We start from the raw sequence: 113,340 nt of genomic DNA, 5'->3' as shown, positions 1-113,340 counted from the left end.
CGATGTGCAGCAGCACCACCTGCGGCTGGGCCGCGGCGAGCCAGTCGTCCACGCCCGCGCTGATGTCGTCGATGAAGTAGCCGCTGTGGCCCTCGTTCTCCGGGTTCGGCATGTCCCCGTCGCGCTGCGAGCCCACGAAGGTGACGGTGTAGCGCTTCTGCCCCGCCATCAGCTCACGTAGCGGCTCGCGGTACCCGTTCCCGGTCGAGCTGCCGTCCCCGGCGGTGATCGAGTCACCCAGCGGCATGACGCGCAGTACCGGCGGCGGCGCCGCGGCGTCCGCGACCACCGAGGCGGCCGCCCGGCCGGGAGGCGGGCTGAGGGTGGCAAGCAGCAGGACCGTACCGACCAGCAGGAACCGTTTCATCACGGCCAGAACTCCCGTCATCCGGTGGGAATGACGATGACTACCCACCGATGGCCGAACATGTGTCGGTTTACCGCACTATCAACCGATCGGCTCCGAGATTGACCAACGATCGGTTATACGTATAACTTCAGGGTATCCACTTTGCTCACCCCTGCTGCCCGGGAGACCCCCGTGGGCTACCTCGCCCTGCTCCGCGCCCCGAACGTCACCCGGCTGCTCTTCGGCACCCTGCTCGGCCGCCTGCCGGCCGGGATGACCGCGCTGGTCATCGCGCTGGCCCTGCGCGCGGCCGGCGCGCCGTACAGCAGGATCGGCCTGGCCACCGCCGCCTACGCGATCGCCGCCGCGATCGGCGGCCCGGTGCTCGGCCGGATCGTCGACCGCACCGGCCAGCCCAAGGTGCTGCTCTGCTCCGCCGTGGTGGCCGGCCTCGGCTACGCGCTGCTCGCGCTGTCCCCCGGCAGCGCGCTCGGCGCCCCGCTCGGCGCCGCGATCGCCGGGCTCGCGATGCCCCCGCTCGAACCCTGCCTGCGCGCGCTGTGGCCGGTCGTCGTCGAGGAGGAGCAGCTCGACACCGCCTATGCCTTCGACTCGGCCTCCCAGCAGATCCTCTACGTCGCCGGACCGCTCGCGGTGGCCGGCATCGCCGCCTGGCTCAGCCCGGTCGCCGCGCTCTGGACGGCCGCCGGACTCGGCCTGCTGGGCGCCCTGGTGGTGGCCACCGCCGCACCGGCCCGCGCCTGGCAGGCGCCGCCGCGCGAGCACGGCGCCGGCCTGCTCGGGCCGCTGCGCTCCCCCGGACTGGTGCTGCTGCTGGTCGGCCTGGCCGGCGCGGGCTGGACGGTCGGCGCGCAGAACGTCCTCTTCATCGCCTACGCCGAGCGCCACCATGGCCAACTCCCCGGCGGCGCGGGCCTGCTGCTCGCCCTGGCGGCGCTCGGCGGGCTGCTCGGCGCGCTCGGCTACGGCGCCGTCCAGTGGCGCAGCAGCACGGCCACCCGCACCTGGGTGATCGCGCTGGCGATGGCCGCCAGCTACCTGCCGCTGCTGCTGCTCCCCTCCGCCGGGCCGATGGCCGCGCTGGCGCTGCTCTCCGGGATCGGTCTCGCACCGCTGCTGGCGGCCGCGTTCGTGCTGGTCGGCGAGCTGGCGCCGACCGGGACGGTCACCGAGGCGTTCGCCTGGCTGGTCACCCTCTTCGCCACCGGCAACGCGCTGGGCTACGCCGTCTCCGGCTCGCTGGTGGCCGACTCGCTGACGGCGGTGGCCTGGTGCGCGGTCGGCGGGATCTCGCTGGGCGGCCTGCTGCTGTTCGGCGCCCGGCGCTGGTTCGGGCACGCCCCGGCCGGCGCCGAGGCCGAGGCCGCCCCGCTGGTCGCCGCCGGCTGACTCTGACTGCCGAACAGGCAGATCAGGCCGACGTGGTGGAGTTCCTGACCACCAGTGAGGTGGCCAGCGGCTGCACCGGCAGCACCGGCTCCCCGTGCAGCAGCGCCGCCAGCGCCGCGATCCCGGCCTGGCCCAGCCGCTCGCCCGGCAGGTCGACCGTGGTCAGCGGCGGGGTGAGCAGCTCGGCCACCGCGACGTTGTCGATGCCGACCACCGAGACGTCCGCCGGGATCCGCAGCCCGAGCTCGGCCGCCGCCTGGTAGAGGCCCGAGGCCACCACGTCGTCGTCGCAGACCACCGCCCGCGGCCGGTCCGGACGGTCGAGCAGCTCGCGCCCGGCGACCCGGGCGGCGGCCTCGCCGCGGTTCAGGCTGACCCCGAGCTCCAGCACCTCCAGGCCCCGCGCGGCCTCCTCGAAGGCGGCCTGGCGGACCCGGAAGGTGTAGGCGCTGTGGGTCGAGCGCAGCCGGCCGATCCGCCGGTGGCCGAGGCCGACCAGGTGGGCCATCACCGCCCGCATGCCGCCCGCGAGGTCCAGCTCGATGGTGGGGGCGCCGCCGGCCACCGCCGGGTCGGCGTCCAGGAAGACGGCGGGGGTGCCGGGCGGCAGCTCACCGAGCTGGGCGTCGTCCGGGGAGCAGATCAGCAGGCCGTCGAAGCGGCTGGTGGTGGCGGCCTCGGCCAGCGTGGCGGCGCTCCAGCCGGAGCTCACCACCACGGCCAGGTCGTGCCGCGCGGCCTCCTCGTGCACGCCCGCCAGCACCCGGCCGAAGAAGGGGCCCTGCAGGTTCGGCACCGCCAGCAGCGCCATGCCGCTGCGGCCCAGCCGCAGTTGCCGGCCGGCCGCCTGCGGGCGGTAGCCCAGGCCCCGCGCGGCGTCCAGCACCCGCTGGCGGGTCGCCTCGGACACCCGGTGGCCGGCCACCGCGGTGGAGAAGACCAGCGAGACGGTGGCCTGCGAGACGCCGGCCAGCTGCGCCACGTCGCGCCCGGTCGGGCGGCGCGGCTTGACGGCGGGGTCCTGCGGGGTGGGGGGCTGGTTCGCCACAGCCGGGGGGACCGTCGCGCCTACTGGGCCCGCGCGGCGTCGTCGGCCGCGTCCTCCTCGGCGTTCTGCGCCGCGATCCGCTGGCCGGTGCGGGTGCGCAGCCCGGCGACCTTGCCGACGATCTGCTCGGACATCTCGTCGCGCTGCTTGCTCAGCACCACGTAGCTGATCGGGGCCGAGACCAGGCCCGCCAGCAGCACCAGGAAGACGGCCCCGGCCGGACCCGCCACCGGGATGATGCCGAAGTGCCCCAGCAGCGTGGCGAGCAGCAGGCAGGCGAGGAAGATGCTGGCCCGCAGGGAGGTGTAACGGAGCGTGGCGTGGGACTTCGTGCTCACGGAAGGCTTCCTTCTTCACGGGTACGGCGGTAGGGCGGGCGGCGCGGGCGCACGCGCCGGTCTCCCAGTGAAGCATGCCCCGCCTGGCGCCCGAAGCCCCGGGCCGTCAGCGCCGCAGGTCCAGCCAGAAGGTGATGTCGTCGCGCTCGTCCCCGTCCGCCACCCGGATCGCCCCGGGCACCCGGCCCACCTCCTGGTAGCCGCAACGCTGGTAGAACCGCTCCAGGCCCATCCCCCCGCGCGCCGTCAGCCGCAGCCCGGCCAGCCCCCAGTCGAGCGCCACCTGCCGGGCCTGCGCCATCAGCTGGACCCCGTAGCCGTGCCCCTGGAAGTCGGGGTGCACCATGACCCGCTTCAGCAACCGCCAGTGGTCCATCAGCGGGAAGCGCATCGACTCGAAGAAGAGCACTCCGGCCAGCCGTCCGCCTGCCGCCTCCCGGGCGATCAGCAGCCGGTCGGCGTCCGGATCAGCGTCCGGATCTGCACCCGGATCGCCGGCCGGGCCGAGCCCCGCGAACTGCTTCTCGGCGGTGGGCCGGACGTCGTCCTCGGTCACCGGCGGGACGAACCCGACGGAGCCGCCGGCGTTGCTGGCGTCCGTCCACAGCGTGAGGATCTCCGCGCGCAGCTCGGGAGTCGGTTCGGGGTCCAGCACGAAGTGAAGAGTCATCCGGCCATTGTCGATCACGCCGCCGCGGCCACCGCAGACACACCGCCCGGGCGCCCGGGGCGCAGGGCGAGGCAGAGCAGCACCGCGACCACGCAGAGCCCGCCGGCCGAGTACCAGGCGAGGTCGTAGTCGCCGAACTTGTCGCGGGCCAGGCCGGCCAGCGTGGCCACCAGTGCGGCACCGATCTGGTGGAAGGCCAGCACCCAGCCGAAGACGATCGGCGCGTCCTCGCCGAAGTGCCGGCGGCAGAGGGCGACCGTGGGTGGGACAGTGGCGACCCAGTCCAGGCCGTAGAAGATCACAAAGGCCAGGATCGGCGGCTTCAGGGTGCCGGAGAACAGCTGCGGCAGGAAGACCAGCGAGATCCCGCGCAGCGCGTAGTAGACGACCAGCAGTCGGCGCGAGTCGAAGCGGTCGGTGAACCAACCGCTGGCCACCGTGCCGATCACGTCGAAGAACCCGATCAGCGCGAGCAGGCTCGCCGCCGTGGTCTCCGGCAGGCCGTGGTCGTGCGCGGCGGGGATGAAGTGCGTGCCGACCAGCCCGGCGGTGGTCGCCCCGCAGATCGCGAACGAGCCGGCCAGCAGCCAGAACGCGCGGTGCCGGGCGGCCGATCGCAGCACCCGCACGGTGCGGGCCAGCGCGCTGCCGGGCGGACGCACCGGCAGCTCGTCGCCCGCGCGGGCGCCGTACGGCAGCAGCCCGAGGTCGGCCGGCCGCTCGCGCATCAGCAGCAGCACCGGGACGGCGACCACGGTCGCCGAGAGCGAGACCACCACCACCGCGACCTGCCAGCCCTGCGACTGCACCAGCCAGGCCAGCACCGGCATGAAGACCAGGTTCCCCGCCGCGCCGGCCGCCGTCAGCACCCCGGTCACCAGTCCCTGCCGGGCCTGGAACCAGCGCCCGCTGATGGTGCTGGCGAACGCCCCGGCCATGGACCCGCTGCCCAGGCCCACCAGCACGCCCCAGCAGAGGATCAGCTGCCAGCTCTGGGTCATCAGCACGGTCAGACCGGAGCCGATCGAGATGGTCAGCAGCGCGCAGACCGTCACCAGCCGGACGCCGAAACGGTCCATCAGCGCGGCGGCGAACGGCGCGGTCAGCCCGTACAGCACCAGGTTGACCGAGACGGCGCTGCTGATGGTGGCGCGCGACCAGCCGAACTGGCTGTTCCAGGCGTCCATCATCAGGCTGGGCGCGGACCGGAACCCGGCCGAGCCGACCAGCACGACCAGCGCGACGCCGGCCACCACCCAGGCGTAGTGCAGGCGTGGCGGGGGGCGGTCGGGGAGCTGGTCCTGCGCGGCGGGAGCGGTACTCAGTTCGGTCACCCGAACGAGTCTTCCGGCCCGCCGCGCGGCGGACGAGTGGCCTGACTGCCAGCTTCCGCAAGGATCAGGCCAGCAGCGGGTACAGAATGTGGGCATGACGGCACTTCATCGCGTCGCGGTCCTCGCCCTGGACCGGGTGATCGCGTTCGAACTGGGCATCCCCTCAAGGATCTTCGAGACGGCGGTCGGCCCGGACGGCGAGCCGCTCTACCGGGTCGACACCTGCACGGCGGACGGCGGCCCGGTGGCCACCAGCAGCGACTTCCGGATCGCCGTCGAGCACGGCCCCGAACTCCTGGAGCAGGCCGACACGGTGGTGATCCCCGCCGCCCGGGACCTCGGACCGCCCTACCTGGACGGCCGGTTGACGCCCGAGCTGGCCGCGGTGCTGGCCCGGATCCGGCCCGGCGCCCGGGTGGTGTCGATCTGCACCGGCGCCTTCGTGCTGGCCGCGGCCGGCCTGCTGGACGGCCGTCCGGCCACCACCCACTGGCGCTACACCGACCGCTTCGCCCAGCTGTTCCCCCAGGTCCGGCTGGCCCCTGACGTCCTCTACACGGACGACGGGGACGTGCTCACCTCCGGCGGGGTGGCCGCCGGGGTGGACCTCTGCCTGCACCTGGTGCGCCGAGACCACGGCGGCGCGGTGGCCAACCAGGTGGCCAGGGCCTGCATCGTGCCGCCCTGGCGCGAGGGCGGGCAGCGGCAGTACGTGGATCTGCACGTCCCCACGCCGGGCGCGTCGACCGGCAGCACGGCGCCCGCGCGGTCCTGGGCGCTCGACCACCTCGCCGAGCCGCTGGCGCTGCGCGAACTGGCGGAGCGGGCGGGGATGAGCGTGCGGACGTTCACCCGGCGCTTTCGCGAGGAGACCGGCAGCAGCCCGGGCCAGTGGCTGACGGTGCAACGCACGGCGCGGGCCCGGGAGCTGCTGGAGCTGACCGATCTGAGCATCGACCAGGTGGCCCGGCAGTCCGGCTTCGGCACGGCGGCCTCGCTGCGGCTCCAGCTGCGCGGTCGCCTGGACCTCGCGCCGAGCGCCTACCGGCGCACCTTCCGCACCGTCGCGGGCTGAGTCGGTCGGTCTGAGCAGCGGCCACGCCGGAGAAGGACCGGCGTGGCCGCCAGGTACGGGCCCCGACCCGCCCTACGGCACTCCGCACTCGCCAAGGACCCGGCAGCCGACCGGAAGCGACTCCGATCCCCCAGGCCAACCGGTCCCTTGGCGTCCCCTCGCGTCGGAGAACTGCACCCAAGGGTGATCAGCTGCCTACGACACGTCAATGCTTTGTCCGAAATTCGGAATGGTTGCACTCGATTTCGGCCGGACAACGGCTCGGACCGGCCATCGGTGCCGGTGGTTCAGACCGCCAGGGCCGCCCGCTCGCATGCCGCCAGGGCCGCCGGCTCGCCCCGGCCCGACTCGCCGCGGTCCAGCTCGCACCAGACCCGCTTGCCCGAGCCGTCCGGACACCAGCCCCAGCGCTCGCAGAGCAGCTCGACCAGCTCCAGCCCGCGGCCGTTGGTTGCCTCGCCGCCCGCGCACCGCGGCGCCGGCGCGGCGCAGCTGGCGTCCGCGACCTCCACCCGCAGCGGTCCGGGACCGTCCGGCCAGACCAGCCGCAGCACGGCCGGACACCCGGTGTGCACCACGGCGTTGGTCACCAGCTCGGAGACCACCAGCACCAGCGTCTCGGCGAACGCGGCATCCGGATCGATGCCGTGCGCGAGCATCCGGGTCCTGACCCATCGACGGGCGCGGCCGACCTCTGCGGGATCGGCTGTCACCGCCAGCTGTACCTGAAGCACCTGCACCGCTCCACCACCCGCGAGACGATCTACCGGTAGGACTGTCCATGACGTCGGCACGAATACGGCCCAGGATGATCCCCGTGGACCAGCGCAGCAAGTGCTTCGGGCATATTCCAGCGATCGGGGGACAAGCCGGTGCATACTGTCCCGCTCGCCTTGACGAGCTTCGCACGGGCGTCACGAAAGTACCGCTCGGAGCCTGCCGCGCGGCGGCGGCCACGCGACGAACCACCCGTACGACATATGTCCACTGCGCTCGAACAGCCCTCTGTCGTTCTTCGTACGAATCCCCTCCGGTCGCTCGCGCGTCGCTATACCGTGGAGCCATGACCGCCCCCGACTGGGACCAGCAGATGCGCTCCCGGCTGGCCCGAGGTGAGGAGTCCGCCCTCGGTGAGCTGTACGACCAGCTCTCGCCGCTGGTGCACGGCCTGGCCGGCCGGATCCTGGCGGACGAGAGCGCGGCCGCCCAGCTCACCCGCGAGGTTTTCGGCCATCTCTGGGCGCATCCGGAGGAGTTCGACCCGGCCGAGCGCTCGCTGCGCTCCTGGATCGGTGAACTCACCCACCAGCGTGCCGTGCAGCGGCTGCGCAAGTGCTCCCTGGAGCCGGCCGAGATCAGCGACCGGGTGGCCGCCGCCCAGGTGCAGTACGTGGTCGCCGCCCTGCCGCCCACACTGCGGCAGACCATAGAAACCGCCTGGTCGGACGGCCGGACGTATCAGGAGACGGCCCGCCGGCTGGGCATCACCGAGCAGGCCGCCAAGCAGCGGATCCGGCTCGGGTTGCAACTGCTGGCTTCGGAACTGGAGTTCGGGTCGTGATGACGGAGCTGGAGCACGAGGCGCTGCGCGGCCTGCTCGGGGCCTGGGCGCTGCGGGCCTGCCTCGCCGAGGAGTCCAGCGAGCTGGAACGGCACTTCGACGGGTGCCCGGACTGCGCGGAGGAAGGCGCCAGGCTGCGGCACGCCGCCGGTCTGCTCTGCGCCGACGACCCGTTGGACCAGCCGGACGGGCTGCGCCAGCAGGTGCTGGACTTCTGCCTGGCCCAGCGCGCGCCGGAGCTGCCGCTGGCGCCGTGGGTGGGCCCGTACGCGGCCGAGACCGCCAAGCTGGACGCGCTGCTGCGCGACCTGGGCCGCGACGAGTGGCAGGAGGAGGTCGAACTCCCGTGGCACGGCGGGGTGCTGCGGCGCAGTCCAGCCGGGGTGCTGTGCCATCTGGCGGCGGTGGACGGCCTGCTGGCCGTCGCGCTCGACCTGCCCGACCCGGTGGAGCCGCTCGCCCGGGTGCCCGCGCAGAGCCGCGCCGATGCCCGGCCCTGGCAGCACCTGGTCGAGCGCAGCGATCAACTCAGCCGCGACCTGGCCGACTTGGCGCCGGAAGCGATCCGCACCCGGTGGCGCCAGCAGAGCCTGACGATGGTCCGTACCGTGCGGCCCGACACCGAGGCGCTGGTGCGCTACGGCCCGGGCGCCGAACTGCCGGTCCGGGACGCCTTCGTGGACCGGGCCTTCGAGTGCTGGATCCACGGCGAGGACGTCGCCAAGGCGGTCGACTACCCGTACGCGGTGCCGGCGCCGCAGCACCTGCGGCTGATGGTGGATCTGGCCGCCCGGATGCTGCCCACCGTGCTGCTCGGGCTGCGGCCGGCCGCGTACGCCGGCGCGCGGGCCGGGGCAGGGGCAGGGCCGCAGTCGGCGGACCGCCCCGGCCGGCTGCTGCGGCTGGTGATCGAGGGCCCGGCGTCCGGCGAGTGGCTGATCCCGCTGGACGCCGAGCAGCCGCAGGAGCGCGCCCCGGCCGCCGAACCGGTGGCCGAACTGGTGATGGACGGCGTCGAGTTCTGCCAGCTGGCCGCCGCCCACCGCGATCCGGACCGGCTCCCGGTCGGCGAGTACGGCGACCGGGCGGCCATCCGGGAGCTGCTCACGGCGGTGCCGCTGCTCTCCCGCCCTTAGCGAAGCCTGCCCGGACAGGCCCTAGTTGAAGACGACCGTGCGGGTGCCGTTCAGCAGCACCCGGTGCTCGCTGTGCCACTTGACGGCGCGGGCCAGCGCCTGGCACTCCACGTCCCGGCCGAGCGCCACCAGCTGGTTCGGTGTCACGTCGTGGGTCACCCGGGCGACCTCCTGCTCGATGATCGGCCCCTCGTCCAGCGCCGCCGTCACATAGTGCGCGGTGGCACCGATCAGTTTCACGCCCCGGGCGTGCGCCTGGTGGTACGGCCTGGCGCCCTTGAAGCTCGGCAGGAAGGAGTGGTGGATGTTGATCACCCGGCCGGAGAGCGCCTTGCACAGGTCGTCCGAGAGCACCTGCATGTAGCGGGCCAGCACCACCAGTTCCACCCGCTCCGCCTCGACCAGGTCGAGCAGCTGCTTCTCGGCCTGCTCCTTGTTCTCCCGGGTCACCGGCAGGTGCACGAACGGCACCCCGTACGACTCGGTGAGCTCGGCGAAGTCGTCGTGGTTGGAGACCACCGCGGCGATCTCCACCGGCAGCGCCCCGATCCGGGTGCGGAACAGCAGGTCGTTCAGGCAGTGCCCGAACTTGCTGACCATCAGCACCACGCGCATCTTCTCCGCGCTCGGGTGGATCGCCCAGTCCATCCGGAACGAGGCGCCGACGGCCGCGAAGCTGGCCCGCAGCTTGTCGACGCTCACCGGCTGCTCGGCCGAGAAGTGCACCCGCATGAAGAACAGGCCGCTGTCGCTGTCCCGGTCGCCGAACTGCTGGCTGTCGATGATGTTGCAGCCGGTCATGAAGAGGTAGCTGGAGACCGCGTGCACGATCCCCTGCTTGTCCGGGCAGGAGAGGGTCAGCACGTACTGGGTGGGTTCCGCTGCTGCGGTCTGCTGCTCCACGGTTCGGTCCGTTCTCGTTGCGCCGACGACAGGGTGCCCGCAAGCCTTTCACAGGCCGCGCGGGCGTGAGGCCACCTTCAGAGCCTGTCTAGGTGACCTGGGTCAGGATCCGCAGGACCTCGAGGGAGCGCGGCTGGGCGTTCGGGTCGTCGCCGTCGTTGCCGGCGAGCAGGCGGTGCGCCTCGCCGGCCGCGCGGACGGCGTCCGGCCAGTCCGGGTGCGCCAGGTAGGTGGCGGCCGGCGCGTCCGCCCCGACCTCGTGCAGGACGCGCAGCACCCGCAGCACCGCCGCGTCCACCGCGGCGGCCTCGGCCTCGTCGCGGACGACGGTGCCGATGTACTTCTCGGCCGACCAGCGGTCGAGCCAGCTGTCCTCGACCAGTCGGTACACGGCATCGGTCACGTCACCGTAGCCATCCCGGCCGGCCACCCAGTAGTCCTGCTGGAAGACCGGGTCGGCGAGCATGTGCAGGGCGGAGCGCAACCGGGCGCGCCAGCGCCACCAGGGCAGATCGTTGAGCGGCATGCCGCCCATCGTGCTGGAGCGGCGCCCCCTGCGAGAAGGGTTTCCAGCAGACCTGTCCGAGTTTTCTGTGCTGACCGACATGGGAAGCGATCGTACGTTCTCCCGGATCACAGGCTCTACACGCGTCCACACTTCGAGTTCCCGACTGGTTTGCCAACCGTTCTCCTGACCGCCCTCTGGGCTTGCCTCACCCGGTCGAGGCTGAGGCCACCACTGGCCCGCCACAGGGGCCCAGCCCGGCAGGAAAGGCCGAGATGTCGTTCGTTCCGCGCCACCGCCCCCGCCGCCACCGCGGCCGCCTGGCCGCCGCGCTCGGCGGCGCCGCCGTCGCGTTACCGGCGCTGCTGGCCGCCTCCGGCTGCGGCGGCCCGGCCGACGCCGCCGGGCAGGCCGACCTCACGGTGATGACCTGGTCGCCCTCCGCCACCGGCTCGTTCGACCGCCCGGGGATGACCGAGCTGGCCGGTGCGATCGGCCGCGGGATCAACGACCAGGGCGGTCTGGACGGCCACAAGGTCAGGGTGCTGACCTGCAACGAGCACAACACCGCGGACGGCGCGGCCGCCTGCGCGAAGCAGGCCGTGGACGCCGGCGCGGTCGCGGTGGTCGGCTCCTACAGCCAGTTCGGCGAGAACTTCATGCCCGCGCTGGAGAGCGCCGGCATCCCCTACCTCGGCGGCTACGGCCTCTCCGCCCCCGAGTTCACCAGCCCGGTCTCCTACCCGGTGGCCGGCGGCATGCCCGCGCTGATCGCGGGCAGCGGCCGCCAGCTGGCCGCGGCGGGCTGCCGCACCGTCTCGCTGATCCGCCCCGACACCCCGGCCGGCGACAGCCTGGTGGGCGAGCTCGCCAGCGCGCTGAACCCCGCGGGCATCAAGCTGCTGGACGTCCCGGCGCAGGAGAAGTCGACGGACTACACCGCGACCGCGCGCACCGCGATCGGCGGCGACCAGCCGAACAACTGCGTCACCGCCGCGCTGAGCCCGGTGCCGACCCAGAACCTGCTGGACTCCTTCCGCCGGATGCCGCACACCAACACCCGGCTCGCCTCGGTGATCGGCAGCTTCCAGCAGTCGGTGGTGGACTCCACCGGCGGCGACAGCGGCCCGCTGGGCGGCGCGTACGCGACCGGCTGGTACCCGCCGGAGACGTCCAAGACCTGGGACCCGCTGCGCGCCACCGTGCTGAAGTACGCCGCCGGGCAGGCCGAGATCGACGTCTCGGACCCGGGCGTGCAGACCACCTGGGTCGCCTACCAGGTGTTCCAGCAGGCGATCGACAAGCTCCCGGCCGGGCGGCCGATCACGGCCAAGGCGCTGCGCGACGTGCTGGACAGCGGCGAGCAGTTCACCACCGGCGGGGCCACCCCGCCGCTGGCCTGGGGACTCACCAACATGCTGGCGAGCGCGGACTCGCCGCGACTGGTGAACACCTCGGTCACCTTCCAGCTGGTGCAGGGCGGGCGGCTGGTGGAGCAGCAGCCGGGCTTCGTGGACGTCCGCTGGGTGCTGACCGGCGGCACGCCCCCGGCCGGCGCCTAGCACCCCACGCGGAAGGGGCGCGCCGCGGAGGTTCCCGCGCCGCGCCCCTTAGACCGACCGTTCAGAGCTGGGTGTCGCCGAACGACTGCAGGCCGCCCTGGGTCGCTATCGCGTTCCAGATCTGCGACGCCTGCTTCTTCGCGGTGCTCGCCGTGCCGCTGGCCTGGTCGCCCGCGTTCTTGTGCGCGTTGTCCTGCGGCTTGGTCGGGTCGCAGGAGGCCACCAGGTCGCCGGCCCAGGCGGCGTACGCGTCATCGGCGCTCGCCGAGGCCTGCCAGGCCTGGTTCAGCTGGTCCACCAGCGACTGGCCGGTCGCCAGCTTGTCCACCTTGAGGGTGGCCAGACTGGTCAGCAACTGCCTGCGCTGCGCGGCCGCCTGAGTGAGCGCCGTCTGATCGTCCGGCAGCTTGTCGCACTTCTGGATCGAGGCGACCGCACCGATCACCGCCTGGCGGCTGGCGTTCGCCGTGCCGAGCAGCTTGGAGAGCGCCGCGGCCTGGCTCTGCGCGTCGGGGCTCAGCGCGCCGGAGCCGGTGGAGTTGGTCGACGGGCTGGAGGCCTTCGGGGAGCTGCTGGCGGCGGTCTTCTGGGTGTTCGGGGCGGGGCTGGAGCCGCTGAGCACGCCGACCAGGATGCCGCCGACCGCGCAGGCCGCCACCACTCCGCCGATGATCATCTTGCGCGAGGGGCGCCCCTGGGCGGGGGCCCCGCCGGAGATCCGGCCGAGCCGGGTGGTCTGGTCGACGGGGGGCTGCTGGCCGCCGAAGGACTGCTGACCGCCGTAGGAGGGCTGCGCGGGCGGCTGGGGCTGGCCGTAGGGGGGCTGCTGGCCGTAGGACTGCTGGCCACCGAAGGACTGCTGCCCCCCGAAAGACTGGCCGCCGAAGCTCTGCTGGCCCCCGTAGGACGGCTGCGGCGGCTCGCCATACGGCTGCTCACCGTACGCCTGCTGCTGCTCGCCGTACGGCGCCGCCGGCCCGCCCGTACCGGGGTCGCTGGTCGGGTAGGGCGGCAGGAACTGGGTCTCCGGCGCGGGGGCAGCGGCGGCACCGGCCGGCGGCTCCCCCCACGGCGCGCCCGGCGCGGGCTGCGCAGGCTGCCCCCCAGGACCGCCCTGCGGGCCCGGCGCACCGCCGTAGTACTCCGGACCGCCCGAGGGCGGCGGAGTGCCGTACGGCTGCGCGGGCGGGGTCGGCAGGACCGGCCCCGTCTGCACCTGGTGCTCCCCGGCGGTCGGTTCCGGGCGGAACAGATCGTCCAGGTTGAAGTCACCGGAGTTGGGATACGAGCGGCGCTGGCTCAACGCGATTCCTCACCTGTGCACGGCCGCGAGCACACCTGGACAGCCAGGGACCACCGGGCGGCCTTACGCCGCCTGCCCTGTCTCTCCGGTATCCGCACCCGGGCCTTCCTCGGTTCTTCCGCGCGCTCGCTGTAACGGCGGACCACTGCTGCTGGTTTCTTCGGAACGTCCCGCCCACGCTACCGGTTCACCGCTACGGGTGACTACGCGGGCGGGTGATCCCCTTTTGTCGGACCCTGTCGACAACCAGTCAGCGGCGCACCCGTTACGCCGCCTCCGCGTCCGCCCGCTGCTGGAACTCGCGGACCACCCGGTGGTCCCGGTAGGGCTCAAGACGGCGCCGGAACTCGTCCAGGTACTCCACGCCCCGGTTGGAGCGCAGCCCGTTCAGCAGCCGGACCGCCTGCGCGCCGGTCTCGCAGGCCCGCTCGACCTCGCGCTGCTGCAACTGCGCGGTGGCCAGCAGCACCAGGTCCACCGCCCGCCGGCGGACCCGGCTCGCCGGGTGCAGGTCGAGCGCGATCCGGGCCTGCCGCTCCGCCTGCCGGCCCTGTTCGAGGTCCCGGTAGCAGTGCGCCAACTCGTCGGCCAGATAGGCCTCGTCGAAGTGCACGATCCAGTCCGGGTCGTCCTCGGGCTTGCGCCGCTCCATCGCCTCCACGGCCCGCGCCGCGACCAGCTCGCAGGAGCGCGCGTCGCCGAGCAGCGCGTGGCCGCGCGCCTCGGCGGCGTAGAACATCGCCATCGCCGTCGGGGTGGCCACCGAGCGGGCGCCCTCCTGTGCGGCGCGGGCGAGTTGGGCGATCTCGCGCGGGTTGCCCAGGGTGGCCGCCAGGTGGCTCATCGAGGCCGCCAGCACGTATCCGCCGTAGCCGCGGTCGTCGGCGGCCTGGGCGAGGCGCAGCGCCTGGATGTAGTAGCGCTGGGCGAGGCCGGGCTGCCCGGTGTCCACCGCCATGTAGCCGGCCAGCTCGGTCAACCTGGCAACCGCCCCGAACAGTTGACGCCCGGTCTCCTCCCGGTAGCCGCCGCTGAGCAGCCCGGAGACCACGCTGTTCAGGTAGTGCACCACCACCGGCCGGACATGCCCGCTGCCGAACCGGTGGTCCAGGTCGACCAGCATCTCGGTGGTCGCGCGGATCGCCTCGACGTCCGACAGGCCCACCCGCGGGCCGCCGCTGCGGGCCACCACCGGGTCGGGCGGGGTGATCAGCCAGTCCCGGCTGGGTTCGACCAGCGCGGAGGCCGCCACCGTGGCGCCGTTCAGGAAGTCGCGCCGGCTGACGTCGCTGCGCCACAGCTCGCAGACCTGTTCGAGCGCGCCGCTCAGGGTGGCGGCGAACTGGAGGCCGACCCCCGAGGTGAGGTTCTTGCCGTCGGCCATGCCGATCTCGTCGACGGTGACCCCCCGGCCGAGTTTGCGGCCGAGCGCCTCGGCGATCACCGACGGCGCCTGGCCGCGCGGTTGCTGGCCGCGCAGCCAGCGCGCGACCGAGGTCTTGTCATAGCGCAGGTCGAGCCCGTGCTCGGCACCGCAGAGGTTGACCCGGCGGGCGAGTCCCGCATTGGAGCAGCTCGCCTCCTGGATCAGCGACTGCAGACGCTCGTTGGGCTGTCGTGCGACGAGTGGTCTCGCGGCCATGGGCTTCGCCTCCCCAGCGCCCGCCGGCTCCGGCCGCCGGGCGTCGATTCTGCTGCTCTGATGCGACCGCCTGTCGTCCGAAGTCCGATGTCCGGCAGACTCGCGGCGCGCCGACTACCCGGCCAGTGCAGGAACTTGAGGCCAGGTTAGCGATCAACAACACCATCGGGATACCCATGCGGATGACCTGTTCCCCATGCGCGCCCTCAACAATGCCTCGATGCGCCCCTACTGCGCCTACCCGTCCGGCACCGGGCGCACGCCACCCGAACGCCACCAGAACGCAATCCCAACGCCTGGCGCACGCCAGGAAATCCGCCGCCTCCCCGCCACCACACGCCACGGTGGCGCGCCATTGCCCCCCGCGGAGGCCCGGCCCGGCAGCCCCCTCACCGGTTCGGGTGACATTCCGCGCTCCCGGCAGGCCACCCGCCGCCCGCCCGTAACCCGCCCCACGGCCGGTAGTTGAGCAGCACGTGGAAGACACCCCCGGAGCCCCGGCGCAGGACAGTGACGGCAACCCGATCCCCCACCTGCCGACCGAGGCCGTCAGATACGCGGAGGAGCGGCACTGGGAGGTCGTGCCCGGCAGCTGGCTGATCGACGACGACGGCCCGGTGCGCTGCTCGTGCGGCACCCCGCACTGCCCCATGCCCGGCGCGCACCCCACCACCGAGGACTGGCGGCGGCGGGCCAGCGCGGGCCCCGGCGTGGTCCGGCGCTGGTGGACGGAGAACCCCAAGGCGTCGATCCTGCTGCCCACCGGGCGCTCGTTCGACGTGCTGGACGTTCCCGAGGTGGCCGGCTGCCTGGCGCTGGCCCGGATGGAGCGGATGGGCCTGCAGCTGGGCCCGGTTGTCGCCGTGCCGCCGTCCCCCGGCGTGCCCGGGCAGCCCGGCATGTACGGCCCGGCCGGTCGGCGGCTGCTCTTCCTGGTGCTGCCCGGGGTGCTGGCCAAGCTGCCGGACATGCTCCGCAAGCTGGGCTGGGGTCCGGACCGGCTCGACCTGGTGGCCCGCGGCGAGGGCGACTGGATCGTCGCGCCGCCGTCCCGGCTGGGGCCGTTCGGCTTCGCGCAGTGGGCCCGGCCGCCGTCCGAGCTCAACCGCTGGCTGCCGGACACCGCCGAGCTGATCAACCCGCTGGCCTACGCCTGCGGCCGCGACGCCCGCGTCCACCCGGCCGCCCGGCCCGCCCAACCGGCGGCAGCCCGCTGACGCACCGTCATTTGCGCTGAAGGCGGACCTGGCCTCCAGGTCCGCCTTCGGCACACCCGGACGCGGGACTTCCGGTTCGGCCCAACTCACGGATCTACCCGGCGATCAGCCCCGAAAGCCCCTCGTACGAGTGACAGCGCTCAAGGATTGCCATGATCGGCCGAGGGGATTAATTCCTCCGAGAGGGGCTGACGCAAAACCAGACGAAAGGGGCAGCCGGGAGGAGCGGGGGGCAGGGACCGGGGGGGAGCCGGAGGGGACGCCAGGTCGGGGAAGCCGGGCGGGGCACGGAGGGGAGTGGGGGGAAGCGGGGGGAACGGGGGGACGGGGTGGGAACAGCGGGGCCCGGCACGCGGGGACGTGCCGGGCCCCGCTGCCATGCCCTCGGTTCACCTGCTCAGCACTGCGCGACGAACACATGCACCGCGATCTCCTTGCCCAGCTCCGCCGCGCTCTCGCCGCTGCCCACCAGCACACCGCCGACGGCCGCGGAGACCCGGACCGTCGCCCCGGGGCGGATCCCGGCCCGACGCAGCCTGCGCATCAGCGCCTCGTCCGTCTGGATCGGCTCGCCGATCCGGCGCACCACCACATCGGAACCCTCGCCGGCGGGCCGCAGCGCGTCCAGCGTGACCAGCGCGGAGTCAAAGCCCTCGCCCTCGGCCTTGGTGTCGCCGAGCTCGTCGAGACCGGGGATCGGGTTGCCGTACGGCGACTGAGTGGGGTGCCCCAGCATGGCCAGCACCTTGCGCTCCACCGTCTCGCTCATCACGTGCTCCCAGCGGCAGGCCTCCTCGTGCACCTGCTCCCACTCGAGCCCGATCACGTCGACGAGCAGGCACTCGGCGATGCGGTGCTTGCGCATCACCCGCACCGCCAGTCGCCGGCCCTCGTCGGTGAGCTCCAGGTGTCGGTCCCCCGCGACCTGGAGCAGGCCGTCACGCTCCATCCGGCCGACGGTCTGGCTGACCGTGGGGCCGCTCTGCTCCAGGCGCTCGGCGATCCGGGCGCGCATCGGATTGATGCCCTCTTCCTCCAGCTCCAGAATGGTGCGAAGGTACATCTCGGTCGTATCGATCAGCCCAGACATCGCCGCTGGCTCCGTTCCTCGGTGTTCCTCACCGCAATTCTGACCTACCGCACTGACAACCGACGCCGCGCGGGCTTGTTCCCGGGCCGTTTTGTCCCTGTTGACAGCACGGTGGTCCAGGCCTCACGGTGCTCGCCGTAGCTTTCTCCACTGGCGGTAGGGAAATTCTTCATGAGCGACCTCGTCGGGCAGTACTTCGACGCCGCGGTGGCCCACCTTCAGCGCGTTCGCGCCGAGGAGGCCGGGAACATCGAGCGGGCCGCGCTGCTGCTGGCCGACGCGATCGCCGACGAGCGGCGGGTGTTCGCGTTCGGCGCCGGGCACTCCTCGCTGGCCGCCCAGGACGTGGTGTACCGGGCCGGCGGACTGGTCCCGTTCAACCTGCTGAACGTCCCCGGGATGACCGGCGTCAATGTGATGCCCGCTCCGCTCGGCAGCGCCCTGGAGCGGGTGTCGGGCCTGGCCACCGCGACCCTGGACCTCACCCCGGCCCGCGCCGGCGACCTGCTCTTCCTGATCTCGCTCTCCGGGCGCCAGACCATGCCGGTCGAGCTCGCCGCGCACGCCCGGGCCCGCGGCCTGCGGGTGGTCGGCGTCACCTCGCTCGCCTACCCCGGCCAGGTCACCTCCCAGCACGCGTCCGGGACCTTCCTCAAGGACCACTGCGACGTGGTCCTCGACAGCAAGATCGCGGTCGGCGACGGCGAGCTGACCCACCCGGGGGCCGAGACCACCTTCGGGTCGGTCTCCACCATCGTGACCAGCGCGTTGATGCAGGCCGTGGTCGCCTCGGCGGTCGGCCGGCTCGCCGAGCGGGGCATCACCCCGCCGCTCTTCCGGTCCGGGAACGTCGACGGCGGCACCGACTGGAACGCCAAGCTGATGGCCGAGAACGCCGACCGGATCTTCTACACCTTCTGAACGGAAGGGTTCTGACGCCGGGTCAAACGGCGCGTACCAGACCTGTGCGCGGGGCGGTGAAGCGCTCATACTGGCCGGGCGCCAGGCGTACCCGCCCTCCCCCGAGGGCAGTAGGTCTGCGTCGGGACACACCAGCGCAACGGGGGGACCGGATGGCAGCCGGCGCACGATCCACGGGCTTCGTCCGCGAGTCCGAGCTGCTGCCCGGGGTTTTCCGGGCCGCCGACTCCGCCTCCCTCCAGGGCCAGCGACGCTCCATCGGACTGGCCCGCTGGGAGCTGATCCTGCTCACCGCGGCCGCGGCGGCCGGCTCGGCCGACGGCCGCCCGTACGCCTGGACGGCCGCGGTGGCCTATCTGGCCACCGTCGTGCTGGCCATGGTGGTCATCCGGCAGAACCCGCAGGGCCTCTGGTACGAGGGGCGGGCCGCCGCCGAGTCGGTGAAGACGCTGGCCTGGAAGTTCGCCGTACGGGCCGACGCCTATCAGCCACCGCCGACCAGCCTGCCGGACGCCGAGGGCCTCTACGAGCTCCAACTCCACGGCATCCTCCGCGGGTTCCAGCACAGCCGGGCCGTGCCGGAGGACGCCGCCGAGCAGGCCGAGGTCACCCCGGCGATGCGCCGGCTGCGCGACCAGCCGCTCGCCGTGCGCCGCGACGTCTACCTGCGCGAGCGCGTCCAGGTCCAACACGACTGGTACCAGGCCAAGGCGCGGTACTGCGACAACGCCGGCCGGCTCACCGGCCTGCTCGGCATCGCGCTGCCACTGCTCGGCCTGGTGCTCGCGGTGCTGCGCGCGCTCGGCTGGTTCGGTTACGACGCACTGGGGACGGTCTCGGCGGTCGCCGCCTCGGTCACCGCCTGGGCGCAGCTGCGCCAGTACCGGCCACTGGCCGTCGCCTACCGGCTGGCTGCCGACGAACTGGAGCTGGTCAGAGCCCAGTTGACCCAGCTCGACGTGGCCGGCGAGGACGCCGAGGAGATCTGGGCCCGGCTGGCCCGGGACGCCGAGGACGCCGTCTCGCGCGAGCACACCACCTGGCAGGCCCGCCGCGAGGTCCGCGGCCACGACCACTGATCCGCCCCCTTCCCCACCCACCTCTGGAGGTCCCCGGCGTGCTGCCACGACTGGTCAAGACCGCCGACCATCGAACCCTGGCGGTGCAGACCTTCGGAGACCCGGCCGGCAAGCCGGTCTTCCTGCTGCACGGCACCCCCGGCAGCCGGGTCGGCCCGATCCCGCGCAGCACCGTGCTCTACCACCTCGGCGTGCACCTGATCTCCTTCGACCGCCCCGGCTACGGCAGCTCCGACCGGCTGCGCGGCCGCCAGGTCGCCTCGGCGGCGGTCGACGTGCAGGCGATCGCCGACGAGCTCGGGCTCACCCGGTTCGCCGTGGTGGGCCGCTCCGGCGGCGGCCCGCACGCGCTCGCCTGCGGGGCGCTGCTGCCCGGCCGGGTGCACCGGGTGGCGGCGCTGGTCAGCCTGGCTCCCTGGGACGCCGAAGGCCTGGACTGGTACGCCGGGATGACGCCCTCCAACATCCGCTACTACCGCGCCGCCGAGCGCGACCACCAGCGGATCGCCGCCACCATGCAGCAGCGGGCCCGCCGGATCCGCGACGACCCGGCCACCCTGATCGCCGGCCTGCGCAGCGAACTCTCGGGCGTCGACCGGCAGGTGGTCTCCGACGCCGGGATCCGCCGGATGCTGCAGAGCAACTACCGTGAGGCGTTCCGGCAGAACGCCGACGGCTGGATCGACGACGTGCTCGCCTTCACCACCGACTGGGGCTTCAAGGCGCAGGACATCACCGCCGCCACCTGGCTCTGGCACGGCGCCGACGACATGTTCTCCCCCGTCGACCACTCCCGCTGGCTGGCCGCCCACATCCCCGACGCCACCCTCTTCCTGGAGCCCGGCGCCGCCCACTTCAGCTCGTTCCGGGTGCTGACCGCCGCCCTGAAGTGGGCGGCCGGGTAGCTGCTGCTCAGACCGACCGGTCTCAGACGCTGCGCGAGGAGCGGCGCGCCGCCACCTCCAGCAGGTGGCGCGCGGACTCGCACAGCTCCAGGCGGCTGGGCCAGATCGCCCGCAGCTGGCGGGCGAGGGGCAGGTCGTCGGCGACCGGGATCTCCACGAGTCGTCCGGCGGCGAGATCGTCGACCACGGCGAGTTCGGACAGCACGGCCGGCGCCGCGCCCTGGGTCGCGGCGCTGCGCAGCGGGCCGGTCGAGCCGAGTTCGAGGAGCGGCACGGAGGGACCGTGCCAGGGCCGCAGCGCGCGTTCGAGGGTTTCGCGGGTGCCGGAGCCGCTCTCGCGCAGCAGCAGCGGGGTCTCGGCGAGCTCCGCGCCCGTCAGCGGCGTGGAGCGGCGGGTCCAGGGGTGGTCGGGGGCGGTGACGACCACCAGCCGGTCGCGGCCCACCAGGGCCGAGCGGAAGTCGCGGGGGACGAAGGGGCTCTCGGTGAAGCCGATGTCGGCCTCGGCCTGGAGCAGCGCCTCGATGACCTGGTGGCTGTTGGCGACCTTCAGCTCGACGTGGGTGGTGGGGTGGAGCTGGCGCAGGGCGATCAGCCAGCGGGGCAGCAGGTACTCGGCGAGGGTGAGGCTGGCCGCCACCCGGAGGTTTCCCTGCTTCACCTGCAGGGCGGCCAGGCTGTCCGCCAGCGTCTGCGCCTGGGAGAGGACGTCGCGGGCCCAGGCGGCGAACAGCAGACCGGCGGGAGTGAGTTTGGAGCCGGAGGTCGAGCGTTCCAGCAGTCGCAGGCCGAGCTGGCGCTCCAGGGTGGTCATCCGCGCGCTGGCGGTGGGCTGGCTGATGGAGAGTTCCGCGGCGGCCTGGCTGATGCTCCCGGTCTCCTCCACGGCCACCAGCAGTTCGAGGGAGTGCAGGTTGAACGGCCGGATGGCGGAGCGGGTCGCGCGGGGTCCGCCGGGGGAAGATGCCATAGGAAAACCCTATGGCATGGCAAAGAACTGCTGGCTACCGGTGCCGAGCGGACCGCGACAGGGTCGTTGTATGACGATCTCCCCGCCCTCCGCACGGCCTGTGGACCGCAGTGACCGCAGTGACCGCAGCGACCGCCCGAAGCGCTGGGCGGTCGGGCCCGGACTGGGCGCGGTGGCGGTCGCGGTGGCGGCGGCCTGGGGAGTGAACACGGTGCTGCCGACGGTGGCCCCGCTCACCGCCGCGGTCGCCCTCGGGGTGCTGGCCGGCAATCTGCGCCTGCTGCCCGCGGCCTCCCGCCCGGGGCTGGACTTCGCCGGCAGGAAGCTGATGCGAGCCGGTATCGCACTGCTGGGCCTCAAGCTCGCCCTCGGCGACGTCCTCGCACTGGGCTGGCCCACGCTCGCCGTGGTCGTCATGGTGGTGGCGGCCACCTTCTTCGGGACGCAGTGGCTGGGACGCCGGCTGGGACTGCCCGGGGACCAGCCGCTGCTGATCGCCACCGGCTTCGCGATCTGCGGCGCCTCGGCCGTCGCGGCGATGAACGGCGTCACCGACAGCGAGGAGGAGGACGTCGTCACCGCGGTCGCCCTGGTCACGCTGTGCGGGTCGCTCGCCATCGGGGTGCTGCCGGCCCTGCACCCCCTGCTGGGGCTGAGCGACGTGCAGTTCGGGCGCTGGGCGGGGGCCAGCGTCCACGATGTCGGCCAGGTGGTGGCGGTGGCGCAGACGGCGGGTCCCACCGCGCTGGCCCAGGCGGTGGTGGTCAAGCTGATGCGGGTCGCCCTGCTCGCCCCGATCGTGACCGGCGTCGCGATAGCCCGCCGCCGCTGCCGCCGCTCCGAAGGCGGTACCGCGCCTGCGGCGGGCCGGCGTCCCCCGCTGGTGCCGCTGTTCATCGCGGCGTTCCTCGCCTTCGCCGCCCTGCGCAGCACCGGAACCGTCCCGGCTCCGGTGGTCACCGCGGCCGAGCAGGTCGACGAACTGCTGCTGGCCGCCGCCCTGTTCGCGCTGGGGACGACGGTGAACATCCGCGCCCTGCTGCGCACCGGCCGCCGGGCGCTGCTGGTCGGACTGTCCTCCTGGCTGCTGATCGCGGCGGTCGCGTACGCCGGAGTACTGGCGACCACCTGACCCGCCCGCACCCGACACTCCCTGGCTACACCGGCTGCGGCTCCAGGTCGCGGTTGATCCGCTTCCAGCCGCGCGCGGAGACCGTGTTGGGGTGCTCCTCGCCCAGCTGGCGGATGAATTCGGCCACCGCCCGGGAGCGGAGTTCGGCGGCCTGGTTGCCGCGGCCGGCGGCGCGCAGGGTGATGGCGAGGTTGGCCTGGCAGGCCACCGCATCGGGGTGGCGGGGGCTGTAGCGGTCGCAGAGGCCGCGGTAGGCGGCCTGCTCCAGCTCCTCCGCCTCGGCGAAGTGGCCCAGGTCGCCGTGGGCGTTGGCCAGGTTGATCATGCCGTTGAGGGTGAACGGGTGGTCCGGGCCGAGCACCCGGCGCAGCGTGCCGACCGTTTCGAGGCCGAGGTCGATCGCCTCCTGCACGCTGCCGCTGCCGCGCAGGTAGATCACCAGGTTGTTGGCGCAGGCGAGGGTGAACGGGTGCTCCTCGCCAAAGAGTTGCTGATGGCCCACGTAGACCTGGCGGGCCAGGTCGCGGGCCGCGTCCTTGTCGCCGCCCGCGCTGTAGTCGGCGGCCAGGTTGAGCGCGCAGGCGAGCGTGTCGGGGGCGTTCTCCCCGTAGCGCTCCAGGTAGCGCTCGTACGTCTCCTTGGTGAGCCGGCGTGCCTCGGCCTGCCGGCCGGCCTTGCGCAGCGAGACGGCCAGCGACTTGGCGTTGCGCAGGATCTCCGGCACGTCGATGTTCAGCACCTCGGCGTAGGCCTCGACCACTTCCTGATGGATCGTCACCGATCCTTCGTAGTCGCCGCCTTCGCGCAGATCACGGGCCAGGTTGGACTTGCTGGACAGGGTGTACGGGTGCTTGGGGCCGAGCACCAGCGACCGGCGGTCCAGGGTGTCCTGGTCCAGCGCCTGGGCCGAACTGCTGTCGCCGACCAAGCGGTAGTCGATCGCCAGGTTGTTGGCGATCGACAGGGTCCGCGGGTTGTCCTCGCCGAACTGCTCGCGGAACCGCTCCAGGATGTCGCGGTCCAGCTCCAGCGCCAACTGGAAGTCACCCAGGGCCCGCCGGTCGGCGCCCAGCGAGCCGGCCGTCATCAGGGTGTACGGGTGCTGCTCGCCGAGCACCCGCTTCTGCCGCTCCAGGGTGTCCTCGTCGAGCTCCATGGCCTCCGCGTACTGGCCCTGCGAGCGCATCACATTGGCGAGTTGGAAGCGCAGCAGCAGGGTCTGCCGGTCGTCCTCGCCGAGTTTGGCGGTCCACGCCTCGTCCAGCAGGTGGCCCATCCGGCGGGCCTGGGCGAACTCGCCGCGCTTCCACAGGTAGCGGACCCGGTCGATCATCAGCTGCCGGGTGTCGGACTCGTCGCAGTCGTGCGCCCGGGAGGGCGACAGGTGCGGCCAGATCTCCTCGAAGGCGGGCCAGTTGGACGGGTCGTCGGTGTCGCCGACGACCGGGCGCGCGCCGATCAGGATGCGGTGCACCTCGTGCACGGTGTCGTTCTGCTCCTCCGGGGTCATCTCGGAGCGGATCACCTCCTGGACCAGCCGGTGCACCTGGATGCTGTTGGCCCCGGCGTCCACCTTGGCCAGCGCGTACCGGCCGATCGCCTGGATCACCCGGCCGAGCAGGAACTTGTCGCTCAGCCCGGGGTCGTAGGAGACCAGCGCGCGGATCATCTGGTCGCTGTAGAAGAGGTTCATCGAGATCGGCTCGGGCGCGAAGTAGGCGCAGAGCTGCAGCATCCGGGCGGCCGCCGGGGACTGCTGGCGCAGCCGGGCGATCGAGACCCGCCAGGTGGCCCCCACGGTCATCGGGTAGTCGACCGGCCGGCCCAGCTCCAGCACCCGGGCGGCCTCGGACTGCAGGGCGGTGATGTAGTCGGCGACCGGCGTCCCGGTGGCCTTCAGCCAGGCGCCGGCGACCTCGACGGCCAGCGGCAGGTCACCGACCGCCTCGGCCACCGCGTCGGCGTCGATCCGGCTCAGCGCGCCCCCGGTGCGCCGGGTCAGGTGGTCGATGCTCTCACCGCGGGTGAAGACGTCCATGGTGAGCGCCTCGGCATGGGTGGACCAGGCCTGGTTGCGCGAGGTGACCAGGATGTGGCCCGAGCCGCCGGGGAAGTAGCGGCGGATCTCGGACGGCTCGTCCGCGTTGTCGAAGATCAGCAGCCAGCGCTTGGCCCGGTCGCCGCGCCGCAGCGCGTCCAGTGCGATGTCCGCCGCCAGCTGCACCGGCTCGTTGGTGGCCCGGCCCATCTTACGGGCCAGCTCGGCCAGTTGGCCCTGGATCTCCTCCTCCTGCTCGGCCGAGACCCACCAGACCAGGTCGTAGTCGGCCATGAACCGGTGCGCGTACTCCTGGGCCACCTGGGTCTTGCCGACGCCGCCGAGGCCGTACAGCGTCTGCGGGACGGGCAGCACGGCGGTGGTGCCGCCGCCGAGCTGGTTGCGCAGCCGCTCCAGCAGCTCGGCCCGGCCGGTGAAGTAGCTGTTGCGCGGGGGGACGTTCCAGATCTCCGGCTGGGTGCCGGGGAACCGCGGCCCGACGGCCGGGTCGATGGCCGGCACCTCCTCCCGGCCCAGCGCCTTGACCAGCGCGGCCAGCGCCTGCGGCTCCTTGAGGTTGACCAGGTCCACGGGGTTGCGGCTGCTGAACGGCGCGGCCAGCGGCGTGGAGCCGACCCGGACCGGGATCAGCTGGCGCCGGGTGCCGGACGGGTCGGAGCCGACCACCGACTCCCACAGCGCCCTGGCCTGCGGCGAGCGCAGATAGGCGGGCGAGAGCACCGCGACCGTCCGGAAGGCGGAGTCCACCGAGCGCTCGGTGTCGGCCCGGGTGTCCGCGCCCGCGCCGACGTCCCGGGGCAGCACCCGGAAGCCGGCCGCGCCGAGCACGTACTCGATCCAGTCCGCCCACATCCGGTCCTCGGGCACATAGCTGAGGTAGATGTCGGCGGGCACCACCGGCCGGCGCCGGGTGAAGGCCTCCATGTAGTGCAGCCGCACCTCCTCCTCCATCGCGGGCAGCGAGGAGACCCGGCCTGCGGTGATCATGTCGGTGAGCCGCTCGCAGGCGGAGAGCATCGTGGTGGGCGTGCCCGGCTTGTCGCCGAAGGTGGCCAGGATCTCCTCGTAGGCGTAGAACGGCCGGTACGGGATCTCCACCGAGCCCCAGTAGTGGACGAGTTCCTCGCTGGTGTAGCCCGACGGCAGGCCGTCGAAGCGGATCCGGGCGAGCGAGCGGCCGGCGTCGGGCCTTGTCCTTCTCGAAGTCGTCGATCCGCATCGGGACCGGCAGGATCCGGATGCCGCGCTCGCGGTAGCGGTCGGCGATGTGCTGGGCGATCCGCGAGGCGCCGTCGATGCTCTGGTCGCTCAGCGTGAAGCAGACCACCAGGTCGTCGGGCATCTGCACGGTACAGATCTCGGCGGTGTCGGAGAGGCCGGTACGGCTGTCGATCAGCACGTAGTCGTAGCGCTTGCGCATGTCGCCGCGCAGCGCGTCGAAGAACTGCCCGCCGTCGAAGCGCTCGTAGAACAGGTCCCAGTCCAGGCTGCCCAGCGTGCCGGAGTAGTCGCGGTCCTGGCGGCCGGCCGAGAGCAGGTCGATGCTGCCGCCGGCCGGGAAGCCGCTCCAGGAGAGCGGCAGCGCGTGGCCGGCCACCTTGGCGAAGTCCAGGTGCCAGCCCGGGTGGTGGCCGATCTCGTGCAGTTCCTGCTGGTAGCGCTCGGGCTCGGAGAGCGGGTCCGCGTGCAGCTCGGCCTCTCTCAGCGCCTCCTCGCGGTAGTCGTTGATCAGGGTCATCACCCCTGGGGCGGCGTCCAGTTCGGCCGCGTCCAGGAAGGGGTGGAAGAACTTGGCGAGCCCGGGGGCCTCCAGGTCCCAGTCCACGGTGAGCACCCGGAACCCGTTGGCGGCCAGGATCCAGGCGGTGTTGGCCAGCGCCATGGTGCGGCCGGTGCCGCCCTTGTAGGAATAGAAGGTGATGATCCTGCCCTGGCGGTCCTCCTCGACCGCCGCCGCGGGCACGGGTCCGGGTGAGGTCAGCGGCGAGGTCGAACTCCGCCCACCCACCCGGAGGTTACGGGTCCGGTCAACCGTCATGGGATCCTCCGTCGTCGTCCTCGTCGGTCTCTGCGGACCGGATCACGGGTGGTCGTGGGGCAGGCCCGAAGGCCTCGCGCAGTCTGGGTCTTGCCTCGCCGGTGCCGAATGGCCTGGCCAGGCCCCGCTCCTTGAACGCCTTCTGCGCCCGGATCGCGGCATGCTGGAAGAGCAGGCCGAACTCCCGTGCGGTGGCGACCCCTTCGGAGTCTCCACCGTCCGGGGCGGCCGTGCGGAAGGACGGCTTGGCGGGCCGGGCGCGCTGGCGCAGCACCTCGTCGCTGAGCGCCGAGAGCGGACCGTTCTCGGCCACGCACTGCGGGTCGTCCCGGTTCCAGGGCTCCACCACGGTCACCCAGGCCGGGTTGCGGCGGGCGAACTCCCGGACCAGCTCCCGCCGTTCGGGATCATGCAGGACCCAGCGGTCGACCAGCACCACGCCGGGGCCGATCGGCCGCTCCAGCTCCATCAGCCGGGCCGCCTCGGCGTCGAACTCGTAGATGGTGGGGTTGAGATCGCACTGCCGGGCGAGCTGGGCGGCCTTCTCGGCGAGCGCGGAGTCGCCGCCCCGGACGTACGGCTGCCAGTCAGTGCGGCGCGGGCCGTAGTAGGCCGGATCGCGCTGCGGCGGCAGTTCGGAGTCCTTGAACGACAGGACCGCGATGGTGAGTTCGTCGGCGGGTGAGCCGAAGGGGAAGGCCGAGGGGTTGCTGGTGAAGTCGACCGGCTCGGCCACCGGGACGACCGTCTCCAAGGCCACGTCGACGATCCGCCGGGCCAGCTTGTAGACCACCTGCTCGTAGAGGCCCTGGTGGTGGCGCTGGGCCATCAGCGCGTACAGCCCGTCCTCGGCGTAGGCGCGCGGGAAGCTGGAGTGGTTGAACTGCACGGCGCTGGCCACCGGCGGCAGCGCGCCCTCCCGCATCCCCACCCAGAGCACCGGCACGATCGCGGTGTTGTGCGCGGGACCGCCGGGGGCGCCGGCCGAGCGCTGCGCGAAGGTGTACCACTCCTGACCGCACGGGGTGCTGCGGAACAGGCGCGGGTGGTAGAGCGGCACGAACACCCGGCAGGTGGCCAGGGCTTCGGAGATCTTCGCCGCCCAGTTGTCGCCCTGGTGCATGGTCTCGTCCATGAAGCCGACCGGCTCGGCGGTGGGCAGCGGGGTGAGCTGCAGGACCGCCTCGCAGAGGTCCTCGTAGAACTGGGTGACCCGCAGATTGGGATTGCGCGAGCCGACCGGCGGCATATGCGCGTAGCTCAGGAAGAAGTGCGGCTTCGCCGAGGCCGTCCGCCCGCCTTCAGCGTCGTTCACCCGCGCCTCCCCCGGGCCCGTCCGATGGCCTGTCCAGTCTAGGAAGGGGGACTTCCCCAGGGGAATAGCGCCTCCAACCCACCCTGATCATGCGTCAGCACGGCGACCGCTGTCAGCGCTTTGGCCGGATCAGCTCAAGGCCACCGCGGGACTCGCCAACCGCGCGCCCACGCGCGCTTCGAGCCACTCCAGCGCCGCATCCACGGCGGGCACCATCGGCATCAGCAGCGCGCAGGCATCCCCCAGCCGCCCGGTGCCGGCCTCGCCGAGCCGGGGCCGGACGGTCCGCAGCATCCGCGGGAAGTGCCGGTCGTCGACGTCCAGGCCCTCGAACCGCTCCCAGCCGCGCTCGCCGTCCGCGCGCCGCACCACGCAGCCGTACCGCTTGCTGGCCACCCCCGGCGCGCGGTACTCGGCGAGGTGGAAGGCGGTGCACGCGGTGAGCGGTGCGCCGATCATCAGCACCCAGCCGCCTGCCCGGTAGAGCGCCCCGAGCGGCGAGCGCTCCCCCAGGTGGCAGGCGAGCGGGTGGTCCGCCAGCAGTGTGCGGCCGAGCGGGCCGAGCGCGGCGAAGGAGGTCTGCGGGTGCGCGCTGCGCAGGGCGCCCGGGGTGGTCCGCAGCTCCTCGGAGAGCCGGCCGATGGTCGGCGAGCAGGGCGTGCGCAGGGGGTCGAAGGCCGGCATCGCGGCGCGGTAGGCCGCCAGCGCGGCGGCGTCCAGACCGGCGGTCGCCTCGCGGTACAGCCGCGAGGTCTCCGAGTTCTCCGGCGTCGCGGTGTAGGCCAGCACCGTCCCGGCCGGGCCCAGCGCAGCGCGCAGTGCGGCCAGCAGCCCGGCCGAGCCGCCCGCCACCGGGCCGACCGAGCGCAGCGAGGCGTGCACCAGCACCACCCCGGTGCGCTCCGACAGCCCCAGCGCGCCCAGCTGGCCGGTCAGCTGCTCGACGGAGTACACGGCCTCAGGACCCGGCGGCCGCGGGCACCGCGGCCCGGGCCTGCCACGCGTCCAGGTCGGCCTGCGCGGCGCGCCGGGCGGCCGTCTCGGCCGCCGGCCCGACCGGGACGTCCAGCCAGGGCGCCACGGTGGCCCGCATGCCCGCCGCGAACCGCTCGCCCAGCGGGGTGAGCGCGCCGGAGCCGAGCAGGCTGTCGATCGCCTGGTCGGTGTGCAGCCGCCAGGTGGCCAGCTGCAGCCGGGCGTGCTCGGCCGCCTCGCTCGGCAGGCCGTCGTAGGCGGCCACCCGGGCGCCCCAGAACTCGGTCACCGCCAGGTGCGCGTAGGTGCCCTGCAGCAGGCCCTCCAGCGGGCGCGGGTCGGGGCGCCAGGGGGCGCGGTAGCGGCCCTCGTCACTCCGGTCGTACAGGTCGTGGAAGTCCAGCACCGCGCCCAGCTTGACGTGCTGGAACTCGTGCGCGACCAGCAGCGCCAGGATCGGCGCGGTGGCCGGCCGGGCGATCGCGACCACGCCGAAGGCCTGCCGGGCGGCGGCGCTGACGTCCCGCCCGGGGGGTCCCGGCCGCAGCGGGGTGATCATCTGCAGGCCCGCCGCGATGCCCGCCGCGTAGTCGGGCAGTTCGCGCTGGATCAGCTCCCAGGCCTCCCGCAGGGAGCCGGTCCAGTCCGCCACGGCCGCCTCGTCGAGCCGCTCCTCGACGGCCCACTGGTGGCTGTCGCGGTGCGGGTCGGTGTCCTCCAGGGCGAGCGTCCAGCCGGCCGGCCGCACCCGGCGCACCGGCTGCCAACGGCCGTCCGCAGGGCGGTCCCAGCGCACCTGGACGCTCTCTCCGCCGGGCGTGCGGATCGTGCAGCCGCCGGCCGTGCCGCGCACCAGCGCCAGGCCCTCGCCCTCGGCCGGCAGCCGCCCCAGCGTGGGCAGCTGAACGGCGCCGCCCCGGAGCGGGACGGCCACCTCGTCCGTCCGCCCGGCGCGCAGCGCGGCGGCGGCGGCGATCTCCGCCAGCACGCCCGGCCCGGCGCCGGCCTCGCCGCGCAGGCAGCCGGTCGCCCAGCCGCGCAGGTACGGGTGCCCGAGCACCGCGTCCAGCGCCTGCGGCGCCTCGGCGTCCAGGGCGGTCAGCAGCTCCCACGCGCCGGCCGGTGCGGCGGGCCCGACCCGGTCCGCGACGGCGGCCAGCAGGCCCCGATTGAGCTCGAGTTGGGCGGCGGCCAGTGCCCGGACGGTGTCGGCGTCGCCGTAGCCGCGGGCGAGTTGGCCCAGCTGGCCTTCGGTCAGCTCGCCGGTGTTCACCGGGACGGGCTGGGCGGGCAGCACCGGAGCGGCGGGGGCGACCCGGTCCCGGATCGTGCCGATGAGCTCCATGAGGTCTCCGCAGAAGACGGACGGGTTGTCGAAGCCGGTGCCGCTGCGCCAGCGGTGCGCGTAGAGGCCGCCGCCGCAGCTGCGGACCACCGGGCAGGCCCGGCAGACCGCGCTGAGCCCGGCCAGGCCGGACTGACGCTCCATCATCCCAGGGTGGCGGGCCACCTCGTCCAGGCTGTGGGCGAAGATGTCGAAGCCGGTGGCGGGCGCTCCGTCGTAGGCGGTCTTCAGGCTGTCCGCCTGCTCGAACGCGCCGTCCGTCTCGATCACCACCAGGTCCGCGGGGTCCAGGCCGAGCGACTCGGTGAGGCTGGACTGCCCGCGCAGGGTGCGGTGCACGGAGTCGAAGGTGCGCACCGGGACCGGGCGGCCCTGCGCCTGCCAGCGGTCGTAGACGGCCAGCAGCCAGCTCGCGTAAGGATGTTCGGCCGCGCCGGGCGGGCGCTTGGGCGGGACGTCCCAGGTGGCGTGCGGCAGCAGGAAGTCGATCCGCGGCGGCGCCAGGTCGACCAGCGCGTCGTAGACGGCGATCGGGTCGTTCTCGGCGTCGATGGTGCAGAGCAGCCCGGCGTAGAGGTGCCTGAACCGCGGCTCGCGCAGCAGCTCGACGGCGGCCAGCACCTGGCGGTGGCTGCTGCGGCCGTCGGCATAGCGGCGGTGGCGGTCGTTGGCGGCCCGGTCGCCGTCCAGCGAGATGCCGACCTTGATGTCCAGCTCGTCGAAGAGCTCGCAGAAGGCCCGGTCCAGCCGGACGCCGTTGGTGTGGATCCGCAGGTCCAGCGCGCAGCCGACCGGCAGCGCGGCGCGCAGACTCGTCGCGGCCCGGCGCAGCAGCACCGGGCCGGCGAGCAGGGGCTCCCCGCCGTGCAGGACGACATGGACGGCCGGCAGCCGGTGGGTGGCGGCGTGCTCCGCGATCCGGGCGGCGGCCTGGTCGAGCACCTCGGCGGCGACCGCCCTGGGCCGACCGCGCCAGCTGGTGTCCGCGTGCTCGTAGACATAGCAGTGGTCACAGGCGAGGTCACATCGGCTGTGGACCTTCAGCACGAACTGCGAGAAGGGCACCAGGGGGTGCGTCATGTCACAGGGGGTTCGGTTGCGACTACCGGCCCCTCAGATCGAGGAGTTGAAGGCCGCCACGGCGACCTGGCCAGCCTCCTCGGCGGGCAGCGCGCGGGCGTACGCCGCGGCGATCCGGTCCGCACCCAGCGCCGACAGTTTGTCCAGTGGCATCCGGCCGACCGGCTGCTCGCTCTGCTCCACGGGCTTGACGTCCAACGCAGTGGTGGGCATATCTGAGTTCCCCTCAGAAATGATGCGCTTCAAAGGCATCGGGTGTGGGTAGAGCATCGGGAGGATCCACGACACCCGAGCGCCCAATTTAGTGGCGCGGCGGGTGATTATGCACGCCCCGGCGCGGGGCCCTTTGCGCTGGTTTGAACCGGACGCGCTCCTGCGAGCTGCGCGGACGCTTCAGCGCATGCCCCGGCACCCCCGCAGGTCGAACGACACAACCACCCATCCGGGTTAACCGGCACTACGTCATCCGGCGTAGAAATGCTCACCCCGATGGTCACCCCGGCACTCACCCGGTCAGATCACGCACGGCTCCAGCTCGGCGTCCAGGCGCAGCCCGGCCGTCACCGCCCGGGTGATCGGGTGCCCCTCGCCGAGCGCCCCCTCGGCCCGGTCCGCGCACTCCGCCCGCAGCCGCTCGGCGCGGTCCCGCAGCCCCGCCTCGGCCAGGTCGAGGGCGAGGTTGGACTGCGCGGTGAGGCTGTCGTAGTGGTCGGGACCGAGCGCCCCGGTGAGCAGCTCGCTGGCGCGCCGGCCCAGCCGGGCGGCGCCGGACCGGTCGCCGTCCAGGGCCAGGTCGGTGGCGTGGTTGACCATCACCGCGCCGAGGTACGGGTGGTCGGCGCCGAGCGCCGCCTGGAGCTTGGCCAGCGCCTCCTGGGACAGCGCCCTGGCCTCGCCGGTCTTCCCGGTCGCCCGCAGGTGCACGGCGAGGTTGCCGGCCACCGCCGCGGTCATCGGGTGCCGCTCGCCGAACTGCTGGCGGCACTGGCGGTAGGTCTCGCCGGCGATCCGCACCGCCTGCCCGTGCTCGCCCAGCGCGCGCAGCGCGGCCGCGAAGCTGCCGGCCGCCGCCAGGGTGTCCGGGCTCTGCGGGCCGAGCACCTCGGTGCAGCCGCGGTAGACCTCGCCGCCCAGCTCCCGGGCCTGGGCCAGGCGCCCGAGCCGGTAGAGGGTCATCGCGAGGTTGCGCCGGGCCCACAGCGCGTCGGTGTGCCGTTCGCCGATGGTGCGCCGGTAGATCTGCACGGTCTCCTCCAGCAGGCCGAGCGACTCGCGCAGCTGGCCTTTCTCGCGCAGCAGCCGGGCGTAGCTGCTGGCCGAGGAGAGCGTGTCGAGACTCGCCGCGCCCAGCACCCGGTGCTGGTGGCGGTAGGCCCGCCGGTGCAGGTCGAGGGCCAGCTGCCGATCACCGACCAGGAACTCCGAGAGGGCCAGGTTGTTGGCCATCATCCAGAACCGCCGGTGCGACTTGCCGAGCACCTGCTCGGCGGTCTCCACGGTGGCCCGGTCCAGCTCGCGCGCCTCGCCGAACCGGCCGAGCGCCCGCAGGTCGGCGGCAAGACCGCTGGAGGCGATCAGGGTCTGCGGGTGGCGCGGCCCCAGCTCGCGGCGAAAGCGCAGCACCACCTCGTGGTCGATGTTGTGGCACTCGCGGTACTCGCCCTGCGAGCGCAGCACGTTGGCGAGCTGCAGGCTCAGCATGCCGGGGTAGGGATCGCCGGCACGCCCGGACCCCGAGCCGTCGTCGGCCATCCGGTCCCACTGCTCCAGGGTGCGCTCAGCCAGCTCGCGGGCCGCCTGGTCCATCCCGCGCTTCCACTGGTAGCGCACCGAGTTGATGATCCACTGGCGCACCTCCGGGTCCTCGCTGCTCGCCGCTCCGGACGGCCACAGGTGCGGCAGCAGCTCGGCGAAGCCGTCCCAGTTGCCGACCAGGTCGGGCTCCTGCGGGCCGGCCCCGGCCAGGGTGAGCTGGACGGTGCGGCGGACGTCCGCCCGGCGCTCCACCGCGACCTGGTCCCGGATCACCGCCTGGACCAGCCGGTGCACGGTCAGCGAGGCGCTGCTGGAGTCGGCCCGAGCCAGGCCGGTGCGGTGGATCGTGCGGACCAGCTCGCCGATCTCCATCCTGGCCCCGGCGTCGTCGTGGCTGAGCCGCAGCCGGCGGGCCATCAGCGGGCTGAAGAGCGCCTTGGTGGGGATCGGGTCCGGGCCGAAGTGGGCGCAGAGCTCCAGCAGTTCGGCGGCCCGGGCGTTGGTGCGGCGCAGCTCCTCCAGGGAGAGCAACCAGGTCGCCGCGGCCGAGCGCGGGTAGTCGCCCTCCGGAAGCCGGGTGCGCTCCAGCATCTCGGTCAGGGTGGCCTCCAGCAGCTCCAGGTAGCCGGCGACCGGCATGCCGCTCTCCTGCAGCCAGGCCGCCGCCTGCGCGATGGCGAGCGGCAGGTCGCCCAGGCTGCGGGCCACCTGGTCGGCGGCCGCGACGGCCAGCCCGGGGTTGAGCCGGCGCAGCAGCAGCAGGCTCTCCGGGCGGCGGAAGACGCCGACCTCGACCTGTCCGGCGTGCCGGGCCCAGGCCGGGTCGCGCGAGGTGATCAGGACGTGCCCGCCGGGCGGGCCGGTCGGCAGCCAGCCGGCCAGCTCCTCGGGGGCGCCCGCGTTGTCGAAGACCAGCAGCCAGCGGCCGTACGGGCGCCCGGCGCGCAGCGCGGCCAGCACCCGGCTGGCCGTGTCGCTGCTGTCGTCCGCGCCCTCCAGGCCGATCCTGGGCGCCAGTTGGGCCAGTCGCGGGCCGACGAACTCGATCTGCTCGGCCGGGATCCACCAGACCACGTCGTAGCCGGAGCGGAACCGGTGGGCGTACTCGGTGGCGGTCTGCGTCTTGCCCACCCCGCCGAGGCCGAAGAGCACCTGGACGTTGGTGGCCGGCTCGTTGCCGAAGCCGTTCCGCAGCACCTCCAACTCCTCGTCGCGGCCGGTGAAGGCGGGGTTGCGCGCCGGGCAGTCGAGCACCGGCGGCAGCTCGCCGGGGAAGCCGACCCGCCAGGGGCGCACCGGCGCCGGGCCGTCCGTCGGCGGTACCTGCCCGGGCGGCAGGCGTCCGACGGCGGCCGTCAGCCGGGCGAGCGAGTCGGCGGCGGAGGTCCTGACCACGTCGCGGACGGGCTGCTCGGCGAAGAGCCGGGGCAGCGCCTGGTCCATCTCCTTGACCCGCAGCGGGATCAACGCGGGGATCCCGGGGGCCACTTCGCGGCCGGCCAGCGCGCGCCAGAGTTCACCCGATCGGGCGTACTGGAGGTAGTCGGGGGAGAGCAGGGCGAGCACCCGGCCGGTGCCCTTGGCCGCCCAGCCCGCCTCGGCCGAGCGGCCGCGCAGCGGGGCGGCGATGCCGTGCAGCGACACCCGGTAGCCCAGCGCGGTGAGTTCGGTCGCCGCCCACTCCGCCCACATCCGCTCGGCGGGCGCGTAGCTGACGAACACGTGGCGCGGCACGTCGGCGCCCACCCGGGCGGGCTCGCGCTGCTCGGCCGGTCCGACCTCGACCGTACGCAGCACCGGCGGCTGGCCCGTCGTCCGTACCGGGAAAGCTCCTTGGAACTCCCGCAGGTTCAGGCCCGGCAGGCCGGGCAGCCGCACCCGGCCGGCCGCCTGGCGGACCCGGCCGGCCAGCACCTCGACCACCGTGCGGTACTCCGCGCCGTGCGGGTCCTCACGGATCAGCTGGTGCAGGCCGACCTCAGCGTAGCGCTCGCCCATCTGCGGTACGCGGTACTGGACTTCGTCGGCCGGCGGGGGCGGGCCACCGGGCAGCGGCTCCCAGAGCACCGGGAGCAGCGCGCCCGCGTCCCACCCGGTGTCGGCCTGGAACGCGGTGACCCGGCTGCGGAACGCCGTCCACTCCTTGCCGCAGTAGACGCTGGCGAAGTAGGCGGGCGAGTAGAGCGCCACCATCGCCCGGCAGCCGGCGATCGCGTTGGCCAGCACCCGCTCCCAGTCGGCGCCCAGGAAGATCCGCTCGGTGTCGCGGAAGCTCGGCTGGGTGGCCGCCTCGGGGTCGCGGGCGGCCAGTTCGGCCCGCAGGTCCTGGTAGAAGGTGCCGATCGCCGTGCCGTCGTCGTCCACCCGTGCGTAACTCAGAAAGAAATAAGGCTCCAAGACTCCCCCTTGGCCACCGACCCCCCTGTTTCAGTGTGCCTCGCCGGCCAAGGTATGTGTAGGGAACGGGAGTTCATGGTCCCGGAGATCTCACGGGCAGAGCCGCTCCACCACCCAGCCGGTGGCGGTGGCGGTGTAGCGCAGCCGGTCGTGCAGCCGGTTCGGCCGGCCCTGCCAGAACTCGACGGTGCGCGGGACCACCCGGAAGCCGCCCCAGAACGGCGGCACCGGCACCCCCTCGCCCTCCGGGTAGCGGGAGGCCAACTCGGCGTAGCGCTGCTCCAGCACCTCGCGCGAGGCCACCGGGCTGGACTGCTCACTGGCCCAGGCGCCGAGCTGCGAACCGTGCGGGCGGGTACGGAAGTACGCCGCGGTCTCGTCCCGGCCGGTCCGCTCGACCGAGCCGACCAGGATCACCTGGCGGTCGATCTGGTGCCAGGGGAAGAGCAGCGAGGCGTTCGGGTTGGCCGCCAGCTCGACCCCCTTGCGGGAGCCGTAGTTGGTGTAGAAGACAAAGCCGCGGTCGTCGAGCCCCTTGAGCAGGACGGTGCGCGAGCTGGGCCGGCCCTCGGCGTCGGCGGTGGAGAGCACCATCGCGTTGGGCTCCATCAGCCCGCTCTGCTCCGCGTCGGCGAACCAGCGGGCGAACTGGCTCACCGGGTCGGCAGCGAGGTCGTCCTCGGCCAGGCCCGCCAGGGCGTACTGGCGGCGCTTCTGCGCGAGGTCGGGCACGGTACTCAGGGGCGCGGGCTGGGCGCGTTCCGGGGTCTGCACGCCAACATCATCCCGTACGACAAGCAGCGAACGGCGCTCCGCCTATGGAATCTCGACATCGAGAGATATGGTGTCTCGCCACCGCTTGATCATCCGCCCATCGGGGAATTGTCCCCAATGTCCGGCTTTGCACCGGAAGATACCCGGCTGCGACCGGGCCCGGCGGCAGGTAAAGCGGCCCATTGGGGAACATCACCGTGGTGGTGTATGGCGCAATGCACCCAGTGCCTGTCACTCTGGCACCGAGTGCCATCCACCAACGGTCACTGGCCACGCCCGCCCCCACCACGGCGGGAGGCCTGTCGCGTCACTGAGGAGCCGCCTGATGTCCGATTTCGTACCCGGGCTTGAGGGAATCGTCGCTTTCGAAAGCGAGATCGCCGAGCCGGACCGCGAGGGTGGCGCGCTGCGCTACCGCGGCGTTGACATCGACGAGCTCGTCGGACACGTCTCCTTCGGGCACGTCTGGGGCCTGCTCGTGGACGGCAAGTTCAACCCCGGCCTGCCGGCCGCCGAGCCGTTCCCGATCCCGGTGCACTCCGGCGACATCCGGGTCGACGTGCAGTCCGCGCTCGCCATGCTCGCCCCGGTCTGGGGCCTCAAGCCGCTCCTGGACACCAGCGCCGAGCAGGCCCGCGACGAGCTCGCCCGGGCCGCCGTCATGGCGCTCTCGTTCGTCGCGCAGTCCGCGCGCGGCCAGGGCCTGCCGATGGTCCCGCAGAGCGAGATCGACAAGGCCGAGACGGTCGTCGAGCGCTTCATGATCCGCTGGCGCGGCGAGCCCGACCCCAAGCACGTCAAGGCGATCGACGCCTACTGGACGTCGGCGGCCGAGCACGGCATGAACGCCTCCACCTTCACCGCCCGCGTCATCGCCTCCACCGGCGCCGACGTCGCGGCCGCGCTCTCCGGCGCGGTCGGCGCGATGTCCGGCCCGCTGCACGGCGGCGCCCCCTCGCGCGTGCTCGGCATGATCGAGGAGATCGAGCGCACCGGCGACGCCACCAAGTGGGTCAAGCAGGCCCTCGACAAGGGCGAGCGCCTGATGGGCTTCGGGCACCGCGTCTACCGCGCCGAGGACCCGCGCGCCCGCGTGCTGCGCCGCACCGCCAAGGAGCTCGGCGCGCCGCGCTTCGAGATCGCCGAGGCGCTGGAGAAGGCCGCCCTGGAGGAGCTGCACAACCGCCGCCCGGACCGCGTCCTGGCGACCAACGTGGAGTTCTGGGCCGCCATCATGCTGGACTTCGCCGAGGTCCCGGCGCACATGTTCACCTCGATGTTCACCTGCGCCCGGACGGCCGGCTGGTCCGCCCACATCCTGGAGCAGAAGCGCACCGGCCGCCTGGTGCGCCCGGCCGCGCGCTACATCGGCCCCGGCCCGCGCAGCCCGCGCGAGGTCGAGGGTTTCGAGTCCATCGCGCACTGACGCACCTGCTGAGCACCTGCTGCGCCCGGCCCCGGCTACCGCTCGACTCGCGGGAGCCTGGACCGGGCGCGCGTCGCATCTCAACGACCCGCAGGTCGTATCTCAACGACCGGACAAACGACGGACAGCGGGCATACGGGGCAGTAGGCTGCGCTGGTGGCTGACATCCAGATCCCCGCTGACATCAAGCCCGCAGACGGCCGTTTCGGCTGCGGACCGTCCAAGGTGCGCCCCGAGGCCCTGAGTGCCCTCGCCGCCACCGGTACCTCGCTCCTCGGCACCTCGCACCGCCAGGCTCCGGTCAAGAGCCTGGTGAAGCGCGTGCGCGAGGGTGTGAGCAGTCTCTTCTCGCTTCCCGACGGCTGGGAGGTGGTCCTCGGCAACGGCGGCTCCACCGCCTTCTGGGACATCGCCGCCTTCGGCCTGGTGCGCGAGAAGTCGCAGCACCTGAACTTCGGCGAGTTCTCCTCCAAGTTCGCCTCCTCGGTCAAGGCGGCCCCGTGGCTGGCCGACCCGAGCGTCATCAAGACCGAGCCGGGCACCCACCCGCTGCCGGTCGCCGAGGCCGGCGTGGACGTCTACGCGCTGACCCACAACGAGACCTCGACCGGTGTCGCGATGCCGATCCATCGCCCGGCGGGCACCGCAGGTGACGGTTCGTTGGTACTGGTGGACGCCACCTCGGGCGCCGGCGGCCTGCCGGTGGACATCACCGAGACGGACGTCTACTACTTCGCCCCGCAGAAGTCCTTCGCCTCCGAGGGCGGCCTGTGGCTGGCGGCCTTCTCCCCGGCCGCGCTGGAGCGCGCCGCCGAGATCGCCGCCTCGGGTCGCTATATCCCGCCGTTCTTCGACCTGCCGACCGCGATCGACAACTCCTCGAAGGACCAGACGTACAACACCCCGTCGATCGCGACGCTCTTCCTGCTGGCCGACCAGCTGGAGTGGCTGAACGGCAACGGCGGGCTCGACTGGGCTGTCGCCCGTACGGCTGAATCCTCGGCGCACCTGTACGGCTGGGCCGAGAAGTCCGCCTTCGCCAACCCGTTCGTCGCGGAGCCGGCGGAGCGCTCGCAGGTGGTCGGCACGATCGACTTCGACGACTCGATCGACGCCGCCGCGATCGCCAAGGCACTGCGTGCCAACGGCATCGTGGACACCGAGCCGTACCGCAAGCTGGGCCGCAACCAGCTGCGCGTCGCGATGTTCCCGGCGATCGACCCGGCCGACGTCCAGGCGCTGACGGCCTGCATCGACTACGTGGTCGACCAGCTCTGACGCTCGTCTGCTCGTACGAAGGGCCGCCGCCTCGCTTTCGGAGGCGGCGGCCCTTTTGTTCCTAACTACTTGATCAGCGAGCCGATCACCACAGCCACCAGCAGCAGCATCAGCGCGCCGGACACGATCCGCATACGAGTCTTGGGGTCCACAGCACCCGAGGGTACCCGCACCACCTACGCGCCCGGCGCCGAGGTCCCCAGCGCCCACTGGTGCAGCGTCGTGTAGTGCGCCGGGCCGCCGGTGAACTCGCTCTTCATCAGCCGGATGCCGTCCACCCGCCACTCGCTCCCGCGGTACTGCGCCAGCGCCGCGGCGGCCGCCCGCAGCCCGCCGCGCGAGCCCTGCGGATGGCGGCCCGCGCGGGCCAGGGTGAGGTGCGGGTGGTAGTCGAACTCGCTCCCCGCGCAGCCCGCCTCGACCGCCGCCACCCCCACCCCCTCGGCCAGCGACCGCAGCTCGCGGGTGTCCCCCTGTACGCCGACCCAGAGCGTACGGTCGCCGAACCGCCCGCCCTCGGCCAGCCGCAGCCCCAGCGGCCGGTGTTCACCGGCCACTCGGGCGAAGCCCTGGCGCAGGGCGGGCAGTTGCTCCTCGGCCACCTCGCCGAGGAACGCCAGCGTGAGATGCCAGCCGTCCAGCGCCGTCCAGCGCAGCCGCTCGGAGCCCGGCAGCTCGCGCAACGGGCGCACCTCGCGGGCGAGTTCCCGCAGCACCTGGTCCGGCGGCAGCACCGCCACGAAGAGCCTCATGAGCCCATCCTGCCGCGCCGCTCGCTTTCAGGGCCTTTAGGCGGCGTGCGCCAGCTCCCGTACCCCGCCGTGGGTGCGCGGCACGAACGCCACCACCCGTCCGGTGCGCTCGCGGTGCAGGTCGACCCGCAGCCGCAGGTCGGCGCAGCGCGCCAGCACCAGACCGACCGCCGTCGCGGCCAGCGCGGAGACCACGCCGCAGGCCAGTAGCCCGACCCGGGGGCCGTAGACGTCCGTCACCCAGCCCACCACCGGCGCGCCGATCGGCGTACCGCCGGTGAAGACCAGCACCAGCAGGCCCATCACCCGCCCGCGCATCTCGGGGTCGGTGGTCAGCTGGACGTAACTGTTGACCGAGGTGTTGAAGGTCAGCCCGCACACTCCGACCAGGGTCAGCAGCGCCGCGAAGGTCCAGTAGCCGGGTGCGACCGCGGCCGCCACCTCCAGCACACCGAACGCCAGCGCCGCAGCGGTCAGCCAGCGCAGCCGCGGCGCGCCGCGACGGGCGGCGTAGAGCGCGCCGGCCAGCGAGCCGAGCGCCATCGCGGTGTTCAGCAGGCCGTACTGGCCCGGGCCCACATGGAAGGTGTCGCGGGCGAAACCGGAGAGCAGGGTCGGGAAGTTGAAGCCGAAGGTGCCGATGAACCCGGCCAGCACCAGCGGCCACATCAGGTCCGGACGCTCCTTCACATACCGCAGCCCGTCCCGGAGTTGACCCTTCTGACGGGGAATCCGATCGATCGGGTGCAGCTCGCTGGTACGCATCGCCAGCAGCCCGCCGATCACGGCGGCGAAGGAGAGCGCGTTGAGCGCGAACGCCCAGCCGCTGCCGACCGCGGCGATCAGCAGACCGGCCACGGCCGGGCCGACCAGCCGGGCGGTCTGGAAGTTGGCCGCGTTCAGGCTCACCGCGTTGCTGAGGTCCTTCGGGCCCACCATCTCGGAGACGAAGGCCTGCCGGGTCGGGGTGTCGACCACCGTCACCAGGCCCAGCAGCAGCGCGAAGGCGTAGACGTAGTACTCGGTCACCACGCCCGTCATGGTCAGCGCGGCCAGTCCGAGGGCCAGCAGGCCCATGGTGCCCTGGGTCACGATCAGCAGGCGGCGCTTGGGCATCCGGTCGGCGAGCACGCCGCCGAAGAGGCCGAGCAGCAGGGTGGGCAGGAACTGCATGGCGGTGGTGATGCCGACCGCGAGCGGGCTGCCGGTGAGACTCAGCACCAGCCAGTCCTGGGCGATGCGCTGCATCCAGCTGCCGGTGTTGCTGACGATCTGTCCGGCGAAGAAGTACCGGTAGTTACGCACCTTCAGGGAGGAGAACATTCCCCCCGGACGGGTGAAGTGAGCCCCCGTGGGGCCGGATGCGACGGTGGGCGCCGTCGCGGCCCGTTCGCAGGGGTCGTCGTCGCCGGGAAGGTTCACCGGCGTGGGCACCGCGGCGGTGGCCGCCGGTACCGGGGTGTTCGAGGTCTGGGTGGTGGTGTCGTCGGGACGGGTTGCGGCGCTGGCTGCGGCCGGCGGTGTCACGTGCTTCTCCCCTCGGTGCGCGGCTGTGGCCGCGCTACTGGTCTTACTCATGCTTCCTGCTGCGGTGATGCGTCTCCCCTTTGTTCGGCCCTGCTCTTACTACTCGTACTACTCGTTACAGCCGAGCGAGCTTGTACAGCGCGGGCGCGGCCGCTCGGACCGCCTCCCACTCCTCCTCGGTCAGCCCGGAGGCCAACTCCGCGAGCCAGGCGTTACGCCGCCGGCGGCTCTCGTTGAGGATCTCCTCGGCCTGCTCCGTCATGCTGACCACCACCTGCCGGCGGTCGTCCGGGTGCGGCTCGCGCCGCACCAGGCCCTTCTCCTCCAGCATCGCGATGATCCGCGTCATCGACGGCGGCTGCACATGCTCCCGCCGCGCCAACTCCCCCGGCGTGGCACTCCCACACCGAGCCAGCGTGCCCAGCACGCCCATCTCCGTCGGACTGAGCGACTGCTCGACATGCTGGTGCCGCAAGCGGCGGGACAGGCGCATCACGGACGAACGCAGCTGGCTGACAGCTGCGAGGTCGTCCTCGGACATCTCGGCGGGCATGATCCTTAGACTACGTCATTACTCTGTCTAACGAAAATCAGTAAGCCCTTATGCCCCAGTGACCCCTGTCACTGTCCGTTCCCAGCAGGACTGACCGAGTCCCGGTCTACCTGCGCGGCTATCTGCACAGTTCCAGCGGATCTGATCCGAGCGGGCAGCAGCCGAGCTGCTGCCCGGCCTGCCCACTGGTGCTTCACTTGGCCTGGCAGCGCTGACTCGTACCAGTCGCAGCGGCGGTAGCGGCCGCAGGCCGGGGGTGATCCTCCAGCGGTGCCAACAGACCGAGCTAGAAATCAAGTCAGCGCCCTGTGCAGCCCTCGCCCCCGACCGAGACCCGCCGGGACTGCACTGTTCCCGGGCCACTGCGCCGCGCCCGAGCCGCCACCCGGCCGGCTGCTGCCGATCGACAAGACCGAGACCATCACGGCGATCAAGGAAGCGCGGCGAGTCCCTGACGCCGAGCCGTCGCGTGCCGAGCGCGAGTTGTGCTGGAGCGCACCCCGAGTGGCAGCCTTGCACCTCTCACCTCATCTTCGACGACCTGCGGGTTCTCGCTCGGCCGACCGAACGCATAGGGCTCATCGAGAGCTCTGACCGCTTGAAGTGATCCCAGCAGTGATGTGTCAAGCCACCGCCCGCCCACGTGCGCTGCCAGATTGAATAAGTGCTCACGCCGGGCTGCTTGGAGCATCTAAAGTCTTGCCGTGACAAGCCTTATGAATGATCAGAAATCGGCGGAGCTCGCCCGATCAGCCGCCATCCGACTACTAAAGGCAGCCGAGGACGCAACCGCCACCGGGGCGACAGTCCTGGCGGAAAAGCAGACGGTGTTCCCACCCGCCTACAGCTGGTGGCGACTGATCTGCCGGACCTCCGAGGGTGTCATGCAGTTGCTCGATGCCGGCTTCACCGTCGAGGTCGCCCCGCTGATGCGGAACATCTTCAACCACGCCTACGCCTTGCACTGGCTGGTCGACAACGGCGAACCCGCGCTGGGCGCCCTGGTTGCCCTTGGCGACGAGGCGCGGGAGAAGCTCTACAACAAGCTGGCGGCAACCGGCTGGCCCAACGCCGCGGAGTACCGCAAAGCGATGGACGAGTACGCGGCCCAGCGGGTGACGATCACTCGCACGCCAGCGGAGGAGACCCTGCACAACAAACTCAAGCACGAGCTGGGCAACGTCCACGACATGCTCGACCGCTATGGCTCGCCGGAGCTGTACCCGGTCTACGCGCACCTCTCTGGACTGTCACACACAAGCATCTTCACTGCGAGCGCCTATGTGGAGCGGATGGATGACGGCGCCTACCAGATTCGCCCAACGGCTGAATCGCTGGGCTACGCAGACATCATTCAGCTCGCTCTCGCCCTGCTGCAGGCCGCCTTGGTCATGAGCCCACTGCTGGATGGCGACCCGCTGCGGTCAGACATAAATAAGGTTATGCAGGACTTCGGTTTGGAAGGAGCCCAGCTTCTCCCGAACCGCGCGAAGGGCAAGTAAGGGATCCCACCGCGAACGAGAAAAGCGAGCGCGCGAAATAGAACCGAACACCCCTTGCTTATGGGCCGTTCATAAGGGCGCGACTGATACTCCGTGAGACAAGTTCCGACTATGCGTACAGCTTAGGCAAGAGTGTACGCATATCCTGCGCGAGAATTTTGAGGCGCACGGAGCGCTCAAGCTTGGGCTGGAGATCAACTGGCGTGAACCCGAGGTCGACAAGGAAGCTGATGCTGGCAAGCAAGGCCACCGATTCGGCCAGAACGGACATCTGGGAGGAGCTGATTTCAACTCTTGGCTTTTCTCCGGGATGAGTGACGTCATTGCGCGTATTCTTAACCAGAGCCGCCCATTTCTGCGGATTCGTAACCACCCAGGAGAACGCCACGCCGGCCTTGCTAACGAGCTCGGTCAGCCGGTCACCCAAACTCGGATCATTCATGTACTGGCTGAATCTCGCTTTTACTAGGCTCCGCTCACCTTCCGGAAGTGTCGCCAGCCAAGCTCGACCCTCCTGATTATTTAGGCTAAATTCCATACGCCGAGAAACATGGGTTGCGCGATGCAACCCCTCGACGGCCGTAATTGAATTCTGATATCTATTATGGACTGGCATATCAGTCGCCTGACGAAGCCCGAAGAGAAGGCCGTGAATGCCACGCAACTTTGCAGACGCATCGAACCAGGCCGGCAACTGCTTAGCGAAATCGAAATCATCATATCGAATAACTTGAGTGGCAAGATGAGCGAGAGAGTATTCGGCGCTATCCAGCAGGGGCACCTTGTAGCCGACCTGATATTGCCCTCGCAGTGTCACGCGTCGGCGACTCCATGGCTGGAGTTGCAAGCTAATCAGAGATGAGGGCGCATCAACCACCAGCGTCAGGAGGTTCACCAGCGGGGTGACGTACTCATCAACAACTTGGTCAAGCGTCTTTGGCGAGCCGAAGCCTACTCTGAAATGCCGATCAGCATTGACGCTCGCCGCATGGGTGCCAGAAAAGCTTTGGCTGCGTTGGCTGCTTAGCCAGACCTCCGAGCCGTCGGTCAGGGTTGCATGTGCCGCCTGCCCATCCTCATAGAAGACACCCACTCCAGACTTTCCCACTTGGTGACCCCACACCATGGAAATTCTGCCAATCTGTGCCCAGCCATTAAGGTGGCGAACCTTTATAACTGCGCTTTCATACAGCGAGTTTCGAGTCACGTGACCGCCACGGACTACAGCCTCACAGTTGTACACCTGTCCGGCGTGACGACTGGAGCTGTCTGCCTTCGACCGCTCGAAGACACACCCGATGAGCGTCATGGGCCCGCTCTCAGTATCTCCATGCAGGATCGGGACATAGACAGGGGTATCCTGATCAAGCTCTTTACCGAATACCTCCAGGCTGCAGCCGCCAGCAGGTGTGTACGTGAGTCTACCGGTGGCTTTGAGATGCTGCTTACGCTTGGGTACCCACCATGTTCCCTGAACCTCAAACGGCTCCACGAGTCACCCCTTTTCAGTCCTCAAGCCTATTTGCAGATCGTCCTAGTCCTGAGTTTCGCAGCTGACCTTCCCGTACACCTCGTGCACGCTGTCATCACTGTTAACCAGGACCGCCGCGTCCAGCTTGGCTTTCAGGTACGAAGTAGAGAATGCCAAGCCCTGACCGATATCGAACGGCGTCGGCTCGCTATTGATGACCCAGTCCACGTAGTCCGGTGCCTTTTGATCCAGGATCAGCAATGTCGGATACCCAGCTGCGCGCGCTCGGGGTAGTTGATTCTCAAGCTTCTTGTGCACGGCTTCAGAGAACCGGAACCCTTCGTTTATCCTAGCGTCGTAATAACTCAGCATCACGCGGCCCCACGGGAAGGTCGAACCCTCCCCCTGCCAACTGATGCCGACCTCGGCGTCGTGCCACATACCCGAAACCCGACGCGCTGCCATCCAGACTCGGTCGTAGATGTTCTGCTCGTACTCGACCATCAGAGCTGCCCATTCTTTCGGGTTCCGGTCGCTTGAGCGGACGTAGGGCCTGCAACCAACCATGACGGCACGGCCGACCTCGGCGGCCAGGACCTCCAGGCGCGGCAGAAGACTGCGCTTCAGGGCCGCCATCGCAGCCGGGGTGCGAGGGTCGAACTTCTTGGAGGCAAGGCAGACATCCGCCGCCCACATCCGAGTCGAGCCGCTCTCAACTACCTCGATCAACGCATCTACCGTGACGTTGCCCTTGTTACCCCCCGGGCGGTCAGGCCGATCAGCCACCGTGAGCTTCCGCTGCTCGTTGGTCAAGGAATCGCAGACCAGCTTGAGCACGGCGTCTTCTCGGGCGATCGCTCCAGGCTTTGGCACAGGTTCATAGTCCCGTAGGACCGCCGAGTTGGACAGGTGGATTTGCGTAACGTCATCCCCGACAGGGTCCTGGACTCGTATGGCCGCGTGGGTACCACCGGTTCCTGCCCCCGCGGGAGCTCCGATCACTCACATGAGCGGTTTGGGTCCCGAACCCCCCAACTAGTTCTTCCCTCTCTGCAGAGTGAAGCCCATGAGTCTGCGTGGTCTGACAGGGACGGCGCCACCGAGCGTGGGCGACTTCGAGGTGGCCTGGCTCGATGCGGAGGGCGAGCATCGCGCGCAATTGCCTGACGTTGCGTCAGTAGTGGAGTTCGCAAGGGTTCAGCCAGTACGGCCGTTTCCCTCGTATCGAGGGCAACGGCACTTCCCAGGCTTGTACTGGGCGGCGACGACCGGCGCACATGTCGGCTTCGAGTCATGGCTGGAGCGGGACCACGCGATTCTGCTGGACTTCGCTCCAGAGGTGACGGGGTTTGCCTCGCAGCCGTTCTGGCTGTTCTGGCCTGCAGCTAAGCGGGTGCGCTCTCACGCGCCGGACTACTTCGCGCGGATCGAGGACGGCCGCGGGTTGGTAATCGACTGCCGACCGGTGGAGCGGATCGACGACCGATCAGCGGAGTCGTTCGCGGCGATGGAAGCAGCCTGCGAGGCGGTGGGGTGGGGCTATCGACTGGTTGGTGCGGTGGACCCGGTTCGGATGGCAAACGTGCGGTGGCTGGCCGGCTACCGGCATCCTCGGCACGGGGCATCTGCCGACCTGACCGCTGCGGTCCTTTCGGCGTTCGAAGCACCGTCAGCCTTGGTCGGCCAAGCCGAGCTGGTGGGAGAGCTCCTGGAAGTGCTGCCCGCGGTGTTCCATCTGCTCTGGCGGGGGCGACTGACAGCGGACTTGTCCCGACCGCTGACGGATACCACGCTGGTTACCCGGGTGCGTGGCCGGTGACGGGCCGTGCGGGAGTTGGCGCCTTGCGGGTCGGGGACCGCGTGCGACTGGACGGACAGTTGCAGACGGTGGCGGGCCTGACTGGTACAACGGTGCGGTTGGTCAGCGAGGCCGGGATGGCGAGCCTGATCCTCTTCTCCCATCTTCTGTCGACTGATGGTTTCGAGTTCGTCGACGGTGGGTCAGCACGCGGGCGGATCACGCCGTTCGCGTTACTCGACACCGTCCCACCGGAAGCGGCAACGAGAGCGGCGGAGTGGGAGTCGCACCTGACCGAGGTGGAACGCGGGCTCCCTGCGGATGCTCCGGCGGACGCGGCGCCGCGACCGGAATATGACCCAGCCCTCAGAACGGTCGGCGAGCGGGTCGCAAGCAAGGCCGCTGAGTTGCAAGGCATGGGTTGGTCGGTAAGCACGGCCACGGTTCAGCGAATGCGGCAGCGCTACCGACAGCAGGGATTGTGGGGCCTGGTCGACCATCGCAAGACGCGCCTCTCCTCACCGACCGGACGGACAGACGCACGGGTAGTAGCCGCGATCGTGGAAGTTCTTGCTGCTCAGGTGCAGGATTCCACGGGCACCCGGAGCAGGCTGCGGCGCCAGGTGCAGCAGCTACTCGCAAACCGGCACGGCCCCGACGGGGTGCCGATGCCGTCAAAGTCCGCGTTTTACCGCCTGGTTGCAGCGGTGAGCGAGGGCGCGCATAGCTTCGGCTCGGCGGCTTCGCGCCGTTCGCAGGCACGGCGACCGGACGGAGTGTTCACTCCGTCCGCGGCCTGCCGTCCTGGCGAGATGGTGCAGATCGATACGACTCCGCTGGATGTCCTTGTGGTGCTGGACGACGGGGTGACCGGCCGGCCAGAGTTGAGCATCGCTGTTGATCTGGCGACGCGGACGATCTGTGCAGCCGTGCTCCGGCCAACGGGAACCAAGGCAGTGGACGCCGCATTGCTGCTGGCCAAGACCCTCGTGCCCGAGCCTATGCGGCCTGGCTGGGCAGATGCCCTGCGGATGTCGGCCACGCTGATCCCGCATGCCCGGCTGCTGGGCCTCGACGCGCGGTTGGAGCAGGCCGCCGCAAAGCCGGTGATCGTGCCCGAGACGATCGGAATCGACCACGGCAAGGTGTTCGTCTCCGATACCTTCATCGCGGCCTGCCGGTCGCTGGGGATCTCCGTCCAGCCGTCGAGGCCGGCCACTCCGACTGACAAGGCAGTGGTAGAGCGCACCTTCTCCTCCATCAACACCCTGTTCTGCCAGCACGTAGCCGGCTACGTCGGCTCGAACGTCGACCGCCGCGGGGAAGATGTCAGAGCGGTCTGGACTCTGGCTGAGCTGGACGACCTGTTCCAGGAGTGGATCGTGGCATGTTGGCAGCAGCGTCCACACGAAGGACTGCGTAGCCCGTTCCTTCCTGGCCGAGCAATGTCCCCGAACGATGCCTACGCACTACTGGTGGCCCGGACCGGCTATCTGCCAGTCCCGTTGAGCGGCGACGACTACCTGGAACTGCTTCCGTTCACCTGGCGGGCTGTGAACGAATACGGCGTCCGGATCGACCACCGCACCTACAACTGCGCGGAACTCAACCCGCTCCGGCGCCGCCACTCCGGTATCGATTCAAAGGGCGGGCTCTGGGAGGTCCACTACGACCCGTACGACCTGTCCCAAGTCTGGCTACGCGACGCTCGCACAGAGCGATGGATCACCGTTCCGTGGACTCACCGCCATCTGCTGGCCGTCCCGTTCGCGGATTTCACCTGGCGCCGAGCCCGCGAACTACTCGCACTGAAGGGCATGAACGACACCGATCAGGCCGCCGTCGCCGCCGCTGTCCAGCAGTTGCTGACCAGGGCGGAGAAGGGTCCGGATCGTAAGGTCGCTGCCCGCACCAAGGCGGTGTCGCCTTCCCGGCCTACCCAAACTATTCCAAGCCCATCCGACTCCAGTGACGATGACGGGCCGACTTCAGAACCGCCATCGAACGTGATCCCATTTGGTGTCTTCGATGCCTTCACCGACGGGAGCCGTTCGTGACCGTCCGACCCGCGCCAGACCCAACTGGCGAGATGCACTGGCCTCTCACGACCAAGGAGGGCTGGAGAGCATTCGTAGATGAGAGCCCAGATTCGCCGCCAGTCATCGGCCCTGGAACGATCGCGCTGTCACCGGCCGAGCTACTGTCATACGAGGAGGCTCGGATCGATTACCACTCCCGCCTGGTTATCGTCGCCACCCCCACGATCCGACAGGTTGTCACCTCTGGGCGGAAGCGCATCGTCCTCAACCGACACCAGGTGTCCGCACGCAGAGGGCTGATCGTCACTGGCTCATCTGGGACAGGGAAGACCACGGCCATCACCCAGCTGGGAAAGAACCATGAACAGCTGACCAGGCGCCGGATTCCGACCGCCGCAAGTGCACTGCCAGTCGTCTACGTCACCGTCCCTCCGGCTGCGACCCCGAAGATGCTCGCCGGCGAGTTCGCACGCTTCCTCGGGATCCCGCTGCACCACAAGATGAACCAGATCGAGATCACCAACGCCGTCTGCGACCTGCTTGGCACACTCAGCACCACTCTGGTCCTGGTGGACGAGATCCACAATCTCAACCTTGCCACCAGGTCAGGCGCGGAAGCCTCCGACCAGCTGAAGTACCTCTCCGAGCGGATTCCCGCCACCTTCGTTCTGGCTGGGATCGACGTCGAGTCCAGCGGCTTGTTCCTCGGTACCCGCGGCCAGCAGATCGCCGGCCGGTACTCCGTAATCCGCTCCCACCGCTTCGGCTACCAGAACCGAACCGACCGGGAGCAATGGCAGGCACTGGTCGCCACCTTGGAAGGCGCCCTACGGTTGCACAACCACCCGGTTGGCACCCTGCTTGCGATGGACGACTACCTCCATCAACGGACCAGCGGGCTGATCGGCAGTCTTTCCCACCTCGTCCGCGAGGCTGCGGTCGACGCCGTCACGACGGGCACCGAGAGAATCACGAAGGCCATGCTCGACGAGGTCGACCTGGACCTGTCGGCTCATCAGCCCCAGCCCGAGCCGCCGCGTAAGAAGCGCGTCCACAAGGTCCGGTCGGCCGCCTGACCGTGAACGCTTCGAAACTTTGGCTAGCATCTCTTCGACGCCTACCAGTTCCTCTGCCACCTGTTCATGGCGAGGTTCTCGGCGCCTATCTCCACCGCCTTTCGGCAGCCAACGGCACCAAGCCGCCCCGACTCGTGAAGTCACTGGTGCCCCGCTGGGCTGGCCAGATGATCACCGAGAGGACAGCCACGGTTCACGACTGGACGCCCGGAGCCACAGAGCGACTATCCGTCCTCACCGGTTGCCAGGCCAGCCTCCTGAACAACTACCTTCCCGGTCTGACGCGTCTGGGCGACCGAGCCAACCTGGTACGCGCCCGAAACACCATGCGCAAAGCTTGCCCATGGTGCATGCTCCGGCGAGGTGTCAGCACCACGGTCCTGATCTACCTCCCACCCACCACTCAGCTCTGCCGTGCTCATGGCATCTGGCTTCGCGGTGACTCTCACTACCGCATCAGTCATCTCCCCGAGGTACTGAGAGCCCAGCAGAGGCACCATCGACTGGCCAAGCGCTACCCGGAGACTGTCGAGCAGGCGACCATGGATACGAGGCGCATCATCGGGCTTTGGCAGCGGCAGGGTTGGCAACCACAGTTGCGACGGCGCTGGAATGATCGCCTCGAACTCCTGCCACTGGTGGAGTGCGCAAAGAACCAACGCTTCGCTCCGGGGCAAGGCGACGACGAGAGGCAGTCCATCGTCTCCTACCCCGAGTTCGTCGCCCTGTTGGAGCTCCTGGCCGCCCCAAGCTGGCAGGCTCGCCGCGTCCGGCGAGAAGCCTCGACCCCGAAAGTCCGGGCGGCGATCGCCGAGTTCTACGACGAGGCCGCCCACCGACTGGCGGTCGGAAGCCTCCACGATCTCCCAACCCTCCTGGAACCCCGCCACGAACCGCTATACCGCTGGTTCGACCGTCGCGGGAGAGTCCGCACGGGACGGGCCCCGGAGTCCGTCCCCGCCGATCTGCAACAGGGCAGCTCGGCGGCGGGGCACTGACGCACATCGACTGGGATGCCACCACGTTTGATCAACGCTCGCAGCTTCAGATCACATTCTCCGGGACCACTACGAGGGGTGACTGTCCCGACAGATCTGAAGACCCCCTGATCACGGCCTGCCGCTGAAGCACGACACGCGGGACCGGACAGTCACCCTCCCCCTCGCCTCCCTCTGCGGGGGCGATTGTCAGTGGGAGGCGGGAGCCTGGAGTGGAGCGGTGTGCGCTCGCCTCGTCCGCTGAAAAGGCTGTGATCCTCATGTCCGGCATTGCCAGTCTCGCCATGGTCACCATTGACTGCGCCGACCCGGTCGCGCTCGCCGCGTTCTACAGCGACCTCACCGGGTGGGAGATCGGCCACAGCCAGGCCGAGTACGCGATGATCACCAATCCGGTGGAGGGCGGGGCGCCGATCGGCTTCGGCCAGGTCGAGGGCTACCAGCCGGCGCCATGGCCCAACCCCAACGGCAGCAAGCAGTTCCACCTCGACTTCTACGTGGACGACCGCGCGAAGGCAGCCGAGCGGGCCATCGAACTCGGCGCCAGCAAACCGGAGTTCCAGCCGAGCGAGACGTGGACGGTGATGATCGACCCGGCGGGCCACCCGTTCTGCCTCTGCACCAAGTCCTGAATCCCAAAGAGGGGTCGTGGTTCTGATGTCCGGTATCGCCAGACTGTCCATGGTCGACATCGACTGCACCGACCCGCTGGCGCTCGCCGCGTTCTACAGCGGGCTGCTCGGGTGGGAGGTCGGCCCGCTGAGTCGGGCCGACTACGCCATGATCATCAACCCGGTCTCAGGCGGAGCGCCGATCGGCTTCGGGCAGATCGAGGGCCACCAGCCGGCGCCGTGGCCCGATCCCAACGGCAGCAAGCAGTTCCACCTGTGCTTCTCCGTGGACGACCTGGCGGAGGCCACCGCCCGGGCGATCGAACTCGGCGCCAGCAAGCCCGAGTTCCAGCCGAACGAGAAGTATGCGGTGCTGCTCGACCCTGCCGGCCACCCGTTCTGCATCGGCGTCGCGGCCTGACGGGCAGGGCGGGGGCGGCTTGAGAAGTCGCTCCCGCCGACTTCTCAGTTGAGCCGACCTTCGGGGGGACAGCACTGGGGGCAGCCGCAGGCGGGCCAGCGGAGGGGGGTCGTGGGACGACGGGATGCTCTCGTGGCGTGGCGCGAGGTCGTGCGGAAGAGCGAGCGCCCCAACGCGCCGGACAGGGTGCGCATCGAGCACCGGGTCCGGGGATCGTTCGATCTCCCCGTCCTGCTGGGACTCCAAGGGAGCCAACGGGATCTCGACTTCGAGACCAAGACCGCGCACCTCGTCTCCGCATGGCGCTCCGCCGTAGCTGCGGCCTCCGCGAAGTGAAGTAGCGGATCGCTGGGCTGAAACGTGATCCTCATGTCCGGATCTGGTGTCCGGCTCAGATCGGCAGGTCCCAGCCCGGACCGTCCTCGTCACCAATCCAGACCCGCTGTCCGGCCGCGGATGCCGTGATGCCAAATCCCTCCTGGTGCGGCTCCCCGGCTTCCTGCCACAGTGTTACCGCCCTTTCCACCTGGTCCCACAGGCGAAGCGGCCCGCGTTGGGTCACGGTCCATCCACCGTCGGGGTTCGGGGTCGTGCGAGCCTGTGAACCGGTGGCCACGTCGGAGAGGATCTGTGTCCCACCGTCTCCCATCCGTTCGGCCGAAGGTGCGGCGAGCTGGGCGACGAAGCTACCGGTCCACGTGCCGATGATGCGCGGGTCAATCTGGCTCGGCCGTTCATCGCCGGGCAGCAAAGCCAGGGTCGGGCGCGGCGGTCGGTCATGCGGACGGGCGATCATGAAACTGGTGTAACCGGGCAGGAATCGGCCTGTTGCCGTGCCGGGGTCGGTCACGGTGAGATCCGCGAGCCCGGACGCGTAGCTCCAGCCGGACAGGGTGACCAGGATTCGGCCGCCGGGCTTCACCTGGTGCAGCCACGCCATGGGCAGGTAGCGGACCGAACAGGTGGCGATCAGCCGGTCGTACCCACCCCCGGCCGGATCACCCCGCAGCCCGTCACCGACGATCAGCCGGGGGAAGTAGCCAGCCGCCGTGAAGGCAGCGGCAGCCCGCTCGGCCACCTGCGGGTCATATTCAATGCTGGTCAGGTTCCCGTCTCCGAGCCTGTGCGCTCCGAGGGCGGTGGAGTACCCGGTTCCCGTGCCGATTTCCAGCACGCGATGCCCGGCCCCAACCCCGAGTTGCTGCCACATGCTCAGCACCAGTGAAGGCAGGGTGGACGACGACGACGGGTCCCCGAGTACCGGGCGGTCTTCCGCGTCGTCGGGGCGGGTGTGTCCGTCCAGTTGGGTGATGAGCGTCTGGTCCGTGTAGACCCCCTCAAGCCATCCGGGAGCGTCCTGGTGGACGGCGCGGTACCGGGTCGGGTTGCTCCCCTCGGCCCGCACGAAGTAGGAGCCGACGAACAGCTCACGCGGGATCGTCTCAGCTGCCTTGATCCACGAGGGATCGGTCAGCGTGCCGCTCTCGATGAGCGGGACCAGTAGGGCAGTGCGCAGCTCTTCGGGCGTACTCATGCGGCAGGGCCTTTCTGCAGCTGGTCGGCGATGGCGTGGGCAATCCGGTCGGTGATCTCGCTGGGCTGCCAGGCCCATTGGCCATTGGGGTTGCACTCAAGGAAGTACCAGGCGCCGGCTGCGGTTACGGCGAAGTCGAACGCACCGAACGTCAGCCGGAAGTGACAGAGGTAGGCGGAGACTGCCCGTGCGACCGACTCCGGCACCGCCACCGGCGTGTAGTGCGCCCCAGGAAGGGATGCGAGGATTCCCCCGACCCCCCACAGCGATTGAGAGGCAGCGAACCGCCGCGCGTGCCCGTCCAGATCGGGCGGTCCGTCGTAGGGAGAGGCCCGGCGGACCCACACCGAGCGAACCGCCATGAGGTCCAGTTCCCGGCTCGCGGTGCGCAGGGCGCCCCGCTGGTCGCCCGTACGATACGTGGCGGTCAGCGAGGCACCCGTGTGCAGGTCGGTGCCGGGGTCGAGTCGGACCACGGGAACACGACGCTCGGCGAGCACGCGCAGTACCGCATCCGCAGTCACGTCAAGAGGGTTGGTCAGCACCAGCACCGACCCGCGTTGGTGGTCCATCAGTCAGACGCCGTGTCCTGGTCGTAGGACTCGTGGCTGTCGCTGTCGGTCGCCCCACCGGGCCCGGCCCCATCGCCCGGGGTGGTGGTCGTGGGGGTCAACCCGCTCGTGCTGGTGCCGTGCGTTCCCAGTTCGACCGTCCTGCCGTCTCGTCCACGATGACGGCAATCTGCGTCTCGGGGTCGATCACAGGCATGAACGCCGGGACGGTCGTGGTGGCCACGAACGGCCCCATGCGACCGATGCCCCACGGTACGAGCGTGTTCTCCATGCATCCTCCTCTTATCGGTGGCGCCGGTTGACTTCAAGAACCCTGCTGTGGAGCAAGGTTCAGTGCAAGACCGCCCCGGACATCGCTGTCCATGTGTTGCCCGGGGCGGACGACCCGTGCTCGGCCCCTCCCCAGAGGAATGGCACGGGAGCCTGATGGCCGATCAGTCCGGAAACAGGCCAGCCGCATGCAGCGCTGCTTCAGCGACTGAACGGCAAGGTCGAACGGTGCAAGCGCGTGGCGGCCCGGTGCGCGAGGGTCCGCCAGGGACTGCAGGGGCGGTGGGCACCCGCACATCTGGCGCTCTGGCGCCCGCCGAAAGGCCAGACGAGCCACCCTTTCTGGCTCTGCATCAAGTCCTCGGAAGGAGGGGCAAGGCGGCTCAACTGAGAAGTCGCTCCCGCCGACTTCTCAGTTGAGCTGGCTCGCCGTGCCATCCTCAGGAGAACGGTGCTGAGGGCAGCCGCAGGCGGGCCAGTTGAGGGGGTCGTGGGCGGGGAGGTCGCCTTCGACGTCCTCGTGAGGGGACAGTTCGACGCGCTGGCCGTCGGCGGTGATCCGGTAGGTGCGGATGGTCATGGAACTAGCCCCTCGCAGAGCGGGCAGTTCGGCCAGTCGAGGGGACACGGCGAGCGGTACGGGCGATACCGGCGGAGCATCTGCCGCAGGAATCGCACGCTCAGTCCTGGACAAGGCCGGCTCCCGCACGGATGACCTTGGCGAGTTTCAGGGCCACCTCCGGACGGGCCGCGCCCATGTCGACCAGGAAGATGCCGGTCTGCCGGCCACGCGTCCAGTCCACGCCGAGGGAGGGGAAGAGGACGTCGACCAGGCCGAGGGAGTCGGTGAGCTCCTCCAGCGCGTGAGCTGCCAACCTGCGGGCGTCTTCTGTGTGTCGAACGATTCTCGATGCCATTTTCTGTCCGTTCAATCGTCGATCCGGTTTGCTGTCACTATCTGTATCGCAGGCGTCGCACCTCGGGTCTACGATTTGGGCGGGTGAGGCGTTGACATCGCCTCCGTCAATCTGTAGGGGTGCAACGATGGCTCTGGCGGACCTTCTTGACCCGACGTCATCCGTTCTGGCGTTCTACGCGACGGACTTGCGACGCAAGCGGGAGGGCGCCGGAATCTCGCAGCGGGCGTTCGCCAAGCAGGCGCTGATGGCGCCGTCACTGCTGAACAAGATCGAGGCGGGGACGCGGCTGCCGACGAAGGACCTGTCGGCGCTCGCGGATTCGACTTTCGGGACCACGGATCACTTCCAGCGCCTGTGGCCGTTGGTGATCAAGTACGCGTATCCGGCGTGGTTCAGGCCGTATGTCGACCTGGAGGAAGCGGCGACGGTAATCCGGTCGTTCCAAGTCCAGGTCATTCCCGGGCTGCTACAGACCGAGGACTACGCGCGGGCGGTGTTCGCCACCACCCGCCCGGACCGAGACATCTTGGAGGAGCAGGTAGCCGCCCGCCTGGAACGGCAGCACATCCTGGCTCGCGACGACCGACCGGAGTTGTGGGTGATCCTCGATGAGCTCGTGCTGCGACGAGCCCACGGAACCGACGCGGTGATGCGGGCGCAGCTGGACGCCCTCCTCGCAGCAGCCGACGAGCCGCGCACGGTGGTCCAGGTGATCCCCTTCAGCGTCAGGGGGCACGCCGGATCGGAGGGCGCGTTCTCCGCTCTCACGCTGGACGAGGGGCCGGGCGTGGTCTACGTCGACGGCTTCCTGCAAGGCCAGATCCTGGGTGATCCTTCGGAGTTCAAGGCAGCCGAGCGTCGATATGATTTGCTCACGGCCGACGCCCTCTCACCCAGTGCGTCGATCGACCTCATCGCCACCGCAATGAAGGACCTGAGATGACCGACGTCGAGTGGCGTAAGAGCAGCTACAGCAGCAGCAACGGCGGCGACTGCATCGAGGTGGCCACCGGCATCCCCGGCCTCGCGCCCGTCCGGGACTCCAAGGACCCTCACGGGCCCGCCCTGCAGTTCTCCACCGCCGCCTTCGCCGCGTTCCTCGACGCCGTCAAGGCAGGCGAGTTCGAGACCAGCTGACGACACGCGGCGCCCCACGGAAGAACCGTTTCGCCCGGTTCGACCCGCTCTACGGTGATCCCGATCTGCCCTCGCGGTACCGAAAGGGATCACCCCATGCGTCTTCGCAACTCCGTGGCCGCCGCCGTCGGTTCGCTCGCCCTCGTCCTCTCCATCCCCGGTTCGGCCTCAGCGGTCGGCAGTGCCCACGGCACGTTCCAGTACCGGTTCGGCTCTCCGGTCGCCCCGCACTTCGGCGAGCTGATCGACCCTGACACCCGGGTGTGCATCAACCTCCCCGAGGGCACCGACGTGAACTACCCGCCAGCCTTCCACCCGGAGAACCAGACCGACTCGACGGCGACCGCGTGGACCGGCCCGAACTGCACCGGCGACTACAACTCGATCAACCCGTACAAGAGCCGCAACGCCACTTTCACGCTGCGCTCGGTCGTCTTCTCCTGACCGGCTGACCGACTGCCCCGCCTCAGCGCGGAAACGCCCGTCGAGCGCGCCAGCTGGTGTGCTCGCGGGCGACCGCGTCCTCCGCGTCGCCGGCCAGCCCGGCCCAACTCGCCTCGGCATCCTGGTCACCCAGGTCGAGCGTCGACAACTTGCCCCACACCACGTCGAGTTCCTTGGCCGCCAGCTGGTAGGCCGAGACCAGTGGACGCAGCTGCTTGAGCTGCGTCCAGGCGATCATCGCGGCCGCCGCGGCCGAGCAGGCGCCGAAGATCTGCACCGAGAGCGCGCCGAGCGCCTCGGCCACCGCCGCCGCGCCACCGAGGATCATCAGCGCCGCTGTCCCCAACCCCCAGGACACCGACTGCGATTCACACGCAGCGGCCTTGGCCAGATACCACGTCCGCTGCCCCTCCACCCGCAGGCGCAGGTAGAGCATCCGCCGCTCCATCAGCCCGGCCGCTCGCAACTCCCGCATACCGTCGGTGATCTCGGGTACCGCGCCGGGCGGGATGGCACCCGAGTCCTCGAACGCCTGGAGCAAGTCGGAGACTTGGGCCAGATACTCCTGGTCCACCTCGGCCGAGTCCGCCGGTCCGCCGAACGGGCGCGCCCGGACGGTGTACTTCCAGGCCAGCGTCTTCACCGACTCGGCCACCGCGCGGGCCTCGTACCAACCGGCCTGCGGGTTACTGTTCCGCAGCCGGGACCAGAAGAATCCGGCCACCACGAACGCGGCCACCGAGACGAGCGGCGCGAGGTCGGTCTTCCCCACCTTGCCCGGGCCCGTGACGGCGCCAACTGCCGCTGCCGCCACCAGCATCAGGATCAGCCCGCGGTACCAGCGCAGGGTCTTGCGCTGCCCGTCGAGCGAGGCCTTGTCGGCCGTCTGGAACGGCTCCGGCAGGAAATCCGCCTCGTCGATCCCGGTTGGGTCCCATCGCACCATCAGCCTGTGCCCCTCCCGCTACCCTCGTCGCTCGGGCTACCGGGCGGTGCGCCCGAGCCCTCACTCTGCTACGCGCGCCGGAGAATTGGCAGAGCGCCGAGCAGCCGACTCCGGCCGCCCGGTTCCCCCTCCCCACTTTCGCCACCGATCGCGAATGCCATCTCCCCACCCACCCCGCGACGAAACCCCAGAGGCCAAACGTGCTGTCCGCAAACCAACTTGATTCACCGTCACCCAACGCGTCGATCTGGTACGCCGCCTACGGCTCGAACATGCATCTCGAGCGCCTGACCTGCTACCTCGCCGGTGGCCGCCCGCCCGGCGGGGCGCACGTGAACCCGGGGTGCCGCGACCCGCGCCCGCCCCGCCGGAACGTGCCGATCGTGCTGCCCGGCCGGCTGTACTTCGCGCTGGAGTCGCGCGTCTGGACCGGCGGCATGGCCTTCTACGACCCGTACGCCGACGACCAGACGCCCGCCCGCGCCTATCTGCTCACCGTCGGCCAGCTCTCCGACCTCGCCGCCCAGGAGATGCGCCGGCCCACCGGCCAGGACCTCGACCTCGGCGCCGTCCTCGCCACCGGCCGCGACGAGTTCGGCCCGGGCCGCTACGAAACCCTGATCCGCACGGGCACGCTGGACGGCCTGCCGGTCCTGACCCTCACCGCCCCCGACCACCGCGCCGACGTCCCCCTCAACCCACCCGCCGCCCGCTATCTGCGCCAGATCGCGGCGGGCCTGGCCGACGCGCACGGTTGGCACCCGGAACGCAGCGCCGCCTACCTCGCCACCCGCCCGGGCGCCGCGGGCAGTTGGACGCCGTCGACCGTCCTCGCGGCACTGGCCGACGGGGACCGGCCGGAGGCTAGGCGGCCATCGGCGTGATGATCGACATGCCGATCGACGGCAGGTCGGCCGCCGCTGCCATCGCCTCGGCCCGCTCCAGGTTCAGGACACCGACGAGGTAGCCGTCGTCGTCCACCATCGGCCAGTCCTCCAGGCCCCTGACCCGCATCGCCTCGACCGCCGTGTGGATCGCCATCTCGGGCCAGCCGAACGCCCCGCGCTCGTGGATCACGGCCCGGACCGGGGTGCGCTCGGTGTACCAGGAGCGCGGCAGGTAGGGAGCGAGCTGGACCCGGGTGACCAGACCCACGAAGCGGCCGTCTCCGCCGCGGACCGGCAGGTAGTCGGCCCCCGCGTCGCAGAGGATCTCCAGCGCCTTGTCGACCAGGACGTCGTCGGCGATCTGGTGCTGGGGGCGGTCCATCGCCTCAGCGGCGGTGGGGTAGTGGCCGGCGGCCGGCGGGGTGCTCGTTCGGGTACTCGTTCGGGGGGTGATGGTGGTCGTCACAGTGACACCCCTGCCCTGCTCCGGACGGCCTGCGCCTGCCCGGCATTGTGGCTCACCCTGGACGACGCCGGAACGAGGACCGGAATGCGAAGTGCCCTGGGTCCTGCCCACCCTACTCCGGCCGTCTACGCACCCGACCCCGCCCAGTGGCGGCGCGGAGTACCGTGAAGGTACCGAGGACCTCATCCATGTCGGCAATACGCCGATGTCGCCCTGGGCACAGAGTCGGCCCCTGCCGGAGCCGAGACGGGCGGCACCCGCATGTTGCCGAAGTACAGTCCGCAGTCACACCACGCACCCGGCCGCCGGCACTGGTCGCCGCTCCTCCCGCTGCCGTCGCGCCCCCGGCTGAGCCTGGAGGCGACGCTCTCCAGGGACGGCATGTTCGACGGCGCCTGGTGGCCCCGCTCGCGCGACATCCAGGCCGAACTCCCGGGCCTGATCACCGCGTTGACAGCACACCTGGGCCCGATCGCCCGGGTCGGCCTGGACACCGGGTCCTGGGACGCCGTGCCACGCACGCTGATGGTCGACGGGCTTGCCGTGCACGTCGGACGGTTCTCCGCGAGCGGCGACACCATCAGCGTGACCCGCGGCCTGCAGGACCACTTCCTGCTCCTGGTCGTTCCCCCGTGGGCCGACCCGGACGAGGCGGCCACCGCGATGGCCGCGGCTGCCCGTACGGGCAACCGCGGCACTGCGGCTCAGCTGCTCGCGCCGCCCGTCCTCTGCCTGGCCGAGCCGCTCTGACCGCTGTGTCGGCCCGCCGGACGCCTCACCAGCTGACCGGCAGTTCCTGCACCCCGAAGATCATCATCTGGTCGCGATAGCCGATCCCCTCGTACGGCGTCGCCAGCCGCAGCCCGGGCAGCCGCCGGAACAGCGTTTCCAGCGCGATCTGCAGCTCGGCCCGGGCCAGCGACTGCCCCAGGCACTGGTGCGCCCCGAAGCCGAAGGCCAGGTGCCGCTTGGCGTCCCGCGCGAGGTCGATCTCGTCCGCGCGCTGGAACAGCGCCTCGTCCCGGTTGGCCGTGGACAGCATGCAGATCACGCCCTCCCCCGCCCGGATCAGCGTCCCGTCGATCTCGACGTCCTCGGTCGCCACCCGCGGCAGCCCGGAGTTGACCACCGTCAGGTAGCGCAGCAGCTCCTCGACCGCGCCCTTGGTCGCCGACGCGTCCGCCCGCAGCCGCGCGGCCTGCTCGGGGTGACGCAGCAGGGCCAGCGTGGAGAGCCCGATCATGCTGGCGGTCGTCTCGTGCCCCGCGACCAGCATCAGCATCCCGGTGGAGGCGACCTCGGGCAGGCTCAGATCTCCGCGTTCCGCCAGTCGGCTGATAATGCCGTCGTCGGGTTCCTCACGTTTCCGCGCGGCCAACGCGATCAGATATCCCATCAACGCCTCACCGGCGCCCCTGACCTGCTCGGGTCCGGCCGTGTCGTCGGTCAGCGCGTGCGTCTGCTCGGCAAAGAAACCGCTGTCGGAATACGGCACCCCTAACAGCAGGCAAATCACCAGCAGCGGTACCGGAAGCGCGAATTCGGAAACCAGGTCGACCGGACCGCCGTGCGCGACCATCCGGTCGATCGCATCGTCGACGATCCGCTGAATCTCCGGGCGCATCGCGTCGATCCGCTTGGGCAGGAAGTCGCTGGTCAACATCTTGCGCTGGCGGGCGTGTTCGGGTCCGTCCAGCCGCTGGAGGTTGGGCTTGTCGGCCGGTTGGCCCTGCCGCCCGGGCGTCAGGTACGGGAACCCGGGGTTGCGCGCGTCCGAGCTGAACCGGCGGTCCACCAGCGCGGCGCGGACCTGCTGGTGGCCGGTGAGCAGATGGCAGACCGAACTGTCCCACAGCGTCACCCGCAGGATCGGATCCTCGCGGTGGGCCTGCTGATAGGCGGGCGGCGGATCGAACGGGCAGACACCCCGGGGAGCGGGGAGTGCCAACTGGGGTGCCGGGTCGAAGATGACGGCGTTCATCTGGTGCCAACTCCTTGCACACGGTGGGAAATCGGCTGGTGGAGTGGGTAATTTCACTCCGGGCCGGCGAAGTTGGGGTTCCAGCGACCGACCCACCTGACAAGAGCCGTGAATTCCGCTATCCGGACACCGCCGTGGACGATCCTTAGTGATGGCACACGAAAAGTCGGCGTACAGGGGAAGCAGCCAAGATGCCCATCTCCGAGCGGAACAAACGCCTCCCCGCCAATGCCACCTGATGCCAGCGAAGATCGCTGCGCCTCACGTCAACTCGGGCGCCGCGAGGAGTCGTCCCCGCGGCACCCGATGCCTCATCAACCTGTGCGAAGAACTCAGTTGAGGGTGTCGGTCACCGTGGTGAGGGTGGCCGGCCCGGAGGCCGAGAGCTGGCTGAAGAGGTTGGCGGTGACTGTCTCGCCCGCGCCGACGGTCCACAGGTCCGGCACACCGTCGCCGTTGATGTCGGCCGCCTGCAGCGTGATGGCGGCGCCGGTGTTCCAGCCGGTGGCGACCGGGAAGGCGTTGTAGGTGAAGTTGCCGCTAAAGGGGTCGACGGCGAGGTTCTCCCACAGGTCGAGCTCGCCGGTGCTCTTCTTCCACAGGTACATCGCGGTGCTGGTGCCTCCGCCGCTGGCGGGCAGCTGGGTGGCGGCGATGGTCCAGTTGTTCCAATCGGCGGTTCCGTCAGGCGTGTTGACGTTCAGCGAGCCGGTGGACGCGAACGAGCCGGGGATGGGAAACGCAGGGTAGAGGTTGAGGGCGTACCCGTGGGTGCTGTCACCCGCGATGCCGATCAGGTCCGGGAAGCCGTTGCCGCTGCCCGAGGTGTTTCCCGCATCGACAAGCTGAGTGGGGTTGTTGCCGTAGCTGTCCGCGAGAGAGCCGGACGACAGGTTGTTGCCGCCGGCGGCGAGCGGAGAGCTGTTGCCGTTGCCGTGGAGGACCACGCCGGATCCGGCGTGGACGCCGGCGGGGTAGTAGACCAGGACGTCCTGGTTGGAGCCACCCGTGAAGCGTCCCGTGATGACGGTCGCCCCGTCGAAGTCGGACGGCGAGCCCGCACTGTTGAACCCGTTGCCGTTGACTCCGATGTCGATGGGCGAGGTGGCGACGTGCCCGTTGCCCGCGCCCGCTGCCAGCCACAGGCCGGAGGGCAGGCCGTTCTGGGCGCCGACGGTGACCAGGTCCGGCACACCGTCGCCGGTGAGGTCCCCGTCGGTAAGGTCGGCCGGGGGCCTGGCGGAGACGAACTGGATGCTGGCGGTGCCGCCGACGTTCCCGCCCGGAGAAAGGCTGGTGACCGTGAGGGTGTTGACGGAGCTGGTCGGGGTGAGCGTGATCGAGGCGCCGCCCGTCGTGCTCGCGGTGACGCTCACGGGAGCCCCGCTGTTGAGCTGGTACTGGTAGCCGCTGGGTATCGAGCCGCTCGTGGGGGCGGTGACGGCGAGGGTGACCGGCTTCCCGATGGTCGTCGCTCCCGGTTGAGCGACCGTGGGCGTCTCCGGACGGGTCGGGTCGAAGGAGAAGTGACAGACGGTGGACCAGCCGCTCTTCTCCGCGGCGGCGGTGGCCTGGGCCTTCCAGTTGAACTCGGTGATCTTTCCGCCCGCCGCGGCCTCCAGAGTGGCTGCGGGGATGCGGTACACGGCCGTCGTGCCGGAGGTCGCGCTCAGCGTCGCCGGGTCCGAGTCGACAACGACCGTGCCGGCGTCGGGCTGTGACACCCTGAAGCCGACGCCGAGGGCGACACCGGTGGAGGACGACACGGCCGCGTTCAGGGTGACATCGCCGTCGCCGAGGATGGTGTCACCCGGGCAGGCAGACACCGGAGACGTGCCAAGAGCGTTGGGAACATTGGGGATCTGACCCAACGGCAGCGCCGACGCCGCGACGGGCTGGATGATGCCGGCGACGGCTACCAGCACCCCGAGCGCCGCTGTGGTCATCAGGGCGCGCTTGGTGCTGGGCACCGGATAAGAGGACGAACTCACGAAGTCGTCAACTTTCTTACTGTAGGACCGATTGGTCCCGATTATCGATCAGGATATGCCGCGACCATCCGCCTGCCTATCGAATTCCGCACATACCGAACCGTCGCACCGGCCGACGCCGTCGGCCGCCATCTCGGCTGGTCAGCGGCCCATTCACCGCATTCGCGAGCATTCGCCCGTACTGCGCCTTTTATGCGGATAGCCGATGCGGAAAAGGCGCGCTCGATGAATAAGCCGCACCCGCATAATTCCCGCCCACCCGGGAGGGCAGGGCACCGCGTCAGGTCAGGTGCAGGGCGGGCATCATGTAGTAGAAGGCGAACACCGCCGCCACCACGTACAGCGGGACCGGGACGCTCTTGCCGCGGCCGGTGGCCAGGCGCAGGACGCAGAAGGTGATGAAGCCCATCCCGATGCCGTTGGTGATCGAGTACGTGAACGGCATCAGCACCATGGTCAGGAACGCCGGGATCGCGATGGTGTAGTCGTCCCAGTCGATCGCCCGGATCGAGTTGGCCAGGATCAGGAAGCCGACCGTGACCAGGGCCGGGGTGGCGGCCTGCGCGGGGACCATGGTGGCCAGCGGGGTGAGGAAGAGCGAGACCAGGAAGAGCGCGCCGGTGACCAGGCTGGCGAAGCCCGTCCGCGCGCCCTCGCCGACGCCCGAGGTCGACTCGACGAAGCAGGTGTTCGCCGAGGACGAGGTCGCGCCGCCCAGTGCGGTGGCGATGCCGTCCACCATCAGGACCCGGCTCATGCCCGGCAGGTCGCCGTTCGCGTCCAGCAGGTGGGCCTCGTCGGCGACGCCGAGGATGGTGCCCATCGCGTCGAAGAAGCTCGACATCAGCACGGTGAAGACGAACAGCACGCCGGTGACCAAGCCGACCTGGTGGAACCCGCCGAACAGGCTGACCTTGCCGACCAGCGAGAAGTCCGGCGCCGAGACCGGGTTGCCGGGCCACTTGGGCACCGTCAGCCCCCACGCGTCGGCCGGGATGGTGGCGACCCGCTCGATGACCACCGCGATCAGCGTCATCACCACGATGGAGATCAGGATCGCGCCGGGCACCTTGCGGACCAGCAGCACCAGGGTGAGCAGCAGGCCGAGGATGAAGACCAGCACCGGCCACTGGACCAGGTGACCGGTGGAGCCGAGTTCCAGCGGGACGGTGGTGTGCGCGGCGTCCGGGATGCGGCTGACGAAGCCGGCGTCGACCACGCCGACCAGCGTGATGAAGAGGCCGATCCCGATCGCGATGGCCTTGCGCAGGCCGAGCGGCACGGCGTTCATCACGCGTTCGCGCAGCCCGGTGGCGACCAGGAGCATGATCGCGAAGCCGGCCAGCACCACCATGCCCATGGCGTCCGGCCAGGTCATCTTGGGGGCCAGCTGGAGCGCCACGATGGTGTTGACGCCGAGGCCGGCGGCCAGGCCGATCGGGACGTTGCCGATCACGCCCATCAGCAGCGTGGTGAGTCCGGCGGTCAGCGCGGTCGCGGTGACCAGCTGCCCGGCGTTCAGGTGGCGGCCGTCCATGTCCACCGCGCTGGACAGGATGATCGGGTTCAGCACCAGGATGTAGGCCATGGTGAAGAAGGTGGCGACGCCGCCGCGGACCTCCCGGGCGAAGGTGGAACCGCGCTGCGAGATCTTGAAGTAGCGGTCCAGGACGCCGGCGGCCGGGTGGGGGCCGGGCCGGCTGGGCTCGGGCGACGGTGAGGTCGGCTGGGCCACGGATGGCATGCGATGTCCTCTGGTGGGGGCGGAGGAGGGGCGGCAAGACCGGGGCGACGCTGGCCGGCTCACCCGGTGGGCGGCGGCGCAGTAGGGGGTCACACGCCAAGGCCCACCGGAGCCTCAAGTATGAGTTGCCGGTCGTGCACGCGCTATCTTCGCGCGTAGAGCCGACGTAGAGTCGGCGACGAGTCGGCGTGGAATCCGCAGTTGACGCAGCACTCGCGCACCGGCCCGGCCACCCCCACCCGTACGCTTAGCTCCGTGCCGAAGACCCCACTGCGCCCGTCCCCCCCACCGCTCGAAGCCAACGACGTCGCGATCGTCGCCGGCGGCACGGCGCTCTGGTTCCTGGCCTTCCTCGTGACGCTCCCGCTGCACTCCACGCTGCAGGCCCACGGGCACGGCAACTGGCCGTGGATCTGCCTCAGCGGCGGCCTGCTCGGGCTGATCGGCGTCTGGTACACCCGGGCCCGCCGGGCCGCCATCCTGCGCAGCCGGGCCGATCAGGCCGCCGGGCAGGACACGCCGACGGGCCCCGCGCAGGCCTGACACCCCGGCCACTCGGACGGCCCGATATCGGGCTCAAGTAGCACGCACCGGACATTTTGCGCCCTTAGAGTCGGTGCCATGACGCACCCCGCGGAGGAGACCGCCGGCCCCGACGCCCCCGCGCCCGGCCCCGGCACCCCCGACCCAGGAGCGCACGCCCCCGGCGCCCACGCCTGCCGCCCCGGCCAGGACCGCCGACGCGGGCTGACCAGCGCGGAGGTCGCCGAGCGCGTCGCCCGCGGCGAGGTCAACGACGTACCGGTGCGCTCCAGCCGCTCGGTCTCCGAGATCGTCCGGGCCAATGTCTTCACCCGCTTCAACGCCCTGATCGGCATCCTCTTCGCCGTCATCCTGGTGGTCGGTCCGATCCAGGACGGCCTGTTCGGCCTGGTGATCGTCGCCAACACCGCGATCGGCATCATCCAGGAGATGCGCGCCAAGCAGACCCTGGACAGCCTGGCGCTGATCGGCGAGGCCCGCCCCGAGGTGCGCCGGGACGGGCAGGCGCGGCAGGTGGCCGTCGCCGAGATCGTGCTGGACGACACCGTGCTGCTCGGCATCGGCGACAAGGTGATCGTCGACGGGCTGGTCAGCGAGGCGGACAGCCTGGAGATCGACGAGTCGCTGCTCACCGGCGAGCCCGATCCGGTGCTCAAGCAGCCGGGCGACCCGATGATGTCGGGCAGCTTCGTGGTGGCCGGCGCCGGGGCGTTCACCGCCACCAAGGTCGGCCGGGCGGCATACGCGGCGCAGCTCGCCGAGGAGGCCAGCCGGTTCACCCTGGTCAAGTCCGAGCTGCGTAGCGGCATCGACAGCATCCTGCGCTTCATCACCTGGCTGCTGGTGCCGACCGCGATCGGCCTGGTGATCAGCCAGTGGGCCGTGGAGCACAACGACTGGCGCCAGGCGGTGCGCCGCACGGTGGCCGGCATCGTGCCGATGGTCCCCGAGGGCCTGGTGCTGCTCACCTCGGTGGCCTTCGCGATCGGCGTGGTGCGGCTGGGACGCAAGCAGTGCCTGGTGCAGGAGCTGCCCGCGATCGAGGGGCTGGCCCGGGTGGACACCGTCTGCCTGGACAAGACCGGCACCCTCACCGAAGGCGGCATGGACGTGCTGGAGCTGCGGCCCCTGGAGGACTCGACGGGCCGCGCGGTGCTCCAGCGGGCGCTGGCCGCGATGGGCGGCGCCGACGCCCGGCCCAACGCGAGCATGCAGGCCGTCATCGCGGCCTTCGGTCAGGTCGAGCCCGACGGGCAGGAGTGGCGGGTGCTGGAGGTCGCGCCGTTCTCCTCCGCCCGCAAGTGGAGCGGCGCGCAGCTGCTGGAGCCCGGCGGCAGCGACGCCAGCTGGCTGCTCGGCGCCCCCGACGTGCTGCTTCCGCCCGGACACCCGGCGCTCGCCGACGTGGACGAGCTGGGCGCCCAGGGCCTGCGGGTGCTGCTGCTCGGCCGTACGCCCGTCGCGCTGGACGCCTCCGACCCGGCCAAGGACCTGCAACCGCTGGCGCTGCTGGTACTCAAGCAGCGGGTGCGCCCCGACGCCGCCGCCACCCTGCGCTACTTCGCCGACCAGCAGGTGGAGGCCAAGGTGATCTCCGGCGACAGCGCCGTCTCGGTCGGCGCGGTGGCGAGCAGCCTCGGCCTGCCCGGCGCCGAGCACCCGGTGGACGCCCGAACGCTGGCCACCGACCCGCAGCGGCTGGCCGACACCGCCGAGCGGACCACCGTCTTCGGCCGGGTCAGCCCGCAGCAGAAGCGCGACCTGGTCGGCGCGCTGCAGTCGCGCGGCCGCACCGTGGCGATGACCGGCGACGGCGTCAACGACGTGCTGGCGCTCAAGGACGCCGACATCGGCGTCGCGATGGGCTCGGGCAGCGAGGCGACCCGGGCGGTGGCGCAGATCGTGCTGCTCGACGACCGCTTCGCCACCCTGCCCTCGGTGGTGGCCGAGGGCCGCCGGGTGATCGGCAATATCGAGCGGGTGGCCAGCCTCTTCCTGGTCAAGACGGTCTACTCGGTGCTGCTGGCCCTGCTGGTGGTCTTCACCCAGGTGCCGTACCCGTTCCTGCCCCGCCACTCCACCGTGCTGAGCGGGCTGACCATCGGCATCCCGGCCTTCTTCCTCGCCCTGGCGCCGAACAACGAGCGCGCCAGGACGGGCTTCGTGCGCCGGGTGCTGCGGATCGCCGTGCCGGGCGGGCTGATCTGCGGCACGGCCACCTTCACGGCGTACATGCTGGCCCGCTCCGACCACGCCACCGACCTGACCGCCGACACCAGCGTGGCCACCCTGACGCTCTTCCTGACGGCGATCTGGGTGCTGGCGATCGTCGCCCGGCCCTACACCTGGTGGCGGGTGCTGCTGGTCGCCACCATGGGCCTGGGCTTCGCCCTGGTGCTGACCGTGCCCCTCCTCTCGAACTTCTTCCAGTTGAAGCTGGTCGGCACCAGGGACCCGTGGACGGGCGTGGCGATCGCGGTGACCGCCGGACTGCTCCTCGAACTGGTCTGGGTCTTCATCCGGCGCGGCCTGCGCGAGTCCGACTGAGACCGACCGGTCTACCCCTCGAAGTCGCGGGCCGCCGAGAGCTCATAGGCGCGCTCCGGCTCGGTGAGCGCGGCCAGCACCTCGAAGCGCCGGTGCCACTGGCCGACCGACCAGGCCAGGCCCGCGGCCAGCCCCTCAGGGGTGGCGGCGTGCAGCAGGCCGGGCACCGGCGGCACGTCGAACTCGTCGTCCTCGTCGGCGGATTCGGCGTCGTCCGGGTCGTAGGGCAGCTCGGGGGCGGGCGTGGAGGTGTCCCAGCGCCAGTCCACCGCCGCCTCCTCGCCGTCCGGGCCGACCACCAGCAGCTCGTCGTGCTCCTCGTACGCGGCCGGGCAGCCGGGCAGCAACTCCCGGACGAAGGCCGGCACCCGGTGCAGCGCGCCCTGCGAGAGCACCCGCCCGCCGGCGATCTCGCTGGCCAGCGAGACGTGCAGCCGCTCGGCCAGCGCGGCGGCCAGCGCCGGGGCGACCGGCAGCAGCGGGTACGGGTGCAGCAGCTGCACCAGGTCGGGCGCGTCGACGACGACGGCCTCGGTGGCGTCCACCAGCACGGTGTACGAGGGGCGCCGGCCGGTCGCCGCGTCCAGCGGCGGCAACGCCCGCACCACGTCCAGGGGTTCGACCTCGACCTCGGCCAGCGCCGAGTAGACGCCGTGCAGTTGGCGGTGCCCGAGCTCGCTGGCCGGGTCGGTCAGCCGGTCCAGCAGCTCGTCCGCGCCGTGCGGCTCGGCGAGCAGCGCGGCCAGCGTGGTGCGCACCCCCAGCGCGTGCAGGAACTGCTCGTCCAGGTCGGTGCGCGCCTCGTCGTAGAGGCCGCGCAGCAGCGGGTCGGCGCCGGCCGCGCGCAGGCCGGCGGGCTCCCGGCCGTCCAGCACGGGGTGGTCGCGCAGCCACCAGGCGGTGTACGGCGGCAGGTCGGTGTAGCCGCCGCCGGGCAGCAGCACCCGGACGGGGGTGACCACGGCGTCCCGGTACGGCGGGCGGGACAGCAGCGCGAGCGCCTCGGGCCAGGCCTCCTCGTCCACCAGGTCGAGATCCCGCACGGCCAGCAACTCGGCTGCCACCGGCGGCACTCCGAACTCGGCGTCGTCCGCGTGCAGCGCCTCGATGACCTCCTCGCACCAGTCCGCGAGGCCGTCCGGCGCCTCGTCCAGCAGGCCGGTCGGCGAGCCGCCGGCCGCCCGGTCGGCGGGGGCGGTCGGGTCAAGCCGCTCCAGGTCGTCCGGGTCGAGCACCACGTCCTCGGCGCGCACCAGCACGAAGCCGCTGAGCACCCCGACCGCCGCCAGGACGTCGACGCCCCAGCGCTCCAGCAGCTCCTCCTCGACGTACGGCGCGTCCTCCGGGCGGGCCAGCTGGGCCAGCGCGCTGTCCGGCAGGATCAGCTCGCCGGCCCGGGAGAGCTCGCCCTCGTCGTCCAGCAGGGCGAGGCGGGCCAGCCACGGGTGGTCGCCGGGCTTGGCGTCGGCCGCCCTGACCAGCGCGAGCACGGCGTCGGCCAGCTCGGCGGCGGCCTCGTAGTCGTCCTCGCCGACCTCCAGCGAGCGCGCCACGGCGGCCCGCACCTCGGGGGTCTGCAGCACGCCGGCGGGGGTCGCGGTGACCGCGCCCAGCTTGGTCAGCAGCGGGTGCGCGGCGTCGGGGTGGGCGAGCCGCAGGTCGAGCCGCTCCAGCGCCTCGGCCAGCGCCTCCGGATAGCCGGGGAACCCGGCCCAGTCGGCGGCGTCCGAGGGCAGCAGCACCCGGCGCGGACCGGTCACGATCCGGCCGGTGGCCAGCGGCACCGGCAGCGCGCCGAGCGCCTCCGGGTCGGCGCCGACCAGCGCCGCGTACAGGCTGCGCCACCAGGACGGCTCGCGCTCCAGGCCGCCGAGCTGGTCCACCACGTCGGCCAGCGCGATCCGCCGCACCTGCAGCGCGCGCAGCTCCGAGCGCCGCTCCAGACCGGCCGGCAGCAGGCCGGGGAAGATCGGCGCGAGCGCCTCGACCACCGAGCCGTCGGCGCCCTCGACGAGTGTGGCGTCGCGCGGCCGCAGCGCCGGGGTGCCCTCCTCGACCGGCGCCGGGTGCGGCAGGAACGCGGTGCCGGGCAGCCGGTCCAGGATCGCGGCGCGCAGCGCGTTGTCCAGCGCGCCCTGCCCCAGCGGTCCGGGCACCAGCGCCAGCGAGCCGAGGTCGGCCCCGCGGGCGCGCAGCAGCTCGGCGTAGGCGTCGGCGGCGCACTCGGTCAGGTAGTCGGTCAGCGCTCCGGGCGCGACGTGCCGGCGGGTCGGGTCCAGCGGGTAGGAGGCGATCAACAGGGCCGGGACGCCCAGCGGTTCGTCACTGGGGGTGGGCGAGTGCAGCACCGGCGCCACCGGCAGCGGCTGCGGGGAGCCGCCGGCCGAGACCGGGACGGCCCAGGTCACCGTCCAGAACGGGCGGGCGCGCTCCTCCACCGGGCGGTCGGCCAGCAGCTCGGCCGGGACGGCGCCGGTGGCGGTCACGGTCTGCCACACCGACCGCTCGTCCCCGTCGGTCAGGGTGACCACGCCCAGGCCCTGCTCGGTGCGTTCGGCGGCCGAGCGGGTCAGCGTGCGGCTGCGGCCGTCCGGGGTCTCCACCACGACCTCGGCGATCCCGGGCAGGGTCAGCAGCAGGGCGTCGTCGATGCCGTCCAGCAGGCGGCGGGTCAGATCGGCCGCGGCGGCGTCGCGCAGCGGCAGCACCACCACGGTGTCGTAGCCGGTCGGCGGCTCCCCCGCGGCGGGCAACGGCAGGCGCAGCAGCGGCACATGGCCGTCGCGGCGGCGCAACTCCTCGGCCAGTTCCGGCTGTTCGGCGGCCCGCTGATCGGCCAGCGCGCGAGCCTCGGCGAGCGACCAGCGCACGCCGCCGGGGGCGCTGAGGATGGCCGGCTCATCGCTGACGGCGAGCACCGCCGAGAAGCCGACACCGAAGCGGCCCACCGTGGGCGAGACGTCGGAGCGCTTGGAGGAGGCCCGCAGGGTGGACAGCGACTCGACCGCGGCGGCGTCCACCGGGGCACCGGTGTTGGCGGCGGCGAGCACGCCGTCGCTCAGCGTCAGGCGCAGCCGGCCGGGGCCGTCACCGGCCCGCGCGGCGGCGTCCGCGGCGTTCTGCGCCAGTTCGACGACCAGCCGGTCGCGGTAGCCGCCGAGTGCCAACTCCTCCTCGGCGTTGGCGTCCTCGCGGAAACGGGCCGGGGAGGCCGCCCAGGCATCCAGGACCCGGCGCCGCAGGGCGGCCGTGTCGAAGTGGTCGGCGGCCTGTTCGTCGCCGCCGCTGCCGATGATGCGAGGCTCCACTGAACCTGCCGCCTTCCCCGTCTGTCACACCTGACCTGCCGTCGGGGGCATTCTCCCCCTCCCGGAGCGGTCGGCCGACCAACGGGGCCGCCCCCGTCCGAAGAGCGGCGGGGGCGGCGGGGCGCGTCAGAGGGATCAGGCAGACGGATCAGGCGCAGGGATCAGGAGTGGCCGAGCTCCTCGGCCGGGGCGTCCGGCTCGACCGAGCCGCTGGTGCGGTCCGGGTGCAGCTGCATCGGCTCGACCACCAGCTCGTCCAGGATCAGCTCGGAGGGCACCGGCGGGGCCGGCAGCACGACCGCCTCGGAGTGCCCGCCGCAGCCGTACGCCAGCGAGACGATCTGGCCGTCGGCCGGGCCGTACTCGTTGCCGCAGACTCCGAAGGCCTGGCCGAGCGAGCCGCCGATCGCGATCAGGAAGCCGCAACTGGTGCAGGAGGCCGGCGCGGACTGCGCCATCGGGGTCTGCGCACCGTGCGTCTTCTCCCAGCGGTCGGCCGCCAGGTGCAGGCCGAGCCGGGAGAGCACCCGCGGCCGGGACATCCCCAGCTCCGCGGCGATCGCGCCGATCTGCGCGCGGGCCGGCGCGGGCTGGACGCTGGGGTCGGAGACCTCCAGGTCCTCTTCACCGTCGAAGACGGCCGAATTGGGGGCCGGCTCGTCCTCGCCGGTCCAGCCCGGCTCCAGGCGCAGGTCGTCGGCGTCGGTCGGCAGCAGGTCGCCGGGGCCGAGGTCGCCCGGGCGCAGGCGCTCGCTCCACGGCACCCACTGCGGCGCGAGGACGGCGTCGGGGCCGGGCAGCAGCACGGTCTCGTCCAGGGTCACCAGCTTGGCGCGCGGCGCGCGCGCCACAGTGACCGCCCAGCGCCAGCCCCGGTAGGCGGCGTCCACGCACTCGAAGGTGTGGGTGACGACTCGTTCGCCCTCGGCCTGGACCCCGAGGTGGGCACCCACGGCCTCTGCGCCGACCGCCTCGACCGCTGCTTGCCTGGCGAGTTCGACGGCCTCGGCACAGAGCCGATCGGGGGTACGGCTTCGCATCGCAGCACTCACGGCGTCGGTTCTCTCCCAGTCTCTTACCTGCAGCCTATCGCCGGCAGCCCGGCCGGGCCGGTGCCGGGTAGTCGCGGCCGTCGGGCACTCGCGCGCCGCCGGGTGCGGGGACCCGGGGCGGTCGCGTCGTGTCGGACGAGCCGCTGGTACCGCTCGCTCGTGGTACCGCTCCCTATTCTGCGCGACCCGGGCCGGTCCGTGGACCGACCGCGCCGCCGTCGGGCGGTACCGTCCGTCGCCGTGCGCGGTCACCGAGGCAGCGGTACGCGTAGTGCAGGCTACCCGTCGCCCCGGCCCCGGCGACACCCCGATCCGGGCGGGTGGCCCTTCGAGGGGCCTTCGAGGCACCCGCGAGCGGCACCAGCCGCGCCGAGTGAAGCGGAATCTCTCGTCCCGCGCGGGATTGTCAGGCAGGATTGCCTGTGTGGCGGACGAAACCCCGTCGCGGCACGCCCTGCACGCCTCACCGCCTGCCAGGTCGGAACAGGCCCCACCCGACGGGCACGGCGGACAAGCGGCGGAGCCGGTACCCGTGCCGCGACAGCAGCCCTCGGTCCCCCCTGCGGACGCCAGCGGCCCGCAGCCGGAGGACGGCTCCCCGGCGCCCCCGACCGCCGCCACCCTGGTCGACCTCCAACCGCGCCGCAACGTGCTGATCCGCGGCGCCTCCGCGGCCGGCCTGACCACCGGACGGGTGGTGCACGGCACCGGCCGCCGGATCCGCAAGGCCACCGCCGCCGACGGCGCGGGCGAGTCGGGCCTGGCCAAACTGATCGAGCTGCACGCGCTCAACTCCTTCGGCGACATGCTGATCACCATCGCGCTCGCCTCGACCATCTTCTTCTCCGTCCCCACCGGCGAGGCCCGCGGCCGAGTGGCGCTCTACCTGGTCATCACGATGGCCCCGTTCGCCCTGCTCGCCCCGGTGATCGGCCCGCTGCTCGACCGCATCCCGCACGGCCGGCGGGCCGCGATGGCGATGGCGATGCTGATCCGCGCGGTGCTCGCCTGGACCATGGCCTCCACGGTCACCACCGGCAACATCGCGCTCTACCCGGAGGCGCTCGGCGTGCTGGTCGCCTCCAAGGCGTACGGGGTGGTGCGCAGCGTGGTGGTGCCGCGACTGAAACCGGCCCGGGTGACGCTGGTGAAGGCCAACTCGCGGGTCACCCTGGCGGGCCTGCTGGCCACCGGCATCGGGGCGCCGATAGGCGCGCTGCTGCACCTGGCCGGGCCGGCCTGGCCGCTGCGCGCGGCGTTCCTGGTCTTTGTGATCGGCACCCTGATGGCCTTTCATCTGCCGCACCAGGTGGACTCGGCCAAGGGCGAGCAGCGCGCCGTGCTGCACGCCTCGCCCGATCCGCACCCGGCCGAGGCGCCCGCCAGACCGCCGAAGGCCACCCTGCGCACGGTCGGCCCGTCCGTCGTGCTGGGCCTGCGCGCGGTCGCCGCGCTGCGCGGGCTGACCGGCTTCCTGATGCTCTTCCTGGCCTTCCTGCTGCGCGCCGACCCCGTCGGCGGGCTGGCGCCGACCGCCGCGCTCGGCCTGGTGGCGGTCGCCGCGGGCGTCGGCAACGCGCTCGGCTCGGTCTTCGGCTCATGGCTGCGCACCCGCGGCTCGGAGGCGACGATCACCGCGATGCTGCTGCTGGCCACCGCCGCGGCCGCCTCCTCGGCGCTCTGGTACGGGCTGGTGACCATGCTGATGGTGGCCGCCGTCGCCGGGATCGCCGGCTCGCTGGCCAAGTTGGCGCTGGACGCGCTGATCCAGCGCGACGTGCCCGAAGCCGTCCGGACCTCGGCATTCGCCCGATCGGAGACCCTGATGCAGCTCTCCTGGGTGGCCGGCGGCGCGCTGGGCATCCTGCTGCCGCTGAACGGCACGCTGGGGCTGTCGATCGCCGCCGCCGTGCTCGCCACCATGCTGCTGTGGACGGTCTTCACGCTGCTCCGCTCGGGGGTTCACAGCGGCGCACCGCACCCCCGCGTAGCGTGATCGTCAGAGTTGGGTAGCCTTCTGGCCATGAGCCTCAGCACCCGTGTGATCGCCGGTCTCGGCGCCGTTGTCGTGATCGGCGCCGGCACGCTCGGCGGGTCGATCGCCTACGCCTCCAGCAAGAACGCTCCGCTCACGACGCGCGCGACCGTCACGGTCGGCCGCAACTCCCACGGGTTCGAGCCCTCCTGCTACAACGGCGGCAAGCCGCTGGACGCCGCCGCGAACACCGCGTGCGGCGCGCTGTCGAAGAACCCGGCCAAGTTCCCGGTCATCACCGTCGAGGGCGCCGACCAGATCGGCGTGGGCGTCGACCCGGGCACCGCCAAGAACGGCTGGCAGGCCTTCACCAACGGTGGCAGCAGCCAGGGCGGCACCCCGGTCGCCAAGCAGCAGAAGAACAACACGTTCTCCGGCCTGCAGCCGGCGCAGAACCTGCTCACCGCCAACCGCGACACCACGCTGACCGTGGTCGAGACGGACCCGAAGAGCGTCGACCCGACGAACCCCGGCATCCTCGCCGTCTGGTTCGTCACGCTGCGCGACAACGCCCAGCCGCCGGCCTCGCCGCTGTCGCAGGACCCGAGCCAGGGCCAGGGCCAGCCGCCCGCGCAGGGCCAGGACCCGTCGCAGGGCCAGGCCCCGGCGCAGCAGTGACCGACCGCGCCCCGCGCGACGACGACGAGCAGCCGGTGGACCGCCGGCTGCTCGTCGTCGTCGCCGTTGCGGCCGAGGCCGAGGCGGTGCTGCGCGGCGCCCCGGCCGACCGGGTCGAGGTGCTGACCGCCGGGGTCGGCCCGGCGGCCGCCGCGGCCGCCGCCGCCACCGCGCTGGCCGGCCGGCGCTACCCGCTGGTGCTCTCCGCCGGGATCGCCGGGGGCTTCGCCCCGCACGCGCCGATCGGCACGGTGGTGGTCGCCGACGCGATCGTCGCCGCCGACCTCGGCGCGCAGACCCCGGACGGCTTCCGGGACGTCACCGAGCTGGGCTTCGGCACCGTGCGGCACACCCCGCCGCCCGCCGCCGTCGCCCTGCTCGCGGCCGCCACCGGCGCCGTCACCGGACCGGTCCTCACCGTCAGCACGGTCACCGGCAGCGCCGAGCGCGCCGCCGAGCTGGCCGGGCGCCACCCGGGCGCGGCGGCCGAGGCGATGGAGGGCTTCGGGGTCGCCGAGGCCGCCGCCCGGCACGGCGTTCCCGCGCTCGAACTGCGCACGATCTCCAACGCGGTGGGCCCGCGCGACCGCGCCGCCTGGCGGATCGGCGAGGCGCTCGGCGCGCTGGAGCGGGCCTTCGCCGCCCTGCCGTACGAGAAGCTGCTCCTGGAGGTGCACGGTGGCTGAGCCACTGCGGATCGCGTACTCCCCCTGCCCGAACGACACCTTCGTCTTCCACGCCTGGGCGCACGGCCTGGTCCCCGGCGCGGCAGCCCCCGAGGTGCGCTTCGCCGACATCGACGTCACCAACGGCCTCGCCGAGCGCGGGGAGCTGGACGTCCTGAAGATCAGCTACGGCGCGCTGCCCTGGGTGCTGGACGAGTACGCGCTGCTGCCCTGCGGCGGCGCGCTCGGGCGCGGCTGCGGGCCGCTGGTGCTCACTCTCCCGGACACCTCGCCGGACCTCAGCGGCAAGACCGTCGCCGTGCCGAGCGAGCGCTCGACGGCGTACCTGCTCTTCCGGCTCTGGGCGGCGCGGGCGGTGCCGGGCGGGCTCGGCGAGATCGTCGTGCTGCCGTTCCACGAGATCATGCCCGCGGTGCGGGACGGCCGGGTGGACGCCGGCCTGGTGATCCACGAGGCCCGCTTCACCTACCAGCAGTACGGCCTGGCCAAGCTCGCCGACATGGGCGAGGCCTGGGAGGACGAGACCGGCCTGCCGATCCCGCTGGGCGCGATCGTCGCGCGCCGCTCGCTGGGCCCGGAGCGGCTGCAGGCGATCGCGGGCGCGATCCGCAGCTCGGTGCAGGCCGCCTGGGACGACCCGGCGGCCTCGCGCGGGTACGTCGCGGCACACGCGCAGGAGATGGACCCGGCCGTCGCCGACCAGCACATCGGTCTGTACGTCAACGAGTTCACCGCCGACCTGGGCGAGGCCGGCTACGCCGCCGTGCGCGGGCTGCTGACCAGGGCGGCGGCCGAGGGCCTGGTGCCGGCGATCGGTCCGGACGCGCTGGCCTTCCCCTGACGCGGAAGGCCAGCCGCCGGCCGGGGCCTACACGTCGAACTGGTCCGCCACCGCGCGCAGCAGCGCGGCCAGCTGCGGGCCGCTCGGCTTGGTCGGGTAGCGGCCGTGCTGCAGGCTGGGCAGCGCGGCGTCCAGGGTGGTGATCAGATCCTGCACGATGGGCGCCATGTCCTCGGCGCTGCGGCGCTGGGCGGCGGCCACCGAGGGCAGCGCGTCCAGCAGGGTCACCGACATCGCCTGTTCGCCGCGATGCCCGGCGACCACCCCGAACTCCACCCGCTGGCCCGGCTTGAGGGAGCTCACCCCGGCGGGGAGCGCCTTGCTGTGGACGAAGACGTCATCCCCGTCGTCGCGCGACAGGAAGCCGAAGCCCTTCGTCTCGTTGAACCACTTGACCTGGCCGGTGGGCATCTCGAAGTTCCTTGGTGTGGAGGCGGGCGCCCGGCGTTGGACCGGGGACCCGAACGGAGTGGTGGGCCGGGCCCGCCTCGGCACGTCCGGACATACTGGCAGGTGGACGCGGGGGCAGGTGGACGGCTGGGGGACGGGCCGTCACCGCGGGCTGATGCCAGCAGACTAACGACCGCTCAAGGGTTTCACTCGCGTACGGCCGGGGCGCGATGCCCGGCTCTGGCGCGGGCGGGCGGCCAGGGTACGGCGGGACCGGGTCGCGACGCGGCACTCTCCACTGGCTCACACCCCCTGGCAGGAAGCGGGGCCTCGGTGACCCCGTGCGAGTCCTGCATACCCCTGTCGGCCTGCGGTCAAAACTCCCTGTCCACGAGGAACCGCAGGCAGTGACGACCCGTCAGCCCGCCGGGGTCCGGCCGGGCCCTCCCCGCGCCGATCCGCAGCGGCTCGGGGGTTCTGCGAGACTGGGCTTCCGCTTGTGCCGAACTGTCTGGAGATCCGTGGTGAAGAGCGAGTCGGGCGAGGGCCTGGTCCGGGCCGGGGCGATCGTCTTCTGCGTGGGCGCACTGGCCACCATCGTGACCTTCGTGCCGCTCTTCCTGCACCTCACGCCGCTGCCGACGCCCGCCTACTGGGCGAGCATGCTGATGCCGCTGGGCTTCCTGCTCGCGCTGCTCGGCCTGCTGCGCTCGGCCCGCGCGGGCCGCCGCCGGGCGGACGCGACCCGCTAGCCGTTCACGCGCGCCAGGTGCCCGGCCAGCCAGCCGGGGAAGTCGGCGAGCGTCGGGAGCACCACGTCGGCGCCGGCCGCGGTGAGCTGCTCGGCCGCGTACGGGCCGGTGGTCACGCCCACCGCGACGGCACCGGCAGCCCGGGCTCCGAGGATGTCGCCCAGGTGGTCGCCGACGTAGACGCTCGCGCCGAGCTCGCGCAGCGCGGTGCCCTTGGTCTCCGCCCAGAGGTCGCCGACCACCGCGTCGGAGTCGATGCCCGCGTGCTCCAGGTGCAGCCGGGCGTTGGGCTCGTACTTGCCGGTGATCACCACCACCCGCCCGCCGTGGGCGCGCACCGCCGCGACGGCCTCCAGGGCGCCGGGCAGCGGGACAGTGGGGGCGAAGGCGTGGTCGCGGTAGAGCTCGCGGTAGCGGGTGAGCACCTCCGGGAGCCGGTCCTCGGGGAACCAGTTGGCCAGCTCCTCGGCCAGCGGCGGGCCCAGCCGGGTGACCACCAGGTCGGCGTCGACGAACACGCCGGTCTCAGCGGTCAGCGCCTGATAGGTCGCCTTGATCCCGGGGCGGGTGTCCAGCAGGGTCATGTCGAGGTCGAAACCGACGGTGAGCAGGGCGGGCGCAGCGGATATGGACATGGGGCCAGCCTAGCCAGCCCTCCGATGGACATTGGGGACATACTGGTGGCGCCGACCGCCAGGGAGCCGCGATGCCTCGTCAACTGCCGCGCCGGGCCTTGCTGAGCGCGGCGGCGGGCGCCGCGCTCGGCGGCTGCACGCCACTGGGCGGCAACGCCGGGCCGCCGCCGGGCGCCACCCCGACGGCCGCGCCGCCGAGCAGCACCGTGCTGAGCGCGACCGGGCCGGTGGCGGTGTCGGCGACGCCGCTGCGGGTGGTGGTCCTCGACACCGCCGAGCTGGACTCCGTGATGACGCTGGGGATCACCCCCGTCGGCGGCTGCCGAGCGGCCGAGGACCAGGGCCTGCCGGACTACTGGCCGGCCTCCCGGCTGGCCGAGGTGCCCATCGCCGGGACCGTCGGCGATCCGGACTTCGCGCGGATCAGGGCGCTGCGACCGCAGCTGATCCTGAGCAGCCAGCTGCGCGACGGCGGGCACTACGAGGCGCTGCGGGCGATCGCGCCGACCGTGCTCAGCCAGACCACCGGCTACCCGTGGAAGGCCAACTTCCACCTGCACGCCCAGGCGCTCGGCCGACTGCCCGAGGCCACCGCGATCGTCACCGCCTACCAGGGCCTGCTCGCCCAGGTCTCGCGCGCGCTCGGCGGGCCGGCCGCCGCATCGGGGCGCCGGGTCAGCCTGGTGCGGTTCGTCCAGGGCGGGCGGATCCGGCTCTACGGCAGGCAGAACTTCCTCGGCACGCTGCTCGCCGACCTCCAACTCGGGCGGCCCGCCGCACAGAACGTCGACCAGTTCGACGTGGAGATCACGCCGGACCAGCTCGGCGGCGCGGACGGCGACATCCTGCTCTACGCCACCTACGGCGACCCGGTCGCGGCCGGCACCACGGCCACCCTCGCCTCGCCGGGCTGGCAGGCACTGGGCGCGGTCCGGGCGCACCGGGCCTTCCCGGTCGACGACCAACTCTGGTTCCAGGGCATCGGCTACAACGGCGCCGAACAGGTGCTGGCCCAACTCCAGTGCCTGCTAGGCGCATAGCTGCGTCGCACATCTTGTGACGTACGCCACAGCTGGCCCACCATGGCGATATGACGAACACTCAGACCCGAGGTGAGTCAGCATCCGAGGCGCAGTCCGGGGCTCGCCGGCGCAAGGCGGCCCTGGCCCACGCGTTCTCGCTCGCCGCCGACGAGTACGACGAGGCCAACGGCCCGTTCTTCAACCCGATCGGCGTCCGGCTCGCCCGGCTGGCCGGGCTGCGGCCCGGTGACCGGGTGCTGGACGTCGGCTGCGGGCGCGGGGCGGTGCTCTTCGCGGCGCTCGCCGAGGTCGGCCCCGAGGGCTATGTGGTCGGGGTGGACCTCGCCGCGGGCATGGTCCGGGCCACCGCCGCGCACGCCGCCGGGCTCGGCCTGCGCAACGTCCACGTCCGGCTGGACGACGCCGAGTCGCTGGGCTTCCCGGACTGCTCGTTCGAAGCGGCGCTCTCCTCGTTCGCGCTGATCTTCACCCCCGATCCGGAGGCGGCGCTGACCTCGCTGCGCCGGGTGCTGGTGCCGGGCGGCCGGCTGGGCTTCACCGCCTTCGGCGCCGACGAGCCCGGCTGGGAGCGGCCGCTGGCGGCGCTGAACGCGTTCCTGCCGCCGGCGGCGGCCCATCGGCGGCAGAGCAGGGCGGCCAAGTTCAATCCGCTGGGCCGCAGCCCGGAGGAGGCCGCCGAGCTGCTGCACCGGGCGGCCTTCACCGACCTGCGCACGGTCGAGCACCAGGCCGCGACGCACTACCCCGACGCCACCGCCTGGTGGCAGTCGCTGCGGGCGGGCGGCTGGCGCGGGCTGCTGGAGAGCATCCCGGCCGAGCGGCTGGACGAGGCCCGGGCGGCGGCCTTCGCCGAGCTGGCCGCACTGGCGCACCCGGACGGCAGCCTGGTGCGGCGCACCTCGGTGCGCTACACCACCGCGATCAGCGGTTGAAGAGGGCGCCGTGGGCGCGCAGCAGTGCCGGTATGCCCAGGTAGGACACCACTGGCACGACCACAGCGGTCAGCAGCAGGGTGCGGACGTACAGCGGGTAGTGGCCGATGTACGGGCTGAGCACGCCCAGCGTCAGCGTGATCATCGGATAGACGGCCAGCCAGGTGATCAGCGCGCGGTGGTGGACGTTCGGCGCGGCGGTGGTGTTCGACATGAGTGCCCCCTGAAGCAGGTGCCGGGGAGTATCCCCAACCAACTGGTTGGATTTTGCCACAGCCTAGCGCCGGAGTCCAACCACTTGGTTGGACTCCGGCGCTAGGCTGCTCCCATGGCATGGGACACCGCGAGGACCAAACAACTGCTGCTGGACGCCGCCGTGCGCGAGTTCGCCGAACACGGCCCCCAGGGCGCCCGAGTGGACCGGATCGCCAAGGACGCGGGTGTCAACAAGGAGCGGATCTACCAGTACTTCGGCAACAAGGAGCAGCTCTTCGGCCACGTCATCGAGCAGGAGCTGGCCCGGGTGATGGCCGTCGCCTCACCCGACCCGCTGGACTGCCCCGACCTCGGGGAGTACGCCGGCCGGCTCTTCGACGCGCACACGGCCAACCCCACCTTCCTGCGCCTGCTGCGCTGGGAGGGACTGCTGACCTGCGAAGGGCCGGTGGTCTGCGAGGACGAGCGCCGGGCGCACTACGCCGAGAAGGTGCAGGCGGTGGTCCGCGCCCAGCAAGCCGGGACGGTGACCGGGGAGCTGGCGCCGCAACACCTGCTCTACTCCGCCTTCGCGCTGGCGGCCTGGTGGTTCGCGACGCCCCGGGTGGTCGCGATGATCATGGCGGACCTGCCGGACGACAGCACGCAGAGCCGTCGCGCGGCCCTGGTCAGGCTGGTCAACCGGCTGGCCGACCCGGCCACGCCGTAGGGCGCCCCTCAGACCTCGCGGCGGCGGCGCAGCGCGATGGTGAGCAGGAAGAGCGCCGAGAGCACCGCCGCCAGCCGCAGCACCCCGGGGGTCGAGCTGAAGACCGCGTGCGTCAGCGGCGCCCCCTTGCCCAGCGGCGCGCCCCAGCGCCCCTGGGAGCGGCCCCAGAACCAGAGCGCGGAGCCGGTCATCGTGAGCAGCGGGATGCCCAGCACCGCGAAGCGCTTCGTCAGCTCGCCCAGCCGCTTCGAGAGGTAGCCGAGCACCCAGCCGGCCAGCATCACCAGCACCAGCCCGGTCACCGACCCGCCCACCAGCACGGCCGCCGACAGCAGCAGCAGCGGCGAGGGCCGGCGGCCCGCAAGGAGGCCGCGCGGCAGCTGCGCCGCGGGCTCGGCCGCGGCGCGCGAGCGGCGCTGGCGGGGAATCCAGCGGGAGCGGGTGTCCGCCGGGACCGGCGGCGCGAGCTCCTCGACCGGCGCCGGCGGCTCGGGGGGCTCGGTGTCGTCCGGCGGGAACTCGATGTGGACGGCGTCCCAGCCGGGGAAGTCGGCGACGGTCGGCGGCAGCACCGGACCTGGCGAGGCCGGCGCGATCAGCCAGGCCGCCGGTGCCTCCTCGGGCGTCGGCGGCAGCCCGGGCGGCGCGGGCACCGGCCGCTTGTGGAAGATCGAACGCGAGCGCTCCCGCGGGATCTCGGGACCGGGCGGCGCCAGCGGCTTGGCCAGCGTCGGCCCCGACCGGGGCAGCGCCGACCCGGCAACCGGCGGCGCGTCGGCGACGTACACGCCGTCGTCGTCCGGCGCCTCGACCGGTGCCTCCTGCGGCGGCACGGCGTCGCCGAACACCCGCCACGGGCCGTCCACCCGCCACCACTCGCCACCCGACAGACCACCCGTGAGCCCGTCGGGCCGCCCCTCCGGCTGTCCGTCCGACTGCCCACCCGCCATTGCCAGCCACCCTGTTCCGTGCTCCAGGCCCTGCCGTCCGCTGACGCTACCGATTGCCGGCCGCCCGCGCGAACCTCGGTTCCCTCCTCCCTATGCCCAGCCCACCGCCACACCATCCACGTCCCGAACCCGGCCGCGGCTCCCGGCCTTCACCCGGGCCGACTACTCTGGATCGGATGACCAATGAGCCGAACGGACAGCCCGGCAGGGCGCGCACCCTCGCCGAAGAGCTTCGTGCCCGCAGCGACGATGCGCTCGCCACCCTGCTGCGGCTGCGCCCCGATCTGCTCAACCCGGTCCCGAGCGACCTCACCCAGCTCGCCGCCCGGCTCTCCAGCCGGGCCTCCGCGCTGCGCGCGCTGGAGCGCCTCGACCGTTTCACCCTTCAGGTCGCCGAGGCGCTGGCCGCCGCACCCGACGGCAGCCCGGACACCGTCGCGCGCGACCTGCTGGCCGGTCCGGCCCGGGTCAAGCCGCATCCGGCCGCCGAGCCGGTGGACCGCGCCGCCGTGGTCGCCGCCCTCCCCGGCGCGCTGGCGGCGCTGCGCGATCGCGCGCTGCTCTGGGGTCCGGACTCGGCGCTGCGCCTGGTGATCGCCGTACGCGAGGCGCTCGCGCCGAGCGGCTCGGCGCCCGGCGGCACCCGGCTCGGCCCGACCCTGGCCGAGGCCACCCTGGGGATGTCCCCCGCCCGGCTGCAGCAGCTGGTGACCGGCGCGGGCCTGCCCGGGACGGCCGATCCGGTGACCGGCGTGGCGGCCCTGACCGGCCTGCTGGGCGACCGCAAGCGCTGCGCGGCGCTGCTCGCGCAGGCGCCACCCGCCGCACTCGGCCTGCTGGACAAGCTGGTCTGGGGCCCGCCCACCGGCACCGTCCCGGACGCCGGGCGCCCGGTGACGGCCGACGACGCGCGCAGTCCCGTCGACTGGCTCCTCGCCCGCGGACTGCTGCTGCCCTCCGGCCCGGGCACCGTGGTGCTCCCCCGCGAGCTGGCGCTGCACCTGCGCGGCGGCCGCAGCCACCAGGTGGTCGAGCCCAGCGCACCCGTGCTGGCGGCCACCGTCCAGCGCGATCCACAGGCTGTGGACAGCGCCGCGGCCGGCCAGGCGTACACGGCGGTGCGCACCATCGAGGAGCTGCTCGACTTCTGGGGCCTGCAGCCCCCGGCCACCCTGCGAGCCGGCGGCCTCGGCGTACGCGACCTCAAGCGGACCGCGCTGGCCCTGGACAGCACCGAGCAGCAGGCCGCGTTCTGGCTCGAACTCGCCTACGGCGCAGGCCTGCTGGCCCCCGACGGCGAGACCTCCGAGGCACCCGCCCGGCTCGGCGAGGTGTGGGCCCCGACCCCCGCGTACGACCTCTGGCTGCAGCAACCGGTCGCCGAACGCTGGGCGCTGCTGGCCAACAGCTGGCTGGCCGCCACCCGGGTGGCCGGGCTGACCGGAGCGCCCGACGGCAAGGGCAAGACGCGTGCGCCGCTGGGCCCCGACCTCGACCGGGTGCTCGCGCCCGCCACTCGGCGCGCCGTCCTGGAACTGCTGGCCGAGCTGCCGCCCGGCGGCGTCGCCGACCCCGCCGTGCTGCTCGCCGCCCAGCGCTGGCAGCGCCCGCTGCGCGGCGGCGCGGCCGGCCCCGACGGCCTGGACCTGCGCGACCAGCTCACCACCTGGACCCTCACCGAGGCCGAGCAGCTCGGCCTCACCGGCCGCGGCGCCCTCGCCACGCACGCCCGCGCCCTGCTGGCCGGCCGGGACCCGGCGCCGATCGTCACCCCGCTGCTGCCGCAGCCGCTCGACCACGTGATCCTGCAGCCCGACCTCACCGCGATCGCGCCCGGACCGCTGCTCACCCCGCTCTCGCAGGCCCTCGCGCTCTGCGCCGAGATCGAGTCCAAGGGCGGCGCCACGGTCTACCGGTTCACCGCCGAATCGATCCGCCGCGCGCTGGACGCCGGGCGCAGCGCCGCCGGCCTGCACGTCTTCCTCGGCCAGCACTCGCGCACGCCCGTCCCGCAGCCGCTCAGCTACCTGATCGACGACGTGGCCCGGCGGCACGGCGTGCTGCGGGTCGGCGCCGCGTCGGCGTACCTGCGCTGCGACGACAGCGCGCTGCTCGCCGAGGTGCTCGCCGACCGCCGCGCGGTCGAACTGCGGCTGCGGCTGCTCGCCCCGACCGTGCTCGCCGCCCAGGCGGCGCCCGAGACCGTGCTCGCCGTGCTGCGCGTGATGGGCTACGCCCCGGCCGCCGAGTCCGCCGAGGGCGATCTGCTGATCACCCGTCCCGACAGCCACCGCACCCCGCACCGCGCCGCGCCCGCGCCGGTCTCCGAGGGCCCGGCGGCCCCGGACGCCGTGCTGCTGGGCGCCGCCGTCAAGGCGATCCGGGCCGGCGACCGGGCGGCCACCGCCGTCCGCCGCGAGACCGTCACCGGCCCGGCCGCGCACCGCTCGCAGAGCGGCCCGGCCCGCACCGACACCCGTCAACTGCCGCGCACCGCGGCCGCCGACACGCTCGCGGCGCTGCAGACCGCCGTGCTGCTCGGCGAGCGGATGTGGATCGGCTACATCAACGCCGAGGGCCTGGCCTCCCAGCGGGTGATCGACCCGGTCAAGGTGGAGGGCGGCTTTGTGACCGCCTTCGACCACCACGCCGAGAAGCTCAACACCTTCGCCCTGCACCGGATCACCGGCGTCGCCGAACTCGACGAGAACTGAGGCCCGTCCGCATGCAATCCGTGGAACTCGCTCCCGGCATCCGCTACGCGGTCACCGACCGGCACGACGGCTTCAGCCGGCCGCCGTTCGACTCCCGCAACCTCGGCGGCGCCACCGAGGACGACTTCGCCGACGTGCTGCGCAACCGCACGGCGACCGCCCGCGAGCTGGGCCTGGCGCCGGAGCGGGTGGTCTGGATGCGCCAGGTGCACAGCGCCACGGTGGCCCGGGTCAGCGAGCCGTGGGGCAGCGATGCGCCCGCGCTGGACGCGGTCTTCACCAGCGAACCCGGCCTGGCCCTGGCCGCGCTGGCGGCGGACTGCGCCTCCGTGCTGATCGGCGACCCGGTGGCCCGGATCGTCGGCGCCGCGCACTCCGGGCGGGTCGGCACGATCGACGGCGTGGCGCCGGGCCTGGTCGCGGCGATGACCGGGGCCGGCGCGGACCCGGCCCGGATGACCGCCCTGGTCGGCCCGATGGCCTGCGGCCACTGCTACGAGGTCCCCGAGGCGATGCGCGCCGAGGCGAGCGCCGCCCTCCCCGCCCTCTGGTCCACCACCCGCCAGGGCACCCCCGCCCTGGACATCCGCGCCGCCATCACCGCCCAACTCACCGCCGCGGGCGTCGCCGACATCCGACACGACGCCCGCTGCACCATCGAAGACCCCGACCTCTTCTCGCACCGCCGCGACGCCCGCACGGGCCGGTTCGCCTCGTACGTCTGGCTGACGCCCTGACGGTAGCCTGGCAAAAGATCATGGTGCGGCGGTCTGGCGGGGGAGAGCGGATCAGTGGAGAGCGCTGAGCAGCGGCGGGAGTTGGCGGCGTTCCTGCGCAGCCGGCGGGCGCGGATCGGCCCCGAGGCGGCAGGCGTGCCGTACGCGCACGGGCGCCGGCGCACGCCCGGGCTGCGCCGGGAGGAGCTGGCGGCGCTGGCGGGGGTGAGCGCGAGTTGGTACACGTGGTTGGAGCAGGCTCGCAAGATCAAGGTCTCCCGGCAGGTGCTGGGCAGCCTGGCCCGGGTGCTCAAGCTGGACGGCGTCGAGACCGGGCACCTGTTCCGGCTGGCCGGTGAGGTACCGCCAAGCGGACTGCGGCTCTGCACCCGGGAGCAGATCGCGGACCAGTACCTGGCCCTGCTGGAGCAGCTGGATCCGCTGCCGGCCTTCATCACCAACCACCGCTTCGACCTGCTGGCCTGGAACCAGGGCCTGTGCGTGCTGCTGCCGGGCTTCGAGGAGTTGGCGGCGGAACGACGCAACAACCTGCTGCTCACCTTCGATCCGGCCTTCCGCCCGCTCTTCGCGCACTGGGAGCAGGCCGCCGAGCAGGTCGTCGCGCTCTTCCGCGCCCAGCTGGCCGACCAGGTGGTGAGGCCGGAGTTCACCGAGCTGGTCGACCAACTGGCCGACGAGAGCCCCGAGTTCCGCAACCTGTGGGAGCGGATGGACCTGGGCGTCGGCGCCCCTGCCTCGCTCGCCTTCGCCCACCCGGTGCTCGGCCGCGTCGAGTTCGACTACGTCAAGCTCCACCTGCCCGACGCCGAGGCCACCCTGGTCACCTACCAACCGCCACGCGACGAGGCCCTACTCGCCCAGCTCCGGGAGCTGGTGGCCGCCCGGCGAACCGGAGTACGGGAAGCGCCACCGGTCTCCTGAGCCCCCTCTAGGCTCGTTCTATGACGAATCGTGACTTCATCGTGGTGACCACCACCCATGACGCCGAGGACAAGGCGCGCGCGCTGGCTGCCGCCGTGGTGCGTGAGCGGTTGGCTGCCTGCGCCCAGGTGTACCCGATCAGCTCGGTCTACTGGTGGGACGGCGACGTGCAGACCGAGCCCGAGTGGCGCATCGACTTCAAGACCCGCGCCGACCTCTCCGACCGACTTGCCGCCTTCATCGGCGAGCAGCACACCTACGACACCCCAGAGGTCATCGGCCTCCCGGTGGTCACTGGCAGCCCCGCATATCTGAGCTGGGTGAACACCGAGACCGTCAGCTGACCTGCCCGAGCGCAGCCCGGATCTCCTCCCGGAAGGTTCGGGCCGCGCTGTGCTGCTCGGGGAGTTGCTGGGCAAGCGCGCCGAGGCGACCCTTGCCCATGGTCGTCTCCGTCTCCAACGTGGCTTCCAGCGTGCGGCGGCCGACCTCCACCGCTTGCTCCACGTCACCAGCACCTGTCGATAAACACGCCGCCGGTCAGCTGGCCCAAGGAGCCCCCGTTCTAGGGCAAGCAGCTGCCCAGGTTGATCAAGATGGCACTATTCGTCAGTGTGACGTGAATTGGGCAGAACCGCTCTGCCTCAAGCGAAGTCTCTGCCAAGCTGAAGGTCCGCCGAGAGGAGCCGCAGCAATGCAGTGGAAGATCCACGGGGAACGTCCGATCTACGAAAACCCCTGGGTGAACGTGTGGTTGGTCGATGTCGAGCAGCCTGACGGGCACCGTTGGGAACACCACGTGCTGAAGCTGCGGCACCTGGCCGTGACTGCTGTGGTCAACAGCGAGAAGCAGGTTCTGATGATGTGGCGGCACCGCTTCATCACCGACTCATGGGCATGGGAACTGCCCATGGGGCTGATCGAGGCCGACGAGACTCCGGCCGAGGCTGCGGCCCGCGAGGTTCTGGAGGAGACAGGCTGGCGGACCGGAGAGGTCAAGCCGCTCATCTACGCCCAGCCTGCGAACGGCATCACCGACTCGGAACATTTCGTCTTCCGCGCCGACGCGGCCGAGTACGTAGGACCGCCCACTGAGCGCAATGAGTCGGACCGCATCGAGTGGATTCCGCTGTCCGAACTGCGCGGCATGATCGACCGCCGCGAGATCGTCAGCAGTGGCTCGCTGGTAGGCGTGCTCTACCTGCTGCTGGATGAAGCCGGCCTCTGATCAGCTGGTCATCTCGCCGATTCGGCCGACAAGCGCTGAAGCAGCCGGGGCGTTGCGGTAGGGCCCCAGCGACTGACGAAACTCTCGGGCGCTCAGGGCGCCGGTAGCGATCAAGCTTGCTGCGCATCCGCAAGCTCTGAGTAGTCAAATGGCCTACTGCCGCGCCTCAGACCGACTACACGTCGATCCCCCGCAATCGGCGGTACCTTCCCGTTAGGCCACCGAGCCGAACGGGCGGGCCGACGGGAGCGACACCGCAGGGAGGGTACGAGTGCTGGAAGAACGGGAGTCGATCGGCAAGCGAGTGCGGCGGGCCAGGCTTCGACTGGGGATGCCTCAGGCGGATCTCGCTGCCGCTGTCGGCAGAACACAGGGGTGGGTGTCGAAGGTCGAGCGCGGCACGATCGAGCTGGACCGTGCAGGGATCATCAACGAACTCGCCGCAGCTCTGCACTGTCACCCGAACGACTTGGTGGAGCGCCCCTACGTCGCCGGGAAGAGTTCCGAGAACCAGTGGCAGGTGTCGGCGGCGTCGATCCTCCGGGAACTTCGCCGTTATGACCTGACCCCGGTCTTCGATGGACGGCCCCGATCGTCTCCCGAGCTGTGGCAGGAGACCGTACGCCTCCATCGGCTCCGCGACGCGGCAGCCAACGTCGCCATCCTCCGCATCCTCCCGGACATGCTTCGTGAAGCCCGCGCGCTGGCTGAGGTCTCGGCGGGACACGAGCGCGAGGAAGGCTTCGCCATCTACGCGGTGGCCTGCAAGTTCGCCCACACTGCCGCTCACTCGCTCGGTCATCCAGAGTTGATCACCATGGCTTGCGAGCGGGCCGCGTGGTCCGCACGGCTTTCCGGAGATCCCGTGATGATCGCGGTCTCGGACTGGATGCGAGTCTGGGACATGTGGGCAACCGCCGACTGGGCCGACTCGATCGCACTGTCCGACAAGGCGCTCTCCTCGATCGAACGCGAGTACAACACCGGTGACCCGCTGGCCCTTCGGGCCTGGGGAACTCTTCAACTGCGGGCAGCGGTCTCGGCCGCAAGAGCCGGCGCACCCGAGCAGAGCGAAGACCGCATCCAGCAGGCACGGGCGGCATCAGCTCGCATCGACGCCGCCACAGACGGCGAACCGATCTTCGACCGCCACTCCCTCACGTTCTCCGCCGGGAACGTGCAAATCCACGCCATCTCAGTCCAGTTGGAGATGGGCAATCACGCCAAGGCACTCGCCCTCAATGAGAGGGCCGACCCCTCACAGGTCGCCATACTGCCCAACTCCCGGCGCGGGCATCACCGGATGGACCTGGCGCGAGCGTGGTTGTGGGACGGCAACCGGGACAAGGCGCTCGTGGAGCTGGAGGAGGCGGAGCGAATCGCACCCCAGCTGATCCGCAACCACCCCATCGCGCGCGCCACCCTCCGCAAGATCGTCTATGCGGAGCGGGCGACTACCCGGGAACGACTTCGCCGCATGTCCGACCGCTTCCACCCGGATGGATAGGCAAGCATTCCGCTGATTCATATTCAGCTGCAGTCGTCCCCCTACCGTCTGTAGGCATGAGTGGACGACGCACTACCCGCAAGGGCGCACACACCCCCTCACACGCCAGGCCGTCGCGCCTCGGGGACCTCGCACGGGACACCGCTGCGAACCTCATAGGCGTCGTGGTGGAAGTCCCGGGAGAGGGCGTCTTCGCGTACCACCTTCGCCCTCCAGGCGGGGGTGAGGAATGGGCCGCGCCCCGCGACGGCTCAACCCTGGAACCGCTCAGTGACCGGGCAACGGAGGGTGGTTGAGCCATGACCACTGACGGTCGGCTTCTTCCCGCCCACCTGGTCAGCGCGAGCAGGCACCTGCGGGCACGAGCGGTCCCCGACTACCACGACGATCCCCCGACCGGTCCGCCTGATCAGGTTCTTTATGTCCCCGACTCGTCCCGTGCGGAGGTTCGCGCCCGGGTCCTGGCAGGAATCGGGATCGCACTCCGCAGACGGGCCGCACATCAGGCGGCCCGATGAAGACGGCGGTGGCGGCTCCCCTCCGGGCAACTCGGCAGTGTGTGCGGGTTATGCCGTGCGAGCCGGAGTCGGCTGCGAAGGCCCGCCGGCTGGTTGGCGAGAGGTTGTCGGCGTGGTCGTTGCCGGACGTGGTGGATGCGGCCGAGCTTCTGGTGAGTGAGCTGGTCGGCAATGCCGTCCGGCACACGGGCTGTAGGCGGATCGCCGTGTCTGTCCACTTCGCTGGTGACACCGTCCGCGTGGGCGTGCGGGACAGCTCGTTCACGCTTCCGTGTGTCATCGACGCCGGGACGCGCGCGGAGTCCGGGCGGGGCATAGGCCTGGTTGCGGCGCTCGCGCATCGGTGGGGAGTCGATGAGGCTCCGTACGGCAAGGTGGTCTGGGCTGAGGTGAGGACCAGGACCGTGTGATGGCCGCTGCCGTGCGCCCCGGCCGACATCGGGGCGAGCATCGTGACCACCTCGCAGAGCAAGCCGGAGCCGAAGCACAAGTGACGACCACCCAGCATCAGCCGGAGCAGGCCGCCATGCGCGGCCTGCTCCAGGCCGTCACCGAAGAACTCGGCCGCCCTGGCCCGGACAGGTTCGGCCTCACCATGACCGGCGACGAACAGTACGTCTGGCTGGACCACCCGGCGCACCCGGCGCGGGCGGCCTCCAAGGGCTCCGACCCCGACTGACCGCCGCTGCCCGGCCCGGGCCGAGGGCTCAGAGCGTGGCGCCGCCGTCCACGTGGCTCAGGGCGCCGGTGGTGTAGGCGCTCTCCAGCAGGTGCAGCACGCTGCGCGCGACGTCCTCGGGCTGCCCGATCCGGCCGAGCGGGGTGGCCTGGGCCGTCTGCTCGAACAGGGCCGCGCGGGCCTCGGCCGGCAGGCCGTCCCAGAGCGGGGTGTCGATCAGGCCGGCCACCACCACGTTCACCCGCACCGGGGCGAGCTCCAGGGCCAGCGAGCGTCCCAGGCCGCCGATGCCGGCGTTGGCGGCGGCGGTGGCGGCCAGCTCCGGGTAGGCCTTGTAGCCGGCGGCGCCCGCCAGCAGCACGATCGAACCGCCGGCCGCGATCTTGCGCCCGGCGTGCCGGACGCAGAGCAGCGGCCCGATGATCTTGGTGTCCAGCGAACGCCGCACGGCCTCCAGCGACACGTCGTAGACCGAGCCGACCGCCATGTCGCCCGGGCAGACCACCAGGTGGTCGAGCGCGTCGAGGCCGCCGAAGAAGCCGCGCACGCTCTCCTCGTCGGTGACGTCGACGACGCCGGTGCGCACGCCCTCGATCTCCTTGGCCGTGTCGGCCAGCTTCTGCTCCGAGCGGGAGCCGACCAGGACCTCGGCCCCGGCGGCGACGGCCTGGCGGGCCACCTCCTTGCCGATGCCGGAGGTCCCGCCGACAACGACGACGCGGGTGCCGGACAGGGTGGCTGCAACCATGGGTCTTCTCCTGAGTCAAAGGGGAGCGGTGCTCCCCGCATGCCTCGACGATCGCAGCGCCGCGCACCCCCAGGCAGGCCGCGACTTATCCTGGGAGGCCGACCACCAGTCAGGCCCAGCTGCCCCCTCGGGGGTCGTTCTCGCCCACCCGCGACCCAAAGCCCTCGCCATGGGCGACACTGGAGGGTCTGCGTCTGACCGATGGAGGATCGCTCAAAGTGAACGACGGCCCGCTGATCGTACAAAGCGACAAGACTCTGCTCCTTGAAATCGACCACCCCAAGGCCGCCGAGTGCCGTCGAGTCATCGCGCCCTTCGCCGAGTTGGAGCGCGCGCCCGAGCATGTGCACACCTACCGGGTGACGCCGCTGGGCCTGTGGAACGCGCGGGCCGCCGGGCATGACGCCGAGCAGGTGGTGGACGCGCTGGTGAAGTACTCGCGCTACCCGGTGCCGCACGCGCTGCTGGTGGACATCGCCGACACGATGGCCCGCTACGGGCGGCTGCAGCTCAGCAAGCACCCGGTGCACGGCCTGGTGCTGACCACCACCGACCGCCCGGTCCTTGAGGAGATCCTGCGGTCGAAGAAGATCGCGCCGCTGGTCGGCGCCCGGGTCGACCCGGACACCGTGCTGGTGCACCCCTCCGAGCGCGGCCAGATCAAGCAGACGCTGCTCAAGCTCGGCTGGCCGGCCGAGGACCACGCCGGGTACGTGGACGGCGAGGCGCACCCGATCGAGCTCGACCAGGACGGCTGGCAGCTGCGCCCGTACCAGCAGCAGGCGGTCGAGGGCTTCTGGCACGGCGGCAGCGGCGTCGTGGTGCTGCCCTGCGGCGCCGGAAAGACGCTGGTCGGCGCGGCGGCGATGGCGGAGGCCAAGTCGACCACGCTGATCCTGGTCACCAACACCGTCTCGGCCCGCCAGTGGAAGCACGAGCTGGTCAAGCGCACCACGCTGACCGAGGACGAGATCGGCGAGTACAGCGGGACCCGCAAGGAGATCCGCCCGGTCACCATCGCCACCTACCAGGTGATGACGACCAAGCGGAAGGGCGCCTACGCGCACCTGGAGCTGTTCGACGCCCGCAACTGGGGCCTGGTGGTCTACGACGAGGTGCACCTGCTGCCGGCCCCGGTCTTCAAGTTCACCGCCGACCTGCAGGCCCGCCGCCGGCTCGGCCTGACCGCCACCCTGGTCCGCGAGGACGGCCGGGAGGGCGACGTCTTCTCGCTGATCGGGCCCAAGCGCTTCGACGCGCCGTGGAAGGAGATCGAGGCGCAGGGCTACATCGCGCCCGCCGACTGCTGCGAGGTCCGGGTCACCCTGACCGACACCGAGCGGCTCGCCTACGCGACCGCCGAGCCGGAGGAGCGCTACCGCTACTGCGCCACCACCGCGACCAAGCGGCGGGTGGTGGAGGCGCTGGTCAAGAAGCACGAGAAGGACCAGACGCTGATCATCGGGCAGTACATCGACCAGCTGGACGAGCTGGGCGAGGTGCTGAACGCCCCGGTGATCAAGGGCGAGACCAGCAACGCGCAGCGCGAGAAGCTCTTCGAGGCCTTCCGGACCAAGGAGATCAGCGTCCTGGTGGTGTCGAAGGTCGCCAACTTCTCGATCGACCTGCCGGAGGCCACCGTGGCCATCCAGGTCTCCGGGACCTTCGGCTCCCGCCAGGAGGAGGCCCAGCGGCTGGGCCGGGTGCTGCGGCCCAAGGCCGACGGGCACTCGGCGCACTTCTACTCGGTGGTCGCCCGGGACACCGTGGACCAGGACTTCGCCGCGCACCGCCAGCGCTTCCTGGCCGAGCAGGGGTACGCCTACCGGATCATCGACGCGGACGACGTCTAGCGGCGGCCGGCGCCGGCTGGCGGTAGCTAGAGCTTGACGCCGTCGCGGCCGAGGAAGACCACCCGCGCGGCGGTGTCGAGCACGATGCCGACGTTGCGGACGGTGGTGGCCAGCGGGCCGCGGCGGCGGCCGCCGGGGCCGGCCGCGGTGGCGCCGTGGGTGGGGGTGGGAACGGTCTCGTTCTGCGGTGTGCGCGCCCGGGGGGTCTTGGCCGCTGCCGGGGGCGCCGTCATGGTTACGGGGCTCATGTGTTCCACCGTAGTTTCCGGGCATCCCGGACACATCACCCCAAAGGCCGCAATCCTCGGGACCGAAGTCGTCCTCAAGGTGGACGGGACCCCTACTCCGGGGGCAGAAAACCCGTTGGTGCCGTGACGACCCGGGGTCTAAGCTGTCCGGTCTGCCCCCTCCCGAACCGTGGTGCCGTCCGTCGGCAGCCGGGGGAGGTGCCAGCCGCTCGGCAACCGGCTGGTGTCCTTCACTGTGAGCTACGACGAGTCCGCCGGACCCCTCAGCGGGCCGGCCGGGAAGGTTCGCTGTGCATTCCCCCGCCACCACTGACCCCGCCACCACTGACCCCCTGCAGTCGGCCGACCCGCTGCAGCGGGAGCGCGACCACCTCGCCTCCTCCCGCGCCGCCCTGACCGCGATGCGCGAGGACGCCCAGTCGCTGGACATCTCCGACGTGGCCGGCAGCTGGGTCACCGCCGCTGTCCTGCACAACCAGATCCAGACCCGGATCGCCTCGCTGGCCGACCTCGTACACACCCCGCTCTTCTTCGGCCGGCTCGACTACCTGCATGCCATCTCCAGTGATGAGTCCGAAGGCGCAGGAGGAGAGCGGTTCTACATCGGGCGCCGGCACGTGCACGACGCCGTGGGCGACCCGATGGTGATCGACTGGCGCGCGCCGGTCTCCCAGCCGTACTACCGGGCCAGCCGGACCGTCCCGATGGACGTCGAGAAGCGCCGCCGCTTCGGCTACACCGGCGGCGAGTTGACGGCCTACGAGGACGAGCACCTGAGCGACCCGGAGGAGTCCGACACCGGCTCCGCGCTCCTCGCGGCCGAGATCGAGAAGCCCCGCGTCGGCCCGATGCGCGACATCGTCGCCACCATCCAGCCCGAGCAGGACGAGATCGTCCGCGCCGACATCACCGGCACGGTCTGCGTCCAGGGCGCCCCCGGCACCGGGAAGACCGCCGTCGGCCTGCACCGCGTCGCCTACCTGCTCTACGCGCACCGCGACCGGCTGGCCCGCACCGGCACCCTGGTGATCGGCCCGAACAGCTCCTTCCTCTCCTACATCGAGCAGGTCCTGCCCGCCCTGGGCGAGTTGGACGTGGCGCAGGCCACCGTCCAGGAGCTGGTGGCGCATGTCGAGGTGCGCGCCGAGGACTCGGCCGCGACCGCCCGGCTCAAGGGCGACGCCCGGATGGCCGAGGTGCTGCGGCGCGCCGTGCGCTCGGGCATCACGCTGCCCACCGAGCCCTGCGTGGTGGTCCGCGGCTCCCGGCGCTGGCGCGTGCCGGCCTACGAACTGGTGGAGATCATCCAGGAGTTGGCCGCCCGCGAGCTGCGCTACGGCGCTGCCATGGAGGCGCTGCCGCAACGCATCTCGCACGCCGTGCTGCTGAAGATGGAGCAGGGCGGCGAGGCCCCCGACGACCGGGTGCAGGACGCGGTGGCCCGCTCGGCGCAGGTCAAGGCCACCGCCAAGGCCTGCTGGCCGCCGGTCGACCCGGCCAAGCTGGTGCACCGGCTGCTCACCGACGCCGCGTTCCTGGCCGAGTGCGCCGAGGGCCTGCTGGACGAGGACGAGCAGGCCCTGCTGCACCGGCCCAGCAAGGCCCGCTCGGTCAAGAACGCGCCGTGGACCGCCGCCGACGCCGTACTGATCGACGAGACCGCCGACCTGGTGCAGCGCACCCCCTCGCTCGGCCATGTGGTGGTCGACGAGGCGCAGGACCTCTCCCCCATGCAGTACCGCGCGGTGGGCCGCCCGCTGCAGCACCGGCTCGGCCACCGTGCTGGGCGACCTCGCGCAGGGCACCACCCCGTGGGCGACGGCCAGTTGGGCGGACGCGCTGCACCACCTGGGCAAGCCGACCGCGCACATCGAGGAGCTGACCACCGGCTTCCGGGTGCCGGAGGAGGTGATCGCCTACGCCTCGCGACTGCTGCCCGCGATCGCCCCCGGACTGGCCCCCGCCACCTCGATCCGCGACACGCCCGGTTCGCTGATGATCCATCACATCCCGGACAGGCTGGTGGAGTCGGTGGTCGAGGCCTGCCGCGCGGCGCTGGAGCACGAGGGCTCGACCGGCCTGATCGTCGCCGACGCCCGGATCCCGCTCTACGAAGAGGCGCTGACCGCCGCCGGGCTGGCGTTCCTGACGCCCGGCACGGAGACCACCGCCGCCGCCCGGCTGACCCTGGTGCCGGCCTCGCTGGCCAAGGGCCTGGAGTACGACTACGTGGTGCTGGACGAGCCGGCCGCGGTGGTGGCCGGCGAGCCGGACCAGCGGACCGGCCTGCGCCGGCTCTACGTCGCGCTGACCCGAGCGGTCTCCGGCCTGACGGTGCTGCACGCCGACCCGCTGCCGGCCGAACTGGGCTGAGAGGGACCGGCGTCGATCAGGGCGCGCCAGTGGGCGACCTTCGCGGCGTCCACCGGCGTGTCCCAGCCGCCGACCCGCACCGCGCCGCCGACGTGGAAGGCGTCGAAGCCCGCCGCCCGCAGCTCCGGCAGGTGCTCGGCGAGCAGCCCGCCGCCGATCAGGATCCGCGGCCGGTAGCCAGGCTCGCCGGCCTTGGCCAGCTCACCGGCCAGCACCTCGCGACCGGACGGCACGCCGGCCGCGGAGCCCGCGGTGAGGAAGGTGTCGAGGCCGGGCAGCTCGGCGACCGCGGCGCGCACCGCGCTGCGGTCGGCGCTGTGGTCGATCGCCCGGTGGAAGGTCCAGCGGCAGCCCTCGACGGCCTGCGCGACGGCGCGCACCGCGGGCAGGTCGACGGCGCCGTGCGAGTCCAGGAAGCCGAAGACGAACTCGTCGGCGCCCTCGGCCCGCAGCGCCGCGGCCCGGGCGGCCAACTCGTCGAGGTCGCCGGGCGCGAAGCCGTCGCGGATCCGCAGCATCACCCGCAGCGGCAGGTCCACCGCGGCGCGCACCGCGGCGAAGTCGCGTACCGCGGGGGTGAGTCCGTCGGCGGCCATGTCCGTGACCAGTTCGAGGCGGTCGGCGCCGCCGGACTGGGCGGCCTGGGCATCGTGCGCCGTCAGCGCGATGACTTCGAAGATTGGTCTAGACATATCGGCTACTCTGCCATATCGGCGCCCGGTGGGTCGAGACCCCCGCCCGCCGCACTCTCGGCGGCCGGGTCCACACTTGTGCCCATGCCGACCACCCCGCACCCCGCGACCGAGGCACTCCTCAACCGCTGGAACGCCACCCTGGAACGCTGCGCGGCCACCGCCGCCCCCGAGCCGTACGGCCGTGCCCTGCTGGCCCGTTGGGCCGAGCCGCAGCGCCGCTACCACACCACCGACCACCTGCTCGCCGTGCTGGACCACGTCGACACGCTCGCCGAGCACGCCGCCGACCCGGACACCGTCCGGCTGGCCGCCTGGTTCCACGACGCCGTCTACAAGCCGGACCGCTCCGAGAACGAGGAGCGCAGCGCCTCCCTCGCCGTGCGCGCGCTGCGCGAGGCCGGGCTCGCCGAGCAGCGGATCGCCGAGGTGGTCCGGCTGGTCAGGCTCACCGCCGACCACCGCACCGAGCCCGGCGACCGCGACGGCGAGGTGCTCTGCGACGCCGACCTGGCCGTCCTCGGCGGCGCCCCCGAGCCGTACGCGGCGTACACGGCGGCCGTCCGCGAGGAGTACGCCTTCGTCCCCGAGGAGGCCTTCCGGGCCGGCCGCGCGGCGATCCTGCGCCAGCTGCTGGCCCTGCCCGTCCTCTACCGCACCCCCACCGCGCACGCTCGCTTCGACCAGCGCGCCCGCGCCAACCTGGCCGCCGAACTCGCCGCCCTAGAGGCCTAGCTTCCCCACCGGCGCCACCACGGTCGCCTCCTTGCCGCACACCCAGTGCGGCTGCGGACCCAGCTCGGGCTCCACACTCAGCGCGTGCGGATCGCCCTCGGCCGCACAGGCCAGGCAGAGCGGCCAGCGCCCGTACGCCTCGAGCAGCGCGTCCTGCACGTCCTGCGCGACCAGCCCGAGCACGAACTCCGCGCCGTCCGGCCACTGCTCCAGCCACCACCGCCGGTGCGTCACGGCGTCCTCCACCAGCGACACCACCGCCGGATCGGCGACATCCCGGGCAGTGAGGTCGGCGAGGATCAGCGCGCGGGCGCTGTGCAGAGCGGCTTCGATGTCAGAACTGGGCATCCACCCATTGTCCCGCAGCGGGCCGGTGAAACGCCGCGTGGGCGGCCCCCCGAAGGGGACCGCCCACGCGATCGATGAAGCGACTGATCCGCAGCGGGATCAGAAGTCCATGTCACCGCCCGGCATGCCGCCACCGGCCGGGGCGCCGGCCTTCTCGGGCTTGTCAGCGATGACAGCCTCGGTGGTGAGGAAGAGCGCCGCGATGGAGGCGGCGTTCTGCAGCGCGGAACGGGTGACCTTGGCGGGGTCGATGATGCCCGCGCCGATGAGGTCGACGTACTCGTTGGTCGCGGCGTTCAGGCCGTGGCCGTAGGGAAGGTTGCGCACCTTCTCCACAACGACGCCGCCCTCGAGGCCGGCGTTGATCGCGATCTGCTTGATCGGGGCCTCGAGCGCCACGCGGACGATGTTGGCACCGGTGGCCTCGTCGCCCTCGAGCTCCAGCTTGTCGAACGCCACCGACGCCTGCAGCAGCGCGACGCCACCACCGGCGACGATGCCCTCCTCGACGGCCGCCTTCGCGTTGCGAACGGCGTCCTCGATGCGGTGCTTGCGCTCCTTGAGCTCCACCTCGGTCGCCGCGCCGGCCTTGATGACGGCCACGCCGCCGGCCAGCTTGGCGAGGCGCTCCTGGAGCTTCTCGCGGTCGTAGTCCGAGTCGCTGTTCTCGATCTCGGCACGGATCTGGTTGACGCGACCGGCGACCTGCTCGCTGTCGCCGCCACCGTCGACGATGGTCGTCTCGTCCTTGGTGATGACCACCTTGCGGGCGGTGCCCAGCAGGTCGACGCCGGCGTTCTCCAGCTTGAGGCCGACCTCCTCGGAGATGACGGTGCCACCGGTGAGGATGGCGATGTCGCCGAGCATGGCCTTGCGGCGGTCACCGAAGCCCGGGGCCTTGACGGCGACGGACTTGAAGGTGCCACGGATCTTGTTCACGACCAGGGTCGACAGGGCCTCGCCCTCGACGTCCTCGGCGATGATCAGGAGCGGCTTGCCGCTCTGCATGACCTTCTCCAGGAGCGGCAGCAGGTCCTTGACCGAGCCGATCTTGGAGTTGGCGATCAGGATGTACGGGTCGTCGAACGACGTCTCCATACGCTCCAGGTCGGTGGCGAAGTACGCCGAGATGTAGCCCTTGTCGAAGCGCATGCCCTCGGTGAGCTCAAGCTCCAGACCGAAGGTGTTGCTCTCCTCGACGGTGATGACGCCTTCCTTGCCGACCTTGTCCATCGCCTCGGCGATGAGCTCGCCGATCTGGGTGTCGGCGGCCGAGATGGAGGCGGTGGCAGCGATCTGCTCCTTGGTCTCCACCTCCTTGGCCTGCGCGAGAAGCTCGTCGGAGACGGCCTTGACGGCCTTCTCGATGCCGCGCTTCAGGGCCATCGGGTTGGCGCCGGCCGCGACGTTGCGCAGACCCTCGCGGACGAGAGCCTGGGCGAGCACGGTGGCGGTGGTGGTGCCGTCGCCCGCGACGTCGTCGGTCTTCTTGGCGACCTCCTTGACCAGCTCGGCGCCGATCTTCTCGTAGGGGTCCTCAAGCTCGATCTCCTTGGCGATGGAAACACCATCGTTGGTGATCGTGGGGGCACCCCACTTCTTCTCAAGGACGACATTGCGACCCTTGGGGCCCAGCGTCACCTTGACGGCGTCGGCAAGCTGGTTCATCCCGCGCTCAAGGCCGCGGCGAGCTTCCTCGTCAAACGCGATGATCTTTGCCATGTGAAGTGGTCCTCCGGGACGACGTCGACTGCACCGGACCGACAGTGCCCGCGACGGACGGCCCTGGTGTGCGGGGGTCCTGTCCCCTACCGCTCCCGGGGGCCTCACCGACCCGGTCCGTTGTCACTCTCATGCTGTGAGTGCTAACGCCAATGATTAGCACTCTCGGGTGGTGAGTGCAAGCTCTTCGCGGCAAGCCGCGGCAGACTCGCGGCCCGGGCGCGAACGACGGCAGGGCCCGCACCCTCCCCCGGCACGGGGATCGGATGCGGGCCCTGATGGATCACCAGCTCGTGGTCGAGCCGAGAGTCCGAGGTTCGGAAAGGTCAGACCGCGGGCGCACGGACCATGTCCGCCTGCGGGCCCTTCTGCCCCTGGGAGATCTCGAACTCGACCCGCTGGCCCTCTTCAAGGGTGCGGTAGCCGTCCATCTGGATCGCGCTGTAGTGGACGAACACGTCCGCACCACCGTCGACCGCGATGAAGCCGTAGCCCTTCTCCGCGTTGAACCACTTGACGGTGCCCTGAGCCATTCCGAACTCCCCTAGTGCTGTGCTGGCCCTTCACGTGCCCGCAGGTCGCGGGCCCGGGTCTCTGGTGGACCGGCCCGAGGAACCCCCCTGAGCGCAGCCCTGCACGCCGCAGCACCCAACCCCCGGACGCCAGTTGGCGCCGAAGGGACGGGTGGATGCGTCGACCGCGGCTGAATGTATCCGCATCGCAGCCCTCTGCAACAGGCCCACTGACGCAGAATTCAGGAAGGGCGCTAAGGGGTGTTCGGGGATGAATGCGACAGAACTCAGCAATTCACGCCGGGCATAGCGGACCAATCGTGCGAATTGTCCGCGGAATTCTGACACGCCGCCGACACAATCAAGCGGAACACCAGCGGGACGTCTCACCGGCCGGACGAAGCCTATGCCCTCGCGGACCGCCCCGCGGACATGCCGCAGGGCGCCCGCCGGCTGACGTGACGTCAGCGTGCGGGCGCCCTGCGGGAGGTGGTGGATCGGGGGCGCTCAGCAGCCGCCGGCCACCGCCGGGATGATCGAGATGCCGGCGCCGTCGTTGATCGCGGTGCCCAGGCCCTCCGCGAAACGCACGTCGTCGTCGTTCACATAGACGTTCACGAACCGACGCAGCTTGCCGGCCTCGTCCAGGATCCGGGCGCTGATCCCCGGGTGGTTCTTCTCCAGGTCGCTGACGACCTCGGAGAGGGTGGCACCCTCGGCGGAGACCTCGGCCCTACCGTCGGTGTAGGTGCGCAGGATGGTCGGGATGCGGACGGTGGAGCTCATAGGGGTCTCCTAGCTAACGGTTGAGGGTCAGGACGCCAGGCCGGCGGCGCGGAAGGACTCCAGCGTCGGCTGGATGGTGGCGGTCAGGCCCGCGTCGGCCACCGCGTCCAGCGTCTTGAGGCCGTCACCGGTGTTGATCGCGACGGTCTCCTTCGACGGGTCGAGCAGCCCGTTCTCGACCAGCTTCTTGAGCACGCCGATGGTCACGCCGCCCGCGGTCTCGGCGAAGATGCCCTCGGTGCGGGCCAGCAGCCGGATCGCGTCGACCACCTCGGCGTCGGTGACGTCCTCGACGGCGCCGCCGGTGCGGCGGGCGATGTCCAGCACGTACGGGCCGTCCGCCGGGTTGCCGATGGCCAGCGACTTGGCGATGGTGTCCGGCTTGACCGGGCGGATCACGTCGTGGCCCGCCTTGAAGGCCGCCGAGACCGGCGAGCAGCCGGCCGCCTGGGCCCCGAAGATCTTGTACGGGCGGTCCTCGACCAGGCCGAGCTTGATCAGCTCCTGCAGTCCCTTGTCGATCTTGGTGAGCTGGGAGCCTGAGGCGATCGGGATCACCAGCTGCTCGGGCAGCCGCCAGCCCAGCTGCTCGCAGATCTCGTACGCCAGCGTCTTGGAGCCCTCGCCGTAGTACGGGCGCAGGTTGACGTTGACGAAGCCCCAGCCCTCGCCGGCCGGGTCGCCGATCAGCTCCGAGCAGAAGCGGTTCACATCGTCGTAGTTGCCCTTGATGCCGACCAGCTCGCCGCCGTAGACCCCGGCCATCACGACCTTGCCCTGCTCCAGGTCGTGCGGGATGAACACGCAGGACTTGAAGCCGGCCCGGGCCGCGGCCGCGCCCACCGCGCCGGCCAGGTTGCCGGTGGAGGAGCAGGAGAGGGTGGTGAAGTCGAAGGCGCGGGCGGCCTCGATCGCGCAGGCCACCACCCGGTCCTTGAAGGAGTGGGTCGGGTTGCCGGAGTCGTCCTTGACGTGCAGCTGGGCGGTGAAGCCGAGCTCGCGGCCCAGGTTGTCGGCCTTGACCAGCGGGGTCCAACCCGGGTTCAGGTTGGGCTTGTCGGCCACGTCGGCCGGCACCGGCAGCAGCGGCGCGTATCGCCAGATGGACGCCGGGCCGGACTCGATCCGCTTGCGCAGCTCCTCGGCCTGGTAGGAGCCGAAGTCGTAGGCGATCTCCAGCGGGCCGAAGCACTCGACGCAGGCGAAGATCGGGCCGAGCTCGAAGCGCGTGCCGCACTCGCGACAGGACAGCGCGGCGGCGGGACCGAGATCTACGGTCGAAGTGGGTGCAGATACGTCAACAGCCATGATGGCGGAGGCCTCTCTCCTCATCTTCCCCGTGCCGCGGGCGCGACACAGGACGGAATTGGCACCTGTCCCGCCGGGGCCTCGACCACGAAGTGGTCAGTAGCCGTGCGAGAAGGTTGCCGGGACTTCGACGGGCCGTTCCCTCAGTCCCTCTGGATGAGCTCTGTGAAGTTGTGGTCATGCGGTGCGGCCGACCCCGGCGTGCGAAGGTCTGACCGCTGTACGAAGACTGTATCGGAAGGCCCGCGATGTGGCCCGTACCGTCCGCAACGCGAGACGACCTGACAAGGAGCGAGATTTGCCAGCCGAGCAGAGCCCCGCGCTACTCCCGGAAGCGGCGTCCTGGCTGCGTCGGCGGTCCTGGACCGCGGCCGACCGCCCCCCGGCCGCGCTGCTCGCCGCCAAGCGCGCGGCAGGTCCCGCCGGGACGGTCAGCGTGGTCCTGCCCGCGCTGGACGAGGAGTCCACGGTCGGCGAGATCGTCACGGTGATCCGCCGCGAGCTGATGGACCGGCTGCCGCTGGTGGACGAGGTCGTGGTGGTCGACTCCGGCTCCTCGGACCGGACGGCCGAGGTGGCCGCGGCTGCCGGTGCCCGGGTGGTGCACCGCGACGCGATCCTGCCGCGGCTGCCCGCGGTGCCCGGCAAGGGCGAGGTGCTCTGGCGCTCGCTGCTGGTGACCTCCGGCGAGATCGTCTGCTTCGTCGACGCGGACCTGCGCGAGTTCGACCCGGCCTTCGTCTCCGGGATCGTCGGCCCGCTGCTCACCGACCCGGCGATCCAGCTGGTCAAGGCGATGTACGACCGGCCGCTCGAGACCGACGGCGCGGTGGTACCGGCCGGCGGCGGCCGGGTGACCGAGCTGGTGGCCCGGCCGCTGCTCAACCTGCACTGGCCGCGGCTGGCCGGCTTCGTCCAGCCGCTGGGTGGCGAGTACGCGGCCCGCCGCTCGCTGCTGGAGCGGCTGCACTTCCCGACCGGCTACGGGGTGGAGCTCGGTCTGCTGGTGGACGCCCTGGAGCTGGCCGGCCTGGACGCGCTGGCGCAGGTGGACGTGGGGGTGCGCCACCACCGCCACCAGGACGGCCAGGCGCTGGGTCGGATGGCCGCCACCATCTACCGCACGGCCCTGGAGCGGCTGGACCGCACGCACCGGCTGAAGGCCGCCGAGGACCTAGCCCGCCCGGTGCTGACCCAGTTCTCCCGCGACGCCCGGACCCGCGAGTTCACCGCCGAAAGCCATCGGGTGACCGCTCTGGAACGCCCGCCGATGATCGAGGTCACGGAGTACCAGGGGTTTGCCAACCGCTGACCACGGCAAGGTTGGAGATATGGCCGAACAGACGACCGCACGCATTCTGGTGGCTTCCAACCGGGGTCCGGTGTCCTTCAGCAGCTCACCGGACGGCTCGCTGACCCTGCGGCGCGGCGGTGGCGGGCTGGTCTCGGGGCTGTCCGCGATCGACGACCCGCATGCCGTCTGGGTCTGCGCGGCGCTCGGCGAGGCCGACCGGGCAGCCGCCCGGCGCTCCCCGCAGGGGCGCCTCGACCGGGCCGGCTTCGACGTCGGCGGACAGGCCGTCCGGATGCTGGACATCGCCCCCGAGGTGTTCGACCGGGCCTACAACGGGATCGCCAACTCGACCCTCTGGTTCGTCCACCACCTGCTGTACGACACCCCGGTCTCCCCGGTCTTCGACGCGGGCTTCCGCGAGCAGTGGGCCGGCTTCGAGGAGTACAACGCCGCCTTCGCCCACGCGCTGGCCGCCGAGGCCGCACCGGGCGCCGCGGTGCTGGTGCAGGACTACCACCTCTCGCTGGTCCCCGCGCTGCTCCGCGAGCTGCGGCCGGACCTGCGGATCGGCTACTTCTCGCACATCCCGTGGGCTCCGGCCGACTACTTCCGGCTGCTGCCCGACGACATCGCGCGCAGCGTGCTGACCGGCGTGCTCGGCGCGGACCGGGCCGGCTTCCACACCCGCCGCTGGGCGGCCGCGTTCGCCGACTGCTGCGAGCAGTTGCTGGGCGCGGAGGTCGACCGGGCCGAGCTCTCGGTCAGTTACCAGGGCCGCACCACCAGGCTCGGCGTGCACAGCCTCGGCGCAGACGGCGAGTTCCTGCGTGAGCGCTCGCATCGTGCGGACGTCGACGAGCGATTGCTGTCACTGCGTCAACTCGTCGGCGACCGGCGGACGATCGTCCGGGTGGACCGCACCGAGCTGAGCAAGAACATCGTCCGCGGCCTGCTGGCCTACCGCCATCTGCTGCGCACCCGCCCCGAGTGGCGGGGCCAGGTGGTGCACATCGCGTTCGCCTACCCCTCACGCCAGGACCTGGCCGAGTACCGCGCCTACACCGAGGCCGTACGGCGGATCGGCGAGGAGATCAACACCGAGTTCGGCAGCGGTAGTTGGCAGCCCCTGATACTTCAGGTCGAGGACGACTTCGCCCGTTCGCTGGCCGCCTACCGGCTCGCCGACGTGGCCCTGGTCAACCCGATCCGGGACGGCATGAACCTGGTCGCCAAGGAGATCCCGGTGGTCAGCGACGAGGGCTGCGCCCTGGTGCTCTCCCGCGAGGCCGGCGCCCACGCCGAACTCGCCGAGGACGCGCTGACCATCAACCCGTACGACGTGGTCGCCACCGCCGACGCCCTGCACCGCGCGCTGTCGATGCCGGCCGACGAACGCACCGAACGCACCAAGCGCCTCGCGGCGGCCGCCACCGCGCTCTCGCCCCAGCAGTGGTTCCTCGATCAACTCGCCGCTCTGGCATAGAGGTTCTCCAGCAGCTCGACCACACCGGCCGGCCCGGCGACCACCAGATCCGCCTGCTCGGCCACCTCGCGCACCGGCGGCTCGCCGTTCACCGGGCCGCTGCACACCAGCAGGCCGGGCAGCCCCTCGCCGCGCAGCTTGCGCACCGCCGCGTAGGCGGCCAGATCGCCCAGGTCGTCACCGGCGTAGAGCACCGAGCCGGCCTCCCGCTCGTGCAGGAACTCAGTGAGCGCGCCGCCCTTGTCGGCCCCCGGCGGCCGCAACTCCACCACCATCCGGCCCGGTTCGACCACCAGGCCGTGCGCGGCGGCCAGCAGCGCGAGCGGCTCGCGCAGCTGCTCAAGGGCGGCCTCCGGCTCGGCGGTACGGCGGGTGTGGACGGCCAGCGAGCGGCCCTTGTCCTCGATCCAGCTGCCCTCGGGCGCCGACAACCGCCGCAGCAGCAAAGGCAGTTCGGCTCGGATCGCGGCCACCCCGGGGTGCACCTGGGTGGCCCGCAGCTCGCCGGTCGCCGCCTCCCAGCGCTCGGCGCCGTAATGCCCGAGCACCACCAGGTGCTCAAGCCCGGCCACCTGCGCGAAGCCGCCGAGCCGCACCGCGTCCTGCGCCGGGCGGCCGGTCACCACCACCACCGCGCGCAGCAGCGGCGCCAGTCGGGCCAGCGCGGGCGCCGCGCCGGGGTGGGCGTGCGCCTGATCGGGGTCGGCGACGATCGGGGCCAGGGTGCCGTCGAAGTCCAGGGCGACGACGGCCTCGGCGGGCGCGGCCAGCAGGGCGGCGAGCCCAGCGCGGCCGGACGGTGTGCTCGGTTCGAACGCAGCAGGGGCCATGCCAGCGACCCTACCCAGGGCCACCCGGGACTAACGCTCGGCGCGACGGGCATCGCGGATCCGGCGCAGGCGGTAGACCAGCACCGGCGCGTGCGCCACCGCCTCCTCGCGGTCCAGCAGACCGTTCAACAGCTGGTAGTACCGGGTACTGGAGATGCCCAACTCCTCCCGGATCGCCTGCTCCTTGGCACCCTGGGTGCGCCAGCTCCGGCCCTCCAGGGCCAGCACGGCGAGGTCGCGCTCGGTGAGACCCGTCATAGGGACCATTGTCCCTCGCGTGCGCGACGTCGCTTCCGCGGCGGTCACACCGCCAGGACCCGTACCCCCGCGTCGGCGAAGGCGGCGGCCAGCTCCTCGTCCACCGCCTCGTCGGTGACCAGCGTGCCGATCTGCTCGATCCCGCAGATCCGGGCGAAGGCGCGGCGGCCCAGCTTGGTCGAGTCGGCGGCCACCACCACCCGGCGGGCCCGCTCGGCGAGCAGCCGGTTCACGCTGGCCTCACCCTCGTGGTGGGCGGTGGCGCCGGCCTGGACGTCCAGCGCGTCCACCCCCAGCACCGTGACGTCCAGGGTGAGTTCGGCGAGCACCGCACCGGCCAGCGGCCCGATCAGCTCATAGGACTGCGGTCGGGCCACCCCGCCGGTGACCACGATCTTCACCGACGGACGGACCGTCAGTTCATTGGCGATGTTGAGCGCGTTGGTGACCACGGTGAGCGGCTGGCCGGCGCCGGCCTCGGCGCGCTCGGTCAGCTCGGGGCGCACGGCCAGCGCGCGGGCCACCTCGGTGGTGGTGGTGCCGCCGTTCAGGCCGACCACCTCGCCCGGCGCGATCAGGCCGGCCACCGCCGCGCCGATCCGCTGCTTGGCCCCGGCGTTGCGCGCGGTCTTGTAGCGCAGCGGCAGGTCGTAGCTGACGTTGTGGGCGACCGCGCCGCCCCGGGTCCGGGTGACCATCTGCTGGCGGGCCAGCTGGTCGAGGTCACGGCGGATCGTGGCGGCCGAGACGTTCAGCGCCACAGCCGCCTCTTCGACCTCCAACTTGCCGTGCTCGGCAAGGAGTTCGAGGAGACTGTTCCACCGCTCATATCTGGACACGCCGGGCCACTCCCTCACATCGACTAGCACTGCGGTGACAGCGTCGCACAGAGCCCCGCAGCGAGTGGAACGGATTCCATCGCCGCACCGGGGTATTGCACACTCATGCGCGAAACAGCTATAAAGCAATCAGTTTCACGCAATCGAACGCAACCGAAGGGAGACATCGGCATGACTGGCATGACCACCGCAGGCAGCTCGCTGACCGCCGAGGAGCTCGCCACCCAGCCCGCCTGCTGGCGCCAGGCCGCCGCACTGGCCGGCCAGGCGGCGCCCGCGCTGCCCCGCCCCGGCGAGCGGGTGGCGGTGGTCGGCTGCGGCACCTCCTGGTTCATGGCCCAGGCGTACGCCGCGCTGCGCGAGGCGTCCGGGCACGGCGAGACCGACGCGCACGCGGCCTCCGAGTTCCCCTACGCCCGCCGCTACGACCGGGTGGTGGCGATCAGCCGCTCCGGCACCACCACCGAGGTGCTGGCGCTGCTGGACCGGCTGCGCGGCACCACCCCCACCACCGCGCTGACCGCCGACCCGGCCACCCCGGTGATGCAGACCGCCGACCAGCCGGTGGTGCTGGACTTCGCCGACGAGCGCTCGGTGGTGCAGACCCGCTTCGCCACCACCGCGCTCGCGCTGCTGCGCGCCCACCTGGAGGCCGAGGGAGCCCTCGCCCCGGGCGTGAAGAGCCTGGCCGAGGCCGCCGACGACGCCGAGCGCGCCATCGCCGAGGCGCTGCCGACCGGCCTGGTCGCCGCCGAGCAGATCACCTTCCTCGGCGCGGGCTGGACCAACGGCCTGGCCCTGGAGGCCGGCCTGAAGATGCGCGAGGCGGCCGGCGCGTGGACCGAGTCGTACCCGGCGATGGAGTACCGGCACGGCCCGATCGCGATCACCACCGCGGGCCGCGCGGCCTGGATGTTCGGCGCTCTGCCCGACGGTCTGGCCGACGATATCGCCGCCACCGGTGGCCAGTTGGTGGCCGGCTCGGGCCCCGGCGGCCTGGACCCGATGGCCGACCTGGTCCGCGCCCAGCGCCTGGCGGTCGCCCTCGCCGAGGCCCGCGGCCTGGACCCGGACAACCCCCGCGCACTGACCCGCTCGGTCCAACTGTAGACACCGAGCGACCAAGCTCACCCCCGTGGCGCAGACCAATCCCGCCACTGGACTAGACCTCTCCTGCCTGGTCAAGGGAAACTGTCCCCTGTGAAGCACGTCATCGCACTCGATGTAGGCGGCACCGGCATGAAAGCCGCGCTGCTCGCCCAGGACGGCTCCGTGCTGTTCGAGGCACGCCGACCGACCGGGCGGGAGCACGGCACCGACGCCGTCGTCGCCACCATCCTCGACTTCGCCGCCGACCTCGCGGACGAGGGCCGCAGCCGTTTCGGCTGCCGGCCGCTCGCCGCGGGCGTCGCCGTACCGGGGACGATCGACGAGAGGAACGGGATCGCGGTCTTCTCCGCCAACCTCGGCTGGCGCGACCTGCCCCTGCGCAAACTGCTGGGCGAGCGGCTGGCCGGCCCGGACGGCGAGGACATGCCGATCGCGCTGGGCCACGACGTCCGCTCCGGCGGGCTGGCCGAGGGCCGGATCGGCGCGGGCCGCGGCGTCGACCGCTTCCTCTTCATCGCGCTGGGCACCGGCATCGCCGGCGCGATCGGGATCGGCGGCCGGATCGAGGCCGGCGCGCACGGCTACGGCGGCGAGATCGGCCATGTGGTGGTCCGCCCCGGCGGCCCGCTCTGCGGCTGCGGCGCCCGCGGCTGCCTGGAGACCCTGGCGTCGGCCTCGGCCGTCTCCCGGGCCTGGGCCGCGGCGTGCGGAGACGAGCGCGCCGAGGCCTCCGACTGCGCGCTGGCCGTCGAGGCCGGCGACGAGCGGGCGCTGCTGGTCTGGCGGGAGGCCGTGGCCGCGCTGGCGGACGGCATCGTGCTGGCGCAGAGCCTGCTCGACCCGTCGACGGTGATCGTCGGCGGCGGGCTGGCCGAAGCCGGCGACACACTCTTCACACCCCTGCGCGCGGCGGTGAGTGACCGGCTGACCTTCCAGATGCCTCCGAAGGTCGTACCGGCCATGCTCAAGGACACCGCGGCGTCCCTGGGCGCGGGTCTGCTCGCCTGGGATCTGCTCTCACTGGAGGTGACCGCGTGACCGTCGCGGACCGTACTGCAGCATCCCGCACCGCACTGGCCGGAGCCCGGCTGGTGCTGCCCACCGGCGTCGTCGAGAACGGCCGGCTCACCCTGGCGGGGAGCACGATCGAGTCCGTCGGCGGCTCCGCGCGGGCCGGCGACCTCGACCTGACGGGCTGCACGGTCGTCCCCGGCTTCGTCGACCTCCATGTGCACGGCGGCGGCGGCGCCTCGTACGCCGCCGGGCTCGCCGAGGAGGCGCTGACCGCGGCCCGCACCCACCTGGCCCACGGCACCACCACCACGATGGCCTCCACCGTCACCGGCGAGATCGACGAGCTCTGCCGGCAGGCGGCCGTGCTCTCCGAGCTGGTCGAGGACGGCGTGCTGGCGGGCATCCACTTCGAGGGCCCGTTCATCTCCCAGCACCGCTGCGGCGCGCACCGCCCCGACCTGCTGCGCGACCCGGACCCGGCGCTGGTGCGCAAGCTGGTGGACGCCGCGCGCGGCCACGCCAGGATGGTCACGCTCGCCCCGGAACTGCCGGGCGGCCTGGAGTCGGTGCGGATGCTGGCCGAGCTCGGGGTGATCGCCGCCGTCGGCCACACCGACTCCGACTACGCCAGGACGCTGGAGGCGATCGAGGCCGGCGCCACCGTCGCCACCCACCTGTTCAACGCGATGCCGGGCATCCAGCACCGCGCGCCCGGGCCGATCGTCGCACTGCTGGAGGACGAGCGGGTCACCGTCGAGCTGATCAACGACGGCACCCACCTGCACGCGTCGGTGCTCGACCTGGCGTACGGCACGGCCGGCGCCGAGCGGGTCGCGCTGATCACCGACGCGATGGGCGCGGCCGGCATGGGCGACGGCCGCTACCCGTTGGGCCCGCTCCAGGTGCAGGTCACCGACGGGGTGGCCCGGCTGGTCGAGGGCGGCTCGATCGCCGGCTCCACGCTCACCCTGGACGTGGCCTTCAAGCGCTCGGTGACCGTCAACGGGCTGAGCCTGCCGCAGGCCGTCCAGTCGATCTCGACCACCCCGGCGCGGCTGCTCGGCCTCGCCGACTCGATCGGGACGGTGGAGGCCGGCAAGAACGCCGACCTGGTCGTCCTCGACTCCGGCAGCTACGACCTGCTCGCGGTCGTCCGGCGCGGCGAGTGGATCACCGGCGCCGAGCGCTTCAAGGCACGTCAGAGCGCCTGACGTGGCTGGAAGCTAGCTCGGCGGCGCGGCCGCCGGGGGGGCGCCGCCGGTCGGGTAGCTGGTGGCGTCCATGCCGGTGATCGCGATCTGGTCGATCAGGACCGACCCTCCGGACGGAGCCGACACCGTGAGGGTGTTGGCCCCGGCCTGGAGGTCCGGCCATATGTTGGTGGAGTACCAGGACTGCGTCGGGTCGGCGCCCTTGCTGCCGTAGTTCTTGAACGGCACCCCGCCGCTGCGGTCGGTGCCGTTGACGGCGACCGCAGCCTGCACCAGGTCGCCGGTGTTGTTGAAGTGGATCCAGAACTTGTACTTGCCGGCGGTGGGCACGGTGACCGCCCAGGTCACCGAGGAGCCCGCCTGCAGCGTCAGGTAGCTGCCGTCGGAGGAGACCGCGCCCTTGATCGTGTTGGCGGACGGCGCGTTCTGCGCCTGGGCCTTGGAGGCGTCCACCACATTGCCGGCGGCGGGGGTCGGGCTCGCCGGACCGGACGGCGAGGCCGAGGGCGAGCCGCCGGCCGAGGTCGCGTTGGTCGCCCCGGCGGTGGGGGCCGGGTGGCCGCCCTTGCTGCTCTGGTCGCTGCTGCCGCTGTTGCCGGAGAGCGCGATGCCGGAGCCGATCGCGATGGCCGCGACCACCGCCACCACGCCGATCACCGGACCCATGCCGCGGCTGCGCGGGGCGTCCTCACCCGGCAGCGGGCGGGAGCGCTCGGCGTAGCGGGACTGCTGGGGCAGCGCGCTGGTCTGCTCGGCGCCGGGGCCCTGCGGGCGGTAGGGCTGCTGCTGCGGGGGGTGCTGCTGGTAGGGCTGCTGGTACTGCTGCTGCTGAGGCTGGCCGTACTGGGCGCGGCCGACCTCCATCGGACGCTGGTAGGCGTTGCGCGGCGCTACCGGCGCACGCTCCGCCCCCTCCTCACCCTCGGCGGGACGGTAGAGGTAGCCGAACACGTCGTCGTCCTGCGCCGACCCGCCGGCGCCGCCCTCGGGTGCTCCATTGCTGCCGTCCGTCATCGCGGTGGTCAACTCCCCAATGCCGTCTCTGCCCGACGCCCTGTCTGGCCGTACGCACGGCACCCTACCCGCAGCACATGACATCAAAAAAAGTAAGAGGCGCCGCCGAGCCGCCCGGAACGCCCCCCGGCGGCCCGCCCCGACTACCCCGCGCGGCGGTGCGAGCGCTCGCCGCGAGCGCCCCGGACCGCGCCGCCGCGGGCCCGCTTCTCGTCGTACATCCGCTTGTCGGCGGCGTGCAGGACCTCCTCGATGCTCATCCCGCAGCCCGCCCAGCCGATCCCCAGGCTCACGCCGACCCGCATCACCCGACCGGCTATCCGCATCGGCGGGATGATCGCGTTGCGCAGCCGGACGGCCAGCTCGGTGGCCTCCTCGCTGCCGATGCCGTCGGCCAGCACGACGAACTCGTCGCCGCCGAGCCGCGCCACCGTGTCACCCTCCCGGACTACCTGCTGCAGGCGGCGGGCCACCTCCACCAGCACCGCGTCACCGGCGTTGTGGCCGAAGCGGTCGTTGACGGACTTGAAACCGTCCAGGTCGCAGAAGACCACCGCCAGGCCCTTCTGCGCCGCCCCGCCGGCGCCGCCGGGGCGGAACGAGGCGCTCCACGGCTCGGCCGCGCCGGCCGGGTCGGTCGGGACCACCGCGTGCACGTGGTCGGGGGGCGGCTCGCCGTAGCCGGGCGGGCGGCCGGGGATCACCCCGCGCTCGGGGTAGCCCGCCCCCGGGTAGCGCCCCGCCTCGGCATAGCCGCCGTACGCGCCGTACTCGCCGTAACCGTGCATCACCACCGCGCGCCCGCCTCCCGCGCCGGGCGCACCCTCCAGCGCCCCTGACGTCCCGCCAGGCGCCCCCTGGGCGCCGGGGCCGCCCTCCAGCACCTCCTGACCGCTGCGCGGGCTGTGCGGCCCGTAGGAGCCGGACGGGCTGTGCGAGGCGGCCGCGCCCTCCAGCGCGCAGGTGGCCGCCCCGTGCGCGGCGGCGCCGCCGGGGCCCTGCGGCAGCGGGCAGAGCCGACGGGCCAGCCGGCTGCGCAGCTCGGCACTGTTCGGCAGGCCGGTGAGCGCGTCGTGGCTGGCCCGGTGGGCGAGTTGGAACTCGTGGCGTTTGCGGTCCTCGATGTCCTCGACGTGGGTGAGCAGAAAGCTCGGGCCCTCCGCCGCGTCCGCGACCACCGAGTTGCGCAGGCAGACCCACTGGTAGCCGCCGTCCCGGCGGGAGAGCCGCAGCTCGGCCCGGCCGCTCTCGGCGCTGGTGCGCTCCAGCAGACCGCGGTCGTCGGGGTGCACCAGGTCGAGGAAGCTCTGCTGGCGCAGCGCCGCGCGCGGTCGGCCGAGCAGTCGGCAGAGCGCGTCGTTGACCCGGGTCAGCTGGCCCCGGGCGGCGCCGTGCAGTTCGGTGATGGCCATCCCGCTGGGCGCGTACTCGAACGCCTGACGGAAGCTCTCCTCGCTGGCCAGCAGCGCCTGTTGCTCCTTCTCCAGGCGGGCCAGCGCGCGCTGCATCTCGGCCCGCAGGCGGGCGTTGCCGATCGCGATCGAGGCCTGCAGCGAGAACATCTCCAGGGCTTCCCTGGTCCACGCGCCGGGTCGTTTGCCGCTGCGCGGGCGGTCCACGCTCAGCACGCCGAGCAGGTCGCCGCCGGCGCTGTACATCGGCGCCAGCAGGCCGTCCTCGGGGTGCCAGTCGTTGGCGTAGACCGGCAGCGGCCCGTCCCCGGTCCAGCGCGGGATGTCGGTGCCGACCGCCCAGCCGCGGTCGTGCGGCAGGAACCGCAGGGTCCCCCAGTGGTCGCTGACCGCCAGCAGCCGGTCCCAGGACTCGCGCGAGCCGACCTGGCCGAGCAGCACCGAGGGGCCGCCGAACTCGCGCTCCTCGTACTCCCAGACGGCGGCCACCATCAGATCGCCGTCGGGTCGCACCAGACTCACCGCGGCGGCACCGAACCCGAGCCCGTGCACCGAGCCCTCGACCACGGCCTGCAGCGTGCCCGCCAGGCTGCGGGCAGCGTTGAGGTCCGCCACGACCCGGTGCAAGGTGCGGAGGGTCGCGAGACGGACGTACGGCTCCGACTCGGCTTCCATGCGGGGGCTCCCCGGCTTCTTCGGATAGGTCTTGATGGTTATCGTCCGATTGCCAGAAGAACTGAATCACAGCGAGCACAGCATTCGGCACGCTCGGTCAGCAATAGGTCGTCACTTGTGACTCAAATCACACAACCCATAGACAGGCAAACCCGGTTCATCTCGGTCATGCCCGGACACGATCCTGCGATGACCACCTTCGACGTCGGCGCCGACGGGCCGGAACTGAAGCGGGCTGCCCGCCGCCGGGCCCTGCCGCTTCACTCCTGGGGGTGAGAGCGGCACAACCGGGGGTGAATCGTCCGCTCCAGTCGGCGCAACCTCCGGAGAAGGTCCTAGGACCGCCTAGGTCCTCGGCCCGATGCAGGACCGGCCGCCGCCCGGCTACCGTGCGGTACGTGTCCATGTCGCCGCAGCAAGCCGCTGCCTCCCTCGCCACGCCGGACGAGTTCCGGGCCGCCCTCTCCCAGCTCGCCGCCGGGGTGGCACTGCTGACCGTGCACGACGGGGGCGAGGACGCCGGCATGACCGCCACGTCCTTCCTGTCCGTCTCGCTGGAGCCGCCGCTGGTGCTGGTCTCGGTGCGCGAGGACTCCCGGATGGACGAACTGCTCTCCCGGGTCGACCTGTGGGCCGTCTCGCTGCTCGGCGAGCGGCACCGGACGCTGGCCTCCCGCTTCGCCATGAAGGGCCGGCTCAGCGACCGGCTGCTCTTCGCGGACACCCCGCACCACCGCGGCCCGGCCAGCGGCGCGCCGCTGGTGGAGGGCGCGCTGGCCACCGTCGAGTGCCGCACCGAGCAGCGGATAGCCGCCGGGGACCACACGCTGGTGATCGGACGGGTGCTGGAGGCCCGGGTGCCGTCACCGGACGGGCAGCCGCTGCTCTACTTCCGCGGCGGCTACCGGCAGCTCGGCTGAGCTACTCAGCGCCCGGGCGGCCACGGCCGCGCTTCAGCTCCGAGCGGTGCTTCTTGTTGGACAGCCGCCGCTCGACCATCCCCTTGCTGGGCCGGGTGGCCCGCCGGGCCTTGGGCGGCGGCGCCGTCGCCTCGCCCAGCAGCGCGGCCAGCCGGGCCGCGG

General features: G+C 71.9%; 104 protein-coding genes, 3 pseudogenes and 1 riboswitch (2 of these 108 only partly in view). Of the genes and pseudogenes, 51 read left to right on the top strand and 56 right to left on the bottom strand.

Annotated features, from left to right (window positions below; all coding sequences use genetic code 11):
- On the bottom strand, positions 1-367 hold the 5' portion of the coding sequence (locus P3T34_RS22985; RefSeq protein ID WP_280667927.1) for an SGNH/GDSL hydrolase family protein. It extends 356 nt beyond the left edge of the window; 367 of the gene's 723 nt are visible here — the first part of the coding sequence; the start codon lies at positions 365-367; its stop codon lies off the left edge, out of view.
- A gap of 174 nt (positions 368-541) precedes the next feature.
- On the opposite strand from P3T34_RS22985, the gene P3T34_RS22980 reads away from it, so the two are divergent.
- Positions 542-1,759: an MFS transporter gene (locus tag P3T34_RS22980; protein WP_280667926.1), complete on the top strand. Its 1,218-nt coding sequence runs from the start codon at positions 542-544 to the stop codon at positions 1,757-1,759.
- A 22-nt stretch (positions 1,760-1,781) separates the two neighbouring features.
- Here P3T34_RS22980 and P3T34_RS22975 read toward each other — a convergent pair whose 3' ends face one another.
- The 4 genes from P3T34_RS22975 to P3T34_RS22960 all read right to left on the bottom strand — a co-directional run bounded on the left by P3T34_RS22975 (position 1,782) and on the right by P3T34_RS22960 (position 5,149).
- Positions 1,782-2,807, bottom strand: coding sequence for a LacI family DNA-binding transcriptional regulator (locus P3T34_RS22975; protein ID WP_280667925.1), 1,026 nt, complete (start codon positions 2,805-2,807; stop codon positions 1,782-1,784).
- 20 nt (positions 2,808-2,827) lie between these two features.
- Complete coding sequence (locus P3T34_RS22970) at positions 2,828-3,145, bottom strand: DUF4229 domain-containing protein (RefSeq protein ID WP_280667924.1); 318 nt, start codon at positions 3,143-3,145, stop codon at positions 2,828-2,830.
- A gap of 106 nt (positions 3,146-3,251) precedes the next feature.
- Positions 3,252-3,815 carry a GNAT family N-acetyltransferase gene (locus tag P3T34_RS22965; protein ID WP_280667923.1) on the bottom strand — a complete coding sequence of 188 codons (564 nt, stop codon included), beginning with the start codon at positions 3,813-3,815 and terminating at the stop codon, positions 3,252-3,254.
- Positions 3,816-3,829: 14 nt separating this feature from the next.
- Complete coding sequence (locus P3T34_RS22960; protein WP_280667922.1) at positions 3,830-5,149, bottom strand: MFS transporter; 1,320 nt, start codon at positions 5,147-5,149, stop codon at positions 3,830-3,832.
- 94 nt (positions 5,150-5,243) lie between these two features.
- Between P3T34_RS22960 and P3T34_RS22955 the strand changes: the two genes are divergently transcribed.
- Positions 5,244-6,224, top strand: a complete 981-nt coding sequence (locus P3T34_RS22955) for a helix-turn-helix domain-containing protein (protein ID WP_280667921.1) — start codon at positions 5,244-5,246, stop codon at positions 6,222-6,224.
- Positions 6,225-6,511: 287 nt separating this feature from the next.
- Here P3T34_RS22955 and P3T34_RS22950 read toward each other — a convergent pair whose 3' ends face one another.
- Complete coding sequence (locus P3T34_RS22950; protein ID WP_280667920.1) at positions 6,512-6,964, bottom strand: ATP-binding protein; 453 nt, start codon at positions 6,962-6,964, stop codon at positions 6,512-6,514.
- 323 nt (positions 6,965-7,287) lie between these two features.
- Between P3T34_RS22950 and P3T34_RS22945 the strand changes: the two genes are divergently transcribed.
- Both P3T34_RS22945 and P3T34_RS22940 read left to right on the top strand, forming a co-directional pair.
- Complete coding sequence (locus tag P3T34_RS22945) at positions 7,288-7,785, top strand: sigma-70 family RNA polymerase sigma factor (RefSeq protein WP_280667919.1); 498 nt, start codon at positions 7,288-7,290, stop codon at positions 7,783-7,785.
- A complete protein-coding gene (locus P3T34_RS22940) occupies positions 7,785-8,921 on the top strand; it encodes a maleylpyruvate isomerase N-terminal domain-containing protein (protein WP_280667918.1) in 1,137 nt (378 codons plus the stop codon). The genes P3T34_RS22945 and P3T34_RS22940 overlap by 1 nt, the downstream gene beginning before the upstream one ends.
- Before the next feature lie 21 nt (positions 8,922-8,942).
- Here P3T34_RS22940 and purU read toward each other — a convergent pair whose 3' ends face one another.
- A complete protein-coding gene (gene purU, locus P3T34_RS22935; RefSeq protein ID WP_280667917.1) occupies positions 8,943-9,824 on the bottom strand; it encodes a formyltetrahydrofolate deformylase in 882 nt (293 codons plus the stop codon).
- Between the two features lie 88 nt (positions 9,825-9,912).
- A complete protein-coding gene (locus tag P3T34_RS22930; RefSeq protein WP_280667916.1) occupies positions 9,913-10,431 on the bottom strand; it encodes a hypothetical protein in 519 nt (172 codons plus the stop codon).
- Positions 10,432-10,604: 173 nt separating this feature from the next.
- On the opposite strand from P3T34_RS22930, the gene P3T34_RS22925 reads away from it, so the two are divergent.
- Positions 10,605-11,891 (top strand): ABC transporter substrate-binding protein, encoded by a 1,287-nt coding sequence (locus tag P3T34_RS22925; RefSeq protein ID WP_280667915.1) that lies wholly within the window; start codon positions 10,605-10,607, stop codon positions 11,889-11,891.
- A 61-nt stretch (positions 11,892-11,952) separates the two neighbouring features.
- Here P3T34_RS22925 and P3T34_RS22920 read toward each other — a convergent pair whose 3' ends face one another.
- Together P3T34_RS22920 and P3T34_RS22915 are read right to left on the bottom strand one after the other, a co-directional pair.
- Positions 11,953-13,194, bottom strand: coding sequence for a hypothetical protein (locus tag P3T34_RS22920; protein ID WP_280667914.1), 1,242 nt, complete (start codon positions 13,192-13,194; stop codon positions 11,953-11,955).
- Positions 13,195-13,459: 265 nt separating this feature from the next.
- Entirely contained in the window at positions 13,460-14,836 is a 1,377-nt protein-coding gene (locus P3T34_RS22915; protein ID WP_280667913.1) for a transcriptional regulator, read from the bottom strand.
- Between the two features lie 524 nt (positions 14,837-15,360).
- Here P3T34_RS22915 and P3T34_RS22910 point away from each other — a divergent pair.
- Positions 15,361-16,053 carry a bifunctional DNA primase/polymerase gene (locus P3T34_RS22910; protein ID WP_280672309.1) on the top strand — a complete coding sequence of 231 codons (693 nt, stop codon included), beginning with the start codon at positions 15,361-15,363 and terminating at the stop codon, positions 16,051-16,053.
- Between the two features lie 397 nt (positions 16,054-16,450).
- Here the strand turns inward: P3T34_RS22910 and P3T34_RS22905 are convergent, their stop codons facing one another.
- A complete protein-coding gene (locus tag P3T34_RS22905) occupies positions 16,451-17,143 on the bottom strand; it encodes a metal-dependent transcriptional regulator (RefSeq protein ID WP_280667912.1) in 693 nt (230 codons plus the stop codon).
- Positions 17,144-17,314: 171 nt separating this feature from the next.
- Here P3T34_RS22905 and P3T34_RS22900 point away from each other — a divergent pair, with 171 nt between their 5' ends.
- From P3T34_RS22900 to P3T34_RS22890, 3 genes are all read left to right on the top strand, one after another.
- Positions 17,315-18,064 carry an SIS domain-containing protein gene (locus P3T34_RS22900; RefSeq protein ID WP_280667911.1) on the top strand — a complete coding sequence of 250 codons (750 nt, stop codon included), beginning with the start codon at positions 17,315-17,317 and terminating at the stop codon, positions 18,062-18,064.
- Positions 18,065-18,216: 152 nt separating this feature from the next.
- Positions 18,217-19,143 (top strand): DUF4231 domain-containing protein, encoded by a 927-nt coding sequence (locus P3T34_RS22895; RefSeq protein WP_280667910.1) that lies wholly within the window; start codon positions 18,217-18,219, stop codon positions 19,141-19,143.
- 41 nt (positions 19,144-19,184) lie between these two features.
- A complete protein-coding gene (locus P3T34_RS22890; protein ID WP_280672306.1) occupies positions 19,185-20,048 on the top strand; it encodes an alpha/beta fold hydrolase in 864 nt (287 codons plus the stop codon).
- Between the two features lie 22 nt (positions 20,049-20,070).
- Here the strand turns inward: P3T34_RS22890 and P3T34_RS22885 are convergent, their stop codons facing one another.
- Complete coding sequence (locus P3T34_RS22885; protein WP_280667909.1) at positions 20,071-21,018, bottom strand: LysR substrate-binding domain-containing protein; 948 nt, start codon at positions 21,016-21,018, stop codon at positions 20,071-20,073.
- Positions 21,019-21,088: 70 nt separating this feature from the next.
- On the opposite strand from P3T34_RS22885, the gene P3T34_RS22880 reads away from it, so the two are divergent.
- Positions 21,089-22,150 carry a putative sulfate exporter family transporter gene (locus P3T34_RS22880; RefSeq protein ID WP_280667908.1) on the top strand — a complete coding sequence of 354 codons (1,062 nt, stop codon included), beginning with the start codon at positions 21,089-21,091 and terminating at the stop codon, positions 22,148-22,150.
- 25 nt (positions 22,151-22,175) lie between these two features.
- On the opposite strand, the pseudogene fxsT (P3T34_RS22875) reads toward P3T34_RS22880, so the two are convergent.
- The 7 genes and pseudogenes from fxsT (P3T34_RS22875) to pdxH form a co-directional block, all read right to left on the bottom strand.
- Positions 22,176-26,091: pseudogene (gene fxsT / locus P3T34_RS22875) on the bottom strand (FxSxx-COOH system tetratricopeptide repeat protein).
- A gap of 145 nt (positions 26,092-26,236) precedes the next feature.
- The gene (locus P3T34_RS22870) at positions 26,237-27,562 is read right to left on the bottom strand and encodes a TIR-like protein FxsC (protein WP_280667907.1); all 1,326 of its coding nucleotides are present in this window, start codon (positions 27,560-27,562) and stop codon (positions 26,237-26,239) included.
- A gap of 129 nt (positions 27,563-27,691) precedes the next feature.
- Complete coding sequence (locus P3T34_RS22865) at positions 27,692-28,516, bottom strand: AAC(3) family N-acetyltransferase (RefSeq protein ID WP_280667906.1); 825 nt, start codon at positions 28,514-28,516, stop codon at positions 27,692-27,694.
- A gap of 4 nt (positions 28,517-28,520) precedes the next feature.
- Positions 28,521-30,962, bottom strand: coding sequence for an FxsB family cyclophane-forming radical SAM/SPASM peptide maturase (locus P3T34_RS22860; RefSeq protein ID WP_280667905.1), 2,442 nt, complete (start codon positions 30,960-30,962; stop codon positions 28,521-28,523).
- Positions 30,963-30,995: 33 nt separating this feature from the next.
- Entirely contained in the window at positions 30,996-31,175 is a 180-nt protein-coding gene (gene fxsA, locus P3T34_RS22855) for an FxSxx-COOH cyclophane-containing RiPP peptide (RefSeq protein ID WP_280667904.1), read from the bottom strand.
- A 300-nt stretch (positions 31,176-31,475) separates the two neighbouring features.
- Positions 31,476-35,114, bottom strand: a complete 3,639-nt coding sequence (gene fxsT / locus P3T34_RS22850; RefSeq protein ID WP_280667903.1) for an FxSxx-COOH system tetratricopeptide repeat protein — start codon at positions 35,112-35,114, stop codon at positions 31,476-31,478.
- 90 nt (positions 35,115-35,204) lie between these two features.
- Positions 35,205-35,855 (bottom strand): pyridoxamine 5'-phosphate oxidase, encoded by a 651-nt coding sequence (gene pdxH / locus P3T34_RS22845; RefSeq protein WP_280672304.1) that lies wholly within the window; start codon positions 35,853-35,855, stop codon positions 35,205-35,207.
- 358 nt (positions 35,856-36,213) lie between these two features.
- Between pdxH and P3T34_RS22840 the strand changes: the two genes are divergently transcribed.
- Both P3T34_RS22840 and serC read left to right on the top strand, forming a co-directional pair.
- A complete protein-coding gene (locus P3T34_RS22840) occupies positions 36,214-37,314 on the top strand; it encodes a citrate synthase 2 (protein ID WP_280667902.1) in 1,101 nt (366 codons plus the stop codon).
- A gap of 156 nt (positions 37,315-37,470) precedes the next feature.
- The gene (serC, locus tag P3T34_RS22835; protein WP_280667901.1) at positions 37,471-38,592 is read left to right on the top strand and encodes a phosphoserine transaminase; all 1,122 of its coding nucleotides are present in this window, start codon (positions 37,471-37,473) and stop codon (positions 38,590-38,592) included.
- Positions 38,593-38,768: 176 nt separating this feature from the next.
- Here serC and thpR read toward each other — a convergent pair whose 3' ends face one another.
- The 3 genes from thpR to P3T34_RS22820 form a co-directional block, all read right to left on the bottom strand.
- Positions 38,769-39,344 (bottom strand): RNA 2',3'-cyclic phosphodiesterase, encoded by a 576-nt coding sequence (thpR, locus tag P3T34_RS22830; RefSeq protein WP_280667900.1) that lies wholly within the window; start codon positions 39,342-39,344, stop codon positions 38,769-38,771.
- A gap of 36 nt (positions 39,345-39,380) precedes the next feature.
- On the bottom strand, positions 39,381-40,667 hold the full coding sequence (locus P3T34_RS22825; RefSeq protein ID WP_348534756.1) for an MFS transporter: 1,287 nt from the start codon (positions 40,665-40,667) through the stop codon (positions 39,381-39,383).
- Positions 40,668-40,986: 319 nt separating this feature from the next.
- The gene (locus tag P3T34_RS22820; RefSeq protein WP_280667898.1) at positions 40,987-41,424 is read right to left on the bottom strand and encodes a MarR family transcriptional regulator; all 438 of its coding nucleotides are present in this window, start codon (positions 41,422-41,424) and stop codon (positions 40,987-40,989) included.
- Positions 41,425-42,128: 704 nt separating this feature from the next.
- On the opposite strand from P3T34_RS22820, the gene P3T34_RS22815 reads away from it, so the two are divergent.
- Complete coding sequence (locus P3T34_RS22815) at positions 42,129-42,926, top strand: DUF5677 domain-containing protein (RefSeq protein WP_280667897.1); 798 nt, start codon at positions 42,129-42,131, stop codon at positions 42,924-42,926.
- Positions 42,927-43,035: 109 nt separating this feature from the next.
- On the opposite strand, the gene P3T34_RS22810 is transcribed toward P3T34_RS22815, so the two are convergent.
- Together P3T34_RS22810 and P3T34_RS22805 are read right to left on the bottom strand one after the other, a co-directional pair.
- The gene (locus tag P3T34_RS22810; protein ID WP_280667896.1) at positions 43,036-44,418 is read right to left on the bottom strand and encodes a HEPN domain-containing protein; all 1,383 of its coding nucleotides are present in this window, start codon (positions 44,416-44,418) and stop codon (positions 43,036-43,038) included.
- Positions 44,419-44,460: 42 nt separating this feature from the next.
- Positions 44,461-45,234: a hypothetical protein gene (locus P3T34_RS22805; RefSeq protein ID WP_280667895.1), complete on the bottom strand. Its 774-nt coding sequence runs from the start codon at positions 45,232-45,234 to the stop codon at positions 44,461-44,463.
- Positions 45,235-45,502: 268 nt separating this feature from the next.
- Here P3T34_RS22805 and P3T34_RS22800 point away from each other — a divergent pair, with 268 nt between their 5' ends.
- From P3T34_RS22800 to P3T34_RS22790, 3 genes are read left to right on the top strand one after another with little or no spacing between them, the layout of a single operon-like run.
- The gene (locus P3T34_RS22800; protein ID WP_280667894.1) at positions 45,503-46,216 is read left to right on the top strand and encodes a TnsA-like heteromeric transposase endonuclease subunit; all 714 of its coding nucleotides are present in this window, start codon (positions 45,503-45,505) and stop codon (positions 46,214-46,216) included.
- A gap of 41 nt (positions 46,217-46,257) precedes the next feature.
- Positions 46,258-48,252 (top strand): Mu transposase C-terminal domain-containing protein, encoded by a 1,995-nt coding sequence (locus P3T34_RS22795; RefSeq protein WP_280667893.1) that lies wholly within the window; start codon positions 46,258-46,260, stop codon positions 48,250-48,252.
- Entirely contained in the window at positions 48,249-49,310 is a 1,062-nt protein-coding gene (locus P3T34_RS22790; RefSeq protein ID WP_280667892.1) for an ATP-binding protein, read from the top strand. Before P3T34_RS22795 ends, P3T34_RS22790 begins: the two co-directional genes overlap by 4 nt.
- A 224-nt stretch (positions 49,311-49,534) precedes the next feature.
- Here P3T34_RS22790 and P3T34_RS22785 read toward each other — a convergent pair whose 3' ends face one another.
- Positions 49,535-50,170 (bottom strand): hypothetical protein, encoded by a 636-nt coding sequence (locus P3T34_RS22785; protein WP_280667891.1) that lies wholly within the window; start codon positions 50,168-50,170, stop codon positions 49,535-49,537.
- 422 nt (positions 50,171-50,592) lie between these two features.
- On the opposite strand from P3T34_RS22785, the gene P3T34_RS22780 reads away from it, so the two are divergent.
- The 3 genes from P3T34_RS22780 (at position 50,593) to P3T34_RS22770 (ending at position 51,676) form a co-directional block, all read left to right on the top strand.
- A complete protein-coding gene (locus P3T34_RS22780; protein ID WP_280667890.1) occupies positions 50,593-50,940 on the top strand; it encodes a VOC family protein in 348 nt (115 codons plus the stop codon).
- A gap of 25 nt (positions 50,941-50,965) precedes the next feature.
- Positions 50,966-51,340 carry a VOC family protein gene (locus P3T34_RS22775; protein WP_280672303.1) on the top strand — a complete coding sequence of 125 codons (375 nt, stop codon included), beginning with the start codon at positions 50,966-50,968 and terminating at the stop codon, positions 51,338-51,340.
- Positions 51,341-51,451: 111 nt separating this feature from the next.
- The gene (locus tag P3T34_RS22770) at positions 51,452-51,676 is read left to right on the top strand and encodes a hypothetical protein (RefSeq protein WP_280667889.1); all 225 of its coding nucleotides are present in this window, start codon (positions 51,452-51,454) and stop codon (positions 51,674-51,676) included.
- Between the two features lie 55 nt (positions 51,677-51,731).
- Here the strand turns inward: P3T34_RS22770 and tgmC are convergent, their stop codons facing one another.
- The 5 genes and pseudogenes from tgmC to P3T34_RS22745 all read right to left on the bottom strand — a co-directional run bounded on the left by tgmC (position 51,732) and on the right by P3T34_RS22745 (position 54,591).
- A complete protein-coding gene (gene tgmC, locus P3T34_RS22765; protein ID WP_280667888.1) occupies positions 51,732-52,874 on the bottom strand; it encodes an ATP-grasp peptide maturase system methyltransferase in 1,143 nt (380 codons plus the stop codon).
- Positions 52,871-53,446 (bottom strand): MvdC/MvdD family ATP grasp protein, encoded by a 576-nt coding sequence (locus P3T34_RS22760; RefSeq protein WP_280667887.1) that lies wholly within the window; start codon positions 53,444-53,446, stop codon positions 52,871-52,873. The genes tgmC and P3T34_RS22760 overlap by 4 nt, the downstream gene beginning before the upstream one ends.
- Positions 53,446-53,681, bottom strand: a pseudogene (locus P3T34_RS22755) (putative ATP-grasp-modified RiPP). Before P3T34_RS22755 ends, P3T34_RS22760 begins: the two are co-directional and overlap by 1 nt.
- Before the next feature lie 447 nt (positions 53,682-54,128).
- Positions 54,129-54,296, bottom strand: coding sequence for a hypothetical protein (locus P3T34_RS22750; RefSeq protein ID WP_280667886.1), 168 nt, complete (start codon positions 54,294-54,296; stop codon positions 54,129-54,131).
- A gap of 100 nt (positions 54,297-54,396) precedes the next feature.
- The gene (locus P3T34_RS22745; protein WP_280667885.1) at positions 54,397-54,591 is read right to left on the bottom strand and encodes a hypothetical protein; all 195 of its coding nucleotides are present in this window, start codon (positions 54,589-54,591) and stop codon (positions 54,397-54,399) included.
- A 169-nt stretch (positions 54,592-54,760) separates the two neighbouring features.
- On the opposite strand from P3T34_RS22745, the gene P3T34_RS22740 reads away from it, so the two are divergent.
- From P3T34_RS22740 to P3T34_RS22730, 3 genes are all read left to right on the top strand, one after another.
- Complete coding sequence (locus P3T34_RS22740; RefSeq protein ID WP_280667884.1) at positions 54,761-55,579, top strand: helix-turn-helix transcriptional regulator; 819 nt, start codon at positions 54,761-54,763, stop codon at positions 55,577-55,579.
- Positions 55,576-55,773, top strand: coding sequence for a DUF397 domain-containing protein (locus P3T34_RS22735; RefSeq protein ID WP_280667883.1), 198 nt, complete (start codon positions 55,576-55,578; stop codon positions 55,771-55,773). The genes P3T34_RS22740 and P3T34_RS22735 overlap by 4 nt, the downstream gene beginning before the upstream one ends.
- A 96-nt stretch (positions 55,774-55,869) precedes the next feature.
- Positions 55,870-56,217, top strand: a complete 348-nt coding sequence (locus P3T34_RS22730) for a hypothetical protein (RefSeq protein WP_280667882.1) — start codon at positions 55,870-55,872, stop codon at positions 56,215-56,217.
- A gap of 22 nt (positions 56,218-56,239) precedes the next feature.
- Here the strand turns inward: P3T34_RS22730 and P3T34_RS22725 are convergent, their stop codons facing one another.
- Positions 56,240-57,163 carry a DUF4231 domain-containing protein gene (locus tag P3T34_RS22725; RefSeq protein ID WP_280667881.1) on the bottom strand — a complete coding sequence of 308 codons (924 nt, stop codon included), beginning with the start codon at positions 57,161-57,163 and terminating at the stop codon, positions 56,240-56,242.
- A 272-nt stretch (positions 57,164-57,435) separates the two neighbouring features.
- Between P3T34_RS22725 and P3T34_RS22720 the strand changes: the two genes are divergently transcribed.
- On the top strand, positions 57,436-58,047 hold the full coding sequence (locus tag P3T34_RS22720; protein WP_280667880.1) for a histone deacetylase: 612 nt from the start codon (positions 57,436-57,438) through the stop codon (positions 58,045-58,047).
- Here P3T34_RS22720 and P3T34_RS22715 read toward each other — a convergent pair.
- Entirely contained in the window at positions 58,028-58,516 is a 489-nt protein-coding gene (locus tag P3T34_RS22715) for a hypothetical protein (protein ID WP_280667879.1), read from the bottom strand. The genes P3T34_RS22720 and P3T34_RS22715 overlap by 20 nt on opposite strands.
- Positions 58,517-58,777: 261 nt before the next feature.
- Here P3T34_RS22715 and P3T34_RS22710 point away from each other — a divergent pair, with 261 nt between their 5' ends.
- Positions 58,778-59,266 (top strand): DUF5994 family protein, encoded by a 489-nt coding sequence (locus P3T34_RS22710; protein WP_280667878.1) that lies wholly within the window; start codon positions 58,778-58,780, stop codon positions 59,264-59,266.
- A gap of 25 nt (positions 59,267-59,291) precedes the next feature.
- Here P3T34_RS22710 and P3T34_RS22705 read toward each other — a convergent pair whose 3' ends face one another.
- The 3 genes from P3T34_RS22705 to P3T34_RS22695 all read right to left on the bottom strand — a co-directional run bounded on the left by P3T34_RS22705 (position 59,292) and on the right by P3T34_RS22695 (position 64,232).
- On the bottom strand, positions 59,292-60,497 hold the full coding sequence (locus tag P3T34_RS22705; RefSeq protein WP_280667877.1) for a cytochrome P450: 1,206 nt from the start codon (positions 60,495-60,497) through the stop codon (positions 59,292-59,294).
- Between the two features lie 332 nt (positions 60,498-60,829).
- Positions 60,830-62,467 (bottom strand): hypothetical protein, encoded by a 1,638-nt coding sequence (locus P3T34_RS22700; RefSeq protein WP_280667876.1) that lies wholly within the window; start codon positions 62,465-62,467, stop codon positions 60,830-60,832.
- Between the two features lie 301 nt (positions 62,468-62,768).
- Complete coding sequence (locus tag P3T34_RS22695) at positions 62,769-64,232, bottom strand: NCS2 family permease (RefSeq protein ID WP_280667875.1); 1,464 nt, start codon at positions 64,230-64,232, stop codon at positions 62,769-62,771.
- 255 nt (positions 64,233-64,487) lie between these two features.
- Between P3T34_RS22695 and P3T34_RS22690 the strand changes: the two genes are divergently transcribed.
- Together P3T34_RS22690 and P3T34_RS22685 are read left to right on the top strand one after the other, a co-directional pair.
- Positions 64,488-64,775, top strand: coding sequence for a DUF2530 domain-containing protein (locus P3T34_RS22690; protein WP_280667874.1), 288 nt, complete (start codon positions 64,488-64,490; stop codon positions 64,773-64,775).
- A 78-nt stretch (positions 64,776-64,853) separates the two neighbouring features.
- Positions 64,854-67,322, top strand: coding sequence for an HAD-IC family P-type ATPase (locus P3T34_RS22685; protein ID WP_280667873.1), 2,469 nt, complete (start codon positions 64,854-64,856; stop codon positions 67,320-67,322).
- Positions 67,323-67,333: 11 nt separating this feature from the next.
- Here the strand turns inward: P3T34_RS22685 and P3T34_RS22680 are convergent, their stop codons facing one another.
- Both P3T34_RS22680 and P3T34_RS22675 read right to left on the bottom strand, forming a co-directional pair.
- Positions 67,334-70,630: a molecular chaperone Hsp90 gene (locus P3T34_RS22680; RefSeq protein WP_280667872.1), complete on the bottom strand. Its 3,297-nt coding sequence runs from the start codon at positions 70,628-70,630 to the stop codon at positions 67,334-67,336.
- A 161-nt stretch (positions 70,631-70,791) separates the two neighbouring features.
- Positions 70,792-71,670: a DUF3027 domain-containing protein gene (locus P3T34_RS22675; protein ID WP_280667871.1), complete on the bottom strand. Its 879-nt coding sequence runs from the start codon at positions 71,668-71,670 to the stop codon at positions 70,792-70,794.
- A gap of 691 nt (positions 71,671-72,361) precedes the next feature.
- On the opposite strand from P3T34_RS22675, the gene P3T34_RS22670 reads away from it, so the two are divergent.
- Genes P3T34_RS22670 through P3T34_RS22655 form a run of 4 tightly spaced genes read left to right on the top strand, consistent with a single transcriptional unit; the run spans position 72,362 to position 75,862 of the window.
- Positions 72,362-73,678, top strand: a complete 1,317-nt coding sequence (locus P3T34_RS22670) for an MFS transporter (protein WP_280672296.1) — start codon at positions 72,362-72,364, stop codon at positions 73,676-73,678.
- A 27-nt stretch (positions 73,679-73,705) separates the two neighbouring features.
- A complete protein-coding gene (locus P3T34_RS22665; RefSeq protein WP_280667870.1) occupies positions 73,706-74,335 on the top strand; it encodes a hypothetical protein in 630 nt (209 codons plus the stop codon).
- Positions 74,332-75,021 (top strand): futalosine hydrolase, encoded by a 690-nt coding sequence (locus P3T34_RS22660; protein WP_280667869.1) that lies wholly within the window; start codon positions 74,332-74,334, stop codon positions 75,019-75,021. Before P3T34_RS22665 ends, P3T34_RS22660 begins: the two co-directional genes overlap by 4 nt.
- Positions 75,014-75,862 carry a 1,4-dihydroxy-6-naphthoate synthase gene (locus tag P3T34_RS22655; protein WP_280667868.1) on the top strand — a complete coding sequence of 283 codons (849 nt, stop codon included), beginning with the start codon at positions 75,014-75,016 and terminating at the stop codon, positions 75,860-75,862. The genes P3T34_RS22660 and P3T34_RS22655 overlap by 8 nt, the downstream gene beginning before the upstream one ends.
- A 27-nt stretch (positions 75,863-75,889) precedes the next feature.
- On the opposite strand, the gene P3T34_RS22650 is transcribed toward P3T34_RS22655, so the two are convergent.
- A complete protein-coding gene (locus tag P3T34_RS22650; protein ID WP_280667867.1) occupies positions 75,890-76,273 on the bottom strand; it encodes a cold-shock protein in 384 nt (127 codons plus the stop codon).
- A 503-nt stretch (positions 76,274-76,776) separates the two neighbouring features.
- On the opposite strand from P3T34_RS22650, the gene P3T34_RS22645 reads away from it, so the two are divergent.
- A complete protein-coding gene (locus P3T34_RS22645) occupies positions 76,777-77,004 on the top strand; it encodes a hypothetical protein (protein WP_280667866.1) in 228 nt (75 codons plus the stop codon).
- Here P3T34_RS22645 and P3T34_RS22640 read toward each other — a convergent pair.
- Positions 77,001-77,639, bottom strand: coding sequence for an HAD hydrolase-like protein (locus P3T34_RS22640; protein WP_280667865.1), 639 nt, complete (start codon positions 77,637-77,639; stop codon positions 77,001-77,003). The two genes, P3T34_RS22645 and P3T34_RS22640, sit on opposite strands and share 4 nt — an antisense overlap.
- A 71-nt stretch (positions 77,640-77,710) precedes the next feature.
- On the opposite strand from P3T34_RS22640, the gene P3T34_RS22635 reads away from it, so the two are divergent.
- Both P3T34_RS22635 and P3T34_RS22630 read left to right on the top strand, forming a co-directional pair.
- The gene (locus P3T34_RS22635) at positions 77,711-78,679 is read left to right on the top strand and encodes an iron-siderophore ABC transporter substrate-binding protein (RefSeq protein ID WP_280667864.1); all 969 of its coding nucleotides are present in this window, start codon (positions 77,711-77,713) and stop codon (positions 78,677-78,679) included.
- Between the two features lie 50 nt (positions 78,680-78,729).
- Positions 78,730-79,614, top strand: a complete 885-nt coding sequence (locus P3T34_RS22630; RefSeq protein WP_280667863.1) for a methyltransferase domain-containing protein — start codon at positions 78,730-78,732, stop codon at positions 79,612-79,614.
- Here the strand turns inward: P3T34_RS22630 and P3T34_RS22625 are convergent.
- On the bottom strand, positions 79,604-79,828 hold the full coding sequence (locus P3T34_RS22625) for a hypothetical protein (RefSeq protein WP_280667862.1): 225 nt from the start codon (positions 79,826-79,828) through the stop codon (positions 79,604-79,606). The genes P3T34_RS22630 and P3T34_RS22625 overlap by 11 nt on opposite strands.
- Before the next feature lie 114 nt (positions 79,829-79,942).
- Here P3T34_RS22625 and P3T34_RS22620 point away from each other — a divergent pair, with 114 nt between their 5' ends.
- A complete protein-coding gene (locus P3T34_RS22620) occupies positions 79,943-80,539 on the top strand; it encodes a TetR family transcriptional regulator (protein WP_280667861.1) in 597 nt (198 codons plus the stop codon).
- 8 nt (positions 80,540-80,547) lie between these two features.
- Here the strand turns inward: P3T34_RS22620 and P3T34_RS22615 are convergent, their stop codons facing one another.
- Positions 80,548-81,489: a hypothetical protein gene (locus P3T34_RS22615; protein WP_280667860.1), complete on the bottom strand. Its 942-nt coding sequence runs from the start codon at positions 81,487-81,489 to the stop codon at positions 80,548-80,550.
- 176 nt (positions 81,490-81,665) lie between these two features.
- Here P3T34_RS22615 and P3T34_RS22610 point away from each other — a divergent pair, with 176 nt between their 5' ends.
- From P3T34_RS22610 to cutA, 4 genes are read left to right on the top strand one after another with little or no spacing between them, the layout of a single operon-like run.
- A complete protein-coding gene (locus tag P3T34_RS22610; RefSeq protein ID WP_280667859.1) occupies positions 81,666-84,203 on the top strand; it encodes a helicase-associated domain-containing protein in 2,538 nt (845 codons plus the stop codon).
- Between the two features lie 11 nt (positions 84,204-84,214).
- A complete protein-coding gene (gene pgeF, locus P3T34_RS22605) occupies positions 84,215-84,940 on the top strand; it encodes a peptidoglycan editing factor PgeF (protein WP_280667858.1) in 726 nt (241 codons plus the stop codon).
- Positions 84,941-84,994: 54 nt separating this feature from the next.
- On the top strand, positions 84,995-85,861 hold the full coding sequence (locus P3T34_RS22600) for a helix-turn-helix transcriptional regulator (RefSeq protein WP_280667857.1): 867 nt from the start codon (positions 84,995-84,997) through the stop codon (positions 85,859-85,861).
- A gap of 20 nt (positions 85,862-85,881) precedes the next feature.
- Positions 85,882-86,205 (top strand): divalent-cation tolerance protein CutA, encoded by a 324-nt coding sequence (gene cutA, locus P3T34_RS22595; RefSeq protein WP_280667856.1) that lies wholly within the window; start codon positions 85,882-85,884, stop codon positions 86,203-86,205.
- Here the strand turns inward: cutA and P3T34_RS22590 are convergent.
- Complete coding sequence (locus P3T34_RS22590; protein WP_280667855.1) at positions 86,198-86,368, bottom strand: hypothetical protein; 171 nt, start codon at positions 86,366-86,368, stop codon at positions 86,198-86,200. The genes cutA and P3T34_RS22590 overlap by 8 nt on opposite strands.
- Positions 86,369-86,555: 187 nt before the next feature.
- Between P3T34_RS22590 and P3T34_RS22585 the strand changes: the two genes are divergently transcribed.
- The 4 genes from P3T34_RS22585 (at position 86,556) to P3T34_RS22570 (ending at position 89,793) form a co-directional block, all read left to right on the top strand.
- On the top strand, positions 86,556-87,089 hold the full coding sequence (locus P3T34_RS22585) for an NUDIX hydrolase (RefSeq protein ID WP_280667854.1): 534 nt from the start codon (positions 86,556-86,558) through the stop codon (positions 87,087-87,089).
- A 271-nt stretch (positions 87,090-87,360) separates the two neighbouring features.
- Positions 87,361-88,596, top strand: a complete 1,236-nt coding sequence (locus tag P3T34_RS22580) for a helix-turn-helix transcriptional regulator (protein WP_280667853.1) — start codon at positions 87,361-87,363, stop codon at positions 88,594-88,596.
- A 514-nt stretch (positions 88,597-89,110) separates the two neighbouring features.
- A complete protein-coding gene (locus tag P3T34_RS22575) occupies positions 89,111-89,524 on the top strand; it encodes an ATP-binding protein (protein WP_280667852.1) in 414 nt (137 codons plus the stop codon).
- An 80-nt stretch (positions 89,525-89,604) separates the two neighbouring features.
- A complete protein-coding gene (locus P3T34_RS22570; protein WP_280667851.1) occupies positions 89,605-89,793 on the top strand; it encodes a hypothetical protein in 189 nt (62 codons plus the stop codon).
- Positions 89,794-89,821: 28 nt separating this feature from the next.
- On the opposite strand, the gene P3T34_RS22565 is transcribed toward P3T34_RS22570, so the two are convergent.
- Positions 89,822-90,541: an SDR family oxidoreductase gene (locus tag P3T34_RS22565; protein ID WP_280667850.1), complete on the bottom strand. Its 720-nt coding sequence runs from the start codon at positions 90,539-90,541 to the stop codon at positions 89,822-89,824.
- A 218-nt stretch (positions 90,542-90,759) separates the two neighbouring features.
- On the opposite strand from P3T34_RS22565, the gene P3T34_RS22560 reads away from it, so the two are divergent.
- Positions 90,760-92,394: a DNA repair helicase XPB gene (locus P3T34_RS22560; RefSeq protein ID WP_280667849.1), complete on the top strand. Its 1,635-nt coding sequence runs from the start codon at positions 90,760-90,762 to the stop codon at positions 92,392-92,394.
- 26 nt (positions 92,395-92,420) lie between these two features.
- On the opposite strand, the gene P3T34_RS22555 is transcribed toward P3T34_RS22560, so the two are convergent.
- Entirely contained in the window at positions 92,421-92,642 is a 222-nt protein-coding gene (locus tag P3T34_RS22555) for a hypothetical protein (RefSeq protein WP_280667848.1), read from the bottom strand.
- A gap of 401 nt (positions 92,643-93,043) precedes the next feature.
- Here P3T34_RS22555 and P3T34_RS22550 point away from each other — a divergent pair.
- Positions 93,044-95,015 (top strand): annotated as a pseudogene (locus P3T34_RS22550) (AAA family ATPase).
- Here the strand turns inward: P3T34_RS22550 and P3T34_RS22545 are convergent.
- Positions 94,940-95,707 carry a copper homeostasis protein CutC gene (locus P3T34_RS22545; RefSeq protein ID WP_280667847.1) on the bottom strand — a complete coding sequence of 256 codons (768 nt, stop codon included), beginning with the start codon at positions 95,705-95,707 and terminating at the stop codon, positions 94,940-94,942. The pseudogene P3T34_RS22550 and the gene P3T34_RS22545 sit on opposite strands and share 76 nt — an antisense overlap.
- Before the next feature lie 84 nt (positions 95,708-95,791).
- Here P3T34_RS22545 and P3T34_RS22540 point away from each other — a divergent pair, with 84 nt between their 5' ends.
- A complete protein-coding gene (locus P3T34_RS22540) occupies positions 95,792-96,442 on the top strand; it encodes an HD domain-containing protein (RefSeq protein ID WP_280667846.1) in 651 nt (216 codons plus the stop codon).
- Here P3T34_RS22540 and P3T34_RS22535 read toward each other — a convergent pair.
- The 5 genes from P3T34_RS22535 to thrC all read right to left on the bottom strand — a co-directional run bounded on the left by P3T34_RS22535 (position 96,431) and on the right by thrC (position 101,118).
- Complete coding sequence (locus P3T34_RS22535; protein WP_280667845.1) at positions 96,431-96,790, bottom strand: hypothetical protein; 360 nt, start codon at positions 96,788-96,790, stop codon at positions 96,431-96,433. The two genes, P3T34_RS22540 and P3T34_RS22535, sit on opposite strands and share 12 nt — an antisense overlap.
- Positions 96,791-96,889: 99 nt before the next feature.
- Positions 96,890-98,512, bottom strand: coding sequence for a chaperonin GroEL (gene groL / locus P3T34_RS22530; protein ID WP_280667844.1), 1,623 nt, complete (start codon positions 98,510-98,512; stop codon positions 96,890-96,892).
- A gap of 326 nt (positions 98,513-98,838) precedes the next feature.
- Entirely contained in the window at positions 98,839-99,045 is a 207-nt protein-coding gene (locus P3T34_RS22525) for a cold-shock protein (RefSeq protein ID WP_035798772.1), read from the bottom strand.
- A gap of 486 nt (positions 99,046-99,531) precedes the next feature.
- Positions 99,532-99,810, bottom strand: a complete 279-nt coding sequence (locus tag P3T34_RS22520) for a MoaD/ThiS family protein (RefSeq protein ID WP_280667843.1) — start codon at positions 99,808-99,810, stop codon at positions 99,532-99,534.
- Between the two features lie 27 nt (positions 99,811-99,837).
- Positions 99,838-101,118, bottom strand: a complete 1,281-nt coding sequence (gene thrC, locus P3T34_RS22515) for a threonine synthase (protein ID WP_280667842.1) — start codon at positions 101,116-101,118, stop codon at positions 99,838-99,840.
- A 17-nt stretch (positions 101,119-101,135) separates the two neighbouring features.
- Positions 101,136-101,281: riboswitch (SAM riboswitch) on the bottom strand.
- 135 nt (positions 101,282-101,416) lie between these two features.
- Here thrC and P3T34_RS22510 point away from each other — a divergent pair.
- A complete protein-coding gene (locus P3T34_RS22510) occupies positions 101,417-102,430 on the top strand; it encodes a glucosyl-3-phosphoglycerate synthase (RefSeq protein WP_280667841.1) in 1,014 nt (337 codons plus the stop codon).
- Between the two features lie 19 nt (positions 102,431-102,449).
- Positions 102,450-103,895 (top strand): trehalose-6-phosphate synthase, encoded by a 1,446-nt coding sequence (locus P3T34_RS22505; protein ID WP_280667840.1) that lies wholly within the window; start codon positions 102,450-102,452, stop codon positions 103,893-103,895.
- Here the strand turns inward: P3T34_RS22505 and otsB are convergent.
- Genes otsB through P3T34_RS22490 form a run of 3 tightly spaced genes read right to left on the bottom strand, consistent with a single transcriptional unit; the run spans position 103,874 to position 105,822 of the window.
- The gene (gene otsB, locus P3T34_RS22500) at positions 103,874-104,725 is read right to left on the bottom strand and encodes a trehalose-phosphatase (protein ID WP_280667839.1); all 852 of its coding nucleotides are present in this window, start codon (positions 104,723-104,725) and stop codon (positions 103,874-103,876) included. The genes P3T34_RS22505 and otsB overlap by 22 nt on opposite strands.
- Positions 104,726-104,755: 30 nt before the next feature.
- The gene (locus P3T34_RS22495) at positions 104,756-104,983 is read right to left on the bottom strand and encodes a DUF3263 domain-containing protein (RefSeq protein ID WP_280667838.1); all 228 of its coding nucleotides are present in this window, start codon (positions 104,981-104,983) and stop codon (positions 104,756-104,758) included.
- Positions 104,984-105,027: 44 nt separating this feature from the next.
- Positions 105,028-105,822, bottom strand: a complete 795-nt coding sequence (locus P3T34_RS22490) for a DeoR/GlpR family DNA-binding transcription regulator (protein WP_280667837.1) — start codon at positions 105,820-105,822, stop codon at positions 105,028-105,030.
- A 180-nt stretch (positions 105,823-106,002) separates the two neighbouring features.
- Between P3T34_RS22490 and P3T34_RS22485 the strand changes: the two genes are divergently transcribed.
- The 3 genes from P3T34_RS22485 (at position 106,003) to nagA (ending at position 109,157) form a co-directional block, all read left to right on the top strand.
- Entirely contained in the window at positions 106,003-106,932 is a 930-nt protein-coding gene (locus P3T34_RS22485; RefSeq protein WP_280672294.1) for a sugar isomerase, read from the top strand.
- A gap of 90 nt (positions 106,933-107,022) precedes the next feature.
- Complete coding sequence (locus tag P3T34_RS22480; protein ID WP_280667836.1) at positions 107,023-107,970, top strand: ROK family protein; 948 nt, start codon at positions 107,023-107,025, stop codon at positions 107,968-107,970.
- Positions 107,967-109,157, top strand: coding sequence for an N-acetylglucosamine-6-phosphate deacetylase (gene nagA, locus P3T34_RS22475; RefSeq protein ID WP_280667835.1), 1,191 nt, complete (start codon positions 107,967-107,969; stop codon positions 109,155-109,157). Before P3T34_RS22480 ends, nagA begins: the two co-directional genes overlap by 4 nt.
- 12 nt (positions 109,158-109,169) lie before the next feature.
- On the opposite strand, the gene P3T34_RS22470 is transcribed toward nagA, so the two are convergent.
- Both P3T34_RS22470 and P3T34_RS22465 read right to left on the bottom strand, forming a co-directional pair.
- On the bottom strand, positions 109,170-110,171 hold the full coding sequence (locus P3T34_RS22470; RefSeq protein ID WP_280667834.1) for a hypothetical protein: 1,002 nt from the start codon (positions 110,169-110,171) through the stop codon (positions 109,170-109,172).
- Positions 110,172-110,314: 143 nt separating this feature from the next.
- The gene (locus P3T34_RS22465) at positions 110,315-112,258 is read right to left on the bottom strand and encodes a diguanylate cyclase (RefSeq protein ID WP_280667833.1); all 1,944 of its coding nucleotides are present in this window, start codon (positions 112,256-112,258) and stop codon (positions 110,315-110,317) included.
- A 404-nt stretch (positions 112,259-112,662) separates the two neighbouring features.
- On the opposite strand from P3T34_RS22465, the gene P3T34_RS22460 reads away from it, so the two are divergent.
- Positions 112,663-113,178 carry a flavin reductase family protein gene (locus tag P3T34_RS22460; RefSeq protein WP_280672292.1) on the top strand — a complete coding sequence of 172 codons (516 nt, stop codon included), beginning with the start codon at positions 112,663-112,665 and terminating at the stop codon, positions 113,176-113,178.
- Between the two features lies 1 nt (position 113,179).
- Here the strand turns inward: P3T34_RS22460 and arfB are convergent, their stop codons facing one another.
- Positions 113,180-113,340, bottom strand: partial view of an alternative ribosome rescue aminoacyl-tRNA hydrolase ArfB gene (gene arfB / locus P3T34_RS22455; protein WP_280667832.1) — the 3' end only. 271 nt of this gene lie beyond the right edge of the window; the window shows 161 of its 432 coding nt (coding positions 272-432); its start codon lies beyond the right edge, outside the window; the stop codon is at positions 113,180-113,182.

Source organism: Kitasatospora sp. MAP12-44 (genome assembly GCF_029892095.1).
Classification (GTDB): Bacteria; Actinomycetota; Actinomycetes; order Streptomycetales; family Streptomycetaceae; genus Kitasatospora.
This window is presented reverse-complemented; position numbering and strand designations above follow the sequence as displayed.

Coding starts and splice junctions, on each gene's coding strand:
- P3T34_RS22525 (WP_035798772.1), bottom strand. CDS start 99,045: ATGGCTCAGGGCACCGTCAAGTGGTTCAACGCGGAGAAGGGCTACGGC.
- P3T34_RS22940 (WP_280667918.1), top strand. CDS start 7,785: ATGACGGAGCTGGAGCACGAGGCGCTGCGCGGCCTGCTCGGGGCCTGG.
- P3T34_RS22825 (WP_348534756.1), bottom strand. CDS start 40,667: ATGTTCTCCTCCCTGAAGGTGCGTAACTACCGGTACTTCTTCGCCGGA.
- P3T34_RS22565 (WP_280667850.1), bottom strand. CDS start 90,541: ATGGTTGCAGCCACCCTGTCCGGCACCCGCGTCGTCGTTGTCGGCGGG.
- P3T34_RS22735 (WP_280667883.1), top strand. CDS start 55,576: ATGACCGACGTCGAGTGGCGTAAGAGCAGCTACAGCAGCAGCAACGGC.
- P3T34_RS22615 (WP_280667860.1), bottom strand. CDS start 81,489: ATGGCGGGTGGGCAGTCGGACGGACAGCCGGAGGGGCGGCCCGACGGG.
- P3T34_RS22685 (WP_280667873.1), top strand. CDS start 64,854: ATGACGCACCCCGCGGAGGAGACCGCCGGCCCCGACGCCCCCGCGCCC.
- P3T34_RS22545 (WP_280667847.1), bottom strand. CDS start 95,707: ATGTCTAGACCAATCTTCGAAGTCATCGCGCTGACGGCGCACGATGCC.
- P3T34_RS22555 (WP_280667848.1), bottom strand. CDS start 92,642: ATGAGCCCCGTAACCATGACGGCGCCCCCGGCAGCGGCCAAGACCCCC.
- fxsA (WP_280667904.1), bottom strand. CDS start 31,175: ATGCCCACCACTGCGTTGGACGTCAAGCCCGTGGAGCAGAGCGAGCAG.
- P3T34_RS22730 (WP_280667882.1), top strand. CDS start 55,870: ATGCGTCTTCGCAACTCCGTGGCCGCCGCCGTCGGTTCGCTCGCCCTC.
- P3T34_RS22760 (WP_280667887.1), bottom strand. CDS start 53,446: ATGGACCACCAACGCGGGTCGGTGCTGGTGCTGACCAACCCTCTTGAC.
- P3T34_RS22540 (WP_280667846.1), top strand. CDS start 95,792: ATGCCGACCACCCCGCACCCCGCGACCGAGGCACTCCTCAACCGCTGG.
- P3T34_RS22955 (WP_280667921.1), top strand. CDS start 5,244: ATGACGGCACTTCATCGCGTCGCGGTCCTCGCCCTGGACCGGGTGATC.
- P3T34_RS22465 (WP_280667833.1), bottom strand. CDS start 112,258: ATGGAAGCCGAGTCGGAGCCGTACGTCCGTCTCGCGACCCTCCGCACC.
- P3T34_RS22905 (WP_280667912.1), bottom strand. CDS start 17,143: ATGTCTGGGCTGATCGATACGACCGAGATGTACCTTCGCACCATTCTG.
- P3T34_RS22620 (WP_280667861.1), top strand. CDS start 79,943: ATGGCATGGGACACCGCGAGGACCAAACAACTGCTGCTGGACGCCGCC.
- P3T34_RS22625 (WP_280667862.1), bottom strand. CDS start 79,828: ATGTCGAACACCACCGCCGCGCCGAACGTCCACCACCGCGCGCTGATC.
- P3T34_RS22630 (WP_280667863.1), top strand. CDS start 78,730: ATGACGAACACTCAGACCCGAGGTGAGTCAGCATCCGAGGCGCAGTCC.
- P3T34_RS22485 (WP_280672294.1), top strand. CDS start 106,003: ATGACCACCGCAGGCAGCTCGCTGACCGCCGAGGAGCTCGCCACCCAG.
- P3T34_RS22710 (WP_280667878.1), top strand. CDS start 58,778: ATGTTGCCGAAGTACAGTCCGCAGTCACACCACGCACCCGGCCGCCGG.
- P3T34_RS22575 (WP_280667852.1), top strand. CDS start 89,111: ATGAAGACGGCGGTGGCGGCTCCCCTCCGGGCAACTCGGCAGTGTGTG.
- P3T34_RS22930 (WP_280667916.1), bottom strand. CDS start 10,431: ATGTCGGTCAGCACAGAAAACTCGGACAGGTCTGCTGGAAACCCTTCT.
- P3T34_RS22740 (WP_280667884.1), top strand. CDS start 54,761: ATGGCTCTGGCGGACCTTCTTGACCCGACGTCATCCGTTCTGGCGTTC.
- P3T34_RS22945 (WP_280667919.1), top strand. CDS start 7,288: ATGACCGCCCCCGACTGGGACCAGCAGATGCGCTCCCGGCTGGCCCGA.
- P3T34_RS22495 (WP_280667838.1), bottom strand. CDS start 104,983: ATGACGGGTCTCACCGAGCGCGACCTCGCCGTGCTGGCCCTGGAGGGC.
- pgeF (WP_280667858.1), top strand. CDS start 84,215: ATGCAATCCGTGGAACTCGCTCCCGGCATCCGCTACGCGGTCACCGAC.
- P3T34_RS22885 (WP_280667909.1), bottom strand. CDS start 21,018: ATGGCATCTTCCCCCGGCGGACCCCGCGCGACCCGCTCCGCCATCCGG.
- thpR (WP_280667900.1), bottom strand. CDS start 39,344: ATGAGGCTCTTCGTGGCGGTGCTGCCGCCGGACCAGGTGCTGCGGGAA.
- P3T34_RS22610 (WP_280667859.1), top strand. CDS start 81,666: ATGACCAATGAGCCGAACGGACAGCCCGGCAGGGCGCGCACCCTCGCC.
- P3T34_RS22640 (WP_280667865.1), bottom strand. CDS start 77,639: ATGTCCATATCCGCTGCGCCCGCCCTGCTCACCGTCGGTTTCGACCTC.
- cutA (WP_280667856.1), top strand. CDS start 85,882: ATGACGAATCGTGACTTCATCGTGGTGACCACCACCCATGACGCCGAG.
- P3T34_RS22900 (WP_280667911.1), top strand. CDS start 17,315: ATGAGCGACCTCGTCGGGCAGTACTTCGACGCCGCGGTGGCCCACCTT.
- P3T34_RS22750 (WP_280667886.1), bottom strand. CDS start 54,296: ATGACCATCCGCACCTACCGGATCACCGCCGACGGCCAGCGCGTCGAA.
- P3T34_RS22720 (WP_280667880.1), top strand. CDS start 57,436: ATGCATCTCGAGCGCCTGACCTGCTACCTCGCCGGTGGCCGCCCGCCC.
- P3T34_RS22470 (WP_280667834.1), bottom strand. CDS start 110,171: ATGACGGACGGCAGCAATGGAGCACCCGAGGGCGGCGCCGGCGGGTCG.
- P3T34_RS22650 (WP_280667867.1), bottom strand. CDS start 76,273: ATGCCCACCGGCCAGGTCAAGTGGTTCAACGAGACGAAGGGCTTCGGC.
- P3T34_RS22665 (WP_280667870.1), top strand. CDS start 73,706: ATGAGCCTCAGCACCCGTGTGATCGCCGGTCTCGGCGCCGTTGTCGTG.
- P3T34_RS22585 (WP_280667854.1), top strand. CDS start 86,556: ATGCAGTGGAAGATCCACGGGGAACGTCCGATCTACGAAAACCCCTGG.
- P3T34_RS22780 (WP_280667890.1), top strand. CDS start 50,593: ATGGTCACCATTGACTGCGCCGACCCGGTCGCGCTCGCCGCGTTCTAC.
- P3T34_RS22675 (WP_280667871.1), bottom strand. CDS start 71,670: ATGCGAAGCCGTACCCCCGATCGGCTCTGTGCCGAGGCCGTCGAACTC.
- P3T34_RS22965 (WP_280667923.1), bottom strand. CDS start 3,815: ATGACTCTTCACTTCGTGCTGGACCCCGAACCGACTCCCGAGCTGCGC.
- thrC (WP_280667842.1), bottom strand. CDS start 101,118: ATGGCTGTTGACGTATCTGCACCCACTTCGACCGTAGATCTCGGTCCC.
- tgmC (WP_280667888.1), bottom strand. CDS start 52,874: ATGAGTACGCCCGAAGAGCTGCGCACTGCCCTACTGGTCCCGCTCATC.
- P3T34_RS22820 (WP_280667898.1), bottom strand. CDS start 41,424: ATGCCCGCCGAGATGTCCGAGGACGACCTCGCAGCTGTCAGCCAGCTG.
- P3T34_RS22705 (WP_280667877.1), bottom strand. CDS start 60,497: ATGAACGCCGTCATCTTCGACCCGGCACCCCAGTTGGCACTCCCCGCT.
- P3T34_RS22635 (WP_280667864.1), top strand. CDS start 77,711: ATGCCTCGTCAACTGCCGCGCCGGGCCTTGCTGAGCGCGGCGGCGGGC.
- P3T34_RS22895 (WP_280667910.1), top strand. CDS start 18,217: ATGGCAGCCGGCGCACGATCCACGGGCTTCGTCCGCGAGTCCGAGCTG.
- P3T34_RS22915 (WP_280667913.1), bottom strand. CDS start 14,836: ATGGCCGCGAGACCACTCGTCGCACGACAGCCCAACGAGCGTCTGCAG.
- P3T34_RS22925 (WP_280667915.1), top strand. CDS start 10,605: ATGTCGTTCGTTCCGCGCCACCGCCCCCGCCGCCACCGCGGCCGCCTG.
- P3T34_RS22460 (WP_280672292.1), top strand. CDS start 112,663: ATGTCGCCGCAGCAAGCCGCTGCCTCCCTCGCCACGCCGGACGAGTTC.
- P3T34_RS22840 (WP_280667902.1), top strand. CDS start 36,214: ATGTCCGATTTCGTACCCGGGCTTGAGGGAATCGTCGCTTTCGAAAGC.
- otsB (WP_280667839.1), bottom strand. CDS start 104,725: ATGGCCCCTGCTGCGTTCGAACCGAGCACACCGTCCGGCCGCGCTGGG.
- P3T34_RS22860 (WP_280667905.1), bottom strand. CDS start 30,962: ATGACGCACCCCCTGGTGCCCTTCTCGCAGTTCGTGCTGAAGGTCCAC.
- P3T34_RS22505 (WP_280667840.1), top strand. CDS start 102,450: ATGGCCGAACAGACGACCGCACGCATTCTGGTGGCTTCCAACCGGGGT.
- P3T34_RS22695 (WP_280667875.1), bottom strand. CDS start 64,232: ATGCCATCCGTGGCCCAGCCGACCTCACCGTCGCCCGAGCCCAGCCGG.
- P3T34_RS22880 (WP_280667908.1), top strand. CDS start 21,089: ATGACGATCTCCCCGCCCTCCGCACGGCCTGTGGACCGCAGTGACCGC.
- P3T34_RS22775 (WP_280672303.1), top strand. CDS start 50,966: ATGTCCGGTATCGCCAGACTGTCCATGGTCGACATCGACTGCACCGAC.
- groL (WP_280667844.1), bottom strand. CDS start 98,512: ATGGCAAAGATCATCGCGTTTGACGAGGAAGCTCGCCGCGGCCTTGAG.
- P3T34_RS22520 (WP_280667843.1), bottom strand. CDS start 99,810: ATGAGCTCCACCGTCCGCATCCCGACCATCCTGCGCACCTACACCGAC.
- P3T34_RS22535 (WP_280667845.1), bottom strand. CDS start 96,790: ATGCCCAGTTCTGACATCGAAGCCGCTCTGCACAGCGCCCGCGCGCTG.
- P3T34_RS22725 (WP_280667881.1), bottom strand. CDS start 57,163: ATGGTGCGATGGGACCCAACCGGGATCGACGAGGCGGATTTCCTGCCG.